General features: G+C 64.2%; 103 protein-coding genes and 1 pseudogene (2 of these 104 only partly in view). 49 read left to right on the top strand and 55 right to left on the bottom strand.

The window, feature by feature from the left end:
* The 3 genes from ACNS84_RS04000 to ACNS84_RS04010 all read right to left on the bottom strand — a co-directional run.
* A protein-coding gene (locus ACNS84_RS04000) for an ornithine cyclodeaminase family protein (RefSeq protein ID WP_435073542.1) crosses the window boundary here: on the bottom strand, positions 1-707 show its 5' portion. Its footprint begins 298 nt before the window's first position; only the first 707 of its 1,005 coding nucleotides appear in the window; its start codon is at positions 705-707; the stop codon falls past the left edge of the window.
* A gap of 107 nt (positions 708-814) precedes the next feature.
* Positions 815-1,330, bottom strand: coding sequence for an Lrp/AsnC family transcriptional regulator (locus tag ACNS84_RS04005; protein WP_435073543.1), 516 nt, complete (start codon positions 1,328-1,330; stop codon positions 815-817).
* Between the two features lie 143 nt (positions 1,331-1,473).
* Positions 1,474-2,811, bottom strand: a complete 1,338-nt coding sequence (locus ACNS84_RS04010) for an aminotransferase family protein (RefSeq protein WP_435073544.1) — start codon at positions 2,809-2,811, stop codon at positions 1,474-1,476.
* 177 nt (positions 2,812-2,988) lie between these two features.
* On the opposite strand from ACNS84_RS04010, the gene ACNS84_RS04015 reads away from it, so the two are divergent.
* The gene (locus tag ACNS84_RS04015) at positions 2,989-4,470 is read left to right on the top strand and encodes a CoA-acylating methylmalonate-semialdehyde dehydrogenase (protein ID WP_435073545.1); all 1,482 of its coding nucleotides are present in this window, start codon (positions 2,989-2,991) and stop codon (positions 4,468-4,470) included.
* A gap of 110 nt (positions 4,471-4,580) precedes the next feature.
* On the opposite strand, the gene ACNS84_RS04020 is transcribed toward ACNS84_RS04015, so the two are convergent.
* A complete protein-coding gene (locus ACNS84_RS04020) occupies positions 4,581-5,813 on the bottom strand; it encodes a mandelate racemase/muconate lactonizing enzyme family protein (protein ID WP_435073546.1) in 1,233 nt (410 codons plus the stop codon).
* A 94-nt stretch (positions 5,814-5,907) separates the two neighbouring features.
* Positions 5,908-7,302, bottom strand: a complete 1,395-nt coding sequence (locus ACNS84_RS04025) for an FAD-binding oxidoreductase (protein ID WP_435073547.1) — start codon at positions 7,300-7,302, stop codon at positions 5,908-5,910.
* 90 nt (positions 7,303-7,392) lie between these two features.
* On the opposite strand from ACNS84_RS04025, the gene ACNS84_RS04030 reads away from it, so the two are divergent.
* Complete coding sequence (locus ACNS84_RS04030; RefSeq protein ID WP_435073548.1) at positions 7,393-7,575, top strand: hypothetical protein; 183 nt, start codon at positions 7,393-7,395, stop codon at positions 7,573-7,575.
* 101 nt (positions 7,576-7,676) lie between these two features.
* Here the strand turns inward: ACNS84_RS04030 and ACNS84_RS04035 are convergent, their stop codons facing one another.
* Entirely contained in the window at positions 7,677-8,522 is an 846-nt protein-coding gene (locus ACNS84_RS04035; RefSeq protein ID WP_435073549.1) for a beta-keto acid cleavage family enzyme, read from the bottom strand.
* 61 nt (positions 8,523-8,583) lie between these two features.
* On the opposite strand from ACNS84_RS04035, the gene ACNS84_RS04040 reads away from it, so the two are divergent.
* Together ACNS84_RS04040 and ACNS84_RS04045 are read left to right on the top strand one after the other, a co-directional pair.
* On the top strand, positions 8,584-9,591 hold the full coding sequence (locus tag ACNS84_RS04040; protein ID WP_435073550.1) for a 3-hydroxyacyl-CoA dehydrogenase family protein: 1,008 nt from the start codon (positions 8,584-8,586) through the stop codon (positions 9,589-9,591).
* A gap of 75 nt (positions 9,592-9,666) precedes the next feature.
* Positions 9,667-10,104: a universal stress protein gene (locus ACNS84_RS04045; protein ID WP_435073551.1), complete on the top strand. Its 438-nt coding sequence runs from the start codon at positions 9,667-9,669 to the stop codon at positions 10,102-10,104.
* A 52-nt stretch (positions 10,105-10,156) separates the two neighbouring features.
* Here ACNS84_RS04045 and ACNS84_RS04050 read toward each other — a convergent pair whose 3' ends face one another.
* Positions 10,157-11,338 carry a CaiB/BaiF CoA transferase family protein gene (locus ACNS84_RS04050; RefSeq protein WP_435073552.1) on the bottom strand — a complete coding sequence of 394 codons (1,182 nt, stop codon included), beginning with the start codon at positions 11,336-11,338 and terminating at the stop codon, positions 10,157-10,159.
* A 78-nt stretch (positions 11,339-11,416) separates the two neighbouring features.
* A complete protein-coding gene (ggt, locus tag ACNS84_RS04055) occupies positions 11,417-13,042 on the bottom strand; it encodes a gamma-glutamyltransferase (protein WP_435073553.1) in 1,626 nt (541 codons plus the stop codon).
* 108 nt (positions 13,043-13,150) lie between these two features.
* On the opposite strand from ggt, the gene ACNS84_RS04060 reads away from it, so the two are divergent.
* Positions 13,151-13,942, top strand: coding sequence for an SDR family oxidoreductase (locus ACNS84_RS04060; protein ID WP_435073554.1), 792 nt, complete (start codon positions 13,151-13,153; stop codon positions 13,940-13,942).
* A gap of 15 nt (positions 13,943-13,957) precedes the next feature.
* Here the strand turns inward: ACNS84_RS04060 and ACNS84_RS04065 are convergent, their stop codons facing one another.
* Positions 13,958-15,346: a M20/M25/M40 family metallo-hydrolase gene (locus ACNS84_RS04065; RefSeq protein ID WP_435073555.1), complete on the bottom strand. Its 1,389-nt coding sequence runs from the start codon at positions 15,344-15,346 to the stop codon at positions 13,958-13,960.
* Positions 15,347-15,686: 340 nt separating this feature from the next.
* On the opposite strand from ACNS84_RS04065, the gene ACNS84_RS04070 reads away from it, so the two are divergent.
* Entirely contained in the window at positions 15,687-16,715 is a 1,029-nt protein-coding gene (locus ACNS84_RS04070) for a TAXI family TRAP transporter solute-binding subunit (RefSeq protein ID WP_435073556.1), read from the top strand.
* A gap of 32 nt (positions 16,716-16,747) precedes the next feature.
* On the top strand, positions 16,748-18,745 hold the full coding sequence (locus ACNS84_RS04075) for a TRAP transporter permease (RefSeq protein ID WP_435073557.1): 1,998 nt from the start codon (positions 16,748-16,750) through the stop codon (positions 18,743-18,745).
* Positions 18,746-18,808: 63 nt separating this feature from the next.
* Here the strand turns inward: ACNS84_RS04075 and ACNS84_RS04080 are convergent, their stop codons facing one another.
* Positions 18,809-19,204, bottom strand: a complete 396-nt coding sequence (locus tag ACNS84_RS04080) for a Zn-ribbon domain-containing OB-fold protein (RefSeq protein WP_435073558.1) — start codon at positions 19,202-19,204, stop codon at positions 18,809-18,811.
* A gap of 3 nt (positions 19,205-19,207) precedes the next feature.
* On the bottom strand, positions 19,208-20,374 hold the full coding sequence (locus tag ACNS84_RS04085) for a thiolase family protein (RefSeq protein WP_435073559.1): 1,167 nt from the start codon (positions 20,372-20,374) through the stop codon (positions 19,208-19,210).
* Positions 20,375-20,564: 190 nt separating this feature from the next.
* Here ACNS84_RS04085 and ACNS84_RS04090 point away from each other — a divergent pair, with 190 nt between their 5' ends.
* The 3 genes from ACNS84_RS04090 to ACNS84_RS04100 all read left to right on the top strand — a co-directional run bounded on the left by ACNS84_RS04090 (position 20,565) and on the right by ACNS84_RS04100 (position 24,288).
* The gene (locus ACNS84_RS04090) at positions 20,565-21,320 is read left to right on the top strand and encodes an SDR family oxidoreductase (protein ID WP_435073560.1); all 756 of its coding nucleotides are present in this window, start codon (positions 20,565-20,567) and stop codon (positions 21,318-21,320) included.
* A 134-nt stretch (positions 21,321-21,454) separates the two neighbouring features.
* The gene (gene rdfA, locus ACNS84_RS04095; protein WP_435073561.1) at positions 21,455-22,090 is read left to right on the top strand and encodes a rod-determining factor RdfA; all 636 of its coding nucleotides are present in this window, start codon (positions 21,455-21,457) and stop codon (positions 22,088-22,090) included.
* Between the two features lie 299 nt (positions 22,091-22,389).
* The gene (locus ACNS84_RS04100) at positions 22,390-24,288 is read left to right on the top strand and encodes an archaea-specific SMC-related protein (RefSeq protein ID WP_435073562.1); all 1,899 of its coding nucleotides are present in this window, start codon (positions 22,390-22,392) and stop codon (positions 24,286-24,288) included.
* Positions 24,289-24,347: 59 nt separating this feature from the next.
* Here ACNS84_RS04100 and ACNS84_RS04105 read toward each other — a convergent pair whose 3' ends face one another.
* The 7 genes from ACNS84_RS04105 to ACNS84_RS04135 all read right to left on the bottom strand — a co-directional run bounded on the left by ACNS84_RS04105 (position 24,348) and on the right by ACNS84_RS04135 (position 32,364).
* Complete coding sequence (locus tag ACNS84_RS04105; RefSeq protein ID WP_435073563.1) at positions 24,348-25,343, bottom strand: LLM class flavin-dependent oxidoreductase; 996 nt, start codon at positions 25,341-25,343, stop codon at positions 24,348-24,350.
* The gene (locus ACNS84_RS04110; protein ID WP_435073564.1) at positions 25,340-26,884 is read right to left on the bottom strand and encodes a class I adenylate-forming enzyme family protein; all 1,545 of its coding nucleotides are present in this window, start codon (positions 26,882-26,884) and stop codon (positions 25,340-25,342) included. Before ACNS84_RS04110 ends, ACNS84_RS04105 begins: the two co-directional genes overlap by 4 nt.
* Before the next feature lie 87 nt (positions 26,885-26,971).
* Complete coding sequence (locus tag ACNS84_RS04115) at positions 26,972-27,694, bottom strand: cyclase family protein (protein WP_435073565.1); 723 nt, start codon at positions 27,692-27,694, stop codon at positions 26,972-26,974.
* A 221-nt stretch (positions 27,695-27,915) separates the two neighbouring features.
* Entirely contained in the window at positions 27,916-28,647 is a 732-nt protein-coding gene (locus ACNS84_RS04120) for an SDR family NAD(P)-dependent oxidoreductase (protein WP_435073566.1), read from the bottom strand.
* 94 nt (positions 28,648-28,741) lie between these two features.
* Entirely contained in the window at positions 28,742-29,893 is a 1,152-nt protein-coding gene (locus ACNS84_RS04125; protein WP_435073567.1) for an acyl-CoA dehydrogenase family protein, read from the bottom strand.
* Between the two features lie 149 nt (positions 29,894-30,042).
* Positions 30,043-31,188: an acyl-CoA dehydrogenase family protein gene (locus ACNS84_RS04130; RefSeq protein ID WP_435073568.1), complete on the bottom strand. Its 1,146-nt coding sequence runs from the start codon at positions 31,186-31,188 to the stop codon at positions 30,043-30,045.
* A gap of 108 nt (positions 31,189-31,296) precedes the next feature.
* Complete coding sequence (locus ACNS84_RS04135; protein ID WP_435073569.1) at positions 31,297-32,364, bottom strand: phosphotransferase family protein; 1,068 nt, start codon at positions 32,362-32,364, stop codon at positions 31,297-31,299.
* 199 nt (positions 32,365-32,563) lie between these two features.
* Between ACNS84_RS04135 and ACNS84_RS04140 the strand changes: the two genes are divergently transcribed.
* A complete protein-coding gene (locus tag ACNS84_RS04140; RefSeq protein ID WP_435073570.1) occupies positions 32,564-33,784 on the top strand; it encodes an acyl-CoA dehydrogenase family protein in 1,221 nt (406 codons plus the stop codon).
* Positions 33,785-34,143: 359 nt separating this feature from the next.
* Here ACNS84_RS04140 and ACNS84_RS04145 read toward each other — a convergent pair whose 3' ends face one another.
* On the bottom strand, positions 34,144-35,820 hold the full coding sequence (locus ACNS84_RS04145; protein ID WP_435073571.1) for a sensor histidine kinase: 1,677 nt from the start codon (positions 35,818-35,820) through the stop codon (positions 34,144-34,146).
* A 444-nt stretch (positions 35,821-36,264) separates the two neighbouring features.
* Between ACNS84_RS04145 and ACNS84_RS04150 the strand changes: the two genes are divergently transcribed.
* Complete coding sequence (locus ACNS84_RS04150; RefSeq protein ID WP_435073572.1) at positions 36,265-36,705, top strand: GNAT family N-acetyltransferase; 441 nt, start codon at positions 36,265-36,267, stop codon at positions 36,703-36,705.
* A gap of 332 nt (positions 36,706-37,037) precedes the next feature.
* On the opposite strand, the gene ACNS84_RS04155 is transcribed toward ACNS84_RS04150, so the two are convergent.
* From ACNS84_RS04155 to ACNS84_RS04175, 5 genes are all read right to left on the bottom strand, one after another.
* Positions 37,038-38,072: a tyrosine-type recombinase/integrase gene (locus ACNS84_RS04155; RefSeq protein ID WP_435073573.1), complete on the bottom strand. Its 1,035-nt coding sequence runs from the start codon at positions 38,070-38,072 to the stop codon at positions 37,038-37,040.
* Complete coding sequence (locus ACNS84_RS04160; RefSeq protein ID WP_435073574.1) at positions 38,065-38,445, bottom strand: DUF5805 domain-containing protein; 381 nt, start codon at positions 38,443-38,445, stop codon at positions 38,065-38,067. Before ACNS84_RS04160 ends, ACNS84_RS04155 begins: the two co-directional genes overlap by 8 nt.
* A 606-nt stretch (positions 38,446-39,051) precedes the next feature.
* On the bottom strand, positions 39,052-39,957 hold the full coding sequence (locus ACNS84_RS04165; protein WP_435073575.1) for a phosphoribosyltransferase HisG-related protein: 906 nt from the start codon (positions 39,955-39,957) through the stop codon (positions 39,052-39,054).
* A 141-nt stretch (positions 39,958-40,098) separates the two neighbouring features.
* On the bottom strand, positions 40,099-41,640 hold the full coding sequence (locus tag ACNS84_RS04170; protein WP_435073576.1) for a hypothetical protein: 1,542 nt from the start codon (positions 41,638-41,640) through the stop codon (positions 40,099-40,101).
* 129 nt (positions 41,641-41,769) lie between these two features.
* Positions 41,770-42,603 (bottom strand): MBL fold metallo-hydrolase, encoded by an 834-nt coding sequence (locus ACNS84_RS04175; RefSeq protein WP_435073577.1) that lies wholly within the window; start codon positions 42,601-42,603, stop codon positions 41,770-41,772.
* A 351-nt stretch (positions 42,604-42,954) separates the two neighbouring features.
* Between ACNS84_RS04175 and ACNS84_RS04180 the strand changes: the two genes are divergently transcribed.
* From ACNS84_RS04180 to ACNS84_RS04190, 3 genes are all read left to right on the top strand, one after another.
* Entirely contained in the window at positions 42,955-44,214 is a 1,260-nt protein-coding gene (locus ACNS84_RS04180; protein ID WP_435073578.1) for a multicopper oxidase domain-containing protein, read from the top strand.
* Position 44,215: 1 nt separating this feature from the next.
* Positions 44,216-45,466, top strand: coding sequence for a ZIP family metal transporter (locus tag ACNS84_RS04185; protein ID WP_435073579.1), 1,251 nt, complete (start codon positions 44,216-44,218; stop codon positions 45,464-45,466).
* A gap of 144 nt (positions 45,467-45,610) precedes the next feature.
* Positions 45,611-45,916 carry a cupredoxin domain-containing protein gene (locus tag ACNS84_RS04190; protein WP_435073580.1) on the top strand — a complete coding sequence of 102 codons (306 nt, stop codon included), beginning with the start codon at positions 45,611-45,613 and terminating at the stop codon, positions 45,914-45,916.
* A 57-nt stretch (positions 45,917-45,973) separates the two neighbouring features.
* Here ACNS84_RS04190 and ACNS84_RS04195 read toward each other — a convergent pair whose 3' ends face one another.
* The 5 genes from ACNS84_RS04195 to ACNS84_RS04215 all read right to left on the bottom strand — a co-directional run bounded on the left by ACNS84_RS04195 (position 45,974) and on the right by ACNS84_RS04215 (position 50,955).
* Positions 45,974-47,311 (bottom strand): glutamate-5-semialdehyde dehydrogenase, encoded by a 1,338-nt coding sequence (locus tag ACNS84_RS04195; RefSeq protein ID WP_435073581.1) that lies wholly within the window; start codon positions 47,309-47,311, stop codon positions 45,974-45,976.
* Positions 47,304-48,188 (bottom strand): glutamate 5-kinase, encoded by an 885-nt coding sequence (proB, locus tag ACNS84_RS04200; RefSeq protein ID WP_435073582.1) that lies wholly within the window; start codon positions 48,186-48,188, stop codon positions 47,304-47,306. The genes ACNS84_RS04195 and proB overlap by 8 nt, the downstream gene beginning before the upstream one ends.
* Positions 48,178-48,954, bottom strand: a complete 777-nt coding sequence (proC, locus tag ACNS84_RS04205) for a pyrroline-5-carboxylate reductase (RefSeq protein ID WP_435073583.1) — start codon at positions 48,952-48,954, stop codon at positions 48,178-48,180. The genes proB and proC overlap by 11 nt, the downstream gene beginning before the upstream one ends.
* A 98-nt stretch (positions 48,955-49,052) precedes the next feature.
* Entirely contained in the window at positions 49,053-50,048 is a 996-nt protein-coding gene (locus ACNS84_RS04210) for a glycosyltransferase family 4 protein (RefSeq protein WP_435073584.1), read from the bottom strand.
* 40 nt (positions 50,049-50,088) lie between these two features.
* Positions 50,089-50,955 (bottom strand): hypothetical protein, encoded by an 867-nt coding sequence (locus ACNS84_RS04215; RefSeq protein ID WP_435073585.1) that lies wholly within the window; start codon positions 50,953-50,955, stop codon positions 50,089-50,091.
* A 109-nt stretch (positions 50,956-51,064) separates the two neighbouring features.
* On the opposite strand from ACNS84_RS04215, the gene ACNS84_RS04220 reads away from it, so the two are divergent.
* Entirely contained in the window at positions 51,065-52,081 is a 1,017-nt protein-coding gene (locus ACNS84_RS04220; protein ID WP_435073586.1) for a lysylphosphatidylglycerol synthase transmembrane domain-containing protein, read from the top strand.
* Positions 52,082-52,306: 225 nt separating this feature from the next.
* The gene (locus tag ACNS84_RS04225) at positions 52,307-53,077 is read left to right on the top strand and encodes an HU family DNA-binding protein (protein ID WP_435073587.1); all 771 of its coding nucleotides are present in this window, start codon (positions 52,307-52,309) and stop codon (positions 53,075-53,077) included.
* A 45-nt stretch (positions 53,078-53,122) separates the two neighbouring features.
* Here the strand turns inward: ACNS84_RS04225 and ACNS84_RS04230 are convergent, their stop codons facing one another.
* Both ACNS84_RS04230 and ACNS84_RS04235 read right to left on the bottom strand, forming a co-directional pair.
* Entirely contained in the window at positions 53,123-54,775 is a 1,653-nt protein-coding gene (locus ACNS84_RS04230) for a DUF2070 family protein (protein ID WP_435073588.1), read from the bottom strand.
* Positions 54,776-55,810 carry a glycosyltransferase gene (locus tag ACNS84_RS04235; RefSeq protein ID WP_435073589.1) on the bottom strand — a complete coding sequence of 345 codons (1,035 nt, stop codon included), beginning with the start codon at positions 55,808-55,810 and terminating at the stop codon, positions 54,776-54,778.
* Between the two features lie 312 nt (positions 55,811-56,122).
* Between ACNS84_RS04235 and ACNS84_RS04240 the strand changes: the two genes are divergently transcribed.
* Positions 56,123-57,589, top strand: coding sequence for an NAD(P)H-hydrate dehydratase (locus ACNS84_RS04240; protein WP_435073590.1), 1,467 nt, complete (start codon positions 56,123-56,125; stop codon positions 57,587-57,589).
* Positions 57,582-58,112: a cyclic pyranopterin monophosphate synthase MoaC gene (gene moaC, locus ACNS84_RS04245; RefSeq protein ID WP_435073591.1), complete on the top strand. Its 531-nt coding sequence runs from the start codon at positions 57,582-57,584 to the stop codon at positions 58,110-58,112. Before ACNS84_RS04240 ends, moaC begins: the two co-directional genes overlap by 8 nt.
* A 45-nt stretch (positions 58,113-58,157) precedes the next feature.
* On the opposite strand, the gene ACNS84_RS04250 is transcribed toward moaC, so the two are convergent.
* Both ACNS84_RS04250 and fdhF read right to left on the bottom strand, forming a co-directional pair.
* Positions 58,158-59,879, bottom strand: a complete 1,722-nt coding sequence (locus tag ACNS84_RS04250) for a formate--tetrahydrofolate ligase (RefSeq protein WP_435073592.1) — start codon at positions 59,877-59,879, stop codon at positions 58,158-58,160.
* Positions 59,880-59,979: 100 nt separating this feature from the next.
* Positions 59,980-62,127 carry a formate dehydrogenase subunit alpha gene (gene fdhF / locus ACNS84_RS04255; protein ID WP_435073593.1) on the bottom strand — a complete coding sequence of 716 codons (2,148 nt, stop codon included), beginning with the start codon at positions 62,125-62,127 and terminating at the stop codon, positions 59,980-59,982.
* A 155-nt stretch (positions 62,128-62,282) separates the two neighbouring features.
* On the opposite strand from fdhF, the gene ACNS84_RS04260 reads away from it, so the two are divergent.
* Positions 62,283-62,909: a hypothetical protein gene (locus ACNS84_RS04260; RefSeq protein ID WP_435073594.1), complete on the top strand. Its 627-nt coding sequence runs from the start codon at positions 62,283-62,285 to the stop codon at positions 62,907-62,909.
* A 29-nt stretch (positions 62,910-62,938) separates the two neighbouring features.
* On the opposite strand, the gene gcvT is transcribed toward ACNS84_RS04260, so the two are convergent.
* A complete protein-coding gene (gcvT, locus tag ACNS84_RS04265) occupies positions 62,939-64,120 on the bottom strand; it encodes a glycine cleavage system aminomethyltransferase GcvT (protein WP_435073595.1) in 1,182 nt (393 codons plus the stop codon).
* Positions 64,121-64,231: 111 nt separating this feature from the next.
* Between gcvT and ACNS84_RS04270 the strand changes: the two genes are divergently transcribed.
* Positions 64,232-64,894 (top strand): S26 family signal peptidase, encoded by a 663-nt coding sequence (locus ACNS84_RS04270; protein WP_435073596.1) that lies wholly within the window; start codon positions 64,232-64,234, stop codon positions 64,892-64,894.
* A gap of 4 nt (positions 64,895-64,898) precedes the next feature.
* Here the strand turns inward: ACNS84_RS04270 and ACNS84_RS04275 are convergent, their stop codons facing one another.
* Positions 64,899-65,441, bottom strand: coding sequence for an NYN domain-containing protein (locus ACNS84_RS04275; protein WP_435073597.1), 543 nt, complete (start codon positions 65,439-65,441; stop codon positions 64,899-64,901).
* 167 nt (positions 65,442-65,608) lie between these two features.
* On the opposite strand from ACNS84_RS04275, the gene ACNS84_RS04280 reads away from it, so the two are divergent.
* From ACNS84_RS04280 to arsM, 3 genes are all read left to right on the top strand, one after another.
* Positions 65,609-65,860, top strand: coding sequence for a DUF7999 family protein (locus tag ACNS84_RS04280; RefSeq protein WP_435073598.1), 252 nt, complete (start codon positions 65,609-65,611; stop codon positions 65,858-65,860).
* 294 nt (positions 65,861-66,154) lie between these two features.
* On the top strand, positions 66,155-66,550 hold the full coding sequence (locus ACNS84_RS04285) for an ArsR/SmtB family transcription factor (RefSeq protein ID WP_435073599.1): 396 nt from the start codon (positions 66,155-66,157) through the stop codon (positions 66,548-66,550).
* Entirely contained in the window at positions 66,547-67,374 is an 828-nt protein-coding gene (gene arsM, locus ACNS84_RS04290) for an arsenite methyltransferase (RefSeq protein WP_435073600.1), read from the top strand. The genes ACNS84_RS04285 and arsM overlap by 4 nt, the downstream gene beginning before the upstream one ends.
* A gap of 30 nt (positions 67,375-67,404) precedes the next feature.
* Here the strand turns inward: arsM and ilvD are convergent, their stop codons facing one another.
* The 4 genes from ilvD to purS all read right to left on the bottom strand — a co-directional run bounded on the left by ilvD (position 67,405) and on the right by purS (position 70,650).
* Complete coding sequence (ilvD, locus tag ACNS84_RS04295; RefSeq protein WP_435073601.1) at positions 67,405-69,195, bottom strand: dihydroxy-acid dehydratase; 1,791 nt, start codon at positions 69,193-69,195, stop codon at positions 67,405-67,407.
* A gap of 82 nt (positions 69,196-69,277) precedes the next feature.
* Positions 69,278-69,670 (bottom strand): VOC family protein, encoded by a 393-nt coding sequence (locus tag ACNS84_RS04300; RefSeq protein WP_435073602.1) that lies wholly within the window; start codon positions 69,668-69,670, stop codon positions 69,278-69,280.
* Positions 69,671-69,724: 54 nt separating this feature from the next.
* The gene (gene purQ, locus ACNS84_RS04305) at positions 69,725-70,402 is read right to left on the bottom strand and encodes a phosphoribosylformylglycinamidine synthase I (protein WP_435073603.1); all 678 of its coding nucleotides are present in this window, start codon (positions 70,400-70,402) and stop codon (positions 69,725-69,727) included.
* Complete coding sequence (gene purS, locus ACNS84_RS04310; protein ID WP_435073604.1) at positions 70,399-70,650, bottom strand: phosphoribosylformylglycinamidine synthase subunit PurS; 252 nt, start codon at positions 70,648-70,650, stop codon at positions 70,399-70,401. The genes purQ and purS overlap by 4 nt, the downstream gene beginning before the upstream one ends.
* Positions 70,651-70,829: 179 nt before the next feature.
* Between purS and ACNS84_RS04315 the strand changes: the two genes are divergently transcribed.
* The gene (locus ACNS84_RS04315) at positions 70,830-71,813 is read left to right on the top strand and encodes a formyltetrahydrofolate deformylase (protein WP_435073605.1); all 984 of its coding nucleotides are present in this window, start codon (positions 70,830-70,832) and stop codon (positions 71,811-71,813) included.
* 67 nt (positions 71,814-71,880) lie between these two features.
* Entirely contained in the window at positions 71,881-72,069 is a 189-nt protein-coding gene (locus ACNS84_RS04320) for a hypothetical protein (protein WP_435073606.1), read from the top strand.
* Positions 72,070-72,124: 55 nt separating this feature from the next.
* On the opposite strand, the gene ACNS84_RS04325 is transcribed toward ACNS84_RS04320, so the two are convergent.
* On the bottom strand, positions 72,125-74,965 hold the full coding sequence (locus ACNS84_RS04325) for an ATP-dependent helicase (protein ID WP_435073607.1): 2,841 nt from the start codon (positions 74,963-74,965) through the stop codon (positions 72,125-72,127).
* 173 nt (positions 74,966-75,138) lie between these two features.
* On the opposite strand from ACNS84_RS04325, the gene cmk reads away from it, so the two are divergent.
* Together cmk and ACNS84_RS04335 are read left to right on the top strand one after the other, a co-directional pair.
* The gene (cmk, locus tag ACNS84_RS04330; RefSeq protein ID WP_435073608.1) at positions 75,139-75,753 is read left to right on the top strand and encodes a (d)CMP kinase; all 615 of its coding nucleotides are present in this window, start codon (positions 75,139-75,141) and stop codon (positions 75,751-75,753) included.
* Between the two features lie 100 nt (positions 75,754-75,853).
* Positions 75,854-76,351 (top strand): Lrp/AsnC family transcriptional regulator, encoded by a 498-nt coding sequence (locus tag ACNS84_RS04335; protein WP_435073609.1) that lies wholly within the window; start codon positions 75,854-75,856, stop codon positions 76,349-76,351.
* Here the strand turns inward: ACNS84_RS04335 and ACNS84_RS04340 are convergent.
* Positions 76,348-77,364, bottom strand: a complete 1,017-nt coding sequence (locus ACNS84_RS04340; RefSeq protein ID WP_435073610.1) for an amidohydrolase family protein — start codon at positions 77,362-77,364, stop codon at positions 76,348-76,350. The genes ACNS84_RS04335 and ACNS84_RS04340 overlap by 4 nt on opposite strands.
* Positions 77,365-77,684: 320 nt before the next feature.
* Between ACNS84_RS04340 and ACNS84_RS04345 the strand changes: the two genes are divergently transcribed.
* The 3 genes from ACNS84_RS04345 (at position 77,685) to ACNS84_RS04355 (ending at position 81,970) form a co-directional block, all read left to right on the top strand.
* Positions 77,685-79,169, top strand: a complete 1,485-nt coding sequence (locus ACNS84_RS04345; RefSeq protein WP_435073611.1) for a proton-conducting transporter transmembrane domain-containing protein — start codon at positions 77,685-77,687, stop codon at positions 79,167-79,169.
* Positions 79,159-81,561, top strand: a complete 2,403-nt coding sequence (locus ACNS84_RS04350; RefSeq protein WP_435073612.1) for a DUF2309 domain-containing protein — start codon at positions 79,159-79,161, stop codon at positions 81,559-81,561. The genes ACNS84_RS04345 and ACNS84_RS04350 overlap by 11 nt, the downstream gene beginning before the upstream one ends.
* A 148-nt stretch (positions 81,562-81,709) precedes the next feature.
* On the top strand, positions 81,710-81,970 hold the full coding sequence (locus tag ACNS84_RS04355) for a hypothetical protein (RefSeq protein WP_435073613.1): 261 nt from the start codon (positions 81,710-81,712) through the stop codon (positions 81,968-81,970).
* A gap of 55 nt (positions 81,971-82,025) precedes the next feature.
* Here ACNS84_RS04355 and ACNS84_RS04360 read toward each other — a convergent pair whose 3' ends face one another.
* The 4 genes from ACNS84_RS04360 to ACNS84_RS04375 form a co-directional block, all read right to left on the bottom strand.
* The gene (locus ACNS84_RS04360; protein ID WP_435073614.1) at positions 82,026-82,409 is read right to left on the bottom strand and encodes a SaoD/DsrE family protein; all 384 of its coding nucleotides are present in this window, start codon (positions 82,407-82,409) and stop codon (positions 82,026-82,028) included.
* Positions 82,410-82,488: 79 nt separating this feature from the next.
* A complete protein-coding gene (locus ACNS84_RS04365) occupies positions 82,489-83,475 on the bottom strand; it encodes a YncE family protein (RefSeq protein WP_435073615.1) in 987 nt (328 codons plus the stop codon).
* Positions 83,472-84,569 (bottom strand): sulfurtransferase, encoded by a 1,098-nt coding sequence (locus tag ACNS84_RS04370; protein WP_435073616.1) that lies wholly within the window; start codon positions 84,567-84,569, stop codon positions 83,472-83,474. Before ACNS84_RS04370 ends, ACNS84_RS04365 begins: the two co-directional genes overlap by 4 nt.
* Entirely contained in the window at positions 84,570-85,943 is a 1,374-nt protein-coding gene (locus ACNS84_RS04375) for a beta-propeller fold lactonase family protein (RefSeq protein WP_435073617.1), read from the bottom strand.
* Between the two features lie 155 nt (positions 85,944-86,098).
* On the opposite strand from ACNS84_RS04375, the gene ACNS84_RS04380 reads away from it, so the two are divergent.
* Complete coding sequence (locus ACNS84_RS04380; protein ID WP_435073618.1) at positions 86,099-87,307, top strand: YeeE/YedE family protein; 1,209 nt, start codon at positions 86,099-86,101, stop codon at positions 87,305-87,307.
* 259 nt (positions 87,308-87,566) lie between these two features.
* Here ACNS84_RS04380 and ACNS84_RS04385 read toward each other — a convergent pair whose 3' ends face one another.
* Positions 87,567-87,902: a rhodanese-like domain-containing protein gene (locus ACNS84_RS04385; protein WP_435073619.1), complete on the bottom strand. Its 336-nt coding sequence runs from the start codon at positions 87,900-87,902 to the stop codon at positions 87,567-87,569.
* Between the two features lie 2 nt (positions 87,903-87,904).
* The gene (locus tag ACNS84_RS04390; protein WP_435073620.1) at positions 87,905-88,204 is read right to left on the bottom strand and encodes a sulfurtransferase TusA family protein; all 300 of its coding nucleotides are present in this window, start codon (positions 88,202-88,204) and stop codon (positions 87,905-87,907) included.
* Between the two features lie 150 nt (positions 88,205-88,354).
* On the opposite strand from ACNS84_RS04390, the gene ACNS84_RS04395 reads away from it, so the two are divergent.
* Positions 88,355-89,374 (top strand): PLP-dependent cysteine synthase family protein, encoded by a 1,020-nt coding sequence (locus tag ACNS84_RS04395; RefSeq protein ID WP_435073621.1) that lies wholly within the window; start codon positions 88,355-88,357, stop codon positions 89,372-89,374.
* A 34-nt stretch (positions 89,375-89,408) separates the two neighbouring features.
* On the opposite strand, the gene ACNS84_RS04400 is transcribed toward ACNS84_RS04395, so the two are convergent.
* Entirely contained in the window at positions 89,409-89,672 is a 264-nt protein-coding gene (locus ACNS84_RS04400; protein ID WP_435073622.1) for a MoaD/ThiS family protein, read from the bottom strand.
* A gap of 250 nt (positions 89,673-89,922) precedes the next feature.
* Here ACNS84_RS04400 and ubaA point away from each other — a divergent pair, with 250 nt between their 5' ends.
* Both ubaA and ACNS84_RS04410 read left to right on the top strand, forming a co-directional pair.
* Positions 89,923-90,795: an SAMP-activating enzyme E1 gene (gene ubaA / locus ACNS84_RS04405; RefSeq protein WP_435073623.1), complete on the top strand. Its 873-nt coding sequence runs from the start codon at positions 89,923-89,925 to the stop codon at positions 90,793-90,795.
* 79 nt (positions 90,796-90,874) lie between these two features.
* Entirely contained in the window at positions 90,875-91,549 is a 675-nt protein-coding gene (locus ACNS84_RS04410; protein WP_435073624.1) for a type 1 glutamine amidotransferase, read from the top strand.
* Between the two features lie 117 nt (positions 91,550-91,666).
* On the opposite strand, the gene ACNS84_RS04415 is transcribed toward ACNS84_RS04410, so the two are convergent.
* The 3 genes from ACNS84_RS04415 to ACNS84_RS04425 form a co-directional block, all read right to left on the bottom strand.
* On the bottom strand, positions 91,667-92,095 hold the full coding sequence (locus ACNS84_RS04415; protein ID WP_435073625.1) for a desampylase: 429 nt from the start codon (positions 92,093-92,095) through the stop codon (positions 91,667-91,669).
* A 113-nt stretch (positions 92,096-92,208) separates the two neighbouring features.
* Entirely contained in the window at positions 92,209-92,913 is a 705-nt protein-coding gene (locus ACNS84_RS04420) for a DUF2238 domain-containing protein (protein WP_435073626.1), read from the bottom strand.
* Between the two features lie 95 nt (positions 92,914-93,008).
* Complete coding sequence (locus ACNS84_RS04425; RefSeq protein ID WP_435073627.1) at positions 93,009-93,473, bottom strand: MGMT family protein; 465 nt, start codon at positions 93,471-93,473, stop codon at positions 93,009-93,011.
* A 131-nt stretch (positions 93,474-93,604) separates the two neighbouring features.
* Here ACNS84_RS04425 and trpC point away from each other — a divergent pair, with 131 nt between their 5' ends.
* From trpC to ACNS84_RS04445, 4 genes are all read left to right on the top strand, one after another.
* Positions 93,605-94,426, top strand: coding sequence for an indole-3-glycerol phosphate synthase (gene trpC, locus ACNS84_RS04430; RefSeq protein ID WP_435073628.1), 822 nt, complete (start codon positions 93,605-93,607; stop codon positions 94,424-94,426).
* Positions 94,423-95,754, top strand: a complete 1,332-nt coding sequence (trpB, locus tag ACNS84_RS04435) for a tryptophan synthase subunit beta (protein WP_435073629.1) — start codon at positions 94,423-94,425, stop codon at positions 95,752-95,754. Before trpC ends, trpB begins: the two co-directional genes overlap by 4 nt.
* Positions 95,755-96,609 carry a tryptophan synthase subunit alpha gene (trpA, locus tag ACNS84_RS04440; RefSeq protein WP_435073630.1) on the top strand — a complete coding sequence of 285 codons (855 nt, stop codon included), beginning with the start codon at positions 95,755-95,757 and terminating at the stop codon, positions 96,607-96,609.
* Between the two features lie 81 nt (positions 96,610-96,690).
* On the top strand, positions 96,691-97,482 hold the full coding sequence (locus tag ACNS84_RS04445) for a 2-amino-3,7-dideoxy-D-threo-hept-6-ulosonate synthase (RefSeq protein ID WP_435073631.1): 792 nt from the start codon (positions 96,691-96,693) through the stop codon (positions 97,480-97,482).
* A gap of 3 nt (positions 97,483-97,485) precedes the next feature.
* Here the strand turns inward: ACNS84_RS04445 and ACNS84_RS04450 are convergent, their stop codons facing one another.
* Together ACNS84_RS04450 and ACNS84_RS04455 are read right to left on the bottom strand one after the other, a co-directional pair.
* The gene (locus ACNS84_RS04450; RefSeq protein ID WP_435073632.1) at positions 97,486-98,064 is read right to left on the bottom strand and encodes an NADPH-dependent FMN reductase; all 579 of its coding nucleotides are present in this window, start codon (positions 98,062-98,064) and stop codon (positions 97,486-97,488) included.
* Between the two features lie 100 nt (positions 98,065-98,164).
* A pseudogene (locus tag ACNS84_RS04455) lies at positions 98,165-98,593 on the bottom strand (HTTM domain-containing protein); the annotation flags it as partial.
* Between the two features lie 268 nt (positions 98,594-98,861).
* Between ACNS84_RS04455 and ACNS84_RS04460 the strand changes: the two are divergent.
* Positions 98,862-100,034 carry a 3-dehydroquinate synthase II gene (locus ACNS84_RS04460; protein ID WP_435073633.1) on the top strand — a complete coding sequence of 391 codons (1,173 nt, stop codon included), beginning with the start codon at positions 98,862-98,864 and terminating at the stop codon, positions 100,032-100,034.
* 153 nt (positions 100,035-100,187) lie between these two features.
* On the opposite strand, the gene ACNS84_RS04465 is transcribed toward ACNS84_RS04460, so the two are convergent.
* Together ACNS84_RS04465 and ACNS84_RS04470 are read right to left on the bottom strand one after the other, a co-directional pair.
* Entirely contained in the window at positions 100,188-101,714 is a 1,527-nt protein-coding gene (locus tag ACNS84_RS04465) for a carboxypeptidase M32 (RefSeq protein WP_435073634.1), read from the bottom strand.
* Between the two features lie 211 nt (positions 101,715-101,925).
* Positions 101,926-103,011: a metallophosphoesterase family protein gene (locus ACNS84_RS04470; protein WP_435073635.1), complete on the bottom strand. Its 1,086-nt coding sequence runs from the start codon at positions 103,009-103,011 to the stop codon at positions 101,926-101,928.
* A gap of 306 nt (positions 103,012-103,317) precedes the next feature.
* On the opposite strand from ACNS84_RS04470, the gene ACNS84_RS04475 reads away from it, so the two are divergent.
* From ACNS84_RS04475 to ACNS84_RS04515, 9 genes are all read left to right on the top strand, one after another.
* Positions 103,318-104,367, top strand: a complete 1,050-nt coding sequence (locus ACNS84_RS04475; protein ID WP_435073636.1) for a threonine aldolase family protein — start codon at positions 103,318-103,320, stop codon at positions 104,365-104,367.
* Positions 104,368-104,522: 155 nt separating this feature from the next.
* Entirely contained in the window at positions 104,523-104,888 is a 366-nt protein-coding gene (locus tag ACNS84_RS04480) for a DUF2209 family protein (protein ID WP_435073637.1), read from the top strand.
* The gene (gene hflX, locus ACNS84_RS04485) at positions 104,885-106,240 is read left to right on the top strand and encodes a GTPase HflX (protein WP_435073638.1); all 1,356 of its coding nucleotides are present in this window, start codon (positions 104,885-104,887) and stop codon (positions 106,238-106,240) included. Before ACNS84_RS04480 ends, hflX begins: the two co-directional genes overlap by 4 nt.
* A 98-nt stretch (positions 106,241-106,338) precedes the next feature.
* Positions 106,339-108,297: an acetate--CoA ligase gene (acs, locus tag ACNS84_RS04490; protein ID WP_435073639.1), complete on the top strand. Its 1,959-nt coding sequence runs from the start codon at positions 106,339-106,341 to the stop codon at positions 108,295-108,297.
* A gap of 72 nt (positions 108,298-108,369) precedes the next feature.
* On the top strand, positions 108,370-108,606 hold the full coding sequence (locus tag ACNS84_RS04495; RefSeq protein WP_435073640.1) for a DUF2061 domain-containing protein: 237 nt from the start codon (positions 108,370-108,372) through the stop codon (positions 108,604-108,606).
* 208 nt (positions 108,607-108,814) lie between these two features.
* Positions 108,815-110,584 (top strand): bacterio-opsin activator domain-containing protein, encoded by a 1,770-nt coding sequence (locus ACNS84_RS04500; protein WP_435073641.1) that lies wholly within the window; start codon positions 108,815-108,817, stop codon positions 110,582-110,584.
* Between the two features lie 118 nt (positions 110,585-110,702).
* Positions 110,703-112,697, top strand: a complete 1,995-nt coding sequence (acs, locus tag ACNS84_RS04505) for an acetate--CoA ligase (protein ID WP_435073642.1) — start codon at positions 110,703-110,705, stop codon at positions 112,695-112,697.
* A gap of 124 nt (positions 112,698-112,821) precedes the next feature.
* On the top strand, positions 112,822-113,250 hold the full coding sequence (locus tag ACNS84_RS04510) for a DUF4212 domain-containing protein (RefSeq protein ID WP_435073643.1): 429 nt from the start codon (positions 112,822-112,824) through the stop codon (positions 113,248-113,250).
* On the top strand, positions 113,247-113,388 hold the 5' portion of the coding sequence (locus ACNS84_RS04515) for a sodium:solute symporter family transporter (RefSeq protein WP_435073644.1). It continues 1,613 nt past the right edge of the window; 142 of the gene's 1,755 nt are visible here — the first part of the coding sequence; it begins with the start codon at positions 113,247-113,249; its stop codon lies beyond the right edge, outside the window. The genes ACNS84_RS04510 and ACNS84_RS04515 overlap by 4 nt, the downstream gene beginning before the upstream one ends.

Below are 113,388 nucleotides of genomic sequence, written 5' to 3' on the forward strand. Positions count from 1 at the left end.
GCTCGCTCGATGGTCGCCGTATCGAGTTCGTGCCGGCCGGGGGTGTACTGACCCATCGCCGTGATGTGAGTACCGGGGTCAAGGTCTTCGCTGTCGAACACCGGGTCGGCAGCCTTCGTCGCCGTGATAACGATATCCGCACCGGAGACGGCAGCCCTACTCGAATCGACTGCCTCGACGGACGCCTCGAGATGCTCGTCGAACTCTGCAGCGAACGTCTCCCGATTTTCGGGCGTCGGCGAGAATACTCGAACCTCCTCCAGATCCCGGACTGTCGCCGTCGTGTGAAGTTGCCCGCGTGCCTGCGCGCCGCTGCCGATGACCGCGAGCGTGGTCGCGTCGTCTCGCGCCAACTCGTCGACCGCTACGGCACCGGTCGCCCCGGTCTTGAACGGGTTCATGCTTGCACCGTCGATAAGCGCGAGCGGTTCGCCGCTCTCTGTGTCGAACAGCGGTGTCATGAACCAGGCGTTCGGACCTGAAAAGCCAGAGGTGTACGCGTAGCCACCCATTGCACCCGTTTCGGGAAGAATTGCCGAGTAGTTGGTCAGTTTCCCGTCGGGGTTCTCGTGGCGGAACGTTTGTCGCGGCAGCGCCGGTGCGCCCTCACCGCGCTGCCGGTAGCCCTCGCGGACGGCAGTCACGTATTCGGCGGGCGTTGCGAGCCCTTCGACTTCGTCACTGGTTAGAAACAGTGTGTCAGTCATACGGATCGGCACTCACCGGATATAAAAAAAGACAACCGATCTGTCACGGTCGTCAATCGGGTCCGAAGCAGTTCGATAGCGCTCTGTCGGTGCGGCCCGACCGTGAGTCACTCGGCCTCGAGGACCTTGTCTATCATTTCGTCCGACATGGTTTCTAAGAGCCGGCTGTCGTTTTTGAGTTCGCGCATCACGAACCGAGACGACGTTTCGTTGACGCCGTCGAGGGCGACGATTTTGTCGATTAGCTCGTTCATCTGTTCGTGGTCCTGAACACGAGAAACGACGATGAAGTCGACATCGCCCATCGTATAGAACACCTGTTGAACACCGGGAAGAGCGGCCAGTTCATCGCCGATATCATCTGCGTATCCGCTCTCGTGGTAGACGTACACCTCGGTAATGGTGACCATCGACATGCCGAGCGCGTGAGGGTCGATATTCGCGGACGTGCTCGTTATCACACCGCTGTCTTTCAGTTGATTCAACCGATAGTGAATCGCCGACGTCGAGAGGTCGAGTTCGTCTGCCAGTTCCTCGAGGCTTTTTTCGTCGTTCTGCTCGAACTCGCGAATGATCTCGAGATCGATTTCGTCGAGGTCAGAGGTTGCGTCGGTATGGTTCATGCTTCCCTCTACTGACTTTGGGGTAATAAGTCGTCAACCATCGCATCAACAGTGACCCCCTCCTGCGCCTGGAGGCACGGGAATCACACCACCACGGGAGTTCAGGCCGAGGATTCGCACTCAGTGAGGCTCCGCGACCGTTTTTACCGGTCCATGGCCGCGTCGGAAACCTCTAGAGCCGAATCAAGTGCCGCGACGGCTTCGTCGATATCTGCTTCGGTGATCGGCAGCGGCGGTGCGATGATGAGCGTGTTGATCATATTCGCGACATAGACGCCTTCCTCGGAGGCGGCAGCGCCGACTTCGTCGACGACGGTCGACCCAGTCGAAATCTTGTCTTCGCGTTTCCCGAAGGGAACGCGTTTGTCCGGGTCCTTGGTCAGCTCTATCCCACGGAAGAGTCCGACGCCGCGCGTGTCGCCGACGCTCGGATGATCCTCGGAAAGCTCCTCGAGGCGGTCACCGAGATACTCGCCAACCTCGCTCGCATGTTCGATGAGGCCCTCTTCTTGGTACGTTTCGATAGCGGCGAGACCGGCCGCACAGGCGACGGGATGGCCCGAATACGTGTGACCATGGCAGAACATCTCGTCCTCGAAGTGATCCGCGATTTCCTCCGTGACGGTCGTGGCCCCAAGCGGCGCGTATGCACCGGTGAGCCCCTTCGCCATCGTCATGATGTCTGGTGTGACACCGAAGACATCACAGCCGAACCACTCACCGGTGCGGCCGAAGCCAGCCATCACCTCGTCACAGATCAGGAGCGCGCCGTGCGAGTGCGCGATCTCTTTTAAACGCGGGAGATACGCTTCGGGCGGGACCAAGATCCCGTTCGACCCGACGATCGGTTCGACGATGATCGCCGCGACCGTATCGCCCTCAAGCATCAACATCTCATCGATGTATTCCAGACTCTCCATGGGGTCGAGCGTCGACCCGTAGGCGTACGGATCGGGGGCTTTGATTGCGCCCGGCACACCGGGTTCGGACTTCAGTCTCCGGGGGTCTCCGGTGACGCTGATCGAACCGGCCGTCGCGCCGTGGTAGGACCGGTACCGCGAAATCACCTTCTGCTTTCCCGTGTACATCCGGGCGATCTTAATGGCCGCCTCCACGGCTTCAGTTCCGCTGGTCGAAAAGAACGTCTTGGACAGGTTCCCCGGTGTTACTTCGGCAATCTTCTCGCCCAATCGTGCACGCGCTTCCGTCGCAAACCCGGGAGCAAAGTATGCCCCTTCCTGCGCCTGCTCCGCAATCGCATCGGCGACCCTATCGGCCGAGTGCCCGAGATTCGAGCACATGAGTTGTCCCGAAAAGTCGAGATACTCCTTCCCCGATCCGTCGGTAAACCGAACACCCTCTCCGCCGACGATCTCAGTCGGATCGACTTCACTCTGGAACGACCACGTCCCGAACACGTACTGCTTGTCTAGCCGCTCTACTTCGGTGCGATCGTCGACTACGGATGGATTCTCTGTCATAGTTTATCAGAGGTGTGGCGTGCTAATTTATTAATCTTTGGTGAATGACGATGTTCTCAAGATTTCAGTCCAGAAATTATAGCCGACTGCTGGAAGTTCTCTACTGCTGCTCAGAAATCTTCGAATAATATTCAGAATAATCGAAGATTTTATTTCGCCTGTTACGGTAGCAGGTTCATGGTCGAATTAGAGTCGATTGGACAGCACAAGCGAGTACGGAACTATGTGGGTGGTGCCTGGCGGGATATCTCGGGCGACGAGGAACTCACCAGCGTCAATCCAGCGACGGGCGAGGAACTGGCGACGGTTCCCTTCAGCACGGCCGCAGACGTCGATGAGGTCGTCCAGACGGGGAACGAAGCCTTCGAATCCTGGTCGAAGCGCCCTGTCGAAGAGCGAATCCAGCCCCTGTTTCGGTTGAAAACACTTCTCGAAGAGCATCAAGAAGAGCTTGCAGAACTCCTCGTCGAGGATCACGGCAAGACAATTGCAGAGGCCCGCGGCGAACTGCGCCGCGGTATCGAGAACGTGGAGGTTGCCTGCGGTATCCCGTCGATGATGCAAAGCGGCTCACTCCTGAACGCCGCACCCAACATCGACGAGAGCGCTGTTCGAAAGCCCCTCGGCGTCTTTACCGCAATCACCCCGTTCAACTTCCCGGGGATGATCCCGCTGTGGTTCCTGCCCTACGCAGTCGCGACCGGGAACAGCTTCATTCTCAAACCGAGCGAGCAGAACCCGCTCGTCGCTCAGCGACTGTTCGAAATCATCAGCGAGGCGGGGTTCCCGGACGGCGTTCTCCAACTCGTCAACGGCGGGCCCGACACCGTCAACGCCTTGATCGACCACGATGGCGTCGAAGGCGTGTCGTTCGTCGGTAGCACGCCCATCGCGAAACTGGTCTACGAACGGGCAGCCAAAAACGGCAAGCGCGCACAGGCACAGGGCGGGGCGAAGAACCACATCATCGTCACGGAGACGGCCGATCTCGAGTTCGCCGCTGAAAAAACAGTTTCGTCAGCAACCGCCTGCGGCGGTGAGCGATGTCTCGCAAACGACATCGTCCTCGTCGAGGAGTCGGTCTATGACGAGTTCAGCGACCTCGTCGTCGAGGAAGCCGCCAACCAAGTCGTCGGCTACGGCCTCGACGAACAGACAGACATCGGGGCGCTGATCAGTCCCGAACACGAGCAGACCGTTCGTAATTACATCCAGACTGGCATCGAAGAAGGCGCAGAACTCCTGCTCGACGGCAGGGACGTCACCGTCGACGGCTACGAGGACGGCAATTTCCTTGGACCGACCGTCTTCGGCAACGTCACTGCAGACATGGTGATCTCTCAAGAGGAGATTTTCGGGCCGGTGTTCGGTCTCGCGTCAGTCGCAGATATCGACGCGGCAATCTCTCGAATGAACGAGAGCCAGTTCGGCAACGCCGCGAGCCTGTTCACCGGTAGTGGGGCGGATGCGCGGAAGTTCCGACACGAGGGAGAGATCGGAAATCTCGGCGTCAATGTTGGTACCTCCGCGCCGATGGCGTTCTTCCACTTCGGCGGCTGGAAAGACTCGTTCTTCGGCGACCTCCACGCACAGGGAGAGGATATGATCCACTTCTACACGGACAAGGCCATCTACATCGAGCGATGGCCTGACGCCTGAACGACCCGCGCTTCACGCCTTCACTAGAAGCTGGGCTCCGCGACATTCGGCCGATTTTCTCATTTAACCCACCCAAGCGAGGTAGTGGTCGGGGGTTGAGGGTCCGACGACTACGCTTTTTTATGTTCCTCAACGACGTCCCAGTCGAGCTCGATGCCGAGTCCCGGCTCGTCGGGGACCGCAATATACCCGTCTTGGATGAGCGGTTCGTCGCTGGCAACCAAGTCGTCCCACCACGGCACGTCGCGAGCGTGGAACTCGAGCGCGAGGAAATTCGGGACTGTTGCACCGATGTGGACCCCGGCCATGGTTGCGACGGGGCTCCCGATGTTGTGCGGAATCATCGTCAAGTAGTAGGTGTCGGCGAGTTCGGCAATTTTCTTCGTTTCCGCGATACCGCCGGTCTTGGGAATGTCGGGTGCGACGAACGAGACGGCCTCCTTCTCGACCAGATCACGGAAGCCGTGACGGCCGTAGCGGTTTTCACCGGTGAGTAGCGGTTGCTCGATGCTTCGATTAAGCGTTGCCAGCGCATCCACGTTCTCCGGCGGAAGCGGATCCTCGATCCACGCGAGGTCATACGGCTCAAGCGCCTTGCACAGTTTTTCGGTCGCTTCGACGCTGAAATTCCAGTGGAGATCGACCGCCACCTCCGCCTCGTCACCCACCTCCTCGGTCACCGCCTCGACCAGACCCCGCTTGTGTTCGATCTCTGGGGGGTCGAAGTGGCGCGAGAGCGTGTCGATGTCCCGGCCCGACGGCACGTCGAGGTCAAACTTGATCATCTCGTAGCCGTCGTCGACCGCCGCCCGAGCCGCCCGGGCGTACGCATTGGCCTTGTAGGTCTCGTCGGGTTGATCGTTGAGCGCTGCTTCGACCATTCCCTCACCGGCGTGGCAGTCCGCGTACATTCGGACCTTTTCGCGGGTCTTTCCGCCAAGGAGTTGGTAGACTGGCTGTTCGAGGATCTTTCCGGCGGCATCCCAAAGTGCGAGTTCGATCCCGCTGATCGCGATGGTCCCGATACCCTGTTGGGACCCTCGTCCCGAGAGGCTCTCTCGCATGAGGTGGTACAGTCGCTCGACGTCGAGCGGATTCTCACCGAGAAGGACCGGTTTGAAGTAATCCGTGATCACTTCGTGAACGCCCGGAGACGGGTACGCTTCGCCGATCCCCACCACACCCGCGTCCGTTTCGAGGCGGACGATAGTCCAAGGAAAGTTGCCGTCGATGACGATCGTCGATAGATCAGTAATTTCGGGCGTTTCCGTCGAGCGGGCCGGTTGTTTCCCGAAGTCAGGCCAAATGCTCGATGCGAGGCGCGCCGCAAAGTCTGAATACATGTTATCATGCCTCACTTTCCAGAGTGGTCATATCAATTTATGCTTCGGCTTCGCACGGTGAGAAAGAAGCGTGGGAGCGAAATGATCGCGGAGATTAGGCGTCGGGTAGCACCTTTCCGGGGTTCATGATACCGTTCGGATCGAACGTCTCCTTTATCGAGCGCATGAGATCGATCGCTTGCCCGTGCTCTTCGTTCATGAACTGGCGCTTTCCGATTCCGATGCCGTGTTCGCCGGTCGAGGTACCCCCGAGCGCGATCGCCTTCCGAACGACGCGTTCGTTTAACTCGTGTGCCCGCCCGACCATCTCCTCGTCGTCGGGGTCAACGAGCGATGTGAAATGGAGGTTTCCGTCTCCGGCGTGACCGACACAGGAGGTCATCAAATTGAGTTCCTCGCTGGCTTGAGAGACCTCTTCGACGATGTCGGGATAGCGCGAAATCGGCACCACAACGTCACCGACCAGTGCGACTTCCCAATCGTCTCGATAGCTTTGCGTTGCCGGGTATTTGTCACGCCGAGCCTGCCAAATGTCCTCCAAGTTCGCCTTCCCCGCTGCCTTCCACGAGAGCATCCCGTGATCTTCGCAGATCGCCTTCGCGAACGCGAGGTCTTCCTCGATTCCGCTGTTATTCGCGTGCAACTCGATGATTAGCGTCGGGTGTTCTTCGAACGAAACCTCGTCGTGGTAGGCGTTCAGCATCTTGATCGCCGTGGTGTCGATGAACTCGATTGCACCGGGGACGAGTGCCGATCCGATCGCGTCTGCGACGGCCCCGGACGCGGCGACACGCGAGGGAAACGTCACAAGCGCTGCCTTCCGGTATTCCGGAATTCCCACGAGGCCGAGCGTTACCTCGGTTACGACACCGAGCGTCCCTTCGCTCCCGACAAACAGGTCTTTCAGACTGTACCCTGCGGACGTCTTCACAACGCCCTTCCCGCATTCGACGATACGTCCATCGGCGGTGACCACTTTGAGGCGACGAACGTGGTCGCGCGTCTCACCGTAGCGGACCGCGTTGAATCCGCTCGCGTTCGTCGCGACCATTCCGCCTATCGTCGCCACGTTACCGCTTGAGATGCCAGGGGCGAACCGTAGTCCATGGGACGCCAGCCTCTCGTTGAGATCGTCGTAGACCACGCCCGCACCGACAGTCACCTGCATGTCTTCTGGGGAGATTTCGACGTGGTCTATCTCGGCCGTACTCAAGACGATGCCGCCGGCTGAAGGGATCGCGTTCCCTTCGAGTCCAGATCCGCCTGATCGGGGCGTAACCGGCACTCCGCGGTCATTTGCTGCTGAGAGGACGGCGCAGACCTCGTCGGCCGACGCCGGCCAAACGACTGCGTCGGGAACGTGCCCGGAGTGCGGACTTTCGTCAGTGGCGTACTGCTCCCGAATGCTCTCTTTGTGCGTAACGCGGCCGTCAGTGACGGCATCGTCGAGGAAGGTGCAGTCGTAGTCAGCGTCTGCCTTTCGATCCATGAGGCCCCATGGGAGGCGTCTTGGATAAGTTCTCTCTCTGCTTGCACCCTCACCACTAGTTATTCGTAGGTCGGGCGTGTGTGGGGTACTATGACTTGTCCCAAACTGTCGTACCGCCAATCCGCCGGCGACCAGGAGTTCGACACCGAGCGCGCCTACTGTACCGTCGTCGAGGAGTTCGTCTCTCCGATGCGTGCAGACGTCTGTAACGATCGCCACGAGTTGAATCACGAGCGCGACTGCGAGTTCTTCCGAAACGCCGACTCGGAGTGAGCAGCGGTCGACGTCGGCGGAATTGGGTTGTAGGGAACGTTGTAGAGAATGGTGGCAATCGCGAGTCGGAACTATTCCCACCGGCTCGGTTCGCTATACCGTCACCGTCCCGGAATTTCGAGTAGCTCGCGCGCTTCTGCGGGCGTTGCGAGCTCCCGGTCAAGTTCGTCGGCGATGCGAACCGTTCGCCCGACCAGTTGAGCGTTGCTCTCGGCAGGTTCGCCACGACGGTAGTAGAGGTTGTCTTCCATGCCGACGCGCACGTGGCCGCCCATCACGATCCCCATCGTCGTCAGTGGGAGTTGGTGGCGGCCGATCGCAAGCACGTTGAATATCGAGTTGTCTGGGAGATTGTTCACCATGTTGACCATGTTCTCCGGTGTCGGCGGAGTCAACGTTCCCGGCCCGAAGATGATGTTGATGTAGTACGGCTCATCGAGCAGCCCCTTGTCGATGAGGCGGTACACCTCGTTCATGTGGCCATTGTTAAACACCTCCATCTCCGGTTTAATCCCCTTCTCCTGCATCTCCGCAGCCAGCGTGTCTATCATGTGGCGCGTGTTCTCAGAGGTGATGTGCTGGTACCGGTTCATCGGCCCCATATCGAGTGATGCCATCTCTGGGAGCGGATCCGTCCGAATGCCCCTCACTCGTTGCTCGAGCGGGATCCCCGTGCCACCAGTCGTGTTCTGGATGATGATATCGTCACAGCGTTCGCGAACGGCTTCGTTGATCTCTTGGAGCCGACCCGCGTCGCGCTCACCGCGTTCGTCACGCCCGTGAAGATGAACGATCGCTGCACCAAGTTTCTCACACTCTCGGGCGGCTTCGGCGATCTCTTCGGGCTGTTCCGGCAGGTTCTGGTTCACTTCTTTTCCTTGCACGCCGCCCGTGGTCGGGACAGTCAAGATCAATTTTCCGCCCTCGAGGTAATTCTGGTAGCTCATCTATGGGCACCCAGACAGCCCACCACGAAAGCGTTAATGGACGTCCCTGAGAGAATTACTCATGGACGAAGTGCCGTCAGACGACGATGAAACGCCGCCTCGACCCGCTATTATCGGTGCCGGAACGATGGGGCGGAATATCGCCGTCGCCAGCGCGGCCGGAAACCGCCCAGTCACTCTGTTTGATGTCGATGAGGACGCTCTCGAGGAGGCAGAAGCCGAGATCCGATCGACCCTCGAAACGCTCGTCGATCGCGGTGTCGCGGACACGAGTGACATCTCGACCGTCCGGGAGCGCGTTTCGTACGAGACCGAACTGTCGGCGGCGGTCGGAGACGCGCCCCTGATCGTCGAGGCAGTGACCGAGGACCGCGACGTGAAAGCCTCCGTCTACGATGATATCGAACGCGCGGCACCGACCACCGCCACTATCGCGTCGAACACGTCGTCGCTGTCTATTTCCGAACTCGCCTCGTCTCTCGCTCACCCAGAACGGTTTTGCGGAATGCACTGGTTCCACCCTGCCCACATCGTTCCCACCGTTGAGGTCGTCTACGGCGAGCAAACAACTGATAAAACGGTGGATACAGCCACTGATTTTCTCGACTCCATCGGCAAAGATCCGGTCGTCGTCGAACGGGACATCCCCGGATTCATCGCCAATCGAATCCAGTCGGCGATGGCTCGCGAGGCGTGGGCACTACTGGAGTCCGGCGTTGCCAGCGCCGAGGACATCGACCGCGCGGTGAAGGGGACGTTCGGGTTTCGGCTGCCGACGCTGGGCGTATTCGAGAAGGGTGACCACTCCGGGCTCGACATCCACCACAAGGTGCTCACGGAGTTGCTCCAAGATATCGATCGCGAACAGGAACCTGCAGCGATCCTCTCTGATCTCGTCGAGGAGGGGCGACACGGCGTGAAGACCGGACGAGGCGTCTATGACTGGTCGAAGGTCGATCTCGAACAGGTGATGGCCGAACGAGACCAGCGGTTACTCGATCAACTCGAGGTGTACCACGCCGCACGCGGGCCACCCGACGCCACCGGAGAGCCGGAATCGAACTCGTGAAATCGTCACCCGTCAGTACTCGTTGCACTTGTACGTACGACTATATGCTTGGAAAAACAATCGTCATCGTAGTTCATGTATAAGATCGTCATTCCAATCGACAAGGACGAGAAACGGGCGATGACTGCAGTGGAGTTTGTGACTGAACTGGGCGCCGAATCCGGGCTTAACGCCGATCCAGATAACATCTCCGTGTCGATCATAAACGTCTTTGAGAAGTTCAAGGCCATCGACGACGGCGGCAACGTTCAGTCGAAAGACCTGTACGACGAGGACAGCTTCCCGGACTCTGTGACGGCAGCTCGTGACTATCTCGCCGAGGCCGGTGTGGCTGTCGACGTCGAGCGACGACATGGCGATGCTGAGGAGGAAATCATCGATTTCGCCGAGTCGATCGACACCGATACGATCATCATCCCCGGTCGAAAGCGGTCCCCCGTTGGCAAAGCCCTGTTCGGAAGTGTCACCCAACACACCATTCTCAACACCGATATTCCGGTCACAATCGTCTAGTCGCTGTTCGTTCGCTCTCGTCCGGCAGTTCCAAGACAGACGGCCCTCGTCGTTAGATGACGTCGTTCTCCCGTAGCCGCTCGAGTTCCACCTCATCGTACCCAAGCTCCGCGAGAACTTCGGCGGTGTGTTCACCGAGACGGGGAGGCGGGCTCTCCGAATCTGTTTCGAGCGAGCCGAAATTGACCGGATTGGCCGGCGATTTGAGCGTCCCAAGATCGGGGTGTTCCATTTCGGCAATCATCCCTCGAGTCTCAATATGCGGATCGTCGACCAACGTTTCGACGTCCTGAACGGGCGTGCAGGGTACCTCCTCCGCCTGCAGGATGGACATCCACTCATCGGTCGTCCGCTCCGCGAACATGTCGTCGAGGACCGGGTCGAGTTCGTCCCTGTTTTCGACTCGGTCGGAAAACGTCGCGTAGCGCTCGTCGTCGATCCACTCCTCACGGTCGATCGCTCGGCAGAACTTCGGCCAGATGTGTTCGCTCACGACACCAACGACGATATGCGAGTCGACCGTCTCGAACGCCTGATAGGGCATGAGGCTCGGATGTCGGGTCCCCATGCGTTTCGGGTTCTCACCAGTCGCGAAGTAGTTCGAGACGTGGTAGCCGAGGAACTGAAAACTCGCATCCAACAGCGAGATGTCGATATACTCACCGTCTCCGGTTCGCTCGCGGTGGTACAGCGCAGTGAGAATGGAGTATATCGACGTCATCGCACCAGCGAGGTCACAGATCGAGACGCCGATTCGGGCGGGTTGATCTTCGGTTCCGGTGACGCTCATCATTCCCGATTCACCCTGGAGAATTATGTCGAAGGATTTCCGGTCGGCGTAGGGACTGTCGGGTCCGTACCCGGAGATGTCACAATAGATCAGGTCCTCGTTGATACCTGAGAGTCTCTCGTACTCCGCTCCGAATGCCTCCTCATTCCCAGGCGAAAAGTTTTGAATAAAGATGTCCGCGTCCTCGACCAAATCGTGGAGGATGGCCTGTCCCTCGGCAGTCGTGAGGTCCAGACAGACACTGCGCTTGTTTCGGTTTGTGCTGACGAAGTACGCAGAAAGCTCGTCGCCGTACTGCGGCGAGTACGTGCGGGTGAGGTCGCCGTGACCCGGCCGTTCGATCTTGATCACGTTCGCGCCAAGGTCGCCGAGGGTCTGAGCCGCAAACGGACCGACTAGCGCTTGCGTCGCGTCGATAACTGTAATGTGCTCTAACGGCTGCATGTTGACCGAAGGTGGCTCGGCGAGTCGCATATAGCTTCCGCCGTACCGCGGTTCACTTCGTCAATGGCCGACTGCCGATTAGAAGCCGATAGCGGCGCCGTCCTTCCGTGGGTCGGTCCCACCTGAAAGAGTCCCCGACTCGTTGCGGGCGATCTGGCCGCCGCCGAAGTGGAGCGGCTTCATCACGCGGACTTCGTGGCCACGGCGAGCGAGCTTCGTAAGGACGTTCCCGTCGAACCGGCCTTCGACGGCCAATTGACCGTCGACCTGATACCGCCACCGTGGCTCGTCGAGCGCTTCTTGAATCGACATTCCATCGTCAAGGAGGTTCATGAGCACTTGGAGATGCCCCTGCGGTTGCATGTACCCACCCATAACCCCGAAGGCGGCCCAGTCGTTCTCGCCGAAGCGTGCTATTCCAGGTATCAGGGTGTGGAACGGACGCTTTCCGGGTTCGAAGCGGTTTGGATGATCTGGATCGAGCGAGAACGAACTACCTCGGTTCTGGAGCGCGATGCCCGTGTCGCCAGCAACGACCCCGCTGCCGAAGTCCTTGAACCGTGAGTTGATGTACGAGACGACGTTCCCCTCGTCGTCGGCGACCGACAACAGTACGGTGTCGGCCCCTTCCGCGCGGTCGTTCGGGAAGCCGACATCGACGTCAACCGCCGCGTTCGAGCCGATTGCAGCGGCGCGATCAGCCGCATACGATTTCGAGGCGAGATCTGGGACGTCCGCAAACTCGGGGTCGGTGACGTGATAGAGCCCGTCCGTCAGCGCTTGCTTCGCCGCTTCGACCGAGCGGTGAATCCGTTCCGGCGAGCCGGCGGGGTAGTCACCCGCACCCAAGGCTTCGGCGATGTTCAGCGCTTCAAGCGCGACGGGGCCTTGATTGTTCGGCGGGAGCTCGAATATCTCCGCGCCGTTGTAGGTTGTGCTGACGGGGTCGACGAATTCGGGTTCGAACGACGCGAGGTCATCGTGAGAGAGGAACCCGCCTCGCGATCTGACCTCCTCCACAATTTTGTCGGCGATGTCGCCTTCGTAGACGACGTCGGCACCTTCGTCGGCGATGCGTTGCATGGTCTCTCCCAGCGAGGTGAGGCGAACACGCTCGCCGACCTCCGGGGCCCTGCCGTTCGGAAGATACGCCGACCGGGCGTTCTCTCCGCGGAGGACATCGGCGGCTTCGTTCCATTGTTGGGCGATGATTTCCGACACGGGGTATCCGTCGGTCGCATATCCGATAGCCGGCTCGAGCACGCTCGCGAGACTCAACTCGCCCAGCTCCTCGACGGTTCGTTCCCAGCCACGAGCCGTACCAGGGACAGTAACGGTGAGTGGCCCATACTCCGGCATTTGAGCGTTTTTCGCGTCGACATCTTCTTCATCGGCGACCCGTTCACGGATCGCTTCGATGGACGCCTCCATCGGTGCAGCACCGCAGCTTCGAAGCGCCCCGACCTCTCCATCGGCGGTTTTGTAAAGCGCGAACACGTCGCCACCCAGTCCGGTTGACGTGGGCTCGACGACGTTCAACGCTGCGGCGGTGGCGACTGCCGCGTCGAACGCGTTTCCGCCGTTGCGGAGCGTCGAAACGCCTGCCTCCGCGGCAAGGGGTTGGCTCGTCGCAACCAGGCCGCCGTTAGCGTACACTGTTGATCGCCGGGAGGTGAACTGATCTAGGTCCGGTACGGTGTCCATACGGGCGAGTCAGTGGGTTTTGACTAAAGTATTGGTATCTGATCACACGGTCTCGCGTAGAAACACCGACCACAGCAGATATCCGCGTGTGGATCGCTACCACATTGTATGGACCTGCAACTAGAGGGCGATGCGGCACTGGTCACAGCCTCCAGCAGCGGACTCGGAAAAGCCGCCGCGAAGGCGCTCGTCCGTGAGGGAGCGAACGTCGTGATCAACGGCCGCGACGAGGGCCGCCTTGAGAGAGCTCGAGAAGAGGTCGCAGCCGCCGGCGATGGCCGTGTCGTCGCGAAAACGGGCGATCTAACGGACTCCGACGATATCTCGGACCTCGTTTCAGCTACGATCGAGGCGTTCGGCGGTATCGACCACCTCGTGACGTCGGCCGGTGGACCGCCGAGTGGCCCGTTCATTGAGACGACAGACCGCGATTGGTACGAAGCGTACGACCTGCTCGTCATGAGCGTCGTCCGATTGGTCAGAGAGGCCGCTGACGAACTCCGCGCTGGTGACGGAGGAAACGTCGTGCACATCACGTCGATAAGCGTGAAGGAAGCCATCGACTCGCTCGTGCTCTCGAACTCGGTTCGAATGGGAGTTATCGGTCTCGCAAAGACGCTCTCTCGAGAACTCGCCCCGGAAGTACGCTTCAATAGCGTCCTACCCGGTCCTATCGAAACCGAGCGCACTGCCGACCTAATCGAACAGGCGATAGCTCGGGGTGAGGTTGAGTCCTACCAGGAGGGACTGGCGGCGAAGGGGAGTTCTACTCCACTCGGCCGGATCGGGCGGCCGATGGAACTCGGCAACACGGTCGCGTTCCTCTGTTCACCCACGGCGGCGTTTATCAATGGTGTTACCGTCCCAATCGACGGTGGTCTCAGCCGGTCCAACCTCTGAGTTCGGCGATCGAATTCACTTCCGAAATGTGTCGGAGAACTCTGTGAGTAGTTCGGCAGTGGTCCGGGCGCCGGCACGGAAACAGGAGAGTGCAATGTTCTCGTCCGGTGCATGGTTGTTCTCGTCGGCATTCGCATAGGGTACTACCAGACACGGAGCGTCGAGTACATCGGCGAAAACGTACGTCGGAACAGAGCCTCCCAGCGATGGTTTGAGTATCGGTTCCATATCCCACGCTCTGCTGACGGCACGCATCATCGGTTCGATTACCGGACTTTCCGCAGGCGTCCGCTGAGGAGCCATTGCGGCCACACGTGTGAGCGTAACGTCGATCCCTGGCGGTACGTGATCCTCTGCGTGGCGCGAAAGCGATTGGAAGATTCGCTCCGGATCTTGGTCGGCGACTAATCGAAAGTCGATCTTCGCGCGAGCCGCTGACGGTAACACCGTCATCATTCCCTCTCCGTGAACGCCGGCGTCAAGCCCGGCGACATTCAAATTCGGTTGACATAGCAAGCGTTCGGCGTAGTTTTCTCCGTCGTCTATCGTGAGCGCCGAGAGTCCGAGCTCAGATTTCACCGCCTCCTCATCGATTGGAATCGCCTCGAGTATCTCACGGTCACGCTCCGTGAGCGGGCGCACGTCGTCGTAAAAATCTTCGACTGCAATCCGACCATCGTCGGTCCAGAGCGAGGAAAGGAGGTCGGCTAGCGCCGTGGCTGGATTGGGGATCGGTCCCCCGAAGTTTCCTGAGTGGAGATCTCGGTTTGCTCCCGTCGTCTTGATATCGATGTACAACAACCCCCGAGCCCCGAGTAACACCTGTGGTCGCCCCGATTCGTCGATAGGGCCGTCAGCCACGATTGCGACGTCTGCATCGAGTTCGTCGCGGTACTCCGTAACGAGCCACTCGAGGTTTTCGCTGCCGCTCTCCTCTTCGCCCTCGATCACGAGTGTCACGTCAGTTGGAAGTCCCGTCGTCTCACGAAGCGCACGAACACCACACAGATGCGCAAACCACTGTCCTTTGTTGTCGCCGGCGCCGCGGCCGTAGAGGCGTTCCGAACCGTCCGGTCCTTCACGGATAGTCGGTTCGAACGGAGGCGATTGCCACTCCGAGGCGTTCGCGGGTTGGACGTCGTAATGACCGTAGAGCAGCACCTTCTGTTCGGCCTGCCCGGTGTCTGCAGACGCGTGAGCGATGACGGCCGGTTGGCCTGGCGTTTCGACGATTTCAGCGCTGTCAAATCCGTAGTCGAGGCAGGATTGCCGGACCATCGCTGCACACTCCTCGATTCCTTCTCCGGTTGCACTGATCGACGGCTGAGAGATTAACGCTCGGAGGTCATCGAGGATCACCCCTTCGTGACGCTCGAGGAATTCGTGTGGTCCTTCCGTTGTCATCGTCGCTACACACCTCTCAGATATTCTGTTCGCGGACTCCAGTTCATGATACTACTCCTCTGTTCCGCTCGGAGTACAAATAGTCCGGGTGGAACTATCACCCATGTGCTACTATGTCGTGCTTTCGAATGCAGACGGGCCGCAGTGAGGTGAACATACGTAACATTGGCAGCGAACATACAGTATATTGTTTGAAATCAGCCGGGATATGTCGACTTTTATTCAGTCTAAGCACACCACACTCGTATATGGGCACGCCATTCTGGGGAACGTTTAAATAAGGCTGGCTATATCATGTAAAACGATGTTCGATAACGACGGCCCATCACGGAGAAACGTATTGAAAGGAACCGCTGGACTCGGAGCACTTTCGCTTGCTGGTTGTCTGGGTGGCGGTGACGGTGGCGACGGCGGAAATGAACCGATCGACCTTACTGTCGGCTCGTCATCTTCTGGATCATCGACGTACGGTAATTCACAGGCGATTCAGCGTGTTGTAAGCGAAAACTCCGACTACCTCAACTTCATCACCCAAGACGCAGGGGGGGACCCGCAGTCTATTCGGCTGTACGCCGACGGAGAGATCAATTCCTACTCGGCAGGGAACTACATTATGAACCAGGCCCTCAACGAGACGGGCCCGTTCGCGGAGGACCCGGTCTCTGAGTTCCCGCAGCTTGGATTCGGTCACCTCTCGCTCAATCTCTACTGGATGGCGCTGGAAGACAGCGACATTGAGACGACCGACGACCTTCCCGGGAGAGACGTCTACTGTCTTCCTGCCGGATGGGGCCTCCGCGCGATGACCGAGGAGATGTACGGCGCTGCCGGTCTCTGGGAAGGTCTTGAAGAGAACGTCGTCAACGTCGAAACCGGCCAGGCAGCGAGTGCGCTCGCTGAAGGTCGCGCAGAGGCGTTCATTGTGTACACGTCGAACTACACGCAGCTCCCGTCGTGGGCGGCCGAAATCGACTCTCGTGTTGACGTCCGAGCAATCGAGATGACGGAAGACTACGTCAAAGCAGCGCAGGACTTCGGAGGCGCGGGCTACGAAGAAGTCGACGAGATTGGCGGCTGGGAACAGGATGTTCAGGGCGGTGACTTCCCGAAGCACACGTGGACCGAAACCTACCCGTACTACTTCAGCCCGGAGATCCCCGCACAAGCGGTCTACGACCTGATGGAGATCTGCCACAACAACTACGAGTCGATGCAGGAGGCCAACCCGACGATTCTCGACTGGTCCGACCCGTCGAACTTCACCTTTGCGCTGGCTCACACGGACGATATTCCGATTCACCCCGGCGCGGCTGACTGGTACGAAGAGAACGACGCCTGGGACGACAGCTGGACCCGTGGCGACGAATAGCTAACCAGTCACCCGCTATCGCCTACAGACAAATGGTTTATACCACATCAGGGAAGAGCCGACTAGAGCTTGCTAACGACTTAGTTACGGGACTATCGGTAATCGTCTGGCTCGGCGTTCTGTATTACGCGTTCACGCAAGGGATAGATCGAATCTTGTTTACTGTGATATTTTTGGGGTCGATCATCCTCGTATACCTGGGGAACGAGGCGATCGAAGCGTATGAGGAACAAAACAAACTCGAGTTAGTCGGCCTCACACTTTCAGCGATAATTACCCTGGGGACGACGATCTACATGATCGCGTTCTACGACATATTGCTGCGAGTACGTGTGGGTACGGCATTGCCTCGCGAGTACGTAATCGCCGCCGCGTTCTTTCTGGTAATTCTCTACCTGTCGTACCGAGCGTACGGATTGACGTTCTTAGCCGTGATCCTCGGGGTGATACTCTACGGACTGTACGGAAACTACGCTCCCGGTATCCTTCGTCACGGCGGGTTCAGCGTGAACCGGATGATGAGCATCATGGTCCTCGACTTCCAGGGGGTGTACGGGTCTATCTCCAGGATTATCGCCACATGGGTGGCCCTGTTCCTGCTGTACGCAGGATTGATGCGCGGGTTCGGGGCGTTCGATCTCATCATGCGAATTGGACTTCGGTCGGCGAACTACGTCCGCTCTGGCGTCGCGCTCTCTGCCGTGACCTCGAGCATCATCATCGGCTCGATCACGGGTAGTCAAGCTGCGAATACGGCGATCACCGGATCGTTTACCATCCCACTGATGAAGAAAACCGGGATGAAAGGGGAGACGGCGGGAGCGATCGAATCCGTCGCCTCGACCGGCGGACAGATCATGCCGCCGATTATGGGTGCAGCGGCGTTCGTGATGGCCTCGTTGCTCGGGATTACGTACGTCCAGGTTCTCGTCGCAGGCATCGTTCCGGCGATTATCTTCTACGGCTCCGTCACGATTGCTGTCCACTACAAGGGCATCGGCCAACTTCGTGGGAAGAACACAAAGATCAACGTCGAAAGCCAGTTCGACGAGCGGATGAGCCAGAGGGAGTTCATCATCCAATGTCTTCGGTTCGGGATTCCGTTCCTCCTCTTGATCTACATCCTCGGTGTCCTCCAGTACACCGTCCTCACGGCGGCGTTGTACACCATCATCGCGATGTTCGCCACTGGGTTCTCGTTCCCGCTGATTCGGGCCGCAGTGGACGGCGAGAGCCTTTTCGATGAATTCGTCAGCCTCCTCGGTGATGCGGGAGACGGCTTCAGAGAAGGGGTGATCATACTTGCACCGATCGCGATCATTATCGCGGCAATCAACGGCGTCGTCGACGTCTTCACCGCCTCGGGTATCCCGGGTATCCTCTCACTGGCACTGCTCGACCTCTCAGGCGGGGTCATGTTCACCGCGGTCGTTCTGGCGATGCTCATCTCGATCATTCTCGGAATGGGCATGCCGACCGTCGCCGCGTACGTCATCGTGGCCGCGCTGATCGCACCGGCGTTGGTCCAGCAGTTCTTCGTTCCGGATCTCGCGGCACACTTCTTCGTTCTGTATGCGGCGATCCTGTCGGGTCTGACGCCCCCAATCGCGATCGCAGTCGTCGTCGCGACGGGGATTGCAGAGAGCAACTTCTGGCGAACGGCACACGAAGCCCTGAAGATCTCTGCACCGATCTACGTCCTGCCATTCTCGTTCATCTACAACCCCGAACTCGTCGTCGGTGGCTTCGGGTTGGCAACCCTGGGCTCGGGAGCACTCGCTCTGCTCGGGGCGTTGGGAATCTCTCACGGGCTCAACTACTATGGAAAATTCTTCCACGAGAGCCCCTTCATCAAATTCCCTGTCAAAGGGATCTACTTCGGGCTCGGACTAATCGCAATGGTCTATCCGGACACGATGATCCGCACGGTTAGCGTGGTCGTTATTCTCGTGATGATCGGAATCCAGCTGCAGAAGCCGATCCGCGAACGAGTCTCTGCTCGAAGTTCAAGCCTGGTACCAGGTCGCTGAGAGCGGGTTCCCTCCTTCACTTTCCTCACGGTGTGGTTGCCTGAAATCGACCGCTCTCACCAGCTAGCCTGAGAACGTGTGTGCCACAAAGAACGGATACATCTCGAGCCAGCCCCGATCGTAGTCGACGTCGTACTCAGTCGCCTCAATACAGGCATCGTCGCCAATCTGAAGTGAGTCATACGACTCGTCGATCGGTGCGAGTAGTTGTGGCCCATCCTCGAGTGCGACGACACCGATCACGAGTTCATCTGGGAAGGGTTCCGCCGTCGCGTGAGTTCTCGTAAACGAGTAAAGCGTCCCCAGCCCTTCTGTTTCCGACCACGCAACGTCGGTCGAATGACAGTGGGGACAGATTGGACTTGGGGGGAAGAACGTCTCACCACAGCTCTCACAGGCGTGAATCAAGAACGTACCGTCCCGAAGACTCTCCCAGAACGGTAGCGTGTACGGTTCCATTGATCACACCCCCGTCCCGAACACTGTCGCGGTTACGCCGTTCAGGTGGCCGTGTTCCGCCGTTGTGAGGGCGGATTTCGCGTCTCGAACCTGCGTCGACGCTGTCCCCCGAAGCTGTTTCACGACCTCGACGTAATTGAGCAACGGCGTCACCATCGGCGGATGCCCTCTTCCGAGACAGCCACCTGACGGGCTAATCGAAAACGGTCCCTCCGATGGTGTCCGGGCATCTAAGCACGCTGCGACACCGTCGCCCCGCTTCGCGACTCCCAACTCCTCCAGTACGATCGCTTCGATGTGCGGAAACGGCGCGTACGGTTCGAAGACGTCTATGTCAGGAAGTACAAGTCCGGCACGTTCGGTCGCTGTGTTCACCGCATGCCTCACGGCCGGTAATTCCGTGATCGATGAATCTCGGCTCATCAGAAAATGACTCGCCGTATGGTAGTACCCGGTTCCCTGGACGGCTATCGGCGGAGAATCCGAGTTGGTGACTGCATCTGCAGTGAGCAGTATCGCTGCTGCACCGTCGCAGGGGGCCGGGCAGTCAAACAGCCGGATAGGATCCGCAATCAACCGGGCGTCGAGGACGTCATCCCGTGATAGCCCTTCGTCGAAGAGACCATCCGGATTTGCCACGCCGTTCTTACGGTTCTTGACTACGATATCAGCGAGATCGGCCCTCTCGATGTCGTACTCGTACATATACCGTTGCATGCTTTGTGCGTACGCCGCCGGGACGGTCATCCCGATAGGCGATTCGAACTCCGAGTCGAACGACTTCAAGATATAATCGAAGTATGGGCCCGTCGTATCCACGATAGAGTTACGTTCAACCGCGAGAACCAACGCTGCCTCCACAGTCCCGTTTCGAATATCGGACACCGCCGAGTGAAACGCGTTCGCCCCGCTTGATCCCCCGGTTGAAATCTCTAGTGCGCGGTCGACGTTGAGGCCGAGTAGGCGGAGGAGATACGTCGAAAAAAATCCCTGCGGCGTCCACGGCCGGGGGGAGGGCATGTATACCCCGTCGATAGCTGAGAGGTCGAGCGACGCATCCTCGAGGGCTTCTCGAACGACTCGCAGTGCGAGGTCGCGCTCCGGAACTGAGTGCGTTCCGTTCGGAACGCTTCCGATACCGGCAACGGTTGGAACTGCAGTCTCCGTCATGCTACAACATAGCAGACAATAACGGAGTATATACATTTGCATTGCGCCGTTCATCCGTGCGGGGCTTCCGAAGATCGCTCTGCAGTGCTCAGATCACCCGACACCGGCCGATTCGCGATCCGTATTTCCACGTGCACTCACCGGCCCACGCGGCGGTAATACTTATACCAACATCTGTACATCACCATTTATGGGGACGAACCTACCGTTAGCCGGGAAGTCAGCGTTTATCACCGGTGCGAGCTCGGGTATCGGGGAGGCCGCGGCGGAGGCACTTGCGGCGCAAGGCGCGGACGTCGCATTGGTCGCTCGGCGGAAAGAGAAACTCGAATCGATCGCAGAACGGATCGAGTCAGTGACCGGACAAACGGCGTTTGTACTTCCGACCGACGTCACTGACAATAGTGCAGTCAACGAAGCCGTGGCACAAACCGTCGACACCTTCGGTCAATTGGACGTCCTCGTCAATAACGCAGGCATCGCAACCGGAAGCGACGTGACGGTCGAAACGATTCCTGCCGAACAGTATCGGGATGTGATGGCGGTAAACGTGGACGGCGTGTTCTTCGTCACGCAAGCAGCGATCCCACATCTCCGCGAAACGAGTGGCATCGCGGTGTTTGTGGGGAGTTTCGCCGGCCAATTTCCCCGACCGGGAGCCCCTCTTTATGCAGCCACGAAATGGTGGACGCGAGGCTTTGCACACAGTCTCGCAGGATGGCTCGGAGAGGATGAGGTCGGCGTAACTGTGATCAACCCGACCGAGGTTCGTACAGAGTTCGGGAGGGGGTACCGAGATCAGACTTCGAAAGACCGGTTCGAGCCGAACGAAGTGACTGAGCCGGAAGTGATCGGTGACGCCATCGCGTTTGCGGCTCAGCAAGAACCGCCTAACGTCGTGTCCGAACTCGACCTGTATCGACGCGGTAAATTCTCGCACTTCTAACGTGAGGGACGCCAACAGCAGTCGCGCACTGCTTTCCAACAGTACGCTTGGAAAGTACTATATCTCTCCCGCGACCAAGACGGCCATAGTCATGGAGGAACCGGTTCGCAGACACAGCAGCGGGGCATTTTGATATGACCCACTCGGCGGATCGCTGCTCGTGTAAAGTAGGGCGAATGAGTAGCAAGTACGATTTCGACGGAATGAACGAGGAGCTCCGTGATAGACGATTGAATCGGGAGAGGAGCCTCCGAGATCTCGCCGATTATTTTAACCAGCGAGTCCTCAGGGGAGTGATATCGGGGGCCGGATTCGATCTCGAGGACGTCGCGTACGGTTCCGTTAGCCCTGAGGATGCAGTAGCGAGCGTATACGAGTCTCTCACGAGCGAAACGATCTCTGCTGATCGCGAGGTGCGTGTCCGTACTCGTCTTGAACAACGCGGGATCGACATTGATGCCGTTGAATCGGACTGGGTTACTCACCCGACAATGCAGTCTCACCTCAACGACTGTCTTGGGATCGACACGAGTCGATCGAGTCGAATCGGACGAGAGGTATCTAGGGACACCATCGAATGGGCAAGGACCCGATGTACTAAAATTGTGGACCAAACCGTGTCACGACTCGTCAGTTCCGGCGTGGTGAGCGTGTCAGACCACACCGTGTCCGTATCCATAACTATCAGTTGTTCCGATTGTGATCAATCATACCGACTATCCGAATTACTGAACGAACGGTCATGTGCTTGTTACAATAACGACGAATAGGACTGCTAGCAGCACGGAGACTACGAGAATTTCGCGGCCTGAAGACGTTTATGCAGGTAATCATCCCTACCTATAAAAGATCTCTGCCAATCGACAAAACCCCAGATAATTTGGGATTAATTGGCGGGTGATCTGTGGACGAGTGTCAAAAGAGTGTCTACTCTCAATGAAGACGTAGTATTTCCTTACGATCTACAAAACGGGCACGTTAGGCATAGAATATAAGTATGACAATCGCTTAACTAGGGAAAATCCCGATGATCAACTCCAATACAAATAAGACACCAATAGCAGATTCCATGGAGATAAACGTAATAAACATTGGGGGAATTGACGGCTGTTCACTCACTATTCAAAAAGGGGTAACGGTCCTCACAGGACGAAACGCAACCAACCGGACCAGCCTCTTGCAAGCCATCAATGGTGTCCTCGGCGGCAGCGCGTCGACATTGAAAAGTGACGCAACTGATGGTGAGGTCGCCTTGGAAGTAGGCAGTAGCACACACACCCGACGATTCGAGCGAACGGACGGTGGAATCAAGACGGGGGGTACTCCGTACGAGGCGAACACCGATCTAGTCGATCCATTTGTCTCTCTCCTTGAGAATAACCCCGCTCGACAGGCAGTCAAGCGCGGGGACGACCTTCGTGACATCATCATGCGCCCAGTCGATACGAGGGCCATCGAAGATCGGATCCGAACGCTCCAATCCGAGCGCGATGAGATCTCTGAGGAACTCGAAGCGGTCAGAGAGCAGTCGAGTCGCCTGCCGGCCCTGGAGGAAGAACGGCAAGTCCTTGAGTCAGACCTCGAGTCAATCGACGAACGAATTGAATCCGCACGTAACGACGCGACCAAATTCGAGGCGAACGCGGAAATGGCTGAAGAAGCCGAAGAACTCGTCGACAGACTCGACGAACGTCGCAAAGAAGCAAGTAAGGCGGAAGATGACCTCGAACTGGTAAACGCAGAACTCGATTCGCTCCGCGATCAACCGAGCGAACTCCGAGCGAAGAAAGAGGACCTACCGGAGGCTACAGAGGACGATCTGGACCGACTGGAAGATCAGCTACGCTCGTTGCGGGGTCAAAAACGCACTCTCGAAAACACGATCGCGAACCTCCGTTCGATCGTGGAGTTCAACGGATCAATTCTTGAGGATAGCGACTCAGACCATTCTGTTCCAGCAGAGGCCATGGCGGATCCGGTCGCAGATCTCGCACCGTCGAGCGAACAGGAGATCACCTGCTGGACCTGTGGAAATCGCGCCAAACGTGGGGAAATCGCCGATCAATTAGACAGCCTCCGCGGAGTCATTTCCGAAAAACAGGACGAACTCGATGATCTGACGGAGCAAATCGACGACGTGACCGACAACAAAGAATCTATTCGCGAGGTCATCAACACGAGAGAGCGCCTCTCACACGAGATCGAAAACGCAGCGGAGAAACTGGAGGCCAGGCAAACAAGGCGAGACACACTCGAGGATCAGATTGCCGAACTGCGTGAGGCGATCAGTGAGCTCGAACAAGAGGTCGCGCTGACGGAAGACCTCCGAGACAATAACCTGCTTGAAACGTACGAGAAAATAAGTGACCTGCAGTACGAACGAGGTCAAAAACAGGAGCAACTAGAGTCCGTCACCACCGAAATCGAGGATATCGAGTCGCTCTCGGACAAATCGCGTCTACGAGACCAACTGGACGAGATACGCACCGAATTACGACGTGAACGAAACCGAGTAACTGAACTCGAATCAGAATCGGTGTCCCAATTCAACGACCACATGGAAGATGTGTTGGCCCTCCTCGATTATCGGAACATCTCGCGGGTTTGGATCGAGCGGAAAGAAGCGTCTCAGGACGGACACGGTGGAAATTCCACGTTCGATTTACACGTCATCAGGGAGTCAGAGAGCGGTGCGGTGTACGAGGATTCCGTGGACAACCTGAGTGAGAGTGAGCGTGAAGTTATCGGCTTGGTCGTCGGACTTGCTGGCTATCTGGTCCACGATGTACATACCACGGTCCCATTTATGCTCCTTGATTCCCTGGAAGCCGTCGATTCCGATCGTATCGCCGACCTCATCGAGTACTTTTCGGAGTATGTCCCGTACCTCGTCGTCGCATTGCTTCCCGAAGACGCAGCCGCCGTTACCGCCGACTACCACGAGATCCCGGCAACTGCGCTGAATTGAGGCCGAAAACATTCAGTCGCGGAGGGAGTATCGGTCGTGTCGTGCTCGTGAGCACTCGATCAGCGTTCCGACTCCGGCAGCGCCTCTAATGCCAAGGTAAACATCTCTTCGGTCGCTCCTTTGGGGAATGATAGCAGGGCAGTGTCGACAGTGTCTTCAAGCAGTTCGGATACCCGTCTGCGAGCCTCCTCTGGCGTTCCTGCAATACCGATGGCATCCATGAGCTCTCGAGAAACAGCCTGTGAGGCGCGTTCCCTGTCACCTCCCCGCCAGGCATCCGATATCTTTGCAGCCTCGTCAGCAAACCCGTTCGCCGCGATGACGTCATTGTAGTAGTCGGTCGAACCGGCGTAGTAGGCGATGTGTTTTGCGAGCACACGCTCCGCCTCCTCGGGATCCCTACTGACACTCGTCGGTATCGACGCTGCGACGTGAGGATGGGCCGTTGAATGTGCCCGGCGTTCACCTTCGGCGATAACGTCGTCAAGTGCCGACAAGGGAATTAGATGAGGAAGCAGGCCATCTGCGAAGTCGATAGTCAGCGCGATATTCGTGCGGCCGAGCGCAGCGTTGAACACCGGTATCTCGACGCCGTCAGCATGATTGAGGCGGAAGCCACCGATAGAAAATATCTCTCCGTCGTAGTTGAGGCGGTCACCTGAGAGCGCGAGGTTCACGATTTCGATGGTCTCTCGAACGCGGCGCAGCGGTCGCTCGAACTGCTGACCATGAAATTTCTCGACAATCTGTGGAGTGCTACTCCCGACCCCAAGCACGAACTTCCCGTCAGTAAGGTCATGCAGCGTTAAGGCGTTCGCAGCCAGCGCTGCCGGGCTTCGTGCGTACACGTTGGCGATGCACGTGCCGAGCCACGTCTCACGCCGCTGGCCGACGCGAGCGAGTAATTGGAAGACGTTGTATCCCCACCCCTCACCACACCACACAGAGTCGAATCCGACGTCGGTGGCTCGGACGCCGAAATCGACGAGCCAGTCGTCCGTGACATCGGCGTACTCCGGCAGAACAAGACCCGTTCGCGGGTAGGTGACGTTCATTGAGACGCCGCCTTATCGTTGAGGGCCTGTCTGGAGATCTTTCCGCTCTCTGTCTTCGGGAGCTCGTCGACGAAAAAATACGATTTGGGCCGTTTGAAATCCTCAATCTCGGTCGAGTCCCTGAGGTACTGATCGAGTTCGTCCGAGGTGACACTGTCATCGGTCGGGACGACGAATGCGGTCACTAGCTGACCCCAGTCATCGTCTGGCGTCCCGATAACGGCGGCAGACTCGACCCCGTCGTGTTCGTGAAGGACGTTCTCAACCTCCGCTGGATAGATATTCTCGCCGCCGCTTACGATCATGCTATCTTTTCGATCGACGAAGTAGATGAAGCCCTCCTCGTCGCGACGTGCCAGGTCGCCGGTGCGATACCAGTCGTCGATAATCGCTTGCTTGGTCTTCTCGGGGGCTTGCCAGTAGCCCTTCATCGTCGTTGGCGTTTTGACCAGCATTTCGCCGGTCTCTCCCTTCGAGACCACGTTCTGAGGCATCGGGTCGTCGGGGTCGACAAGACGAACCTCCGCATTCGGAACCGCCCGACCGATGCTGCCGAGGTGATCGTCGTGATCTTCTGGATACAGCACGGTCCCGAACACGATCTCTGTCGTGCCGTATGCGTTGACGAAATCGACGTCCGGGAAGTTCGTGCGGCACTGACGGAAGACGTCCGGCGGCATGGCAGACCCGGAGTACTGGATCATTCGGACCCTCGCTGTGTCACGGTCTTCGATGGAGCCCTCGGTGAGTATCGCGTTGAAGTGGGTCGGGACACCCCATATCGTCGTAATATCCTCCTGTTCGATGTATTCGAGAGTCTGTCCGGGATCGAAATCCCGTTGAATGACGTTCGTGGCGCCGACGTGCAGGGCAGGCATGAAATTTGCCAGTAGTGGCCCGACGTGGTACAGCGGTCCGAGGGCGATGTTCACATCGCTCGGCCGAAGGCGATTGTAGGGGATACACATCAAGTCGGCGTCGACGACATTGCGATGGGTGTGCTCGACACCCTTCGGCTTCCCCGTCGTCCCCGACGTGTACAACAGGAACGCGGTGTCGGTTTCGCTCACGTCGATCTGCGGAGCGTTTTCGTCGCCCTCGGTGAGATCCTCGAACGTCCGTTCGGTGTCAGCGACTCCTTCCTCGGTTGCGATAGTGAGCGAGGGTAGCGTCGCGTCGTCGACGGCGGTGACCGTTTCGGCACTGGCAGCGTCGTACGCCAACGCGTCGGATTTGGCGTGCTCGAGAATGTAGGAGAGTCTTCCTGCAGGCGCACGAAAGCTGATTGGGTTGACAGTGACGCCGATATCGTGCGCCGCGAAAAAGAGCGTTAGCTGCTCGACAGAGTCTTTCGTCATCACCGAGAGGTGGTCATCGGGAGTGAGTCCGGCGTCGAGAAGATCGTTGGCGACGCGGGTGGCGAGGGCGTCCCACTCGGAGTACGTCAATGACTTGTCTGCTGCCGGGTCGCGGAGCGCCGTCCCACTCGGATGGCGCGCCGCGCACTGAGACAGCAGATCTCGAATCGTCGGATAGACCATACCCCTCATGACTGAAGCCAGCTATAATAGTTGTTAGGTACCAAGACACACGCACTGCAGCGCGATGGTACTGTTCAGACGAGCCGATTACTCGACTACGGCAAACGCTCGAACCGGGCTTGCTGTCGCCCCGGACAGCGGAAGGGGGACGGCACTAAACGTAAATCGGTGGTTCGGGATTGCGTCGATGTTACGGAGGTTTTCCACGACGAGCGTATATTTCTCGGGAATATCCTGACGGAGAAACACGCGGTGAGCAGGCATTCCCGCGTCTCCAGCCACGTCGACGTTCCCGCAATCGATACCGACGAGATTGACGTCTCGCTCGTGGAGCCAAACGGCACCGGCCTCTGAGAGGCCAGGATGTTCTGAGAGATACGTCTCCTGGTCATCGGGAACGTACTGGTCCCATCCCGTGTGTAAGAGCACGATATCGCCCGCTTCGACGGTAACGCCAGCCTCGTCTGCTGCTGCCTCGAGCGCGTCCGGACCGATGAGCCCTTTCGGGCCAGCATCGGACACGTCGAGCCAGACGGCAGGCCCGTGACACTCTTCGAGGGGGACCTCGTCGATGGCCTTCCCCTCTGGATGGACGTGAACCGGTGCGTCAAGGTGGGTTCCGTTGTGCTCTGCGAGAAACACGAACCCGTTCATGAGCGACATATCCTCGATGCCTTTGCCGCGCCAGGTGTCTTCTGCCTCGTCGTGATTCATCCGGGTCCCAGTCAGGAACACCGGACTTCGACCGTGATTCGGGTGGTTTGCCATCCCTTCGACGATATTCGCAGTCAGATCTATCAGCTCCGTCATAACTGGCACTCTGAGCAGACGGATATAAAGGTGTGCCAGCGAGCGATCAACGAGTCGACACCGAGTTTGGTCTCCTGTAGACCTCGATTTTCGCGCATCGTCTTTTTTAGGTGATCTACCGACTCCCGTCACCCTCGTACGAACCTGTTCGACGCGGCACCGACGTATGGCCCGAGTTTGTTGCTAGCTACTCCAGGCGACTCCATGACCTCAGAAAACAGTCACCGCATGAGTTGCCCGCCGTTCACGTGCATCGTCTCCCCGGTGACAAACTCGGCGTCCCGGAGATACGCTGCTGCGTCCGCCACGTCAGACGGTTGGCCGAGTCGCTCGACCGGAATCGTGTCTCGGCGGGCTGCCTTCTCCTCTGCTGTGCTATTTGCGTCGGTCATGTCCGTCTCAATGTATCCCGGTGCGATAGCGTTCACACGAATGTCAGGAGCGAACGCCAGAGCAAGACTCTTCGTCAGCCCGATTATTCCGGCCTTCGACGCCGCGTAGTGACACTCATAGTCAGCACCAGCGAAAGCGAGCCGCGAAGAGAGGTTCACTATCGAAGCGTCGTCAGCGGCGTCGAGGTGAGGTCGCGCAGCCTTGCTGACGGCGAACATGCTGTTGACGTTCGTGTCCATCACCGCATCGAAGGCTTCCGTAGAGAGGTTCTCAGGGTAGCAGTGCTCATTGACGCCGGCGTTGTTCACGACGTGTGAGAGGCCGCCAAACCGTTCGGCGGCCGCTTCGACGAGTGCTGCTGCAGCGTCTGGGTCCCCCACGTCCGCCTGGACTGCGACAGCATCGGCGTCGGTCTGTGACCGGATATCGTCCACGGTCGCCTCTGCAGCGGCAGCGTTGCTGTGATAGTTGACGGCAACGTCAAATCCGTCCTCTGCGTACCGAATTGCGATACCGCGGCCGATACCCCGACCTGACCCCGTGATAAGCGTTCCTGGCATCTCGGCGTACCAACGATGGAGCGGTTACTAATTGTTTGGGAGCGTGCTACTGGCCGAGCAGTGGACTCCGATTTCGTTCGAAACGTCGACGTCGTTACTCGTACAGCTGATTGCTGATTACGATACGATTGACCTCGTTCGTTCCCTCGTAGATCTGCATCCCCTTTGCGACGCGCATGTGGCGCTCTACAGGGTAGTCCTCCGAGTACCCTCGTGACCCGTGGATCTGAACGGCTTCCGTTGCGACGTCCATCGCAACGTCCGTCGCTTTGGTCTTCGCCATTGCGGCTTCTTTGGTCACACGGTTTCCGCGATCACGTTCTGCGGCGGCGTGGAGTGTCAACAGGCGGGCCGATTCGACTTCCATCGCCATATCCGAGAGTTTGAACGAGATTCCCTGGAACTCGCGGATAGGCTGATCGAACTGTTCGCGGGTATCGGCGAATTCTCGGCTCGCATCGAAAGCGGCCTGCGCCACCCCGACGCCTTGTGCGCCGGTTCCGATCCGACCGATGTCGAGTCCCTCCATGATGTATCGAAATCCACGCCCCTCCTCGCCTATCAGATTCTCCTCCGGGACGCGAACGTCCTCATAGCGGATCTCGCTTTCGACGGCAGCATCTCCTTCCATGCAAGGAATGTCGCGGACGATCTCCAGTCCGTCCTGCTCCACTGGATTCGGGATACCGATGAGGCTCAACCCGCGGTAATCATCGTGCTCGTTCGTCCGAGCCACGACCACGATCAAGTCTGCAACCGCACCGTTCGTCGTCCAAACCTTGTGGCCGTTGATGACCCATTCGTCACCGTCCTTCTCGGCCGTCGTCCGCATGTCGCCGGCGTCACTGCCCGCCTCGGGTTCAGTCATCGAGAGGGCGGCGACGGTCTGACCCGTTGCCACACCACGAAGCCACTCGTCTTTCTGCCATTCGCTACCGAATTGAGCGAGCGGATACCCGACCAAACAACTGGCACCGGACACGGTCCCCGCGATCAACTTCCACGAGCGAGCCAACTCCTCGATAGTGATTGCGAAGGACCGATAGTCATCGCCAGCACCACCGTACTCGGTCGGGAACGGGACGCCGTGAAATCCGGACTCGCCGATACGTTCCACTATCTCTCGAGGGAACGTTCCGTTCTGTTCGTGTGTCTCTACATGTGGCTCGACGTGTTCTTCACAGAACTCTCGGACAGCCGCCCGTTGTTCTCGGTGCCGATCTTCAAGATTGAAATGTGTTATCACGGTGTCAGAGCCTCTCAATCACCTCTCGATGGCGAGTGTCATAATACTCACGCTGCCTCCGATAAGCAGGGTTCAGCGGTTGATCTATCGCGGTCGGTCCTGCTGAGAAACGGATCTGCAGCCTCACTACTGGTCCGCAAATCGACAGCTCAGAGGACTTGGTCGGCGATAATGTTCCGCTGGATCTCGCTCGTCCCCTCGTAGATCTTCGTGATACGTGCGTCGCGGTAATACCGTTCGACCGGGTGATCGGAGACGTACCCCGCTCCGCCAAAGACCTGAATCGCGTCGTCGGCGACGTCGACGGCGTTCTCGGAGGCGACGAGCTTAGCCATCGACGCGAACTTTGTCGCAAGCTGGTCGTTTTCTTCTTCGGTCTGACTCGCGGCGCGATAGGTGAGCGAGCGTGCTGCCTCCGTGTTCGCCGCCATATCTGCAATCTTGTGTGAGACCGCTTGGTACTCCTTGATCACCTTTCCTCCCTGTTCACGCTCATTCGCGTAGTCGGCGGCAGCATCAATTGCTGCTTGTGCAACACCGACAGCTTGAGCGGCGACGTTTGACCGACCGGAGGCGAAGAAATCCATGAGCTGATAAAATCCCTTGTTAAGCTCTCCAATTACGTTCTCCGCAGGTACCCGAACGTCGTTCAGCTTGATCTCAGCGAGGTCAGACGCCTTGATGCCGAGCTTGTTCGTGATCTTCGTCGGCTCGAAACCGTCGAGCTCAGTCGGGACGAGAAATGCCGTGATTCCGCGGTGAGGGTTGTCGGGATCCAAACGAGTCTTCGCCATGACGACGGCAACATCTGCAACTGAGCCGTTCGTGATCCACATCTTGTTCCCGTTGAGAACGTACCCGTCGCCGTCCTCTTCGGCGCGCGTTTCAATGCCAGCGACATTCGAACCGTGAGCGGGTTCCGAGATACAACTACAGCACGCGGATTCACCGTTCGCAATGCGGGGCAGCCATTCTTCTTTCATCCATTCGTCGCCGTACTTGGCGATCATCTTCGATCCGAAGCCGCGAGAGCCGACGGCCGAACCAATGCCTGGATCGGCACGCCACAGTTCCTCGGTGACGATAACTGAAGAGAGCGAATCCATGCCGGGCCCGCCGTATTCGAAGGGGATACTCGGCGCGAGTAAATCGAGCTTCCCCGCTTTTTCGATTATCTCTATCGGATACCTCCCCTCCTCATCGTGTTCTCGTGCGACGGGTTCGATCTCGTTCTCGCCGAACTCACGAACCGCCTGTCGGATTGCGTTATGCTCCTCTGAAAGGCCGAATTCCATATAAAATCATTTCATTATCGGAGCTTAGTAGTTTCGGCATGTGGTGTGACAAGCACAGCCGTCAAACGTTTAGACAGTCGGGAGATGCGCCTCCTCGACGCACGCGTGTCAGAGGCGTTCGGTATCTCCCTCAACGTATGCGAGAGTTCGCTCGGCGAGCGTTGGAACATGCGTCCGCATCGTGGGATACAGTGGGTCGTCGCTATCGCCGTTCAGATGCCGCGCGAGGAACATCTCGCCCAGGGCCGCCATCTTGTACGCCGCAAGTGCTCGGTAGAACCGCTCGTGGGCGAACTCGCGTCCCGTCGTCGCCTCGTAACGCTCGATAAGCTCCGCGCGAGTCGGATACCCCTCTCGTGCGGTGAACGTCGACATCAGTTCGGGCATCGCCGGGTCCGGATCGCCGTCCTCGTACCAGAACAAGAGCAGCCATCCGAGGTCGGCAAGCGGATCCCCCAGCGTCGACAGCTCCCAGTCGAAGACAGCGACGACTCTCGGTGGGAGACTGGAGCCATACATGACGTTGTCGAGCTTAAAATCGCCGTGGACGAGCGTATTGGAACGCTGCTCGGGGACGTTCTCGGCGAGCCACTCACCGACGGCGACGAGTTCGGGAACCGCTCTGATCGCCTCCGTTGTCTCCAAGGCCCACTCGATCTGAGCCGTCCACCGCTCGACCTGCCTGGCCGTGTATCCCTCTGGGCGGCCGAACTCACCGAGGCCGACCGATTCGTAGTCGACCGCGTGGATCGCCGCCAGCGTGTCGATCAACTCGGTTCCGATCCGCTTGCGGGCGCTCGGCGTCGTGAAGCGCTCTGGCTCGGCGTCTCTGAGTACGTCCCCGTCTGCACGCTCCATGATATAAAAGTCGCTCCCGAGGACTGCGTGGTCGTCACAGGCGCGGAGGGGCTTCGGAACTGGAACGGCCGTGTCGTCGAGTGCGTCGACGACACGATGCTCTCGCAGCACATCGTGGGCCGTGTCTGCCGTCTCACCGGGCGGCGGCCGTCTCACTACCAGTTCGCGGTCGCCCCACGTGACGAACAGCGTCTCGTTGGAGTGTCCTTGGGCGTGACGCTCGACGGAGAATTCTGACGCTGGCCCGAACTCAGCAGTCAAGTACGCCTCGAACGAGTCGTCGTCGATCAGCCGAGCGAGGTAGTCGGGATTGCTCACACTCGGCCCGTTCCCGGCCGACCCGTTCCAGATCGCACCACCACTGCTCGTCCTCGTTCCGAACGCCATTCAATTGATCTGGTGAAGTCGACAAACATTGTGAACCCTCAGTAATAGTTATGGATAAAATCCTGGGCGTTATAGCTTTTTGCTAGCAGATGGCCGGTACTACTATCTGCGGTGCTAAGCAGATGATGGTATGAAATACGACGACATCGGACGCGGACCGGCGATCGCCGAGACCGTTCGAGAGTTCATCGACGGGACGGTGCTTCCCGTTGAACGTGAGTGGCTCGGTCACGGACCGATCCCCGCGGCAGAGATCGAGGCGTTGCGTGACATCGCGCGTGAAAAGGAGATATACGCCCCGCAGGTCGACGAAGCGTACGGGGGGCTCGGACTGGGATTTCGGGAGATGCTACCCGTGTTTGAGGAAGCAGGCCGCAGTTTGCTCGGGCCGACCGCGCTCCGCTGTGCAGCACCGGACGAGGGGAACATGCACACGCTCGAGATTGCGGCGACCGACGATCAAAAGGAGCGCTGGCTTCGTCCTCTCGCATCGGGAGAGATCGAGTCGGCCTTCGCGATGACCGAGCCCTTGCAAGGCGGCGGCTCGGACCCCAAGATGCTGGCCACGACGGCGGAGAAAGACGGTGACGAATGGGTCATCAACGGCCACAAGTGGTGGACGACCGGCGGGGTCGACGCAGACGTGCTGTTAACGTTCGCTCGGACGGATCAAGAGGCGCATCCGTACGCCGGCTGTTCGGTTATTTTGGTTCCCACCGACACCGAGGGTGTCGACATCGTCCGAAACATTCCCCACCTCGGCGAGGGGCTCGTCGGGACGACCCACGCCGAGATCCGATTCGACGACGTCCGCGTACCGGTCGAAAACACGCTCGGCGAGGAGGACGAAGGGTTCACGCTCGTTCAACAGCGACTCGGTCCCGCCCGTCTCACGCACTGCATGCGATATGCCGGTATGGCCGACCGAGCGCTCGACATCGCGACCGCCTACCTCTCCGAACGGAAGGGGTTCGGCGAGCGACTCTCGGAAAAGCAGGGGCCGCGATTCCGTATCGCCGACCGGCGTACCGAACTTCACGCTGCTCGAACGATGGTCCGGCACGCAGCCGGGCAGATTGCCGACGGGAACGAGGCACGGATCGAAGTGGCGATGACAAAGACGTTCGCCGCGAACGCAGTCCAAGAGGCTATCGACGATGCACTCCAGTTCTGCGGTGGTAACGGCATTGCATACGATCTCCCGATCGCGCGCTTCCACGAGAATGTCCGCCAGTTCCGGCTCATCGACGGTGCCGATGAGGTCCACCGCCGGTCGATCGCCCGAGATGCCTTTGCGGACCCACCCACTGAGGAGTTAGCGCCGATAACGCGATTTGGCGATTTCGACTGATCCGAACGGCTCTGTGGAAACCCGCCGTTCCAGATCCCAGTCGCGTGCTGCATCTCGAGGGTGAGTTCAGCACAACGATTCGATTAGTTCGGACACTCTTCATCGATCTGCAGGGATCAAATACCGTGGTTCATCGAGTAGAAGATTGAGTGCCCAGCTGATCCGCATCAATCTCTTCTCAGTGGCGTTTGAGCGAGCTACCGACGCAGTATCAACAGTTCTGTGTTCAGTATAGCGGATTTACGTACCGATCATCTCACTGAATCATTAGCCTTCAGTCGCGAGAGTTGTGTGAGACAGTGATTGCGCTCGAGTGACTCACTCGTCGTACCACAATTGTTCGGCAACTTCACCGGATCTCACGAAGATACCTTGGTCGATGGTGTATGAATGGGTAGTTCAACGACGAAGACAGAACCAGTAGGGTCGTTGTCTTCAACCCACACATCGCCACCGAATTGTTTGGTAAAGAGATGGACAAGATACAGACCGATCCCTGATCCTAGACTGTCCGGTCCTTTTTCTCCCTTCCCGAGGATCTGTTCTTTCTGGTCGTCAGGGATACCAGGCCCATTATCTGCTATGCGGTACCGAACAGTCTCTGGATTTACTTCACAGGTAACGGTGATTTCAGGGATTTTTTTGTCGTTGTGTCGGACCGCATTTTCGAGGATATTTCGGAAGACCGATGAGAGCATTTCGTTTGCCTGTACCGATACGTCGGGGAGTTCACCTGCTACCTGAAACTGAGCGTTCGGGAACGAATCACGTACTGCAGCGAGCTCAGTATCAAGCAGCGGCTGTAGCTCGATTGTAGTCAATTCAGGAGTACCGTCCATTGAGATCGATTCAACGAAGTCACGTGCGACCTCCGTAAACTGAATCACGTGACGGGACTTCTGTAGCACTCGGTTCAGCGCATCTTTCCCCTCGTGATCGGTATGATCTTCAAGCACCTCGGCCCAGCCGAGAATCACAGCCATATCGTTCCGGATATCATGTCGAACCACACGATTCAGGGCTTCAAGCTGTTTCGTCTTCTCTTCGAGCCGCTGTCGGTATTGCTCACGTTCAGTGACGTCGGAAATCGTTACTAACTGGCCGGTCATCACCTCTCCAGCTAAGAATGGTGTGCTTGAGACGTCATAGTACCGTGTCTCGTCATCCCGCGTGACTGTCAACACGTCTTGTGTTGTGAGATGATTCTCAAGTGCTGTATTCACAGTATCGAGCGGTTTGCCAAACGATTCTTCCAGGGCTGGGAAGAGTCTGCGAGCTGCTTGATTAAAATCCCGAATACAGCCGTCCTGATCGAGGTAAATCGCCGGTTTGTCTGACTCGCCTGTGAGTCGGATCGCCTCAAACTGCTGCCTGTAGAAAAACAGCGTGCCAACGGCGAAAAGCGCGACGCCGGGCGGTTCGTACATTAACGGGAGCAGCCAGTCAACTTGCCCACCAATGATCGTTGCAATCGCAGGCAGTCCTGAGAGTCCGACGAGAACGACGAGCGGACGACTGTCACTGCCAGTATGATAGAACCGCTCCATGAGGATGAAGAACCCGACAGCGATGACGACATAGGAGAATCCCAAGACGACCCAGTAGAGCAGTTGGTGGTGGATAACGAGGTGCGGAAACGGTTCAGTGACCCATTCGGTCGTGAAATAGAGATTGTGGAGTGGGTTCGTGACTTTGAGTGCGGTGAAGAAGAGAAACAGTCCGAGGATGAGCTTTCGGTACGGGGCGTGTCGTGACGGACGGCCAGTATAGGCAGCACAAAAGTAGAGCCACGACCCAACGGCAACGAATGCGAAGACAAATCCGAGTATATAACATGCGACTTTCACCGGGCGTGTCGGTGCGATAATGTAGCCGAGATACCCCCCTGACCACAGCGCGACGGAACCGAGGAAGACGACGAGCCCTTCTCGCGTCTCCCTATGCTGGACTTTTCGTGCTTGGGGAATCGTCACCACACAGGCAATTGCAGAGAGGGCAAAAAGGAGAATGTGACCGATAAGAAGGGGCTCAAGCATTCGGATACACGAGAATCATTAAGCAGACAATATAGTTGTTTGGAAGAATGTGTGATAGAGGTGAATTTCATCTGTTCATGGTAAACACGCACCTTTCAGCGGGCACTGTTTCAGACAAGAAAGTATCTGAAAATAGGATATCGACAGTGCCCATCGTAACCGATCTACCCTCCGTTCTCTCGTATCCGACTACCGGAGTGCCGTTTCCGTGATCTTGGTGCCCCTACACTGGACAACTCAATTCGAGGGTGTCAAACGTGAAACTGCTAACCGACTTTCGCCCGCTGTACAGCACCGTCTTCGATAAACCATTAGCAACTACATGTGTCAATTGCGTTGGTCACACGATTCTGGCGTCTCTGATCCCTCTCGGTTGGCATGAGTGGCGTGTTGAGCGCCGTACACTGCCGAAATGATTTTGCTTCACGATTCGGAGGCAGTGGTATGAGTCGTGACGAGATCAGGGAGTTGACGAAGAGCAACGAGTTTCGAGCGGCGTTTCCGGTCTTGCGCCAGCTCCGCGATCATCTGACGGAAGCCCAGTATGAGGAGTATTTAGACGAGATGCGGAACGAAGGGTATCGTCTGTTCGCCGTCTTTGAACAAGGCGATATCGTCGCGGTCGCAGGCGTGGTCATACAGACGAACTTCTACAACGGGCGCCATTTGTTCGTGGCCGATTTGGTCACGGACAAAGATCACCGCTCGGAGGGGTATGGGGAACGCCTGATGCAGTTCCTCACCCAATGGGCCCGGAACAACGACTGTGACTGTGTCACCTTGGAATCGGGGCTTTGGCGCGACGATGCCCATCGATTTTACGAGAATCGACTCGGGATGGATCGATACTGCTACACGTTCAAAAAAGAAATCCGCACTGTTTGACGCTTTTGGGAGGCCAAACTGTACTGCGCAGATACTGGTGACGTGGAGAACACTGCGGCACTTCGTTGGTGGCCCCTGACGAGCGCTACCCGGTCTCGCTTCTAGCCGATATCTCCTGTAGGAGCCGAAGTTCGCATCGTCGACGTCGTTCCTGTCCGCGGTGACTGTGACCACCGGTTTCAGTATTCTGGTGGTTTGTCGGTGTTCATCTGCGTAGAATCTGAGGCAGTCAACTCCTCCATATTTTGTATAGCGACATGAAGTTTATTCGGTCGTAATGCGACACAGATTACGTCGCATAAAAAACGACAAAATTTAGATGAGGCTCAGTATTACTCCAACAGCCGGTACACGTTCGCCTCGTACGTCTCCCTGACCTGGTCGCCCCAGTTGTGGGTGTAGGTGTCGATTACGTCGTCGGCGACGTCGCCGCGTAGGTATTTGACCACGCCGCGGTCCCCCGTTCGGTCGCGGAGGTGCGTCGTGAAGAAGTGCCGAAAGTAATGCGGTGTAACGTTCTCCGCGGCGCCACCGCCCGTTCGATACCACCCGGCGTCGCGGGCGTACCGCTCCACGACGTGCCGGACGGCCTGCGGGTCAAGGCGCTCTCCCCACCCTTCCGCCGTGCCGACGAACAGCGGATCGGCCGGAGAGGGGCTGTCCGGGCGGATCGCCAACCATTCCTTCAGGGTCCGGGCCAACTCGTCGTCGATGGGGATCACCGTCCCGCGCTTCCGCTTGTTCGACGCAGTTCTGACTTCGCCGTTCATCGACTCTCCCACGGTCGCATCCGGGGTCACGAACAGTGAATTCGGCCGATCAGCGAGAGCCGGTCGAGTTCCGACCGCATACGCCTCACGGACCTCTGCGTCGTCGACTGCGACGTCCCGGAGATCCAAGTTGCAACACTCTCCGACTCGCATGCCGGTCTTGAGCAGGGTCACGATGAGCGCCCGATGAAGCGGGTGACGGATTCCGGCGACGAACTCGCGCATCGCGGGGATCGAGATGTCTCGTCGAGCCGGGTCCTTGTCGACGGTCTCGTCCATCTCTTCCATCACGAGCGTCATGGGATTTCCCTCGAACGCGCCGAGCTCGGTCATGTACCCGTAAAACCGGTGGAGGTAGGCTGCGTACGTTGCCACCGTGCTGTCGGCGACGTCTCCGCGCAGCGAGTGAACGAACGACATGCAGTCGCGATGTGACGCCGACGCTGGGGTCGTGTCCGCGTCGAGAAACGCCTCAAATCGCCTGAGAACGCGCTCATAGGACTCTCGGGTGCGCTCCGTCTTCCCGTGATAGGTGAGGTCCTCGATGAAGTACCCCACCGAGTCCTCTATTTCATCGGGCGCGCGGGCGCTACTCATCGGTGAGCGTGTAACCTCCTTTCCGTCCGTTGTACCGGACGCGGTTTCGATCCTGTAATTCGTCGAGCGCGGTTTCGAGTCGATCCTCGAAATCGCCGACCACGGCTTCGACGAGTTCTTCCCACGAAAGCGGCCCCTCGGAGAGCGCCGATTCGACCTGTGTTTCGAGCGCGTCACCCCTGGGGTCAGACCCCGAAGGATCGGTGTCGACGGGGTTCCCGGAATCGGCCGTCGAAAAGCCACGACGGCCGGCCTGTACCATCGTTCTGACGAACTCGCTCTGTGACATCCCGAGTTCGTCCGCGTGATCCTGCCACCGATCCTTTTGGTCGACGGGCACGTACGTCTTCACCGAGCGGCGGTCCTCGCTCATCGTTCGAGTCGGAGTACTCCTGCCCCCATCTTCAAACTATCCCACAATTCCGGATAAAGTCACTTATCCAGTGTTGTGGGCATCTCATTTTGCCGTTGACTGTGGCATATACTCAATTGTGGGATTATAAATTCTCAGTTTGGCCCTACAATACGGGATATTAATTTCCAGTCTCAACATATTCAGTCGTTCAGCATCGGTCAGATTTTTGCTCGACTGCGCCGTTCTTTCGCTGGCAGTCCTCGCCGACGGTGAGTCAGCTCCTGGCCGTTCCGCGAGTGATGTCAGTTCGGAGCGACGTCTCGACTCGGTCCATCCGCGGACGACACCCCACACGTCGTCGGTCGCGATAGGAATACTCCGCGACCGAATCCCGCGTTCGTGACTGCCTTCCGTTCAGCGTGGACGATGAGCCTGTTTCAGTGCGTATCGTCCGCGACATGTATATTCTATTTCGCTATAACGAGTGACGTGATATAACGACTGAGACCGCAACTCACTGTGAAGGGCCAAGGCGTCCGTTCTCGGTCGATTCGACAGGAAGCACATCGCAAGCGCTGTGTCGTGTAGCTCCGCGCAGTGAGGGCCGTGTTCCGCCGTCCGATGTCAGACGCGGATCTCGGAGGTTGCGTCCTCGGCGTCGAGGACGGCTATCGCCCGCTCGACCGCTGGGTCGAGTTCCGCCGAGTTTCGCATCAACACGGTCTCGCTCGGGAAGAGATGCTCGCCGACGACGAGACCGTGATCGCGTGCGGTCGACCCGGTGACGGTGAGGTAGACGCCGAGGCCCGCCCGCGCGATGCCTGCCTCTTCTTCCTCGTCCGGATCCGGATAGACGAACTCGACGCCGTCGAGCGCTTCTGTCCCCAACACCGCGGTGACCAAACGCTCGTACCGCGGCGAGATGCACAGCGGCCCCTCGTAGCCGGCAAGATACGCGCGATTGAGGTCCGTCCCCGGTTCGAGTCCCTCCGGACGCCCCATGAGCGTGTGATGGACCGTGTCTCCGAGCCCGTTAACGACCCGAACGTCGGTGTCGACCGGGTCGATCCGCTCGTTGATGTCGGCGATTTCGCCGAGTCCCTCCGGTCGAATCCCAACGACCTCTTCTAAGACCAGGTCAGCCGAGTCGAATCCGAGCGCAAACTCGTGGGTCCTGAGGGCCCGAAACGGCTCCTCTCGGCCGACGAGTTTCAGTCTCACGTCGCCGAGGTCGACGGTAGCGGCGTCGAAGACGATCCGGCGCGGCTTTCCGTCGCGGTCGTCGCGCAGCAGCGTAAACTCCGGCTCGGCCGAGACGTGGGGGTCGGAGTACTCGGCCAACCGTTGGTACGGCCCCTCGTCGGCGTCGACGCCGCCCTTCGTGACCGCCTTCTCGTAGCGAAGCGTGTTGCTCACGCTGTCCGCGAGCCGCTCCAGCCGGTCGTCGTCGCCGACGATTGCGATCCGTTCGAGGACGGCCTCCAGGGGACGGCCCTTCCGCGGGACGGCGACCGGTACCGGTTCGCTCATTACCCGCAGTGGGGTGCCGCGGCTAAAACGGGTTGCGCTTTCCGTCGGTGTCGCGTCTCGACGACGACCGAGTCAACGCTCGTCACCGACCGACTGCCACAGAAAAGAGGGAATTCGACGGTACAATCGAGCCGACTGTCGTTACGGGCCGAACGCTTCGTTGAGCCGTTTCCGGAACGCCTCGAGCTCCTCCAGGTGGTCGTTGATCGCGCTGATCTCCGCTTCGACGTCTTGGAGGTCGTCGCCGAGCCGGTCTTCGATCCCTGTGAGTCGAGTGTCGACCTCCGCGAGGTCGTCCCAGAGGTCGTCGAACTCCTCGTCGAAGCGCCCCAGCCGAGACTCGACGTCGACGACGCGCTCCGTGGTCGCTTCGGCCGCTGCGGCGGCGTCGTCGACCTCTTCGTACAGCGTCTCGACGTCGTCGCCCACGTCGTCGAGCGCGTCGCTGAGCGCGTCCGTATTCTCGTCGATGCGCGAGACGTCGCCCGCGACGTCCCCGACGGTCGACTCTACGTCGGCGAGCGTCTCCTCGACGGCGGCAACCGTCGTCTCGACGCCGTCCACGCGCTCGCTCACGCCGTCGACGTCCGCCGAGACCGCGTCGACGGAGTCGTCCACTCGGGAGACGGTTTCGCGGAGGTCGTCTCGGTCCGCGTCTGCGGCGTCGACCCTGTCGTCGAGCGCGTCCATTTCGGATTCGAGGGTCTCGACCTGTTGATCGATGTCCTCGAGCAGCTCTCGACCTCGTCCCTCGCCGTCGATGAACTCCGCGAGCGCGTCGGCGTACGCCTCGATATCGGCCACGCTGGACTGGAGACGGGATATACGGACGTCGACGCTGCGCGGAACGCCGATATCGAGTTCCTCCCGGAGAACCTCCAGATCGTCCGCCGCGACCTCGTCGGCACGGATCTCGGCCGCCAGTGCGGCCGCGAGACCTCCCTCGGCCGCCGCGTCGGGGGTTGGAACGGGTTCGTCGGGCGCTGCGGGCTCCTCATCGGCGTCCGGAGCGTCGTCGACGGTCGGGTTCGGTTCGTCCACCGTCTCATCTGCTACGTCCGTCTCGTCTGCCTCGCTTTCCTCGTCGAGATCGTCCCCGTCCGCGGCCTCGATCGGCTCCTCAGGCTCGTCGGGGTGAGCCGTGACCGCGGCTGTGCCGTCCGCGGAGACGGTCCGCGGCTCCGGGGTAGTCGGTCGATCGGACGATTCGGCTTCGTCGACGGCCGGGCCCTCCATGCCGGGGAGCGTGGCGCGATCGCCCGAGAGAACCTCTCTGACAGCGTCTGTGTCTCCGGTTCCCAGCACGTCCTCGATCTCCTCACCGACCGGGACGTGTTCGATCACCGGCGTTTCGAGGAAGCCGTCGAGGTCGGGGTCGTCGTCGCGGATGCCGAACACCGTCTCGATGGTGTCTCCAGGGTCGAGCACGCGCTCGAACTCGACGCGGTGGTCCTTGTATGCGGTCCAGTTCTCGCTCTCGTACTCCGGGTGGAACCCGATGCGGTCCATCGGGAACGACTCCGGGATTCGGTCCACGATGCGCACGCGCACGGGGTCCTCGCGGTCCGAGGAGAGTTCGTAGGTCACCGCGGGTACTGGGAACGCGTCGTCAGTGAAGGATTTCTCGACGCGAATACCGTCCTCATCGACGGTCGTCGCCGCTTCTGCCGTCCGTTCGCTCATACCGGTCCCTCCCGGAGCAGGGGCTTAAATTCCACGGGCCGGGTTTCGGCATTGATAACCACTGGGGCGTTGAAACGCGCGGTTTCGCTCAATTCGCGCGGCGGGGTCGACGACGGACCAACTCGTCCCCTACAGCTCAATCCGGTCGCCTATCTCGACGATCTCCAGTTGCTTCGGGTGTTCGAAGCTCCGCGTGTGCTCGTGGAGCGCCGTCGGATCTGCGGTCAGCCCCTTCCACATGTCCCAGTGTGTCGGGACGAGCCGGTCGAGGTCGAGGTCGTTCGCCGCCTTGGCGATCTCGTTCTCGTCGCTGTACCACTTCGTCCTGACCGGTTCGCCCGTCTCCTTGTCGGGGACCGTTCCCACAGAGCCGAACGCGAGAATCCCGAGGTCGATGTCGAACTCGTCGGCGAGCGACGAGAACGAGTCGGACGGTTTGCTGTCGCCGGCGTGGAACACGGTCCCGGCGTCGTGTTCGATCACGTAGCCGACGGGGTGAGTGGCGTCCGAGTCGTGCGTTTCGACGACGTGGACGGTGAACTCTCCGATCTTCAACTCGTCGCCCTCGGTCACTTCGAGGAACGCCTCGCTCTCGACGTCCCACTCTTCGGTCCAGCGCTCCGTCTCGCGTGCGACCGCAAGGGAGTCGTCGGGCGCGATGAAGTCGGCGGCGGTGTTCGCGAGGATCGGCGCCTGCGAGGGCCCGTGGACGTGGTCGGTGTGCTCGTGAGTCGCGAGCACCGCGTCCGCGACCTCGACATCTTCGGGATCGAAGGGGATCGGGATCATCCGGACCGTGCGAGGCGGGTCTCCGGTCCCGACGTACGGGTCGATCCAGAGAACGGTCCCCTCGCTGCCCTTGATCGCGAAGCCGTTACAACCCAGATACCACAGCGCTACCGTGTCGGGGTCGGCGTCCGCGACCGCGCGCGGCAGCCAGTCGCCCCAGTCGGAGTCGGCCATGTCGGAGGCTGCGTGAGCACGCGGGGTAATAATTCCGGAGTGGCACTAAATTATGACCTTCTGAATAGGTCGGGATTGTGTCTGTCACCCACCGCGTATAGTATATGATGCTATACGAAATGAGTTGGCCGTCGGTCAGTCATCTCGGACAGTTTGAATCGCAGTCTGCGGTTCGTTACTCCGTGTTAGCTCCCGGAACGCCCTCCTCGACGGGTACCACAGCACCAGCAAGCCGAAATACCGCCCTCACTTAGACAAGACACATTCAAAATTTAGAGGCGTCTAATTTATATATTTGCGTCATTGACTATCAGATATGCGTATCCGAAAATACGACAAGTGGAAGCGATCATGACATCGATAGATTACGAGAGTGCAGCCGAAGTCACGGAACGACTCGAACAGCGATTGGTCGACTCACTCACCGGTGACACAGCAGTCAGTCGACGATCAGTGCTCGGTAGTCTCGGTGTCGCCGGCAGTGCAGCGGTCGGACTCGGGAGTAGCGGGGCGCGTGCCTCGGCCGGCCACGAGGACGAACGCGAGCACGGGAACTTCGGTACGGTGGGCGAATACCAAGATTTGGATTTCGATCCGCACGAGTTCCTCACCGCGTTCAATACCGGAGACAGCGGTCAGGATAACGTCCCTCAGCAGACCTATGAGGAAGACGGCCGAACCGTACGGGAGTTCGAGCTCACTGCCGTCGACACGACGATCACTATCGCACCGGGCATCGAGTTCCAGGCGTGGGCGTACAACGGCCAGGTGCCGGGTCCCACGCTCCGTGCCGTTGAGGGCGACTTGATACGCGTCAAGTTCACGAACCTCGGGCGACACGCCCACACGATCCATCCGCACTTGAAGAACCTCAACCCGCGGATGGATGGAATTCCACAGAACGGGCCGGGAGTGCTCGATACGGGCGAGTCCTTCACGTACGAGTGGATCGCTCAGCCCGCCGGCACACACTTCTATCACTGCCATTCGCTTCCGCTGAAAGAGCACATCCACCGCGGACTGTACGGCACGATCATCGTCGATCCGGACCCCGAACGCGTCAGGGAAAACCCGCGCGACTACGTCAATTACCCCGGGCCGATTACCGACGACCTGCGGACGCGGCTCTTCGAAGAGGCGAAAAGCCGGAACCACGAGTACGCCGAAAACGACGCCGTCAACGAGATGGTGATGGTGATGAACTCGTTCGACACCAATTTCGACGGTGGCAACGAGGTGTACGCGGTGAACACGCGAGCGTTCGGATACGGAGTCGGAGGCACGGACGGCAAAGGCAACTGGGCGGCGGGGGAGACGAAACGGCCCATCCAGATCGATAAGAACGAACGCCAGCGCGTGTATCTCGCGAATGCGACCGAGTTCGACCTCATCAACTCGTTCCACACGCACTCGCAGTTCTTCGACTATTACGACCACGGCACGACGCTGACGCCGACGAACAAGACCGTGGACACGATCGTGCAGACGCAGGCACAGCGCGGAATCATCGAGATCGACTACTCGGATCACGACCCCGGGTTGTACATGTTCCACGCACACCAGTCCGAGTTCGCCGAACTTGGCTGGATGAGCTTCTTCGAGGTGGTCTAACATGACGGACAACAGAGAGCGTTCGGTGACGGACGATGGTGTACCAGTTGAGAAGGAAGACACACGGCCGCTCGGACTACCGCGGTGGGTCAGCGCGTTACTGCCGATCGTGTTGCTCCTCCTCGTCTTGGGCGTCTTCGCGTTCACGTCGCCGCTCGCCGGCGTTCAAGGCGGCGAACCGCTTCCCGACCTGACGGTCACGCACACGACGCTTCCGAGCGACGAAACGGTCGTACTACACGTGACGAACAACGGCCCCGACTCCGTGACGGTGTCGCAGGTGCTCGTCGATGAAGCCTACTGGAATTTCCGGGTCGACGGGGCCGGCGGTGACCAAACGCTCGCTCCGATGGAAAGCGCACAGGTCGTGATCCCGTATCACTGGAATCCGGGATGGGATCTCAACGTCGCTCTCGTGCTCTCTGACGGGGCGACGTTCGATACGACAATCGTCGCTCCGAGCCAGTCACCCGGGTTTAGCCTCGGTCTGCTCGGGACGCTCGCAGTCATCGGAGTGTTCGTCGGTGTCATCCCGGTCGCACTCGGGATGCTGTGGTTCCCGTACATCAAGACGATGAGCGATCGGTGGCTACACGCCGTTCTCGTGTTCGCGACCGGCGTACTGGGATTCCTGGCGTTCGATGCCGGGTTCGAGGCGTTCGAACTCGCCGAACGGATTCCGGGCGCGTACGAAGGTAGCCTCTTGGTCGTCTTCGGAATCGCCGGCGCATTCCTCTTGGTACAGTCGATCAGTGCGTGGCGTGAGGGCCGAGTCGCCGCCGGAGACGGTCGGGCGGGTAGCGGTCTCTGGATCGCCTATCTGGTCGCGGTAGGGATCGGCCTGCACAACCTCGCTGAGGGGTTGGCAATCGGGAGTTCGTTCGCACTCGGGCGTGTGTCTCTCGGCGTGTTCCTCGTGATTGGGTTCATGCTTCACAACGTGACGGAAGGTCCGGCGCTCGTTGCACCGGTCGCCCGCGGAAAACGCCCAGCGTTCAAACACTTCGCGGCGCTCGGTGCCATCGCCGGCGCACCCGTCATCCTCGGTGGGTGGATCGGTAGTCTCGCGTACTCGCCGACGATCGGGGCCTTCTTCCTCGCGATCGGAGTCGGTGCAATCCTCCAGGTCAACTGGGAAATCGCCCGAATGGTTCAGGATGCGGGCGGTCGCGTGGCCAGCGCCACGAACCTGCTTGCGTTCCTACTCGGTCTCGGCGTGATGTACGTGACCGACCTCTTTGTGGCGGTCTAATACGCACCGGTCCCTCACTCTGTTACAATGTCTCTCACGATGTACGACCGGCGGACGGTTTTGCGACTCGGCAGTGCTGCCCTGGCGACTCTCAGCACCGCCGGCTGTTTGAACGGACAGTCATCGTCTCTCCAGACCGTTGCGATGCCGGACAGCCACACGTTTGCGCCGAAGACGGTGACAATCGAGTCCGGCGAGACGGTAATCTGGACAAACGAGAGCGATATTCAGCACACTGTCACGGCGTACGGAGACGAGGTACCGAATGACGCCGCGTACTTCGCAAGCGGTGGCTTCGGATCGGAGCGTGCTGCGCGGAACCGCATCAGCGAGGGGCTCATCGCTCCGGGCGAAGCGTACGAGCACCAGTTCGACCGTCCCGGAACGTACGGCTACTACTGTATCCCACACGAGAGCTCCGGGATGGTTGGGACAGTTCGGGTAGAGTGACACGGCTATTGCGGGCGACGAGCCGAATCAATACCGACGCCGTGAAAACGAGGTCGCCTACCGATCGTCGAACGTCCACTCGGCGTCGAGTTCGCGGTGCGTGTACGGAAGCGCGTCCTCTCCGCTGTAGCTCGCAACGAGGTGGCCGTCACCCTCCAAGTAGTACTTGTAGGTGGTGAGGCCCTCCAGCCCGACCGGGCCGCGTGCGTGGATTTTCCCGGTCGAGATACCGACCTCGGCGCCGAGGCCGTAGCGGTAGCCGTCGGCAAAGCGCGTCGAGGCGTTGTGGAAGACGCTCGCGGCGTCGATGCCGGTGATGAACGCTCGGGCGGCCGCCCGGTCCTCCGTGACGACGGACTCGGTGTGTTTCGAGCCGTGCGCGTTGACGTGCTCGACCGCCTCGTACACGTCGTCGACGAGTTTGATCGACAGTTCGAGGTCGCCGTACTCCGTGTCCCAGTCGTCGTCTGTCGCGGCGCCGACGTCGACAAACTCTCGCGTGGCCTCGTCTCCTCGGAGTTCGACGCCAGCCGCTTCGTAGCGGTCGACGAGGTCGGGGAGCAGGTCGGCGGCGACGGACTCGTTCACGAGCAGCGTCTCGACCGCGTTACAGACGGCGGGGTACTGGACCTTCGCGTCGAAGGCGATGTCGGCCGCCATCTCCAGGTCGGCGTCGTCGTCGACGTAGACGTGACAGATACCCTCCGTGTGCCCGAGCACCGGGATCTGCGTGTTGTTCTGGATGTGCGAGACGAACTCCGAGGAGCCTCGCGGCATGACGAGGTCGACCGCGTCGTCGCGTTCGAGGAGGCGGTCGACCTCCTCGTGGGCCTCGACGAGGCCCGCCCAGCCCTCGGGGAGGTCTGCGGTCGCCTCGCGGATCACTCGATGGAGGACGCGGTTCGATTCGCTGGCCTCGCTGCCGCCCTTGAGGATGACCGCGTTTCCGGACTTCAGCGCGAGCGCCGCTATTTGGACCAGCGCGTCCGGTCGCGACTCGAAGACCGTCGCGACCACGCCGATGGGGACAGACACGCGGTACAGCTCCAAGCCCTCGTCGAGTTCGCGGGCGGCGAGCGTCCGGCCGAGCGGGTCCTCCTGCTCGGCGACCGACTCGACCATCCCGGCGATGTCGTCGAGCTTCGCGGCGTCGAGCTTTAGGCGGTCGACGAGCGCCTGCGCGTACTCGCCTCGCGACAGCATCTCCTCGGCCGCCTCGACATCCCGTGCGTTCGCCTCAAGAATCTCGGTCTCGTTCTCTCGGAGCGCGTCGGCGATGGACCGGAGTGCGTCGTCCCGAGTCGCCTCGTCGGCGTTGGCGAGCCGCAGGGCGGCTCGCTGTGACTCCTCGACCAGTTCGTCCGTGTCGCGCTCGATGTCTGCGATCTCACTCATTCGTCTCACCCGTCGTCGGAACGAATAGCGTCCCGGTCGGTTTACCGGCGGCGATCCGCGCTAACACGTCCCGAGTGGCGGAGCCGGCGATCACCGCGGGTGCACCGCTCTCGGCCACGTCGCGGGCACCCTCGACCTTCGTCTCGATTCCGCCGAAGTCGGTGGTGGTGCTGTCGCCAGTGATCTCGCGGACCGCGCCGTAGTTCGTCCCGACCGCCTCGATGACGGTCGCGTCCGGGTCGCGCTCCGGATTGCCGGTGTACACCCCGTCGACGTCGGTGAGCGTGACGAGGAGATCCACGCCGAGCGCGATAGCGACCGACGCCGACAGCATGTCGTTGTCGCCGATTCGAAGCTCCTCGGTCGCGACAGCGTCGTTCTCGTTGATGATCGGGACGACGCCCCAGTCGAGCAGAGTCTCGACGGTGTTCGTGAAGTTCTCGAACCGCTCGGGTGCGTCGAGGTCGGCGCCGGTCACCAGGATCTGCGCGACCGGCTGCTCGTACCGATCGAAGCTCTGCGTGTAGTGGCGCATCAGGAGGCTCTGCCCCACCGTCGACAGCGCTTGGCTCTCCTCGATGAGGTCGCTACCGCGATCGATCTCGGCGTCGACGGTCGCGTCGCCGTTACCGAGCCGACCGATACCGGCGCCGACGGCGCCCGACGAGACGAGGACGACCTCCTTGTCGCGGCGGCGGAGGTCCATCACGTCGGCCACGAGCTTGTCGAGTTTCACTCGGTCGAGCCGCGACTCGTCGTCCGTCAGCGAGTTGGTCCCGGCTTTCACCACCACGCGGTCGGCTTCCGCGGCCGCGGTCCGCGCGTCGTCGACAACACCCGCGTCCACCGTGCCGAGCGAGACCCCGTCAGTCGTCATCGAATGCCTCGGACAACTCCCGCGAGCGATCCGCAGCCGCCGTGACGGCGTCGACCACCGCCTGATCGGCGTCGCTATCCCAGAGGACTTCCATCCCCTCGATAGTCGTCCCGTTCGGGGAGCAGACCGCGTCGATGAGCTCGTCCACGCTGCGGTCGTCTCGGAGGACGGTCTCGGCCGCGCCCTTGAACGTCTGTGCGGCGAGCGTCTCGGCCTGTTCGGGGTCGAGCCCGCCGTCGACGCCGGCCTGCTTCACCGCGTCGATGAGGTAGAAGGCGAAGGCGGGGCCGCTGCCGTTGACCGCGGTCGAGATGTCCATCAGCGACTCGTCGACCTCGACAAACTCGCCGGCGTCGTCGAGCATGGCGCGGACCTCGTCGGTAACGCCCTCGTTCGTCACCGCCGCGGCCATGTCGCCCGTCTCGGCCGCGAGGTTGGGCATGATCCGAACGACCGTCGCCGGGGTCCGCTCGGCGACGAACTCGCGAGGCAGTCCCGCGGCCAGCGTCACGAGCTGCTGGTCGGCGCTCAAATCGAGGTCCGCGAGCACGTGCTCGGCCACGTCCGGTTTGACGGCGAGCACGACGATGTCAGCTTCTCTCGCGGCGGCGACGTTGTCCGTCGTCTCGTCGGCCGCGTCCTCGACGGCGGCGAGCACGTCCGGATCGATGTCTATCGCCGTCAGGTGATACGAGTCGGTCCTCGCGAGGCCGCGCAACAGGGCACCCCCCATGTTTCCGCAGCCGATGACGCTCACGCGTGTCATGTTACGTGGACGAAGTACGCTCACGGACATACCAACTGTGGTTTAGACAAGATTTCCCACTGCTGTTCAAAACCCGCCGCCCCCGAGAGAAGACGAGATCAGATCAGCTGATCGTACAGCGAGCGGTACCGCTCCGCGATGGCATCGAGCGAGTACGCCTCGCTTCGGGCCGCCGCGTTCGACCCGAGTCGCTCGCGGAGGTCGGGGTCGGACAGTCGCCGTATCGCGTCGGCGAACGCGGCGGTCTCCCCTTCGGCGTCGTCTGGGTCGATCTTGAGGCAGTCCTCGCCGTCATCGAGCCACGAGAACGTCTCGATGTCCCGGACGACGACGGCCTTTCCGGCCGTCATCGCCTCCAGCAGCGCGATCCCTTCGTTCTCCTCGTGGGTCGGGAACAGGAACACGTCGCCAGCGGCGAACGCCCCACGGATGTCGTCGACGAACCCGGTGAACGTGCAGTTGTCGGGCGACTCTTCGATGAGGCGGGTCGTCTCGCGGCCCTTCAACGACAGGTCGAGCGGGCCGAACCACGCGAAGTCGACCTCGGGGAGTTCGCGAGCGAGGGCGACGAACGTCTCCAACCCCTTCCGCTTGATCACGTGGCCGACGAGGAACACCGTCGGCGGGTCGAGATCGTATCGTTCGCGGTACTCGGATTCGAGCGACTCGAAGCCCGCCAGCTTCTCGCGGTCGACGCCGTTCGATATCACGGTCGTCGGCGCGTCGACGTACTCCTCTATCACGCCGCGGTTGTACTCGGAGGGGCAGACGAGCGCGTCGGCGAGCCCGTACGCCCGGCGCAGGTAGGGTCTGAGGGGCTTCGCGAGCGCATTCGTGAACCGGAAGCTGTCGCCGAAGTCCTCGGCGGTGACGTGGGTGTGCGCGACCACCGGCACGCCGCGGTCGCGGGCGCGCTTCGCATACCACACCGAACGCGGCCCCATCAGATTGCAGTGGAGCACGTCGGCGTCGAGGGTCGGCTCGGTGGTGTACTCGATCCCCTCGCGGTCGAGCATCTTCCGCTGGTGGACGACGGACTCGCGGATCCCGCCGGTGACGTGGTCTTCGAACTCGAAGTAGTGGCTGACCTTCATCGCTGTGTTGCGGCGGCGCGGGTGACCCTCGGGGCGTCGCTCACTCGACTTCCAGCCACGGGACCTCCATCAGCGGCGGGATGTGGGTCTCGATGTGGTGTTCCCACACGCCCTCCTCGCCGAACGCCTCGCCGTGGTCGGCGGTCACGACGACCGTCCCGTCGAGTTCGTCGACGAGTTCCGCGACCGATTCGAGGGCGATCCGCAGGTTCTCCTCGTAGAGGCGGAGCGCGGTGACGCGGGTACCGTCTTTTACGAGATCGGCCGGATCGAGCTCCAGCCACAGCCCTGCTTTCTGCGCGAACTCGCTGTCGTCGAGCCGGCTCTCTATCTTTGGTCGGACCGTGTCGCTGAGCGACGAGAGAAGCCCGCCGTCGTCCTCGTCGCCGCCGTCCTCGCTCTCCTCGTCCTGCCGCTTGATCCCCTTCTGGATCTGTTTGAGCTTCTGGCCCTTCCCGCGCGAGAGGTACGGCGCGTGCGGCTGCATGTAGTGGAGCACCGTGCGGTCGGCGCGCTCGACGGCCTCGGGGTTGTTCCGGAACGCCTCCGCGAGCCCCTCCGGCGGGACGGTGCCGAGGTCGTCATCCCAGCCGGTCTTCCAGACGTCGTGGATGTCACTGATGTGATCGGAGGCGGTCCACTCGTAGTCGCAGCTCGCACCCCACTTCAGCTCGTTCAGCGGAATGCCGAGGTCGTTGATGAAGGGGTTTCCGGAGAAGTAGGCGATGTCGTGGTCGCCGGTGAACGTTCGGTAGGCCCACTCCGGCGTCGACGAGCCGACGCTCCAACGCTTCTCGAGGTTGCCGTCGAGGTACTCGTCGTACACGTCCTCGAACACGTCGTAGCGACACGCATCGAGGACCAGACAGTAGTCCCACTCAGACTCTAGGAACCGCTGGTCTTCCATAGATTACCCGGAAATTTCCCACCGACGGTTGTATTCTTATTGGTGTTCGGTCGACTCACGCCGTCGTGACGATCAGACGTTTCAAGTTCGGCACCGACGCAGGCACGGTATGGACGGACGCCGTCGCCGCGGCCTGTTGGTAGGAGGGGTCGCGGCGATCGGCATCCTCGCGGTGCTGTTCGTGGTCGTCGGGGCGGACCGAGTGATCGATACGGTGCTCGGGGCCGACCTCGCGCTCGTCGCGGCAACGGGGGCGCTTGCGATCTGCTGGCTGATCGCGTGGAGCCTCATGCTCCGGACGGTCCTCGGCTCGCTCAACGTCGACCTCCCGGTCGCGACGTCGTTCCTCGTGTACGCGGGCGCAGTCTTCGCGAACAACGTTACTCCCTTCGGGCAGGCCGGGGGAGAGCCGGTCGCCGCGGCGCTCATCTCGAAGGCCTCGGGGGCGCGGTACGAGACGGGGCTGGTCGGGATCGCCTCCGTCGACGTGCTCAACGTCGTCCCCTCTATCTCGCTGGTGTTCCTCGGCGTCGGCGCGTACGCCGCGAATGCGGCCGTCGGCGATCGATTGGAGGTCGCCGTCGGCGTCGCCGTCGCGCTGATCGCGACGATCACGACGGCTATCGCGCTCGGCTGGCGGTACCGGCGGACGCTCGTCGATCGGCTCCCGGCCGCCGTCGGGGGGCTTCTCGGGCGGCTGCAGCGGTTCGACTCCGGCCGCGTCGAGGAAGCGCTCTCGGCGCGCCTGCAGAACTTCTTTGCGGACATCGAGCGCGTCGGCACTCGGCCCCGCCGCCTCGCGGCCGCGGTCGGACTGTCGCTCGCGGGCTGGACGCTGCAGGCGGCCGCGCTCACGGTCGCGTTCGCCGCCGTCGGGGCGCCGATCTCCCCGGAGATAGCGCTGTTTGCCGTGCCGCTGGCATACGTCGCGGGCGCCACGCCGCTTCCGGGGGGGCTCGGGGGGATCGAGGCGGCGTTCGTCGCGCTGCTCGTCCCGACCACGGGCGTCGCCGCACCGACCGTCACCGCCGCCGTGCTCGTGTTCCGCGGCGCCGTCTACTGGCTCCCGATGCTGATCGGCGGCCTCTCCGTCTCGGTGCTCGGGATCGATGCGGTGCGGGAGTGATACGCGGGCAGAGGCTGGTTCAACTATCATTTAAATAGCGTGTCGACCACCCCCCTCCGCCCAGCGAGTGTGACCGTCAGGCAAAGGCGCCAAAAACCGCTCCCGAGCCGAACGGCCGGCGAGGTTTACCAGGGCGGCGACACCGCCGACATATAGATTTAAAAGACTGTCACAGTACAATTAAGCTCTCATAGAACGTAATAGTCCTCGGAGATTACAGAATAAATGCCTCAACAGACTCTCTCGCGGCGTACCGTACTACGGCGGGGCGCGCTCGTCTCGACCGCCCTCGGACTCGGCCTCGCGACGACGACGGGTGGGGCCGCTGCGACGAAGAAAGCGGAACTCATCGAGGCGATGGCGAGCAAGTCCGGCCTCTCGACCGCCGACGTGGAGCGGGCGCTCGACGCGTTCACCGACGCGACGACGGCGGCGCTGTCGGTCGGCGACAGCGCCGTCCTGGTCGGCTTCGGCTCGTTTAGCATCTCGAAGCGCAGCGCGCGGACGGGACGGAACCCCCAGTCCGAGCGCCGTCCGAAAGACGAGTCGCCGGTGACGTTCGACGCGTGCCCCGAGTTTGCGGCCGCTCTCGATTTAAATCCCGGAAGGGGTGACGAGGCGAGTGCCAAGTGCCGGGACGCCGACGTGGTGATCGACGCGGCGTACATCGCGAGGGCGACGGGGGACGAGTCGCACGCTGGCCTCTCGAAGGCGGATTCGAAGCGTGCGATCGAGGGGTTCCTCAGCGTGGCTGTCGACGCGCTGAAGAAAGGCGATCGACTGTCGGTCGCCGCCTCGGACGACTCGGGCGGCTCGGACGACTCGGGCGGCTCGGACGACTCGGACGCCTCGGATGACTCGTTCGGGTCGTTCAGCATCTCGAAACGCAGTGCTCGAACGGGACGGAACCCCCAGACCGGCAAGGAGATCCAGATCGCGGCGAAGAACGTGGTGAAGTTCAAGGCGGGCGCCGAACTCTCCAAGGCCGTTAACTGATCGCGCGCGGCGCGCCGGTCGGGGAGCGAGCCCGCGGTGATTCCGTCAGAAGAACAGCCACAACACGAGCAGTACGTACAGTCCCAGCAGCGCGATCACCGTCAGTCGGATGAGGATGTTGACGCTGAACACGAGCCCGTTGTAGTCGTTTTTCAACAGCTTGAGCGGTGCCGTCCGCCGGCTGTCGAGTCCGATCGTCGCCGGCGCCACGTGGTCGACGGCGCGTTCGATCGCCGCTTCGAGTGCCTCGACGTTCGACTGGCTCATATTCGCCAGTTCGTGGACGGACGCGTGCGTGTCGGTCGAAAAGACGAGCACCTCGTCGAACTCGTCGCGGTGGCTCGCCGCCAGCCGCCGGATGTCCGGGGTGACGCCGTTGGTGTCGATCCCCACCGTAAGCACGTCCTGGCCGTCGACGGACTCGACGATCGCGATCATGTCCTGCTCGTCGTGCAGCGTCTCGAACCCGGCCGCGTACTCGCCGAGCGGCGCCTCGGCGAGTCCCTCGCGGAAGTCGTCGAAGTGACGCTTCAGGCGGTCAGCCTCGCTCGACCCGTACTGGACTTCTTTCGTCGGACCGTCCTGAATGTCGTGTTTGTGGAGATCGACGAGGAGCAGTTCGGACTCGTCGACATCCCGCATGAACACCCCCGTGTCGTAGTCGTCGATCCCCTCGCTGTGGAGGTAGACGACCTGCTTGTCCCCGAATCGACGACCGTAGAACTCGATCTCGCCGTAATCCTCGTGCACGAGTTGCGAGGCGCGCCCGATCCCCTGGGGGTCGGTAACCGCGTCGAGAATCTTCTCCGCGTCGGTCGGGTTCGAGAGGTCCTCCTTGTGCGTGCAGGGGACGTGAAGGAAGAAGCCGTGTTCGTCGTGCCCGTCGTTCAGGGCGTCGATGACGTTGCCGCTGAGCTGTCCGCCGCCAAACCCGCCCAGCGGGCCGGGGTGGACCCACGGGGCGGCGAGCGTCAGCCGGTCCCCGTTGTCGATCGCGAGGGTCTCGACGGCGGGCTCCGCCTCGACGCCGAGGTCGAGCGACTCGCGGTCGTTCCGGAGGATTCCGGAGGTGAGCGCGAACGCGGAGACGTCTGTGTTCGTGCGGATCAGGTAGTCGACGATGGCCAGGACCAACACGAGGAACGCGGCCGCGATGAGCAGCGACGCGAACGCGAACACGTGCCGGTACGTCGAGAACCCGAGATTCCCGCCCGCGAACGCGTAAAACGCTGTTATCAGCGCCGCCGGCTCCGCGAGCGCGACGAGGAGGATCCGCTTGTAGCGGTCGATCCCCGCCGACACGACGAGCGCGAAGATGTTGATCAGGTAGATGGTGATGAAGAGGAGCCAGACGATGCTCCACGCGTTCCCCACGTCGTTCGCGCCGGAGAGCACGAGCGCGTAGACGAACAGGACGAACTGGTTGATCAAGGCGAGGAAGAAGCTCCACGAGCGCGGGTACGCCGGCAACACGCGGTGGAACAACTCGCCACCGAAGAGGAAGGGGAACAGAAAGATGAGGACCGCCACGGGCAGGACGCTGGAGGGCTCGGGCGCGAGCGGCGTGAACATCGAAAAGGCGACGAACGTGACGAGGCTGTACACGACGCTGAGACCGACGAGCGCCGGGATCTGTGCCTTCAGCGGTGGGGCACCGAACACCAGTCGCTGGAAGACGTCGACGTTGTCCGCTCCCATTTAGGATGACACCCCGTAAATGGACTCCAACTCATCTATCGTGCGCGTCATGGAGAAGCCCTCGACCGCCTCGCGGGTCCGTCGGTCGCCGGTGAGGCAGTCCTTGACCGCGCGCACCATGTCGTCGAGGTCACCGCGGAGAAACCGCGCGCCGTTGGCCTCGCCGATTGTCTCGTCGAACGGCGAGACATCGGCCGCGGCGACCGGCGTCCCGCAAGCGTTGGCCTCCAGCGTCGAGAGCCCGAGAGTGTCACAGGTGGAGGCGGTGACAAACACGTCCAGCGCGGAGTAGAACGCCGGCAGCTCCTCGCGCGGGAGGAAGTCGCGGAACGTCGCGTTGGCCGGCGCGTCGCGTTCGAGGGCGTCTCGAACGGGCCCCTCGCCGACGAGTTCGAAACGCACGTCTGGCATGCGCTCGGCCAGTCGCAGTATCTCGTCGACGTTCTTGTTGCGGGTCATCCGCCCGCTATACCCGATGGTTGGCTCGTCCGTCTCGAACCGGGAGCCGTCGACGGGGCGGAACGTGTCCATCTCGATGCCGACCGGGAGCTTCCGGGGTGCCACGTCGCGGCGGATGCGCGAGGTCGACGCGGTGACGCAGTCGAACGAGCGGAGGAATCGGTTCTCGTAGCCGACGTACAAGCGGCCGGCGATGTTCGAGAGCGACTTCAGCTTGAGCCCCTGAACGAAGTAGTCCTCGATCGGCGTGTGGTGTGTGTACACGGATTTTACGTCTCGTTTCTTCGCGTACCGACGCCCCATCAGTCCGGTCGCCGCCGGACCGTGACAGTGGACGACGTCGAGGTCGGGCAGCGTGGAGAGCCGCCGGTAGAGGGGAACGCGATACTGGCGGTAGAGAGGATTCGGCAGCGACCGAACGGGGAGCTCTCGGGCGTCCGGCTCGTGGTTGCTCGCCGGGTAAACGACGTACACGTTGTGTCCCCGGTTCTCCAAGCGGTCGCGCCACGCGCGTATCGTGTAGGTGACGCCGTCGATACCGGGAAAGTAGCTGTCCGTGAAGAATCCGATATTCATGCGAGGTCTCGTCGTCTACGCGTCGTCGGCCGGAGATCGATCTGAGAGGGCGCACGCACCGTGTTTCGACCGGTCGGATAGTCAGGTGTCGCGTCCGCAGCGGACGGGAGCCGGACGAATTCCACCGGCGCGTCTGGGAATGAAGCGGGTCGCACGAGTTCTACCTCGCTGATTTTCGAGCAAAAAGCTTCAACATTTTCATTCCGGGCGCAGGCGGGGAGACTCTCCGCCCTGCCGTGGTGGGTCGCCGTTGGCGGAGCAGGTCGCTCGCTCGACCCCACACTTAATCTCACGGAGCGCGAATTCCGAGCCATGATTTCTGCCGAACGAATGGCCGCCGTCGACGCCAACGCCGCGGCCCTCGGCGTCCCGCGCAAGCAGTTGATGGAGTCGTCAGGCAACGCGGTCGCTCGTGAGGTACGGGCCGCCGCCGACGCGGGCGCCGACGTCGCCCTGCTGTGCGGTCGCGGGAACAACGGCGGCGACGCGTTCGTCGCCGCGCGGTTCCTCTCGGAGTACGAGACGACGGTCCACCTGCTCGGTCGACAGGAGTCGCTCCGCACCGACATCGCACGAGAAAACTGGGAGGCCCTCGACGCGGCCGAAATCCCGACCGAAATCGTCGCGGATTCCGCCGACCTCTCGCTCGGCGACCCCGACGTCATCGTCGACGCGATGCTCGGCACGGGCGCGTCGGGCGCACTGCGCGAGCCCGAGCGGACGGCAGCAGAACTGGTGAACGAGAGCGACGCCGTCGTCGTCAGCGTCGACGTCCCCTCGGGCATCGACGCGAACACCGGCGATCCGACGGGGGCCGAGGCCGACTCGACGGGCCGGTCGGACGCGAGCACACACGTCGAGGCCGACCGGGTCGTCACGTTCCACGACGAGAAGCCGGGGCTCGGTGCACTCGACGCCGCGGTGACGGTCGCGGACATCGGGATTCCGTCGGCCGCGGAGCGGTTCGCCGGCCCGGGCGACCTGCTCTCGCTCGGTCGGGACCCGACGTCGCACAAGGGCGAGAACGGCGAGGTGCTCGTCGTGGGCGGCGGCCCGTACACAGGCGCACCAGCGCTATCAGCGCGCGCGGCGCTCCGGGCCGGCGCCGACCTCGTTCGCGTCGCCTGCCCGGAGACTGTCGCGCGCGAGGTTCAGGGGTACTCCGCGGACCTCATCGTACGCTCTCTCCCCGGCGCTCGGATCGGGCCGGCCCACGTCGACCGGGTGACTGAGCTCGCCGCCGGCAGCGACGTCGTCGTGCTGGGTCCCGGACTCGGCGAGGGCGAGGAGGTCCGGGAGTTCGTTCGCCGGTTCCTGTCGGGGTACGACGGCCGGGCCGTGGTCGATGCCGACGCGCTCCGCGTCGTCCCCGACGTCGACACGGACGCGACGCTGATCTGCACGCCGCACCAGGGCGAGCTCGTGGAGATGGGCGGCGAGACCGCGGCCGACCCGAACGAGCGGGCGGCGCTGGTCCGGTCGTTCGCCGCGGACCTCGACCACACGCTGCTCGTCAAGGGCGCGGTGGACGTGGTCAGCGACGGCGACGCGGTCCGGCTGAACCGTACGGGGAACCCGGGGATGACGGTCGGGGGAACCGGCGACGTGCTGGCGGGGGCGGTCAGCGCGCTGGCGGCCGTCATCGACCCGTTTCAGGCGGCCGTGATCGGCGTGTACGCGAACGGCCGAGCCGGCGACGCCGCGGCCGAGGCGTACGGGAACGGGCTCGTGGCGACGGACTTACCCGACTTGCTTCCCGAGGCGATGCGTAATGAGTGACGAACAGACCGCGGGGCGAGCGACGGCGGGAGACCCCACCGAGGAGCTGACTCACACCGACGCGTCCGGCGAGGTTCGGATGGTCGACGTCGGCGCGAAGCCCGACACGAGCCGGCGCGCGGTCGCGCGCGGCGAGATCCGGCTGACGCCGTCGACGATCGCGGCGGTCGAGGCCGACGAGGTCGGGAAGGGAGACGTGCTCGCGACCGCGCGGATCGGCGCGGTGCAAGCCGTCAAGCACACGTGGGAGACGATCCCGATGTGCCACCAGATACCGATCACGAACGTCGACACCGAGTTCGCGGTCGGCGGCGATCGGATCGAACTGACCGTCGCGGTCGAGACGACCGGCAAGACCGGCTGCGAGATGGAGGCGTTAGAGGGCGTCACCACCGGGCTCAACGTCGTCTGGGACATGGTGAAGGCCGCCGAGAAGGACGCGGACGGCGGCTATCCGGACACCAGAATATCGGACGTCGAGGTCGTCGCGAAGGAGAAGCGGGCGCTCGACGGCGGCGACTGAGGCCGCAGTGGTCGGGTGGCCGGGAGAGAACGGCAGTCGTCGACCTCAGAACAGCCCGGTCACGTTCCCGTCGTCATTGACGTCGATTCTCTCGGCGGCCGGCTTGGCCGGGAGTCCCGGCATCGTCATCACGTCCGCCGTCTTGACGACGACGAAGCCGGCGCCCGCCGACGGCGACACCTCGCGAACGGTGAGCGTCCACCCCTCCGGGACGCCCGTCAGCGAGGCGTCGTCGGAGAAGGAGTACGGCGTCTTCGAGACGCAGACCGGGAGGTCACCGTACCCCCACTCCTCCACGCGTTCGAGATCCGACTCGGCACCGTCGACGTACGCCACGCCATCGGCCCCGTACACCTCGCGGGCGACCGTTTCAATCTTCTCGCGAATCGACGCGTCGAGGTCGTACAGGGGCGCGAACGAGCCGGTTCCGGCGCGCTCGCTGACCAGTTCCGCGAGGCCGGTCGCCCCCTCGCCGCCGTCGCGGTAGGCCGTCGAGCGCGCGACGGAAATATTGATCTCCCGCAGCGCCGATTCCAGCGCGTTGAGGTCGGCCTCCGAGTCGTCAGGGAAGACGTTGATCCCGACGACCGCGGGGATACCGAACGACTGCACTACCTCGACGTGACGGGCGACGTTCTTGGCTCCCGCCCGAACCGCTTCGGGGTCGGTCGCGTCCAACGCGTCGAAGTCCGTCGGCCACATCTCCAGTCCGTGGCGCTTGGCGCCGCGGACCGTCGCGACGACGACCGCGATGTCCGGTACGATTCCCTCACGGGCGACGATGTGCGCGAACTTCTCCGCGCCGAGATCCGCGCCGAAGCCGGCCTCGGTGACGAGATAATCGGCGAGCGAGGCACCGACCCGGTCGGCGACGAGCGTGTTGGTCCCGTGAGCGATGTTCGCGAAGGGGCCGCCGTGGACCAGCGCGGGGACGCCCTCGACGGTCTGCACGAGGTTCGGCCGAAACGCGTCGCGAAGGAGCGCCGCGGCGGCGCCCGCGACGCCGAGGTCGGCGGGCGTGATCGGATCGCCGTCCGCGTCCTCCGCGAGGACTATCCGTCCGATCCGCGCCTTCAGGTCGGCGATGTCGGCCGCGAGCCCCAGGACGGCCATCAGCTCCGAGGCGGCGGTGATGACGAACTCGTTCTCTCGCGGCACGCCGCGCGCGGGACCGCCGAGTCCGACCACCGTCTCGCGGAGCGCGCGGTCGTTGACGTCGAGCGCGCGGGGCCAGGCGACACGCCGCACGTCTATCTCCGCGTCGTTCCCCTGGTGCAGGTGGTTGTCGAGCGCCGCGGCGATCAGGTTGTGCGCGGCCGTGAGTGCGTGGATGTCGCCGGTGAAGTGGAGGTTGATCGCCTCCATCGGAAGGACCTGCGAGTACCCGCCGCCCGCGGCGCCGCCTTTGATACCGAAGACGGGGCCGAGCGATGGCTCTCTGACCGCGACCGCCGTGGACTCGCCCAGCCGTGCGAGCGCCTGTCCGAGTCCGACCGTCGTCACGGTCTTGCCCTCGCCCTTCGGGGTCGGGGTCATCCCGGTCACGAGGACGGTCGTCCCGTCGGCAGCGTCGGCGCTCCCGGTCGCCGACCGCACCGCGTCGAGGGTGAGCTTTGCGACCCCGTCGCCGCGCGGCTCGACGTCTGCGGGGCGAAGGCCGAGGTCAGCCGCGACCGACTCGATCGGCCGCGGGTCGACGGCACGCGCGACCGCGAGGTCGGACGCCGGTTCGTCGACTGCGTCGTCCTCCGGGGGCTGGGGGGCCATACCGGCTCTTCTCAGGGGTGGCGTATGATAATTGTCTGTGAATCACTGTCACACAGTGGATCGGCTATTTATAAAGAGAAGACCGCCGTGGCCGCCCGGATCAGTCGTCTGCCGGTTCGGCGCCGTCGTCGGCTTCGCCGCCGTCGGCGACGGTCACCGCGATGTCTGCGGCCGCGGCCTTGTACTCGGGAATCTTCGCGCGGTCGTCCAGCACGTCGTTCGTGAGGCGATTCGCCGAGGCGGCCGCGAAATGCGGCGTCGTCCAGACGACGCCCTCCTTGATATCCTCGGTCACCTGCGCTTTCACCTCAATCTCGCCGCGACGGGAGCGGAGCTGTACCATGTCGCCGTCTTCGATGCCGTACTCCGCGGCGTCGTTCGGATGGACGTCGACGAAGTTCTCGGGGTGCTGTCGCAAGAGCGTCGGCGAGCGCCGGCTCATCGTCCCGGTGTTGTAGTGCTCTTCGAGCCGCGCCGTGGTGAGGATCAGCGGGTACTCCTCGTCGGGTACCTCGGCCGGCGGCTGGTGGCGAACACCCTCGATCTGTCCGAGACCGTTCTCCGTGTCGAAGGAGTCCTCGTAGAGGAACTGATCGCCCTCGTCGCCCTCCTCATAGCAAGGCCACTGAAGCCCCCTCTCGCCGAGGCCCTCGTAAGTCATCCCGTGGTAGATCGGACACACCTCCCGGAGCTCCTCGAAGACGGCTTCCACGTCCTCGAATCGGAACTCGTCTTCGCTGAAGAGGCGGCTCCCGACCTCCATCAGGATGTCGAGGTCGTGCTTGGTGTTCTCGTGGACCTTCTCGACTCCGCGCATCCGCTGGACGCGGCGGTCGGTGTTGGTGACGGTCCCGCCGCGCTCCGCCCACGTCGTCGCCGGGAGGACGACGTCCGCGAACTCGGCGGTCTCCGTCATGAAAATGTCCTGCGCGACCATGAAGTCCAGCGCCTTCAGGCGCTCCTCGACCACGTTCCCGTCCGGCTCGCTCATCACGGGGTTCTCTCCCATCACGTACAGCCCCTTCACCGAGCGGCCCGCCTCGTGGGAGATTTCGACGTTGGTGAGGCCGGGTTCGGCAGGCACGTCGAAGCCCCAGACCTCCTCCACGGACTCCCGGACCTCGTCGTCGTCGACCAGCTGGTAGCCGGGGAGCACGTTCGGCATGGCGCCCACGTCGCTGGTCCCCTGGACGTTGTTCTGCCCGCGGAGGGGGTTGACGCCGGTGCCGGGTCGGCCGAGGTTCCCCGTGATCAGCGCGAGGTTGATCTCGTTCTGGACGTTGTCGACGCCGCAGGTGTGCTGACTCATCCCCATCCCGGTGAAGATGGCGGCGTTGTTCGCCATCGCGTACTTCTCGGCGGCGAGTTCGATGTCTTCGAGCGGGACGCCTGCCTCCTCGGCGGCCGCCTCCTTGTCGAAGTCCGCGAGAGTCTCTTTCAGGTGCTCGAACCCCTCGGTTCGCTCCTCGATGAACGTCTCGTCGATCCAGCCCGCGTCTGGCTCCGCCTCGTGGCGCTCGAGGATGGTCTTCAGGACGACGTTGAGGAGCGGGATGTCGGTGCCGGGGTTGAGTTGGAGATGCATGTGCCGGTCGGTCTCGGCGATGTCGAACGACCGGGTGGTCTTGTTGGCGTGCGGGTCGACCTGGATGACGGTCGCGCCCTCCAGGACGGCCTGTCGGAAGTACTGGCTGTTGGCGATGGGGTGTTGCTCGCCCGGGTTCGCGCCCTCGATCCAGAACACGTCGGCCGCCTCCTCTAAGTCCTCCATGCTGTTCGTCATCGCGCCCGCGCCGAGGCTGGTCCGGAGCGCCCACACCGTCGAGGCGTGGCACATCCGCGTGCAGTTGTCGATGTTGTTGGTGCCGTAGCGGCGCGCAAGCTTCTGGAGGAGGTAGTTCTCCTCGTTCATCGTCTTCGAAGAACCGAAGAATCCCATCGCGTCGGGACCGTGTTCCTCTCGAATGTGCTCCATCTCCGAGACGATCCGGTCGTACGCCTCCTCCCACGTCGCCTCGCGGAACTCGCCGTCCTCCTTGATGAGCGGCTCCGTGAGTCGGTCCTCGTGGTCGACGACCTGCGTCGCCGCGCCGCCTTTGATGCAGACACGCCCCTCGTTGACCGGGGCCTCACCCCACGGCCTGAAGTTCACGTCGCCGGGGTCGTCTCCCTGTTGGACTTTTATACCGCAGCCGACCCCGCAGTAGGGGCAGATTGTTTTCGTGGCGTCGTCCTCATCAGCGGACATGAGTCTCACCCTGACGTGTGGTCATACGTCACGAATTGTCATGCCACTGCAATTAGTGTATCGGTCGTTACGACCGCTGAGAACGGCGTCCACCCGCGTCGGCCGGACTGTCCGAGCCGCCGAACCGTTTTGTCGACGGCCGACGTTCGGCCGGTATGGACGCGACACTCGCCGACGTCGAGGCGCGCGTGGACGAGCACGTCGAGACGTACCGCGAGACGGCCCCGTTCTATCCGGTCGAGGCCGAGGCGATCGAGTCGCTCGGGGACGCGTTTCGCGCCGGCGACTACGGACGCCGCGACGTCGAGTGGGTGATCCGGTGGTACTTCCGGCGGCGCGTGGAGGCGATCGACCACGACGAGCGCCGCGCGGTCGAGGAGGCGGTCGAAGGGGTGGAGCCGCGCGAACTCCGCGGTGCGCTGTGGGACGCGATCGACGCACTCGACGAGGCGGGAGCCGCGAGTGACACCGATGTGGCCGAGCCGTCGCACCACCGTGCGATCGACGCGCTCACGCGACTTCCGGGCGTCGACGTCGCGGTCGCGACCGCGCTGTTGTGGTTCCTCGACCCGGACCGCTTCCTCGTCGTCGGTGACCGCGAGTGGCGGGTGGTCGCCGCGCTGACCGATCTCAAGGACGGGTACCCCGACCCGATGACGCCGGACGCGTATGACCGCTACCTCGCCGCGGCCCGGACGCTCGGCGAGCGACTCGACGTCGATGGCTGGCGGCTGTACATGGTGATTCAGCGGGTGTACGCGGAGTCGGTCACAGAGACATAATCCCCCGGCGCGGGCGGCCCCTTCGCCGCTTACCGATCGAGGAACGGCGGGATCACGACCTCGGCGCGCTTCTCGTCGCCGCGGACGACGACGCTCACCTTTGTGCCGGAGTCGGTGTACTGCTCGTGGAGGTAACCGAGGCCGATGGGCTCGTTGAGCGTGGGGCTCATCGTACCCGATGTGAGGTGACCGACTCGGGTGAGGTCGCCGTCGGTCACGGCGTACCCGCCGCGGGGGACGCCCCGGTCGAGCAGGCGGACGCCGACGAACCGCTCGTCGACGCCCTCCTCTCGCTGCCGCTCCAGCGCGTCGCGGCCGACGAACTCGGTGTCCAGCTTCACGACGAAGCCGATCCGCGCCTCGTACGGGGTTCGCGGCTCGTCGTCGGGGTCGAAGTCCTGTCCCGAGAGGAGGTACCCCATCTCGGTCCGGAGGGTGTCACGCGCGCCGAGTCCGCACGGCTGGGCGGCGGGCCCAGCGCTCTCGTCGCCGACGAACGCCGACCAGACCTCTTCGGCCGCGTCCGTCGGGCACATGATCTCGAAGCCGTCCTCACCGGTGTACCCGGTGCGCGCGACCCAGCTATCGACGCCGGCGACCGAGGCCGCCGCCGCCTCGAACTTCGAGAGGCCGACGACCCGGCCCGACGGAGTGGCCTCGTCGACGGCGTCGGCCGAATCCGGTCCCTGCACCGCGAGCATACCCCAGTCGGTGGTCGCGTTCTCGACGGTCGCGTCGAGGCCGGCCTCGTCGCGGTAGTCGGTCCAGCGGTCGGTCATCTGCCCGTCGTGACCCGCGTTCGGCACGAAGAGGTACGCGGGATCGCCCGAACCGGCGTCGAGGTCGCGGTCAAGGTCGGCGAGCGTCTCGGCGCCCGACCCGGCCACGACCCCGTCGGGGAGCCGGTAGACGACGGTGTCGTCGAGCATGACGCCCTCGTCGTTCGTGATCGCTGCGTACTGCGAGTCGCCGGGGTCGAGCGCGGTCACGTCGTTGGTCGTCAGACGGTTCATCAGGGTCGTCGCGTCCGGTCCCGAGACTTCGACTTCGCCCATGTGCGAGACGTCGAAGACGCCGACTGCCTCCCGGACCGCGGTGTGTTCCTCGCGAATCGAGTCGAACTCGACTGGCATCTGCCAGCCGCCGAAATCGGTGAACTTCGCGCCGCGCGCCTCGTGGGTCTCGTGGAGGGGTGGAAGCCGATCGGTCATGCCCCAATCCTCACCGGGACGCGTCTAAGGTCTTGCCATCGACCCAGTCTCGACGGCAGTGTGGGGGCGACCCCCGACAGGCTCAAGCCGCTTCCACCCACTTTCAGCCACGTGAGACGGAACGCCGCCGAACTGCTCGCGCCCGCCGCGGCGGTCCTGCTCGTCGCGCTCGTCGTCGCGGTGGCTGTGGGCGCGTGGCCCCCGTTCGTCGCCGTCGAGAGCGGGAGCATGGAGCCGGCCGTCGAGCGGGGAGACCTCGTGGTCGTCACCTCGACGGAGCGGTTCCCCTGGGGTGGCCTGACGGCCCACGAGGAGCCCGATGCCCCGATGCGGCTCGGCGGCACGGGCGACGTAGTGGTGTTCGACCCGCCCGACGGGGAGCGACGGCCGATCCTTCATCGACTCGCGTTCCGCGTCAGCGCGGGCGAAGACTGGACGGACCGCGCTGACCCGGCACTCATCGACGGCGACTGCGATGCGATCGACGCCTGTCCCGCGACGTACGACGGCTACGTGACCTACGGCGACGCAAACGGCGAGTACGACCAGAGCGCGGGGATCGCCCCGGTCGTCCGCGAGGAGTGGATATCTGCCAAGGCGCTGATGTCCGTCCCGAATCTCGGCTGGTTCCGAGTGGGCATCGACGTCGCGATTGCCCGGCTCGGCCTCCTTCCGACCGTCGCGGGACTCATCGGTATCGCGGCGACGGCGGGCGGCGTCGGCGCAGTCCTGATCGGTCGACTCGGTCGACGACGCGACGAATCGCGACCCTAACGCCTCACTCCGAGGATGCGTCGGCGGTCGCGCTCGAGTCGGCGCCGGCGTCGCTCAGTTCGGTCTCGTCGTCACCGGCCTCGGCATCGTCTTCGTCGCTCTCGCTGACCTCATCGAGCGTCACCGACCCGTTCGCGGCGTTTCGGAGGGCGTCGGACCGCCCGAACTCGCCGGGCGCGATCGCGAGAGTCCGGATACCGTAGCCGTTCGCGGTCTCGACGACGGGCTTGAAATCGGTGTCGCGAGAGGCGATAGCCAGGACCGACATCCGGTTCTCGGCCGCGAACCGGGCGGCGTCGACCGCGAGCTTCACGTCGACGTCGCCGCTCGTGATCACCACTTCGAACCCGCGCGCCTCCGCGGCTTGGATCAGTCCCGGCGTCGCGTGCTCGTCGAGGTAGAGCCGCGTGGCGACCAGCGGCCCCTCGGCCTCCGCCGCGCGGCGCACGTCGTCGAGATCCACGTCGAACTCCTCGCGCAACACGTTCGGCCCGTCGACGAACAGCGCCACGCCGACCGGCTCCTCGTCCTCCCGACTGGATTGCATGCGTCGTGGTCCGCGGCGGGCGGAAATATGCGTGCTGGTACGCAGCGACCCAGCGTGACCGCGTCGTGACTGGCGTTATACACCTTATATGCGTTTTATGACCTGATCGACGGTTGTAGTGAATATACAGAGTATTCAAGTAGTATGTCCAAGAATAGCGAGATAAGATGTCGAACTACGACACCTACACCGTAATTTCCGAGCAGAACGATCATCAATGCACGACGCTCCGTGCACACCCACGCAACGAGACATTCCACGTCGTCGACTACGCCGACGACGACGCTCGCAAGGAGGTTGCGGAGCTGCCGGTCGGCTCGGTGGTGAAAATGGAGCTGTCGCGCGCCGGCCGCCGGAGCAACGTCTGGCGCGCCGAGTCCGTCCGGACCGCACACACGGACGGGGGGACCGCGGAGTAAGCGGCTCCCGTCTTCCCGTCGATCTCGCGGCGGCCGTCTCGGACCGGCCGGCTCGACCCACCTCGAACCGCCCCTGCGGCGGTCTCTCGTTCTCGCGTCGTTCGTCTGTTTTCGTGTTCGTCTTCCGTTCTCAACTCCATCGTTCGCTCGTTTTCGACTCCGTCGCTCGGTCTCACCGGCGAACTCCGATCTCCCGTTCGCCTTCAAGCCCGAACCCCCGTTCGTGTCTCGGATCGGTCGCGTGACCCGGCGAAACGAATATATTAGCAGCCACTCATATTAGTAGATACAGATATGACCCGACAACACCCACCGGCGGTCGAAGCTGGCGGGAACGCCGCCGCGGATGACGGGTGCCGTGCGGGTGTCGAACACCCGCTCACGGGCCGTGAGATCGAACTCGACGTCGACGCCCTCGGGGCGCTCGGTAACGAGACGCGGTACGAGGCACTCCGGCTCGTCGCAGCGACCGAGGGCGGCACCTGCGGCTGTGAGATAGAGCCCGCACTCGGCGTGAGCCAAGGCGCGGTCAGTCAGGCCCTCTCTCGGCTCCACGACGCCGGGCTCGTGACGCGACGAACGGAGGGTCGCTGGCGGTACTACGACGCGACGGAACGTGCCGCCCGACTGCTCGACGTGATCGACGAGACGCGTCCGAGCGACCGAGGAGAAGGGGGTCGGCGGCCATGAGCGACCAAATCGATTCGGCGGTTGACGGAGCGACCGCCGACGCAGACGCAATCGAAGTCGACGCGGCCGAGCAACGCAGCGTCGTCCGGGAGCGCTACGCCGACATCGCGACGCGGGGATCGGACTGCTGTGCGGACGACGACGCCACCGACGGCGACTCCGGCCGAGTCGGGTACGCAGCGGACCAGATCGATGCCGTCGAAGACGGGGCCGACCTCGGACTCGGCTGCGGGAACCCGACCGCCATCGCGGCCCTCGAACCGGGAGAGACCGTCCTCGACCTCGGCTCTGGCGGCGGGTTCGACTGCTTCCTCGCGGCCCGGGAAGTCGGGCCGGATGGACGCGTCATCGGCGTCGACATGACGCCGGAGATGGTCGAGCGCGCACGCGAGAACGTCCAGCGGAACGACGCCGACGCGGTCGAGTTCCGACTGGGAGAGATCGAACACCTGCCGGTCGCGGACGGGTCCGTCGACGTGATCCTCTCCAACTGCGTGATCAACCTCTCGCCGGAGAAGCCGCAGGTGTTCCGCGAGGCGTTCCGCGTCCTCCGGCCGGGCGGCCGGCTCGCGGTCTCCGACGTGGTTCGCACCGCGCCGTTCCCGGACGACGTGCGACTCGACCCGGACTCCGTGAGCGGGTGCGTCGCCGGGGCGTCGTCGATCGAGGAGCTCGAATCGATCCTTGACGACGCGGGGTTCGTCGACGTCGCGATCGAGCCGAAGGCAGAGAGCGAGGCGTTCATCCGCGACTGGGACGACGACCGTGATCCGAGCGAATACATCGTCGCCGCGACGATCGAGGGCCGGAAGCCGCGATCCTGAGCGGTGGCGCCGCGGTCGCGACGTCTCCGATTATTCTCGCGTCAGCCGCGGATTCGTCACGGCGCCGTCGGCGGCGGACGCGAAGTCGCGGGCGTACTTCGCGAGGACGCCGCCCTCGTACTGCGGCGCGGGCGCCTCCCACGCGTCGCGACGCTCCGCGAGCTCCTCCTCGGACAGGTCGACCGTGAGGTCGCGTTCGGGGATGTCGACGGTGACGTGGTCTCCATCCTCGATGAGCCCGATCGGGCCGCCGTCGGCCGCTTCCGGAGCGACGTGGCCGATCATTGGCCCGCGCGTGCCGCCAGAGAAGCGCCCGTCGGTGAGCAGGGCGACGTCCTCCTCGTGTCCCGCGCCGACGACGGCGGCGGTGACGCCGAGCATCTCGCGCATCCCCGGACCGCCGGTCGGCCCCTCGTTGCGGATCACGATCACGTCGCCGGAGTCGATCGCGCCCGACTGGACGTACTCCATCGCGTCCTCCTCGTTCTCGAAGACTCGGGCGGGCCCTTCGTGGTAAAAGGCGTCGTCGCCGGTCACCTTCAGGACCGCGCCGTCGGGCGCGAGGTTCCCTTTCAGGATCTTGATCGCGCCCTCCTCCTCCTTCGGGTCGTCGACGGTGTAGAGGAAGTCGGCCTCGATTTCGTCGTCGTCCGGGAGCGCGCCGTTCGCCTCCAGTTCGTCGAGTTCCTCGGCGAGCGTGCGACCGGTGACCGTCATCGCGTCGCCGTGGAGCAGGTCGGCCTCCAAGAGACGACGAAGCACGACCGGGACACCGCCGACTTCGTGGAGGTCGTTCATCACGCGTGTCCCGCCGGGCTGGAGGTCGGCGATCTTCGGCGTGCGGCGGGAGATCTCGTCGAAGTCCTCGATCGAGAGGTCGACGTCGGCCTCGGCCGCCAGCGCGAGGAGGTGGAGGACGCCGTTCGTCGAGCCGCCGATGGCGGTCTGGAGAGCGATCGCGTTCTCGAAGGACTTCCGAGAAAGGATGTCCGAGGGGCGGCGGTCGTTCTCGATGCAGTCCAGAACGAGTTCGCCCGCCCGCTCCGCGACCTCGTAGCGCTCCGCGTCCTCGGCCGGGGCGGAGGCCGAGCCGAGCGGCGCCATCCCGAGCGCCTCGGAGATGGACGCCATGGTATTGGCAGTAAACATCCCGCCGCACGAGCCCGCCCCGGGGCAGGCGTGCCGCTCCAACTCGTCGAGTTCCTCGCCGCTCATGTCGCCCTCGGCGTAGGCGCCCACGCCTTCGAACACCTGGACGATGGTGACGTCGCGCCCGTCGTGCTGACCGGGCATGATCGAGCCGCCGTAGAGGAAGACGCTCGGCAGGTCGGTGCGGATCGAGGCCATCAGCATGCCGGGGAGGTTCTTGTCGCAGCCCGCGACCGTCACCAGCGCGTCCATTCGCTCGCCGAACGAGACGAGTTCGACCGAGTCGGCGATGACTTCTCGGGAGATGAGGCTCGCTTTCATCCCCTCGGTCCCCATCGAGATGGCGTCGGAGATGGTGATCGTTCCGAACTCGATCGGCATCCCGCCGGCGGCGTCGATACCCTCTATCGCCGCGTCGGCGACGTCGTCGAGGTGAACGTTACACGGCGTGATGTCGGCGGCGGGGTTCGGCACGCCGACGATCGGCGAGGAGAGGTCATCGTCGTCGAAGCCCATCGCGCGGAACATCGACCGGTGCGGGGCGCGCGCCGCGCCCTCGGTCACGTCTCTGCTCGGTAGGCTTTCGTCCTTCTCGCCCGCGAACCGGTCGGCGTCGCCTCCGCGTCGGCGAGGGGACTCTCCCTCGTCGGGTCGTGGCTGCTGTTCGCTCATACCTCACCCTGTCGCTCGGGGGTCTTAAACGGCCGCAACTGGGCGAGGGTTGCTCGTGGGCGGCGGAGGCGCGCACCCCTCCTCACGCCTGCGCTGTTATCTCCACTCGGTACCCGAACGGGTCCCTGACGTACACCGCGGGCGACTCCCCGGTCGCACCGAGCGGCGAATCCATCGACTTCTCGATGTCGACGCCGGCCGCGTCAAGTTCGGCCTCAATTTCGTCGATCGACTCCTCAACGGCGACGGCGACGTGGTCGTAGTTCGTCGCCGTCGGCGGTTCAAACTCGTCGGTGGGCCAGAGATGGACGACTGCCGTCGCTGACAGTCGCACGTCGAAGAAGGGCTTCTCGCCGGCCGCGTACGGGTCGTCCTCGATGCCGAATCCGAGCCGCTCGCCGTAGAACTCTCTGGCGTCGTCGACGCCGTCCTCGGGGACCCGGAGGTTGACGTGGTCGATGTGGCGTGCCTGCATACCCGGAAATTGGGCGGTGCGGCGCAAAAAGGTGCGGCGGTGGCGACGGGGTCGTCAGGCGAACGCCTTCAGGATCCCCGCGCCGTCCGTACTCCGACCGAGGTCCGGCAGCGTGGCGCGCTCTGGATGGGGCATGAGGACGGCGACCGTCTCGCGCTCGCCGAGGACGCCGGCGACGTTGTCGGTGGAGCCGTTCGGGTTAGCCGCGTCGGTGACGTTCCCGTCGGCGTCGCAGTAGCGGAAGAGCACGCGGCCGTCGTCGACGAGGTCTGCGTGTGCCTCCTCGTCGATCTCGAAGCGACCCTCGCCGTGTGCGATGGGGACCTCGATCACGTCGCCCGCGTCGTACGCGGCGGTCCAGGGCGTGTCGTCGCGCTCGACCCGGAGGTGGACCGGCTCGCACTGGAACCGCGCCGAGGCGTTGGTGGTGAACGCGCCGGCGGTGAGGCCGGACTCCGCGCCGATCTGCGCGCCGTTGCAGACGCCGATGACGGGGACGCCGTCGGCGGCGGCCTCGCGGACATCGGCCATGATCGGGGCGCGTGCGGCCATCGCGCCGGCGCGGAGGTAGTCGCCGTACGAGAAGCCACCGGGGAGGACGATCCCCTCGGTGTCGGCCGGAAGGCCGTCCTCGTGCCAGACGCGCTCGGCGTCGATCCCGAGGTGCGCCAGCGCGCGGACCGCGTCGCGGTCGCAGTTCGAGCCGCCGAACTGGACGACGGCGACCGTCATCGTTCGGCGACCGCGACGTCGTAGTCGTGGATGGTCGGGTTCGCGAGGAGCCGCTCGGCCATCTCTTCGGCGCGGTCGGCGGCCTCGTCGGCGTCGGCCGCCTCGAGGTCCACCTCGAAGCGGTCGGCCGACCGGAGGTCCGACAGCTCGAACCCGAGGCGTTCGAGCGCCTGCTGGGTGGTCTCGGCTTCGGGATCGAGGACGCCCCGCTTCAGCCGGACCGTCACCGTCGCGGTGTAGGCAGTCATGAGCGATACTGCGAAGTCGTGTGTAAAAACCGTTTTGGAACGCCTTTAATATCCATGTTCGTGGATCTATATCGGTCGTTCAGCGGGAATCGAGACGAGAGAAGAACGAAAGGGGCAAACCCCTCCGCGTTCTGTGCCGAATGTATGCAGCCGCTCGAACCCCCGGAGGTGATCGTCGCATGACCCGCGAACTGACCGAAATCACGGTTGTCGGAGGAGACAAGACCGGCCTCATCGCGCGAGTCACCTCCCTGCTGTTCGAGCGGGGAATCAACATCGAGGACCTCGACCAGGCGGTCCGCGAGGGCGTCTTCCGGATGACGACCCGCGTGGACGCCTCCGAACTGGAGACCTCGCGGGGCGAGCTCCGCCGCGCACTCGCCGAGCTCGGCCGCGAACTCGACGTCGACATCCAGGTACGGTTCCCGAGCGACCGCGACGCGCGCCGGATCGCGCTGCTCGTCACGAAGGAGACGCACGCCCCCGAGGCGCTGCTCGAGGCCGAGGCCAACGAGGACCTCGCCGACGACGGCGAAGAGGCGGAGATTCCCGTCGTCATCGGCAACCGCGGTGACCTCCGATCGCTCGCGGAGCGCTACGACAAGCCCTTCTACGACGTGGGCGACGGCAACGGGAACACCGACGAGGGCCGGCTCCTCGACCTCCTCGCGGAGTACGACGTGGACCTCATCGCGCTGGCGCGCTACATGCGCATCCTCTCGCCCGAGGTGGTCTTCCGGTACGAGGGGCGCATCATCAACGTCCATCCCTCCCTGTTGCCGGCGTTCCCCGGTGCGGAGGCGTATCGGCAGGCGAAGGATGCCGGCGTTCGCATCGCGGGCGTCACCGCCCACTACGTGACGACCGACCTCGACCAGGGCCCGGTCATCGCTCAGCGCGCCTTCGACGTGCCGGCCGGTGCCGAGGTCGACGAGATCAAACGCCGCGGCCAGCCCCTCGAAGCCGACGTGCTCCTCTCGGCCGTCCGACTCCACCTGGCCGACGCCATCGCGATCCACCGCGGGACGGTCCACGTGCGCGAAGACGCCGAATTGGACGCCCAGCTCGGGCTGAGCGAGGCCGCGATCGATGCCAACCCCAATGAGCCGGTCGACGGGGAGCCGCTGTCTCGCTCCGGGGCGCCGACTGTCGAGAGCGACTGACCGGGCGGCGGAACGCGGTCCGTCCGCTGGTCACATTTTTAAGCCGTTTCCCGCGTAGGTAGTTACCATGTCACCGGCTCGGTCGGTCGCGCGGCTCCCCGCCGACTCCCGGGCCGCCGTTCGGAGTGGCGACCGCCTGATCCTGTTTCTCCTCCTGATCCTCTCGGTCGCGGCGCTCGCGGTGTTCCTCTACTACACTGCTCTGATACTCGGCGAGCTCCCGGACGTGCTCCCGGCGGCGGCGCAGTCCCTCTAATCGCATCGGCGCCGAGGGGGTGAGATCACCGAGCGGACGCGCGACTGGTCCGTCCCTATTCGGTTTCGTCCCCCTTGATGGACTCCATGACACGGGCGTGAAACTCCTGGAGGACCGCCGACTCGTCGTCGGCGAGCACCGTGTCGGAGTCGACCAGCGTCGCGAGCCCGAACGAGAGCGGGGTCGGCGACTCCACGGTGTGGTGGACGACGTCGACGTCGCCGTCGGCAATTTCGCCGAGCACCTCGCGGATGCCAGCGAGGTCGAGCCGGTCCTCCAGCAGTTCGCGGTACGTCTCCTCGATGACGGCGAACTCGTCGAGCCCGTCCGCGAAGGAGAGCAGCATCTCGGCCGAGACCTGCTGTTCGGCCGCCGTCTTCTCGTACCCCTTGTACCGCTTCAGAATGAGGAGCGATCGCGCCGCGTCGATCCGGAAGTAGCGCTGGAGGAGGTCAGTCCCCTGAACCGCCTCTCTGAGGTCTGCTCGGACCGTCTCGGGGTCCAGTTCGCGGATGATCCGTGTGACGTCGACCTTGCGGTTCAACGGGAGCGCGAGCGAGAAGCCGCGGTCGGCGACCGCGACCGCGACGTTCGCGTCCGTGCGGTTCGCGACCGCGGCGCCGACGAGCCGCGAGAGGCCGTCGTTGAAGCGTCGGCCGTAGTTGGCGTGGACGTAGAACCGGCGCTTGTACTGGGCGCGGTCGAGTTCTTCTTCCACGACGAGCCGGGAGGGTGTGGGGACGCTCTCGGCGCCGGCGTACGCCACCTGCTCGTCGTACATCCGCGTTATCGCCCTGACCGCGTTGCCGTCGAGGGGGAACTCTCGGAGCCACGCGCGGACAGCCGGCGGACCGCCCTCGGACAGGCGGTCGAGTAACTCCCCTTGAAACGCCAGCACCTCGCGCGCGAGGTCGTACGAGAGCGGCAGCCGCTCGGAGTACCACGAGGGGACGGTGGGGCGCTCGCTCGTCCGGTCGACGTACACCTTCGAGCCGCGGCGGTACCGGAAGGCGAATCGCTCGCCGCCCAGCGTGAACACGTCGCCGGACTCCAGCGTGTCGAGGTAGCTCTCGTCGAGCGTGCCGACCCGCTCGTCGTCGCGGGTGTAGATCTGACAGCTGAACGAGTCCGGAATCGTCCCGACGTTCGTCATGTAGATGACCCGCGCGAGGCGCCCGCGCTTCCCGACGAGCAGTTCGCCGACCGGGTGCTCCTCGTGGTGGTGTTGGCCCTCCGGCGGGTCGTTCTCGTCGCGCCACACCTTCGGGTAGACGTGCCGGTCTTCGAGCCCCTCGTAGTCGGCCGTGAGGTAGCGCATGAGCCGTTCGTACTCCGTCTCGCCGAAGTCGCGGTACGGATGCGCGCGCCGGAGGGTCTCCCGGACCTCGCGGTCGGGGCGGATCCGGTTTATCGCCATTCCGTAAACGTGCTGGGCGGCCACGTCGTAGGCCCCCTTCGGGAGGAAGACGCGGTCGACGAACCCGTCCTCGGCGCAGGCGAGCATCGCGGCGCACTCCACCAGCTCGTCGCGGTCGAGCGCGAACACCCGCCCCTCGACCGTCTCGCCGGGGCTGTGTCCCGCGCGGCCGACGCGCTGGAGAAGCGCCGCGACCGACTTCGGCGAGCCGACCTGCACCACCAGGTCGAGGTGGGGCATGTCGATGCCGAGTTCGAGGCTCGTCGAGGTGGTCACCACGTCGAGGTCGCCGCTTTTCAGACCCTCCTCGATCCGCGTTCGCTGTCCCTCGCCGAGGCTCCCGTGGTGACATCCTGAGTCCGACTCGTCATAGCCGAACCGCTCGCGGAGCTCCTGGAGGGTACGCTCGGCGCCCGACCGGGAGTTCGTGAACACAAGCGTGTTCTCGTGGTCGTCGATCAGCTCGTGCAGCGCGTCGTAGAACCGGTCGGTGACGACGGACCGGGGCGTGTGGACCAGATCGGCCGCCGGCGTCCGGAGTTCGAGGTCGAACTCCCGGACGAACCGCGCGTCCACCAGTTCGTACGGCCGCGGTTCGAGCCCCGCGGGATCGCCGACCTCACCGGAGACGCGCTCGCGACCCACGAGGAACTCCGCGACCTCGTCGAGCGGCTCCACCGTCGCCGAGCAGCCGATCCGTGTCGGCGAACCGTCCGCCATATCGGTGAGCCGCTCCAGCGAGACGGCGAGGTGCGTGCCGCGCTTGTTGGCCGCCAGCGAGTGGATCTCGTCGACGATGACGTACTCGACGGTCCGGAGCTTCTCCTTGAACTTCGGGGAGTTGAGCAGGATAGCCAGCGTCTCCGGCGTGGTGTTGAGCACGTGGGGCGTCTCCTCCAGCATCGCCTGTCGATCCGCCTTGCTCGTGTCGCCGTGGCGGATCGCCTGTCGGACGCCGGGGTCGGGAGCGTCTCCGTTCGCGTCCCCCTCTCCGTTCGCGTCTCCGACCCCGGTCCCGCGAGTCATCTCCGCTGCGATCCCGTCGATCGGGACTTCGAGGTTCCGCTTGATGTCGTTCGCGAGCGACTTCAGCGGCGAGACGTAGAGGCAGTAGACGGAGTTCTCCAGCGTTCCGGCCCGCTCGCGGGAGAAGAGGTCGTCGAGCACGGCGGTGAAGGAGGCGAGCGTCTTCCCGCTCCCGGTCGGCGCGGCGACGAGGCAGTTCCGACCCTCGTCGACGTGGGGGATCGCCTCGCGCTGCGGCGGGGTGAAGAAGCCGCCGTTCTCGCCGACGTACGCGCCGAACTCGGAGACCCACCACCGGCGGACTGCCGGGGTGAGCCGGTTTAGCACGTCGGCGTCGGGGAGCGGCACCGTCCCGGGGTCGAACTCGACGTCCGGGGCGTCCGTACCGAGCGCCTCTCGGAGGAGCGCTCGCGCAGAGGGGCACTCTTCCCCGCGGTCCGTCAGTTCGCTCACTACGTCGTTCGTGGGCGCGCGAAGGGATATTGGTTGTGTCGACGACGGTGATCGACCGTAGCGACGCGGGAGACGCGACTGGTAAGTGGCTGGATGCATGCCCGCCGGCGACGCCTGCGTTCGAGCGTGCGAACCGGCCCGTTTATCCGCGATCCGTCCGTGGCGGCGCACGTATGAGTGGAACCTCGCCGGCACCGGAGCAGGAGATCGACCGTAACCTGTTCATCACCGTCTCCGGACCGCCGGGCTGCGGGGCGACGACGCTGGTAGAGGCGCTCGCGGAGGCGCTCGACTGCGGCTACGTCTCCGGGGGCGAACTGTTCCGAGAGATCGCCGCCGAGCGCGACATGAGTCTCTCGCAGCTGATCGCGAAGACTGGGGAGTCGGAGGAGATCGACCGCGCGCTCGACCGACGGCTGCGTCGGATCGCGGAGAAGTGGGGCGCCGCGAACAAGGCGTTCATCTTGGAGTCGCGCCTCGCCGGCTGGATCGCCGGGAACCGCGCCGACGTCCGGATCTGGCTCGACGCACCAGACGAGGTGCGCGCCGATCGGACGCTCGACCGCGAGGAGATGACCTCGGAGATGCAGGTCCGCGAGGTCATCGAGGAGCAGCGCTACCAGTCGTACTACGGGATCGACCTCTCGGACCGGTCCATCTACGACCTCGCGATCAACACGGGGCGGTGGGACTCGGAGACTACGCTCGACATCGCGCTCACCGCGATCGAGGGGTACGACGTCGAGGCCGACGAGGGAGCCTTCGACACGCCCGACTTCGAGATCTGAGCCGTCGCCGCTCGCACGTTCAGGATGCCTCTGGCGGTCGGAGGTGCCGCCAAGCGCGCGACGTACAACAGTAAAGTAGCCATATCACGGAGTCTCGACCATGGCCGACAGAGAGATCGACGACGTCGACAAAGCGATCCTGTACGCGTTACAGGAGGACGCTCGGAACATGTCCTCGGGGGATATCGCGGAGCGAACCGGCACCTCGGACAGCACCGTCCGAAAGCGCATCCAGCGGCTCGAGGACGACGGCGTCGTCAAGGGGTACAGCGCGGACGTCGACTACCAGAAGTCCGGCTATCCGCTCCGGATGCTGCTCTACTGCACAGCGTCGATCGCAGAACGAGGCACGCTCATCGATGAGATTCTCTCCATCGAGGGCGTCGTCTCGGTCCAGGAGCTAGTCACCGGCGAGCAGAATCTCCTCGTGACCGCCGTCGGCGAGTCTGACAACGACATCACGCCCGTCGCACAGGAACTGCTCGACATGGGACTCGGCGTCACCGACGAGGTCCTCGTCCGGAGCCACGAGACGACGCCGTTCGGCGGATTTGACGGTGAGGGCGGCGACGGAAAGGGCGGCGGAGACGACGCTTAAACGACGACCCGCTCGACGTCGAGCGCGGACGCGCGTCGAACGACCGATTCGACCGGATCGGCGGAGTCGGCCAGGTTATCGGAGTCGCCGTCGAGGACGACGAGCGCCGCCCGACGGCCGGGTTCGATGACGCCGCAGTTGAGCCCGGCGATGTCGGCGCCTGCGGTCGTCGCCATCCGGAGCACCTCGCGGGCGGTCACGTCGAACCGCGTCGCCGTATAGGCCATCTCCCGGAACATCGACGGCCCGTTCAGCATCACGTTGTCCGTTCCGAGCGCGACCGTCGTGTGGTCGAGCAGGTCGGCTATCGGTGCATCCCCGACGCCGAGGGTGGTGTTGGCACGCGGGCAGACGGCGATGGGTATCGACCGCTCCGCGACGCGGTCGAGGTGCTCCTGCTCGGCGTGGACCATATGTACGAGGAGATCAGGGTCGAGGTCGATCGCAGGGTGGATGTCGGTCGCGTCAGGTTCGCCGGCGTGGATGGCGAACGGGACGCCGCGCCGCTCGCACGCGGCGCGCTCCGCGGCGAATTCGTCGTCGTTCGCGCCGGACGCTCCGTACCCGTCCGCGACGTCGAGGACAGACTCGTCGTCGCTCCCGAAGATGAACGGGTCGAACTCCAGCGGCTCCGCCGCCTCGCGGAGTGCGGTCGCCCCGAAGGTCCCGTTCTCCCGGAAGTCCAGACAGGTGATCGTCCCGGTACGCCGCATGAGTCGGAGCGTCCGTCGTATCGCCGCAACCAGGTCGGCGCGGTCGGCGGCGGCCAACCGTCGGTGTTTCACGCTCTCCGGCGGCGCCACCGCCTCGTCGAGCGACAGTCCGACGGCGGCCTCCTTCGCGACGGAGTCGCCCACGTGCGTGTGCGCATTGACGAACGCGGGCAGGATGATGTCGCTCGACGCCGCGGCCGTCTCCTCGACGGCTTCGATCCGACCGTCGTCGACGACGAGACGACCCTGAACCGGCTCGAAGGACTCTCCGGTGAGGATGGTCCCCGTGAGTTCTTCCATGGGGGCGTTCCGAACGGGAGAACGATATGGTTTTCTGCGCGCTTCTGTCGAACGACTCGGTAACGCTCGCGCGGTCGGATGACGAACCCGTCGCGACGTCATCCGCCCGTGACGCCGGCGTCGTGACCTGAGGACGATCGATACGGAATCGTCGCTATGGCGTGCGAATAACTATAATGTTCTTTAATAACAGTCTAACGAACGGATTGGGAATATAGATAAGCTTATTACCCAATCTGTTCTTGGAAGCGAGCGAGGACGACCAGGATCCGGTTTCCGGGATCGTACCGACCGCCGGGATCGGTCGTCCGCACCGAACGATGACAGGAGGAACCACCAGACCGACGATCGGAGCACTCCCGGACACGACGGCGGACTCACCGCTCGTGTCCGTCGCACTCACGTGGCTCGTGTGGACGCTGTTCGCCGCGAGCGTCGCGGCGCTCGCCGTCCGAACGCAGATCGGCGGCCCGTGGCAGGTTCCGGGAGTTGTCGCCGTCGACGGACTGACCGTCCTGATGTGGGTCGTCGTCACCTTCTTCGGCGGTATCGTCCTCAGCTACTCGCGGCGCTACATGGCGGGGAGCAGTCACGAGCGGCGGTTCTTCGTCGCCGCGTTCGGGTTCACGACGCTCGTCATGGCGCTCGTGGCGGCCGACCACGTCCTCCTGTTCGGGCTGCTGTGGGTCGCCATGGGGCTTGCGATGGCGGAGTTGATCGGGACGGTCAGCGGCTGGGAACAGGCGCGGGCGGCCGCGTCGGTCGCCCGGCGGTACTTCCTCGCGAGCAGCGCGCTGCTCGGCGTCGCGCTGACGGCGCTCTGGTGGACCACCGGGGCGACGACGATCAGCGGTGTCGCGGCGGCCGCCGACACGCTCGGCGGCGCCGCATGGGTCATCGCGGCCGGCGCGCTGGTCCTCGCGGCGATGATTCAGTCCGCGCTCGTCCCGTTCCACGGCTGGCTGCTCTCGTCGATGACTGCCCCCACGCCGGCGTCGGCGCTGATGCACGCCGGGTTCGTCAACGCGGGCGGTATCCTGCTCGTCCGGTTCGCGCCGGTCGTCACCGTCGACGCGACGCTCATGCTCGCGATAGTCGCGGTCGGCGCGGCGAGCGCGCTCCTCGGGAAGCTGTTTAAATCCGTCCAGTCGAACGTCAAAGGCGAATTGGGCTGCTCGACTGTCGGGCAGATGGGGTTCATGATCATGCAGGCCGGACTGGGCTTCTTCGGCGCGGCGATCACCCATCTCATCCTGCACGGCTTTTATAAGGCGTACCAGTTCCTCTCCGCGGGTAGCCGGGTCGCACGCGAGAGTCCGGAACGGAAATCGTCGCCCGCGTTGGGCGCCGGCGACGCGGCCGTGACGCTCGCGACCGGGTTGGCCGGGGGAGCACTGTTCGCGGTGCTGACGGGGAAGGGGACCGCCGCCGACAGCGGCCTCCTGCTCGCCCTGTTCGTGGTGATCACCACGCTTCACGCGTCGCGCAACGCCGTACAGCAGGCGTCGCTCCCGACGGCGGTCCGCTACGGGGCGGTCCCGCTGGTATTCCTTCCGGCCATCGCCGTCTACGCGCTCGTCTACCGCGCCGTCTCGGGGGTCCTATCGGATCTTCCCGTGGTCGCGGCGCCCACCGAACTGACCGCGCTTCACGGGCTCGTCGCCGCCGTGTTCCTGGCCGTCTACGTCGTCACGGAGGCCGGGGTCCACAAGCGGAGCGGGCGGCTCTACGTGCTACTGCTGAACGCCGGCCAGCCGGCGTCGCGGACCGTTCTGACCGACACGGAGGATTACAGTGAGTACTAACACCACCATCGAAGACGACATCGACGACGCGGCCGCGACCGTTGGCTCGGTCTGGCCCGTCCACTCGTTCGTGACGGCGAACCCCCTCTCGGGGTTCGAGAACCTCCCGTTCGGGGAGGCAGTGACACAGGCCACCTCCTTGTTGGGCGGTCGCGGGTACCCGAGCCCCGAGACGTTCCGCGCAGCGCTCGACGGCGACCGGATCGATCGGGAGCGCCTCGACGCGGAACTCGCGGCACGGGGGTTCGACGACGACCCGGACGCGCTGCTCGACCGCATGGACGTCGACGTCGAGTCGGACGCCACGGACCCGGTCGTGGAGCGCGCCGAGCGCGTCCTGACGAAGTGGCTGTCAGCCTTCCTCGACGAGGGACGCGCCAAGTGGTCGATGCCAGATCGGGAGGACGGGTTCTACGAGGCGTTCCGCACGGTGGCCGCGTTCGACGGCGACGTGCCGGACGACGGCGTCGTCGCGTCGCTTCCCGAGACGCCGGTCGCGGCCATCGAGGCCGCTTTAGAGCCGTACCCGGAGAGCCAGTACGTCCCCATCTTCGAGGAGCAGTTGGCGGCGCTCCCGGGCTGGACCGGCCTGATCAAGCAGCGCGCCGCGGACGGCGGCGCGTGGCAGTCGGCCCACCCGATCACGCTCGCGGAGTATGTCGCGGTCCGCCTGTCGCTGCTCGACGGGTTCGGCGTCGACATCGAACCCTCCACCGGCCCCGACAGCACCGGTGCGGACCCGGGCGACGAGCTCGCGGAGGCGTTTCTGAGCGCGTGGGAGGCGAGCTATCGCGCCGAGCTCGTCGAGGGAGTCGCGGCCGAGAGCCGCTCGCTGTCCGACGGAGAGCCGGGTGACCGTCCCGACGCGCAGTTGGTCTTCTGTATCGACACCCGCTCGGAGCCGATCCGCCGCCACGTCGAGCGCGCGGGCGACTACGAGACCCACGGGTACGCCGGCTTCTTCGGCGTCCCCATGGAGTACCGCGAGTACGACGCCGAGGTATCGGTCGACGCCTGTCCACCCATTCTCGACGCGCAGCACCGTGTCAGCGAGGTCCCCGCTGACCGTGACGGCCAGGCGAGTCACGACCGGTGGACGGGCCTCCAGACGGCCGCAGAGACGGTCGTCGACGCGCTACGGTCGAACCCCGCCGGCGCCTTCGGGTTCGTCGAGAGCGCGGGCGGCGGGTACGGGGCGGCGCTCGCGGCCCGGACACTCCTTCCCGGCCGCGTGCGCGACCTGCTGCGGAGCGCCGACGACGCGGTGCCCGCCGACCACGAGTTCTGCGAGCAGGTCGTCGATCACCAGCACACCTACGCCGGCGATCTCCCGGTGGGCCTGACGCGCGAGGAGCGCGTCGAGTACGCCGCGACCGCCTTCGACCTGATGGGCTGGGAGTCGTTCGGTCGGCTCGTCGCCTTCGTCGGTCACGCGAGCGAGACGGCCAACAACCCGTACGACTCGAGCCTGGACTGCGGCGCGTGCGCCGGCAACCCCGGCGGGCCGAACGCCCGCGTCCTCGCGGCGATCTGCAACGACGCCGAGGTGAGGGCCGCGCTGCGCGACCGGGGCCTTGCGCTCCCGGTCGACACCGTCTTCGTCGCCGGGGAGCACAACACGACGACCGACGAAATCGAGCTGTACGGCGACGTGCCCGAGAGCCACGCGGCGGACCTCGAACGCCTGCGCGCGGACCTGGCCGAGGCCCGCGAGAGCGCGGCCGCCGAGCGCGTCGCGTCGACGGACGCCGACGCCGCCGCGAGCGTCAGGGAAACAGAAAAGCGCGCGGCCGACTGGGCCGAGACGCGTCCCGAGTGGGGGCTCGCGGGCAACGCCGGCTTCGTCGTCGGCCCCCGCGGCCTGACGAGCGACCTCGACCTCGACGGCCGCGTGTTCCTCCACTCGTACGACTGGTCGACCGACGCCGACGGCGACGCGCTCGAAGCGATCCTCACGGGGCCGATGGTGGTTACTCAGTGGATCAACGCCCAGTACTACTTCTCGACCGTCGACAACGCGGTCTACGGGAGCGGGTCGAAGGTGACCCAGAACCCGGTCGGCAACGTCGGCGTGTATCAGGGCAACGGCGGCGACCTGATGACCGGCCTGCCACACCAGTCGGTGATGGCCGACGGCGACGACCCCTACCACCAGCCGCTTCGGCTCTCGACGGTGGTCCACGCGCCGGTCGAGCGCGTGACGGAGGTCGTGACATCACACGAGGGCGTGACAGAGCTGCTGGACAACGACTGGCTCTCGCTCACCGTCGTCGACCCGACGCAGGACCACCGCGCGTTCCAGTACGAGCGCGGTGCAAACTGGCAGCCGATGTCCGAGTCGGCCCCTGCCGAGCAGGCAGAGCCGGTCGCCCCGATGGTCGCCGACGACTGAACGGTCGCCCGGCCGGCCGCGGACGACTGAACGGCCGCCGATCGGTCGCGGACGACTGCGGACCCCGTCACCACGTGACCAAGTCCGACTCTCGGGCTCGACTCCGGTCGCTGGATGGTTTATACGACCGTCTCCCGATACTACGCTCATGTCGTTACCGCCGTTCATCGACCCGGAATCGGGAGAGTTGGACCTCGATCAGATCTGGACCGAAGTGTTTCCGATCGCCGGGCTCGTCCTCTTGTTCGGAGGGATCGCGCTCCTCCTGTTTCTGCTCACACTGCTGGTCGGCCCCGGGCGGTTGCTCGCGGGCTTCCTGACCGTCGTGTCGCAGTTCGTGCTGGTCGTTGGGACGGGCATCGTGCTGATGTACGTTATCGCCCGCGGGATCCAGCTCGCCGACGAGTGACCGGCGCTCGCGAGCGCTCCGTCGCAGAGGATCGAAATCCGTCCGTCGCGACCGGCTACAGCGTGATCACGTGGTCGACGCCGACCTCGCCGAGCGCGGCGTAGAGGTCGGGGAAGCAGCCGACCGTCACGCCCTCGACCGTGTTCGTCGGCTCGTAGTGGTCGCGGCCGTGCTCGTCGGTGTGGTCGAACTCGGCGAGTCCGCGACGGGTCGCGCACTGGTCACACAGCATGAGGAGCATCTCCCGGTCGGCCGCGACGTCGGCGAGTCGCTGCCCGAGCGGGTCCTCCTCGCGGAGCGCGTAGGTGTTGTCGTGGAAGAAGAACATCCCGACGACGTCGACGCCGTGGGCATCGGCCTCCAGCTGCGGGAGGATCATGTCCCCGAGCACGTAGTCGATGGTCTGTCCGGCCGTCGCGAAGACGTAGGCGACCTTCATACCGCGGGGACGACGGACCGGGACATGGCTTCGCGGACACCGGCAGATTCTCCCGTCATCTACGACGGCGACCGATGGGTCAGACCACCACGGAGCCGAACGGGTACGCCGGGGTTTCGGCGGTCCAAACCGGGCCATCCGCGAGGTCCACCAGCGAGATCAGGTCGTCGTCGTAGTGGGAGACGACCAGTCGGTCGTCGACGCGAGTCGCGGCGAGGGCCGGTGCCGGGGTCTCGACGACCGAACCCGCGAGCGACCGGAGGTGGTCGGCGGCCGCGTCGAGCACCCACCACTCGCCGTCGATTCGGAACAGGTCGACGGGACGGGCGAAGCCCTCGTGGATCTCCACGAGACCGAGGTCGCGGTCGAACTCGTGGACGACGCCGTCGCCGCGACCGGGGACGAACACCCGGTCGTCGGTGACGACGAGATCGTACGGGTCCGTGCCGACCGCCGCCTCACAGAGAACTGGATCGGTGTCGGGGGAGTCTGTGTCGGCGGCTCGCTCGGGATCGAAGGCGACGACGCGTGCCCCCGTCTGATCGACGGCGTAGCCGCGGGCCCCGTCGGGTCCGACCGCGACACCCTGCACGCGGGCAGTGACTCCGACGTCGACGGCACCGAGTCGTTCGTGAGCCACCGGATCGACAACGTCGACGACGCCCTCGCGGCGGCTTCCGGCGTAGAGCCGTCGACCGTCAGGAGAGACGGCGACCTCGTGGGGCTCGGCGCCGACTGCGATCCGATCGACGAGCGTCAGCGACTCGGGGTCGACGACGGCGAGCGCGTCGCCGGCGGTACAGGAGACGAACAGTTCCTCGTTCGCGGTCGCGAAGTGGGAGGGGCCGAGCACGCCCGTCTCGATCCGCGTGACCGCTCCGTCCGGGCCGACCGCGGTGACCGCCCGCTCTCCCATGGTCGCGACGAACGTCCGGCCGCGGTGGGTCGTCGCGTGGACCGGGTGGCTCCCGACCGGGACTTCGCCGAGCGGGTCGCCCGCGGCGAGCGAAAACAGCGCGAGGACGTCGTCGCCCTCGCAGGGGACGGCGACGATGCGATCGGTCATCCGGTACAGGAGAAGTCGCCGCCGTCGTCGTCGCCGCCGACGCTCCCCTCCGTCTCGATCACGACGCTCGTGGCGGTCTCGACGGGGTACCGACCCCGGTCGCCCTCGACGTTCGCCCACTCGCCGAACCCGCCGTCGTACACGCGCACGTCCTCGAACCTGACCGCCCGCAGCGACAGCCACGTCGACGTGGGATCGACGTTTTCGTCGCCGTAGACGACGACGGTGCCCGTACGGTCCAACTCCGCCTCGCCCTCGTACAGCTGTATGAGGCGGCCCGGCTCCGTCATTCGCCGGCCGGAGACGTTCCCCACCCAGTGGATACCCACCGCGCCGGGGAGATGTCCGTGGCGGTCGTGGTCGGAATCGAGCGCATCGGAGCCGGGCGCGCCGAGGTACGCCTCCGGGACGCGGACGTCGACGAGGCCGGGATTCTCACCCTCGACCGCCCCGACTCGGTCGGCTAGCCACTCGCGAGTGACCCACACCGACTCCGCGGGGTCGGGATCGTACTCGGTCGGCGCGATCCGGTTTCGATCGCCCGTCCCGATCCGGCCGTTCCACCCGTAAAGGCCGCCGTTGAGGGCGTGTATATCCCCATCGTGGCCCAACACCGCGAGCGCGAAGGCGGTCCGAGTGACCCGCGACCCGACGCTCGCGCCGTAGACGAGGACGTCATCCTCGGGCGAGACGCCGATATCACCGAACGCGTCGGCGATTGTCTCGGTGTCAGGGACTACGCCGGCGTCCGTCGACTCCTGGGCCGTGATCGCGTCGAACGGGACGCGTCTGGCCCCGTAGATCCGCTCGGTTCGGAAGTTCGCCTGATCGCGGGCGTCGAGGACGACGACGTCCTCGCGGTTGTCGGCGAGCCAGCTCGGCCCGACGAAGTGGGCGACGTTCCCGGTGACCTCGTTCTGCGCGGCGACATCGGCAGGGGTGGTGACGCCGAGGCAGCCGGCGGTGCTCGCCGCACCGACGACTGTCGCACCTGCCGCGGCCCGGAGGAGCCCGCGACGGCTCGTTGCCGAGTCGTTCCCGTCACCCTCCATGTGATCCTCTCGTTCGTCGCCCGGGGTGGTGTCGCGAGCCATCTACCCGCAGTAGCAGTGATCGTCCATGCACCAAGACGCCTCCATATCGCCGAACGTGATGCCAAGCGAGGCGAGCGACGCCTGGATACTCGACACCGCGTCGCCCTCCGGGCGGACCGTCCCACCGACCGCACCGGTGGGAGCCTCGCCGACGCCGACCGTCGCGACGACCTCGCGGCTCGCGTGGTCGATAACGGCGACGTGGTTCGCGTCCTGCACCGGGACGTACAGCTTCTCACGATTCGGTCCCCACGCCCCGGCGATGCTACTGCCGCCGACGTCGAGGGTCGTCTCGTACTCGTTCGCCTCCAGATCGATCACCCCGACGCCCTCACCCGGAATGAAGAGGTACGCCGCGGTGTTGTCCGGGGCGACCTCACTCGTGATCGGGGCGCCCGGAAGCCCGTCGTCACGGGTGATCTTCGCGATTTCCTCGGGATTTTCCGGATCGGAGATGTCCCAGACGCTCTCGGAGCCCTGGCGGGGGACCTCGGGGTCGCCGCCGAGGGTTCCCTCGCCGTTCTCGACGAGGAGGAGCTCACCGTCGAACGAGGCGGTACACATGAACGGGAGAACGTTCCCCTCGGTGACCGGCTCGCCGGCGTCAACCCGCGACACCGTCTCGAACGGATCGACGCTCAGCACGCGGATCGCCTCGTCTGCCACGTCCACGGCGAAGGCGTAGTCGCCGTTCGGGCCGAGCGTCATGTCACAGGGACCGACGTAGTCGGTGTCTATCCGGGCGGTCACCTCGCCGAAGGTGTCGCTGTCGCGGTCCGCGTCGACGCGGAATATCGCGTGGGACTGGTCGCCCTCGGGCTCCATGCCGGTCGTCCCGCCGGAGGCGATCAAGAGGTGGTCGCCCGCGGGAGTTACGTTCGGATAGTTCGGCCCGTATCCCGTCTCGACGTAGGCGAGTTCTTCGAGCGTGCGCTGGTCGAAGGCCCGGACGCCGCCGGAGACGTTCAGCCAGAGCACGTCGTGCTCGTCGTCGATGCCGGTCGAGTACTGGTTGGCCGGAAAGGAAGCGGTCGTTCCGAGGAAGGTGCTGGTGAGCAGTTCGTCGCTTTCCGTATCGATGACGCTCAGAGTCCGGTCGCCGTTGTTGAACACGAACATCGTCGGCGCAGGCTCATCGCCGCCACCGCCGTCGCCCGAACACCCGGCCAGCGCCGTCGTCGCGCCGACGGTGCCGGAGGCCTGCAGCAATCGCCGTCGGTCGATCCCGTCGGCGAAGGGGTTGCGGCGATCGGCGTTCGCCAACTCGCTTCCCTTCGCGGGGCGAGCCGCCGAGCCGTCCGCGGCGCGCGTCGACTCGTCGGTGGAGGCATGGCGCGCCGATTCGGTTGTCCCGCAATCGCAGTGGTCGCTCATAGGTCTGCCACGCGTTTCCCGAGTAAAACGCTCCCGAAGGCGCGGTTCGTTGCCCCCTGTGCCGCATAGGGGCAAATGTTATCGCTTTCTCTGATTGGCACGCACCGTTACCGTGTTCAGCGACGTTTTAGGTGAGAGCGTATTCCGCTCGGGTAATGCTACTCTCGCCCGTCGCCTATATCGGCGTCTCCATCGCGGTCGGGCTGTCGTTCGGGGTGTTGTTACAGAAGGCGAGATTCTGCTTCGTTAGCGCCTTCCGGGACTTCGTGGCGTTCAAAGACACCCGCGTCCTGAAGGGACTGCTCGCGGGGCTCGCGGTGATGACCGTATTCTGGAGCGTGCAGGCGACGTTCGGCTACTTCCGCGGCTTCTGGACGCCCGCATGGGGACTCGGCTCGCTGTTCGGCGGCTTCGTCTTCGGGCTCGGGATGACGCTCGCCGGCGGGTGCGCCTCCGGGACGCTCTACCGCGCCGGGCAGGGGTACCTCCAGTTCTGGCTCGTCCTCCTGTTCATGTTCGTCGGTTACGTCCTGTTCGCGTTCGCGTTCCCCGTCGCGGAGACGTACTACTTCGCGACGCTGAACCCGTTCGAGGGGCAGACGTTGTATCTCTCCCTGCCGTTCTCGCCGGCCGTGACGGGGGCACTGGCGGTCGGTCTGGGCACACTCGCGTACGCGTTCGTGAACGGACGGAGTCGGCTCCCCGACGACCCCTCCGGCGGGGCCGGCGTCGGATCCGACACCCGCGCGCAGGCCGCGCTCGGCGCGTCCCGGGCGCTCACGGCCGTCTCGGTCGGACTGCGCGGCATCGCCGACGGCACCGTCGCGTACGTCCGCGCACTCGCCGCTGACGACCGACCGCTGACCGTCCGGCTCCGCGACTCGTGGGACGCGCGGACCGCGGGGGTCGCGATGGCGCTCGTCGCGAGCCTCTGGTTCTGGGTGTACGGACACTGGGCGATCACGGGCAGCGAGGCGCGCTGGGCCGGCTACCTCCTCGCACAGACGGGATACGACGTCGCCAGCGTCGAGTACTGGGGCTCGATCCTGTTCCGCGACGGCGACATCTCGATGACCATCGACATGGTGATGATCGCGTCGCTCATCGTCGGGTCGTTCATCGCGGCGTACGCCTCCGGCGACTTCCGGGTCCGGAAGCCGAAGCTGAAACGGGTCCCGAACTACGCGATAGGCGGCCTCCTGATGGGCGTCGGCTCGCGGCTCGCGGCCGGCTGTAACATCGCGAACCTCTTTTCAGGCGTCGCGCTGCTCTCGGTCCATTCCTTCCTCGCGGGCGCGGGGATCATCGTCGGCGTCTACGTGATGACCCACTACATGTACCGCGAGGTCGGCTGCGCTATTTAAGCCGACGCGTAAGTCGGAGACGGGTGGTGTCGAAATCCAAGAGTTCGCTACGGTCCTCGTTGTTCGTTCCTGCGGTGCGGACGTCGAGCGACTTCGCCCAGAATCGGCGGGGACGCTGCTCGGCCATTTATACGGGGCATATATACGGATTTATATAGATATTTAAAACTCAGTAAAAAATACGGCTCGTGCGGGATCACAGCATCCGGCCACGAAGTCACTGCAGAAATCAGTCGGGTATCCGAACGCTGCGCGCCGCTCAGGCGTCCGCGGCTGCGCCGGTCTCCAGTTCGAAGTCCCACTCTTCGTAGCCGCCGGCCATGCTGGCGACGAGCACGTCCTCGTCGACGCCCTCGTAGCTGCTGATCAGCATGGCGGCCTGTTTCGACGACTGACCGACCGGGCACGCGCAGACGACGTCGGTGTCGTCCCAGTCGATTTCGGGGACCTGAGACGGGAGGTTCCCCAGCGGTACGTTGATGGCGCCCGGGATGTGGCCCTGTTCGTACTGCTCGGGCGGTCGCGTGTCGATGACGCGGACGTCGCCCGCCTGAACGCGCTCGTTGACTTCCTCGGGGGTGAGTTCTTCGACCATGATTACTCCTTCCGCATGAAGATGCGGTAGCGGCCGTCGCCGGACTTCCAGACCTTCGCGGTCGCGTCGTCGCCGACCGCTTTCGGGACGTTCTCCGTGCTCGGAACGTGATCGGTCTCCTGAACGAGTACGTCGCCGGTAGAGAGTCCCGCGACGGCCTTCTTCGCCTCAACCTGCGGGTACGGACAGACCTCGCCGGTCATGTCCTGTACCTCGGTCGCGTCCTCGAAGAGCGCCTGTGCGGTCTCGTCGTCGAGCTCGTCGGGCATCTCGACGACGTCGTCCCACGTTGGTTGACTCATACCTCTGGGTACGCTTCCAGCGCCGTAACCCCTTTCGTGACCGGCAGGCTTCTCCCGTATCTCGGACGGGAGAAGACGACGCACAACCGTGATAGGCGTCGAGATACCCGTTTTCGTCGGACTCTTATCCGGGAGCGATCTACGGGATCCATGAGCGAGTACGTCGTCGACGAATCGACGATCTTCGAGACCCCTCTCGTGGAAGTCGATCTCGACCTCACGGCTGACGCGAACGTGTACGCGAAGGTGGAGTGGTTCAACCTCTACGACGCTCCCCACGGCGGCGGGTCGATCAAGTCCCGGATCGCCAAGGGGATGCTCGACGGTGCCGAGGAGCGCGACGAACTGGAACCCGGCGTCACCGTGATCGAGCCGACCTCCGGAAACACGGGCAGCGAGGTGGCGCGGCTCGCCACCGAACGCGGCTACGACGTCGAGATAGTCATGCCAGACAACGCCGCCGGCGGGAAGGTGGAGGCGGTTCGAGACGCGGGCGCGGAGATCCACTTCGTCGACGCCAATCTCGGCTACGACGCCGTCATCGGGCGCTGCGAGGAGATCATCGCCGCGGACCCCGAGGCGTACTTTCGTCCGAACCAGTACGAGAACCCGGACAATCCGGGCACCCACGAGCGGACGACAGCCCGAGAGATATACGAGGCGACGGACGGCGAGGTGACCCACTTCGTCGCTGGCGTCGGTACGGGCGGGACCATCACAGGGACCGGACGCGGGCTGACAGACCTGAGCGACGGTGCGACCGAGATAGTCGCCTTCGAACCCGACGAGCCGCTCCACGCCATCGACGGCCTGAAATTCCTCAAAACGGGCGACCACTACCACCCCGAGACGTACGACGAGTCCGTGCTCGACCGGACGGAGTACGTCACCACGTCGGAGGCCTACGACCACGCGCGGGCGCTCCGCGAGCGCTACCTGACCGATGCGGTGCCGATCGCCGACCCCGGTCAGCACGACGAGGCGACGATCCGCGAGCATCTCCGCGTCGACGACCAGTTTGTCGTGGGAACGTCCGCCGGCGGAGGTGCGGCCGTGGTGACGAACCTCGACGCGGCGGGCGAACTCGCGGACGACGACGTCGTCGTGTTCATGCTGTGCGACCGCGGCGACAAGTACGCGGACATCCCGCTCTGGGAAGACTACTTATAAACGGAGTGTGCGAAATCGACCGAAAAATGACGGATTACCGGCCGCCGCTCGCTGCCGGGATAACGCGGATCTGCGCGTCTGCCGGGACCGCGGCGTCGACGCTGTCGATGGGAGTTCCCTCTACGTAGACGTTGATGAACTCCTTGAGTTCGCCGTCTTCGAGCACGCTGTCCCGCAGTTCCGGGCCGTGCTCGTCGGCGTGATTGTCGAACAGTTCGCGGACGGTGTCGCCATCGACCTCGACCTCCGAGGTCGCGGATCCACCGACGAGTACGGCTGGCAGTTTGATCGTGGCCATGAGATGAATTCGCTGTCCAGTCCAAAAAGGCGCCCGCCGACGGCAACGACGGCCACGGTCTATCACGACCGGTGGTCCGGATCGGCTCTCCCTTGACTTCCCCGTCGGTCGGGTCCGCGTTCAGGGCGGGTCGTACGTCCTTCTCGCCGGGCGCGTCGTCGGTCGTGCGACCGGTACGCATCTCCGAGATGACGGCAGTACGCGCCGGTGGGCGGCCGTCTTATTTGCTCGCAGCCGCTACAACCAGCGAATGAGTGATCTCGATCTCGATCCGACACAGCTCGACCGCTACTCAAGACACATCATCATGGACGATGTCGGCCCCGAGGGACAGAAGGCCCTGCTCGACGCCGAGGTGCTCGTTCTGGGCGCGGGCGGGCTCGGCGCGCCGATCATCCAGTATCTCGCCGCCGCCGGCGTGGGCACGCTTGGTATCGCCGACGACGACGAGGTGGAGCTGTCGAACCTCCAGCGACAGGTGATCCACGGCGACGACGACGTCGGCCGCAAGAAGGTCGACTCCGCCGCCGACTTCGTCGCACAGCTGAATCCCGACATCGACGTTCGGAAACACGAACTGCGCGTGACTGCCGACAACATCGAGGCCCTGATCGACGGGTACGACTTCGTCGTCGACGGGACGGACAACTTCGCGACGCGCTACCTCGTCAACGACGCCTGCACGCTCGCCGGGATCCCCTTCTCGCACGGCTCCATCTTCAAGTTCGAGGGCCAGGTGACGACGTTCGCGGGCGACGACGACTCGCCGTGTTACCGCTGTTTATTCCCCGAGGCGCCGCCGGCCGGGATGGTTCCGAACTGCGCGACCGCCGGCGTTCTCGGCGTCCTGCCGGGCACCATCGGCTGCCTGCAGGCGACCGAGACGGTCAAACACATCATCGGCGAAGGCACGTCGCTCGACGGCTCGATGCTGTTCTTCGACGCCCTCGAGATGGAGTTCGACAAGGTCGAGATCCCCAAGCAGGACGACTGCCCGGTGTGCGGCGACGACCCCGCCATCGAGTCGGTCCACGACGTGGAGTACTCCGCGTCCTGCGCCATCGACATCGGCGGTGACGATGATACAGAGGAGACGGGCCCCGAAATCGAAGCCAGCGACTGAGGTGTGACACAGGCGGTGCGAACCGCGACCGTGCGGCGGGCCGAAACGCTGAGGGCCCTCCGACGATAACCAAGGGCGTATGGCTGCCACCGACGCGGATTCGCCCGCCCTGTACGTGGTCCGCAGCGAGGTGAACCCCGACTGCGAGTACCACTGCGACGCGCTCGCGTCGTGGTTCCCGTCCGCCACCGAAATCGATTTTGTCGCCGGCGAACGGGTCCCGCTCGACGAGGCCGACGGCGTCGTGTTGACCGGAAGCACAGCGGGCGTGTACGAGACCGAGAGCCACCCGTGGATAGCCGAACAGGAGGCCCTCGTGCGCGACCTCGTCGACCGAGAGATCCCGACGCTCGGCGTCTGTTTCGGGCACCAAGTGGCGAACAGCGCGCTCGGTGGAACCGTCGAGGAGGTCGGGACGACCGCGACGCTCGTGGAGGCGACTCTCGACGACGATTCGCTGTTCGACGGCGTCTCTCCGATCGTCGTCTCGTTACATGGCGACGCAGTGACCGAGGTGGGAGCGGAGATGGAGGTGATCGCCTCGGCTGACCACGCCCGAGTCTTCGGTACCCGTCACCGGACGGCGCCGCTGTGGACCGTCCAGTTTCACCCGGAGATCGCTGCCGAACACGGTGACACCCTACTCGAACACTTCGATTGGGGCCCCGAACAGTTCTCCTTCGAGGACGTCACCCCCGGACGGGTCTTCGAGAACTTTGAGACACTCGTCGCCGAGACGGCGCAGCGAACGTAGAGAGAAATCGGCCGCGGACGTCCCAGTCGGGGAGCCAGTACCGGCCTTCCTGACCGAATCAGTCGTACCACAGTCGACGATGGATCGTCTGTGCGCTCGACGATGTCAGGGAGCCGATTACCGCTCGCTGCGCACCGAGACCGTCTCTTGTTCGAACCCGTCGTCGTCTCCGTGCCAGCGCCACGAGCCGACGAACGGGTAGCCGTCGAGCGCGCAGATCACGTACGAGTGGCCCGGCCACGTCGCTCGTGCAGCATCAGTCTCGCTCGGGTGAGTCGGTCCGGTCGGGTGCGAGTGGTAGAACCCGACCACGTCGAGCCCGTCGTCCTCAATCGCCTCGATGAGCTCGAACTGCTCTTCGGGATCGATGAGGTATCGGATCTGGGGCGTCTCAGCGACGTTCTCGGCCTGATACGCCTCGGTGACGACGCTCGGTTCGCCGTCGGTGCCGTGCGTGCCGGCGAGGACGCCGCAGATCTCTGCCTCGCCGCCGCCGTACGCGTGATACACGATGTCGTCGTAAACCGCACGCGAGAGTTCGATCATGAGCGCAAAAACGGACCTTCCATTCATAAATCCGTCCCAGACGGCGAGGAGCACCGTCACCACGGAGAGCGGTCGTCGCGAGGAAACGACCCGACCGACCGCAAGTCCCGCTCTCAGGCGGTCGTCGAATCACTGAGGACGAGCCACGACGCCATCGCGACCGATCCGGCGAACACGACCAACCCGGCGCCGACCAACACCGCTCTCGACGCCTCCGGGAACCGTTCCACGAGCGGGACGAACAGCCGCAGGTCCGCGACGACGACGAGGGCCGCCCCCACCACGTCGAACCCGAGGTCGGCCGCGGTGTCACGCCAGCCGTAGTGGATCAAGACCGGTTCGACCTCGAACCGCTCGCCGACGTCGCGCGCGACAAGTTCGATCAGCTCCCAGAAGACGCCGCCGGCGAAGGTGAACGCCACGGTCACGAGAGCGGCCGCTTCGAAGACCCCGCCGACTCCGGCCGCCTCCGGGAGGGCGACAATGACGACGCCGTAGCAGAGCGCCGCGAAGAGCGCGGCGGACACGGTGTGCGTGAGGTGATCCCACCACCGTATCGAGTCGTACAGTCCTAGCATGCCGAGTGAGTGAAGGAAGCCGGCGCCGGACAGCCACAGGGGGAGCGCCGGACCGACCCACACGCCGCTGGAGACAGTCTCCTGAAAGACGAGTTCGACGAAAAACGGGAGGAGTGCGAGGACCAGCGCGGCGGAGGCGTTGACTGCCGCGGCGACGTCGCCACGTCGAACTGCGACCAGGAACAGGGCGAAGATGCCTCCCTGAAGCGAGAGGACAGCAACTGTGGCGAGATTGCTCATCGGACACTCACGTCTGTCCTTCGCTCGGCGTGTTCATCGTTCTTTGCCCGTCCAGCGCCGAGCAAACGGGCGTTCGTCGGTCGGCCGAACTCGCGTTACAGCCCCTCGATCCGGCGCAGCGCCTCTCGCACCTCGCCGGGCGTGGCGTAGGGACCGCCCTGGACCCGGTGGTCGGGCAGAAAGACCGGAATGGGATTCTCGTTGAGCGCGCCCGTCACCAGTTCGAGGTCGTCCGGATCGTCGGGGTCGAGCGCGGCCAGCCGCGTGAGCCGACTCACGGACACCTCCTCGCCGTAGGGGACCGTCCGGAGCGCCTCCAGGACGTCGCGGCGGTCCGTCGGCACCGTGAGTCCGACCGCAACCTCCGCGAACTCGTCGCGCTCGCCGCGGAGATACTCCCCCAACCGGTCGAGCAGGTCGTGGTCCGTCTCCGCGTCCGCCGGCGTCTCCGGCGGGAACGACACTGAGATGACCCGGCCGCCGGCGAAGCCGACCTCTACCGCGCGGCCGAGGGCGTCGAACTCTCGGGCGAAGACGCCGGACGCTCCCGTGGTATTCATATCCGTCGTAGGGAGGTCTGACGGTTAAAACGATGGGACCCACCGTCGCTCGGGCTTCCAGTGACTCCGAACCGTACCCGTCGGATACGCCCGCAAGTCTTATGAACAGATACGTGCATTAGTGCACACTAATGGAGGATGCAACCGAGCTGGCCCCCGCGGTCAGGTCGATACTGTCGGCCGCGCGCGACCGAGCAGCCGAGGGGCGAACCGACCGCGTCGACGTCGACCCCCGTGACCTGCGGGCCGCGTTCGACCGGGCCGAGGCCGACGGACGCGTACCGGTGGTCGCCGAGATAAAGCCGACGAGCCCGACCACGGACGGAACCCGCGACGACGACCCCGTCGCGCTCGCCGAGGGGATGGTCGCCGGCGGCGCGGCGGCGCTCTCGGTGCTCACCGAACCGGCGCACTTCGGCGGGAGCGTCGACGTGCTGGAGCGCGTTCGCGAGGCGGTCGACGTGCCGGTCCTCCGCAAGGACTTCGTCGTCGACGAGTCGCAGCTCGACGCCGTCGAGAGCGACGTCGTGCTGCTGATCGCACGGTTCGTCGGTGACGACCTCCCCGATCTGCTGGCGGCCGCCCGCGAACGCGGCTTTCAGGTGCTCGTCGAGGTCCACGACCGCGAGGAGCTGGCGGCCGCGCTCGACGCGGGCGCGACGACGGTCGGCGTGAACAACCGCGACCTCGCGGAGTTGGTCGTCGACCTCGGAACCTTCGAGTCCGTGGCGCCCCACGTTCCGGACGACGTGACGCTGCTGGCCGAGAGCGGGATTGGCTCGCCGGCGGACGCCCGACGGATGCGGGCGGCCGGCGCCGACGCGCTGCTCGTCGGGAGCGCGATCATGGACGGCGACGTCGAGGCGAACACGCGTGCGCTGACACGGGCGGAGGCGGACGGGACCGACGCGAACGGAGACGAGACGACCGACACCACGGAGACACCAACATGAGCGAAACCGGATCCACCACGGGCGAGACGACCGACGCCGGAGCAACGACGGACGGGGCGGAGCCTTCGCGGCGCCCGGGTCGCGAGCGCGGCCGCGACGACGGGAAGTTCGGCCGCTACGGTGGCCAGTACGTCCCGGAGGCGTTGATGCCGGCGATAGAGGAACTGACCGACGCCTACCAGCGGTACGTTCTCGGGAACGAAGACGGCTTCATGGACGAGTTCCGCGAGCGCCTCGCCGACTTCGGCGGCCGCCCCATCCCGCTTCAGCGGGCCGACCGGCTCTCCGAGCGCTACGACCGCGAGGTGTTCCTCAAGCGCGAGGACCTGCTTCACGGCGGCGCACATAAGCTGAACAACGCCCTCGGACAGGTCCTGCTGGCGAAGTACATGGGCAAAGAGCGGATCATCGCGGAGACTGGCGCCGGACAGCACGGCACCGCGACCGCGATGGCGGCCGCCCACCTCGACATGCCCTGCGAGATATACATGGGCGAGCGCGACATCAACCGCCAGCGCCCGAACGTCTTCCGCATGAAGCTCAACGGCGCCGAGGTGAACCCGGTCACCGCCGGGCGAGGCACCCTCAAAGAGGCTATCTCGGAGACGATGCGCGACTGGGCGACCACCGTCGAAAACACCCACTACGTCATCGGGTCGGTCGTCGGCCCGCACCCGTTCCCGGTGATGGTCCGCGACTTCCAGGCGGTCATCTCCGAGGAGGCGCGCGCGCAGTCGATCGAGAAGACGGGCGAGCTTCCGACAGACGTGATCGCCTGCGCAGGCGGCGGCTCGAACACGATGGGGGCGTTCGCTGAGTTCGTCGACGACGAAGCCGTTGCGCTCCACGCGGTCGAGGCCGGCGGCTCGACGCTCGAAGTCGACGAAGAAGCGGGCGTCGCGCCCAACTCCGCGTCGCTGTACACCGGTCAGGAGGGCGTGCTCCACGGCGCGCGCACCAAGCTCCTGCAGGACTCCGACGGTCAGATCATGGAGAGCCACTCCATCTCGTCCGGGCTCGACTATGCCGGCGTCGGCCCGGAGCTCGCGTACCTCGTCGACGAAGGACGCGTCGCGCCTGTCGCCGTCGACGACGACGCGGCGCTCGAAGGGTTCCATCGGCTCTCCTCAACGGAGGGGATCATCCCCGCGCTGGAGACGGCGCACGCGTTCGGCTTCCTCGAGGAACACCACGAGGACCTCGGCGAGCGCGTCGTGGTGAACGTCTCCGGACGCGGCGACAAGGACCTCGACGCCGCAATAGAGGAGACGGACAAGCGCGACATCGCCGAGGCGCCGGACATGTCGATGTTCACGGGGGGGATCTGAATGGCTGAGACGGGCAACTCGGCGGCGATAGCCGAGGCGTTCGCCGACGGCCCGGCGTACGTCCCGTACCTCGCCGTCGGCGACCCCTCCTACGAGGCGTCGCTGGAGTACGTCCGTGCGCTCGACCGCGGCGGCGCCGACGTGATCGAACTCGGCCTTCCCTTCTCGGAGCCCATCGCCGAGGGACCGACGATCCAGGGGGCCTTGGTGCGCGCGCTCGACGGCGGCATGACGCCGGACCGGTTCTTCGCGTTCGCGGAGGAGCTCGACGTCGAGGCGCCGCTCGTCTGCATGACGTACTACAATCTCATCTATCAGTACGGTCAGGACGACGGCCCCCGTCCCTTCGTCGAGCGCGCCGCCGCGGCGGGCATCGAGGGGCTCGTCGTCCCCGACCTGCCGGCCGAGGAGGCCGACCCGCTGCGGGAGGCGTGCGACGAGTTCGGGCTCGACCTCGTCTTCATCGTCGCGCCGACCACGGTCGGCGACCGGCTCGACCGGATCATGAGTCGCGTGTCGGGGTACGTCTACGTGCAGGCGCGGCTCGGGACGACCGGTGCACGAGACGACGTCTCTGACCAAACCACGGAGAGCCTCGACCGGCTCGCGGCGTACGACGTGCCGAAGGCCGTCGGGTTCGGCATCTCGACGGGCGAGCACGCCGAGCGCATCGTCGCCGGCGGCGCCGACGGGATCATCGTCGGCTCGGCGCTCGTCGACATCGTCGCCGAGGGCGTCGAGAGCGATCGCTCGACCGAGGCGGTCGCCGACCGGCTGGAGGCGCTCTCGCGCGAGCTGAAGTCGGGCGCCGAACGGGGCTATGCCGCCCGCATCGGCGCGGCGGAGTCGCGGTGACTGCGAGTTCGAGCCAATACGACCCCGAACGAAACCCACTTACCTTCGATTGCCACACACTCACACAACACCGAACCCATCATGACAGCAGGACTCTCGGCACGACTCGACCGCATCTCCACAGACGACCGATACCTCATCGTCCCCATGGACCACGGGCTCACGATGGGCGCCGTCGACGGCCTCGTCGACATCGAATCGACCATCGACGGCGTCACGCGGGGCGGCGCGGACGCGGTCCTCACCCAGCGAGGCATCGCGCCGCGCGTCCACCCGAACAAGAACGACGCGGGCTACATCGTCCACGTCAACGGGTCGACGACGATCGGCCCCGACGAGAGCGACAAGCGCGTCACCGCCACCGCCGAGGACGCGGTACGCGCGGGCGCCGACGCGGTCTCCTTCCACATCAACGTCGGCTCGGAGCACGAGCCGGATCAGATCGAGGAGCTCGCGGAGCTGACGGCCGACGCCGATCGCCTCGGGCTCCCGGTGCTCGCGATGGCGTATGCGCGCGGTGAGGGCGTCGACGAGACGGACCCCGAATCGCTCGGACACGCCGTCAGACTCGCTGAGGAGGTTGGCGCCGACGTGGTGAAAACGGGGTACTCCGGCGACGGAGACTCGTTCGCGCGCGTCACGGAGTCAACCCGACTGCCGGTGGTCATCGCCGGCGGGTCGAGGGGAACCGACCGCGACACGATCGAGATGGTCCGCGGTGCGATGGACGGCGAGGCGGCCGGCGTCTCGATGGGGCGGTCGATCTTCCAGCACGAGGACCCAGAGGGGATCGCCCGTGCCGTTTCGGCCGTCGTCCACGACGACGCCGACGTCGACGAGGCGCTCCGCGCGGGCGGGTTTATCGAGGCCTGACGGTCACCGCGCCCCGACGTTCTGCTCGCCCTCGAACGAGTCCGGGTCGGGTTCGATGTCGGCGTACTGTACCGCGCGACGCCCGAGCGTGAGCGCTCGTTCGTCGAGGGCCTCGTCGACGAGGTCGCCGTCCTCGAACTGTGCGTGGGCGCGCGGGACGGCCACCTGATGCGGAATCGTCCACGCGTTGAGCGCCCGGCAGACGGAGCGGAGGTGCTCCAACGCGGTCACCGGGAAGCCGCCGCCGGCGACTGCGAGCAGGCCGACGGTCTTGTCCTCGAACTCCTCGAAGCCGCAGTAGTCGAGCGCCGTCTTCAGCGTGGACGAGTACGAGCCGTGGTACATCGGCGTCCCGAAGAGGACGGCGTCGGCCTCACGGACTCGCGCGGTGAACGCGTCGGCGTCTCCCGCCTCGCCGTGATCGGCGTTGTACGTTGGCAGGTCGTACTCGCGGAGGTCGATCAGGTCGGCGCTCCCGCCGGCCTTCCGCGCGCCGTCCAGCGCCCGTTCCGTTGCCATTCGCGTGTAGCTCTGGTCCCGCAGGCTCCCGGCGATACCGACGACGTGTGGTGGGTCGGACATGGTCTACACGACGCGCTATCGGCATTAATACGATTGGGCCGACGCGACCCGATACGAGGCCTGTGCGATACGTTCGGCCTCCGCGCGGAGTCTCCCGCGATCAGCAGGCGGCGCTGATCCGCTCTTGCGGCTCCGGCTCCCCCACCGGACCGTTCGGACCGACTGATTGCACGACGTGGAAGACGGTCACGGACTCTACGTTGCTGTCGATCCGCGCACAGGCGTACGCCGCGATCGGTCGGTACTGCGTCTCCCCGGCGTATCTCACTCTGTGTCCGAACTGATGCCAGAGCGTCGTCGGATACGTCGCCGCCGCGTCCGGCGGCCGGTCGTACCCGGCGACCCCGGGTCCGAACACATCCATCGATTCACCCGAGTCGAGCGTCGCGCGGACGGCGTACCAACTGGACGTGTCCGGTGGGTTGGGCGCGAAGAACGACCAACTCACCTCCGACAGTTCACCGGTGGCCGCGGACTCGGGTGGATCGATGAGGCCAACCCCCATTGCCTGCCAACAGACGAGCGCGATGGGAGGAGCGCCAGCGCGATGCGGAGGCACCGAACGCTCGCGGATCGATCCCGAAAAACGGTACGGCGCGCTCGCGAAGTGCCTCACTGACCGCGGCGTATCGGGATCGCACCGTCGAGATTCGGTGGTGTGGTGTCATTAGAGCGATACTACATATTGGTCAATCTCTCTCTCGTAAGTGCTTTGTCGTCTTCGCACCGCGCCGCCGACGGCACAAGGGGCTGTTCCTTTCGCAGTTTTCAAGCCGACTCGCCGTGAGGACACGATAATGACACGCACGGTCTGGGTGAAAGCCGACGGGAGCGTCGGCGACTGGGAGGCGCGCAAGCGACGAATCACGGCCGCCATCGAGGCGGGCGCAGACTGGGTCCTCGTCGACGAGTCCGACGTGGGGCGCGTCCGCGAACTGGGCGACGTCTCGGTCGCTGCGTTCCGCTCGGAGGCGGACGTCATCGACGATGTCGAAAACGACGCCGAGGCCGACGCCTACTTCGTCGGCAAGGGCGGCGAGGGTGACGGGACAATCGACCTCCCCGAGGACTTCTCCGGCTCGGCGGACCTTACGACGGTGCGCCGTCGCGACGACCGCGCGCAGGGCGTGTACGTCCGCGTCCTCGGCACCGAGTACGAGCGCTTCGCCGAGGAGGCCGCCGCCGATGCCGAGTACACCATCGTCGTCGGCGAGGACTGGTCTATCATCCCGTTAGAGAACCTGATCGCGCGGGTCGGCGAGGAGACGCACCTCGTCGCCGGCGCGACGACCGCCGCCGAGGCGCGGACCGCGTTCGAGACGCTGGAAATCGGCGCGGACGGCGTCCTTCTCGACAGTGACTCCCCCGACGAGATCCGCGGAGCGGTCGACGCGCGCGACGCCGCCGATCGCGAAACGTTGGACCTCCGACACGCGGAAATCACCGCCGTCGAGCGGACGGGGATGGCCGACCGGGTGTGCATCGACACCGGCTCGCTGATGGACGACGACGAGGGGATGCTCGTGGGGTCGATGTCGCGCGGCCTCTTCTTCGTCCACGCCGAGACCGCGGAGTCGCCGTACGTCGAGTCGCGGCCCTTCCGAGTGAACGCCGGGGCCGTCCACGCGTACGTCCGCAACTCCGACGGCGGGACGAACTACCTCGCCGAACTCTCCAGCGGCGACGAGGTGCAGATCGTCGACACCGCGGGGCACACCCGAGAGGCGATTGTCGGGCGCGTGAAGATCGAGAAACGTCCGATGTTCCGTATCCAGGCCGAGTTGGAGACGGAGGAGGGCATCGACCGCATCGAGACGCTCATTCAGAACGCCGAGACGGTGAAGGTCGCGACCGCCGACGGCAAGAAGGCCGTCACCGACCTCAAGGAAGGCGACGAGGCGCTCGTCTACTACGAGGACGTGGCGCGCCACTTCGGCGAGGCAGTCGAAGAGAGCATCATCGAGAAGTAGCGAGACCAAGCGAATCGGGGTCTCAGCAGTGTTTTTTTGGCGTCGGATCCTTGAAGCGGCGATGACCGCGCACGTCGCCTTCCACGTGCCGTTGGTGGCGCTCTCGCTCGCGCAGGTCGCGCTGGCGTAAACGAGCAGACGGAACCTCCGCGCTCAGATCCCGTACAGCTCGCCGTACTTCGACTCGACGTAGTCGGTGAAGGCGTCGGCCGAGAACTCCTCACCGGTTGCGCGCTCCACCAGCTCGTTCGTCTCGTAGCGGGAGCCGTGTCGGTGGACGTTCTCGCCGAGCCACGACTGTAGCTCGTCGAAGTCGCCGTCGGCGATTTTCGCGTCGAGGTCGTCGATTTCGCTCTCCGCGGTCTCGAACAGCTGAGCGGCCATGACGGAGCCGAGCGAGTAGGTGGGGAAGTAGCCGAAGTTGCCGTGGCTCCAGTGGATGTCCTGGAGACAGCCTTCGCTATCGGTCTCGGGGCGGATGCCGAGGTACTCCTCGTACTTGTCGTTCCAGACCTCCGGCACGTCCTCGACCGCGAGGTCGCCGCGGACCAGATCGCGCTCGATCTCGAACCGGACGATGATGTGAAGGTGGTAGGTAAGCTCGTCCGCCTCGACGCGGATGAAGTTGTCCTCGTGGACCTGGTTGAACGCCTCGTAGGCGTCCTCGACGGTCGCCGCTTCAGTCTGGGGGAACTGTTCTTTAAACGATGGCAGGAACAGCTCCCAGAACGCCCGACTGCGCCCGACGTGGTTCTCCCAGAGCCGCGACTGCGACTCGTGGACGGAGAGGTCGCGCGACTCGCCGAGCGGGGTCGCCCACTCCTCCTGCGGGAGCCCGAGGTTGTACTGCGCGTGGCCGTACTCGTGGATCGTCGAGCCGATCGCGCCCAGCGGGTCGGACTCGTCGAACCGGGTCGTCACGCGGCAGTCGAACTGGTTCCCCGAGGTGAACGGGTGCGAAGAGACGTCGAGTCGCCCGCGGTCGAAGTCGTAGCCGACGAGTTCGAGCGCCTCGCGGGCGAGTTCCTCCTGATCCGCCTCGGGGAAGGCCCCCTCGAAGGTGTCGACGGCCAGGTCGGCGTCGGAGTCGCGTATCGCGTCGATCATGGGGACGAGCGTCTCGCGGAGTTCCTCCAGAATCGACTCGGCGCGGTCGATCGAGAGGCACGGCTCGTAATCCTCGAAGAGGACCTCGTAGGGGTCGCGGTCGGGGTCGATGTGCTCGGCGTACTCCCGCTTCAACTCGACGTGTTTCTCCAGGTACGGGGCGAACGCCTCGAAGTCGTCCTCTGCTTTCGCCTGCTCCCACGCCTGCAGCGCCTCGGAGCCGGTCTCAGATATCTCCTCGACGAGTTCGACGGGCACGGCGTCGGCGCGCTCGTAGTCACGTCGCACCTCGCGGACGACCGCCAGCTGCTCGTCGGTGAGGTCCGTGTCGTCGAGTTCCGCGAGCAGGTCGCCGGTCTCGTCATCCGTGATCATGTCGTGGCGGATCGACGAGAGCGTCGAGAGCTGCTTCGACCGGGCGGGAGTGCCGCCTTCGGGCATCATCACCTGTTGGTCCCAGCCGAGGACGCCGGCGGCGCTCCCGACCGTGTTCCAGCGTCGAACGCGGTCCAAGAGGGCCTCGTACGCCTCGGGCGCGTCGGTCGCGTCGTCGGCCGCGGCTTCCGTTGCCATACCTCTCAGATCGGCCGCATCGTTTAAGAAGGGAGCGAACGCGGAATCCACGGGCCGGTCGCTCGAGAGGCGGACGAACTAATCGGGGTTGGGGAGGAGAACACGCCGGCGAGGGTACGACCACGATTCGGCCGAACTTGCCGGCCTCAAGGCTGGAACGGGGGCGAGTGAGGGTTCCGACTCCATTTTTCGCGGCAGTCACGTAGACGAATCAGTCGATGATGTCGACCACGCGAAAACCTCTAGGAACCCGCACATGGCTGTTGCCAATAATCTCGCAATTGAACACTGGCACTCCCTCTCTCGTGACGAACATGTCATTCCTCTCATGTCCGTGACCGACGAACACGCCGCCGACGATGTCACGGGCGTACTGTTCCCTCACTTCAGGCATGTCATTTCCGGCTGGGAGGTGGGGGCTCGGCGGAATATGCTGGAAACAAAACACTCCTTCGACATCGTTCTCGAACTGATCCAACTCTCGTGCGATGAATTCGGCGTCTGCAGTAGCCTTTTCCCCGTCATGATTGTCCCGGGGTAGACCAGTTCCGGCGATGACAAATCCGTAGTCTCCTTTCGTGAACGAATGGTTCTTCGGGTGGCCATAATCCGATTCCCACTCGTCGGCATAACTCCAATCATAGTTCCCGAAGGCTCCGAAAAACGTATCTCCCCCCTCGTTCACCCCGGTGAAGTCCAACGATCCGACGAAGTTTGCAATCAGTTCTTCATGCAGACGTTCGTTGCCGTGAACGTTATCGCCTAGCAGCATGATAAAATCTATTTCTCGTTGTTCGTCGATTTGATTCAGAACTGAAGCGGCTTTCGCGTGAGTTTCCTCGAAAGTCAATCCAGTCGGATCCGATTCGGGGTACCGATCATGGTCCTCTACCGAATTATCGCTCCCCCAATGACCATCCGAAACAACCGCAAAACGAAGTGAAATATCGTCTGAGGATATCGCCTCTGGAGGGTGGTTAAAATCTGCGTTAGAATTCAGCCCTATAGTCTGATAGGTTGAGGTCTGGTCGGTAATGATGGTCGTATTCGTATCAATCCAAGGACGTTCGAGATCGTACTCCGGTCTATCTTCTTCGGGAGACCCTTGTAATGATTCAGAAATCTGTCCGATATCGGGAAACGCATCCTGTCCAAGGATATACGAGCGATAGAAAGAGACTCCCGAAACGCCGCCAACGACGCCTCCTCCCACAACCCCACCTGAAGCTAGGAGGAACTCCCGTCGGTTGAGATATGAACTCGGACGCTGGTTTTCGTCAGGGTCTGGCTCCGGCATTAGCAGAGAGTATTATTATGTCGTGTTAGTAATAACTATGCGATTCACTCATTGCGGGGCAAAGTGATTGTATATTTGATTGGGAGTCCGTCAGTTCGCAAGACGCAACCGGAATTGTACGTCCGTGAGATAGGCACCGTCGAGTTAGATGATCGGATGGGCGACCGAGTGGCGTAGACCGTTGAGAGTGACGTCGTCGGGTTCGCCGCCACTGCCGTCGGTGGCCCGGGGATGGACGTCGACCGGCGAGCGGACCGGCCCCGAGCGCGACCTATTTCCGGCCGGCCGTCGAACCGGCGCCAACGAATGGATATCGACGAGAACACCATCGACCTGCGATCCGACACCGTCACGACGCCCTCGGACGAGATGCGCGAGGCCGCCCGCGACGCCGAGGTCGGCGACGACGTGTACCGCGACGACCCGACGGTCAACGAACTGGAGCGTCGCGCCGCGGACGCCGTCGGCACCGAGGCCGCGCTGTACGTCCCCTCCGGGACGATGGCCAACCAGATCGCGGTCCACGTCCACACCGAGCCCGGACAAGAGCTGCTCTTGGAGCGCGAATCGCACATCTACCGGTGGGAACTGGCGGGCGCGTCGAAGCTCTCAGGCGTCCAGACCCGAACTATCGACGCCGGCGAGCGCTGCGTGCCGAGCCCCGACGAGGTCGCCGAAGGACTCGTGGGCGAGGACCTCCACCGCCCCGGGACCGGGCTGCTGTCGCTGGAGAACACGCACAACTACCGCGGCGGGGTCGCGGTCCCGGTCGCGGATATCGAGGCGGCCGCCGCGGTCGCTCGCGACGCGGACGTGCCCGTCCACCTCGACGGCGCCCGCGTGTTCAACGCCGCGGTCGCGCTCGGCGTCGACGCGAGCGATATCGTCGCCCCCGTCGACAGCGTCATCTTCTGCCTCTCGAAGGGGCTCGGCGCCCCCGTCGGCTCTATCCTTGCCGGCGATCAGGCGTTCGTCGAGGCGGCCCGGCGGGTTCGGAAGCTGTTCGGCGGCGGGATGCGACAGGCCGGGATAATCGCCGCGCCCGGCCTGCGCGCCCTCGACAACGTCGACCGACTCGCCGACGACCACGCCAACGCGAAGCGCCTCGCCGCGGGTCTCGACGCGCTGGAGGGCGTCGACGCGCCCGCGCCCGACACGAACATCGTCGTCGCGCACACCGAGGCGATCGACGTCCCCGCCGCGGACCTCGTGGAGGCCTGCAAGGCGGCCGGCGTCGGCTGCGTCGAGTTCGACGAGTACACGACGCGGTTCACGACGCACCTCGACGTCGACGCCGACGACATGGAGACGGCGATCGATCGGATCGGCGACGCGGTCGCGACGCTGTCGGACTGAGGAGATTCGCCCGCTCAGGAAGCCTCGGATCTCGCCTCCTCCGCCCACGGAAACGTTCAATTCGGCGGGCGACCAAGAACACGGCATGAGCAACGCAGCCATCGGCGGGGTGGGGCGACGGGACCAAAGTGAGGTGAGCGATCCCCGTCCCTGAGGTGGTCGGAGTCGACATCAGCGGCCGCCACGAGGAGGGCGGGGAGTACCTGATGGTCGCGGCCGCGGTTCACGCCCGGATCGACTCAACCCGGATCCGGTCGGTCGAGGGGATCGGATTCGCGTCGGTGCGCGAGGGGCCGACGCTCGACGCGACGCTCGAACTCGTGTCGACCGCTGTCGGGAATCTCCCGGCGCCGCCGGACGGACCGATCGTCGCGGAACGCGGCGAGTTTTACGAGGTGCCCGCGGAGCGGGTCGGACTGAGCTTCCGACCCGAGTTTAAATACGTCGAGAGCGTAGGTGAACGCGTAACAGTGCAGGCAGCACACCACGCCGCGTACGCCGCCCGAGAACTCCTCCTATGACCGGGAGCGTCGAGGGAGCGAACGCCGACAGCAGCGCCGAATCGGTCCCCCGAGAGCGACGAGCAGTCGTCGCCAAGCGCGTCGACTCCGGCGACGCCGACCTCACCGAGATCAGCCAGCTCGCCGCGGCCGCGGGCTACGAGGTGGTCGGCGAACTCTCGCAGACTCGCACGGAGGACGCCGCGTTCATGTTCGGCGAGGGGAAAGTCGCGGAGCTCCGCGACCTGGTTCGCCGGACCGACGCCGGCGCCGTCATCATCGACAACGACGTCGGCCCGTACCAGACGTTCAACATCGGCGGAGAGCTTCCCGAGGGTGTCGAGGTGATCGACCGGTTCACGCTCATCCTCGAGATATTCGGCCAGCGCGCGAACACGCGGAAGGCCCAGCTACAGGTCGAACTCGCCGAGCTCCGGTATGAACTCCCGCGCGCCGAGGCGAAGGCGAGCCTCGCGAAGCGCGACGAGCGCCCCGGATTCATGGGACTCGGGGAGTACGACGAGAGCGTCGAGCGCGACATCAAGCGCCAGATATCCGAGATCCGCGACGAGTTGGAGTCGATCGCGGAGAAGGAGGAGGCGCGCCGCGAGCAGCGTCGCGACTCCGGCTTCGACCTCGTCGCGCTCGCGGGGTACACCAACGCCGGGAAGTCGACGCTAATGCGGCGGCTCGCGGCCGAGATAGACGTGGACGAGAACGCCGACCGCCACCCCGACCTCGACACCACGGCGGAGTCGCAGGACATGCTGTTCACCACGCTCGGGACGACGACCCGGCGGGCCGAGATGAAAAAGCGCGACGTCCTCCTCACGGACACGGTCGGGTTCATCGCGGACCTTCCCCACTGGCTCGTGGAGTCGTTCGAGTCGACGCTCGACTCTGTCTATCGGGCCGACCTCGTGCTGCTCGTCGTCGACGCGAGCGAGCCCGTCGAGTCGATGCGCGAGAAACTCGTGACGAGCCACGACACCCTCTACGAACGCAACGAGGCCCCCGTAGTCACCGTGTTCAACAAGGTAGACCGGCTCGCTCCCGGCGAGTTGGCAGACAAGCGCGGCGCGCTCTCCGGCGTCGCCCCCGACCCCGTCGCCGTCTCGGCGAAGACCGGCGCGGGCGTCGCCGAACTCAGGGATCGCGTCGAGGCCGAACTCCCCGACTGGGAGCGCGAGCGACTCGTCCTGCCGGTCTCCGACGAGGCGATGAGCCTCGTTTCGTGGATCCACGACCACGGCCACGTCGACGAGGAGTCGTACGCGAGCGATCAGGTTACCGTCGACTTCGAGGCCAAACCCTCCATCGTCGCCCGCGCACGGTCCAAAGCGGCCGCATTGGCGCCCGCCGAGTCGACGTAAGCGGCGCGCGCTCGATCCGTGGAGCCGACACCGGAGACCGTCCCAACCGAGCGGGCCCGCGGACAAAGTATACAGTCCTCCACTTGTGAATACGCACCATGGACGACGCCGGAGTCGACGGTCGACCGCGGGACCCGTCCCTCGCCGCCGCCGACGCCACTGATCCGCCGAGCGGATTCCGCGAGCAAGCGGCGGCGAGTGACGCGGACGTGTACGAGGCGTTCGCGGCGGAGGGGCCCGAGGCTTGGCGGCGGGCGGCCGACCTCCTCGACTGGGAGACCGAGTACGAAACGGTACTCGACGACAGCGATCCGCCCTTTTATAAGTGGTTTCCGGGCGGTCGCCTCAACGCGTCCGTCAACTGTGTCGATCGACACCTGGACGAGCGGCGGAATCAGCTCGCGATCAGGTGGTTCGGCAAGCGCGGCGAGCGGCGGTCGTACACGTACCTCGACCTCCACCGCGAGGTGAACGCGCTCGCGGCCGGCCTCCGAGACCTCGGCGTGGAGGAGGACGACGTTGTGACGCTGTACCTCCCGATGGTCCCGGAGTTACCGATCTCGATGCTGGCGTGCGCGCGTATCGGCGCGCCGCACAACGTCGTCTTCGCGGGGCTCTCGGCAGAGGCGCTCGCGACGCGCCTCGACGCGGCCGACTCCTCGTACCTCGTCACCTGCGATGGCTACTACCGGCGAGAGGACGCGTTCAACCAGAAGTCGAAGGCCGACAACGCCAGGCTCCGGGCCGACGTCGACCTCGCGGCGACGGTCGTCGTCGACCGACTCGGCGACGCACTCGACGTGTCGCTCGGCGCCGACGAGCACGGGTACGAGTCGCTCGTCGACGCGCACGACGGCGAGATGGTCGAACCGGTGGCGCGCGACGCCACGGATCTGCTCTTCGTCATGTACACCTCGGGGACGACCGGTCGGCCGAAGGGCGTCGAGCACGCGACCGGCGGTTACCTCTCGCACGTCGCCTGGACTACCCAAAACGTGCTGGACGTCCGGCCCGACGACACCTACTGGTGCGCGGCCGACATCGGCTGGATCACCGGCCACTCCTACGGCGTGTACGGCCCCCTCTCGGTCGGGACCACGACCATCCTCTACGAGGGGTCGCCAGACTACCCGGACCGTGACCGCGTCTGGGACCTCATCGAGCGCAACGCGGTCAGCGTCTTCTACACCTCGCCCACCGCGATCCGGTCGTTCATGAAATGGGGTGCGGAGTACCCCGACCGCCACGACCTTTCGTCGATCCGCCTCCTCGGTACCGTCGGCGAGTCGATCACGCCGAAGGTGTGGCACTGGTACCGCGAACACGTCGGCGGCGGCGAGGCGCCGGTCGTCGACACGTGGTGGCAGACGGAGACGGGGGCCATCGCGCTCGCAACGCTGCCAGGGATCGCGCCGATGAAACCAGGGAAGGCCGGCCCACCGCTCCCCGGTATCGACGCGACCGTCGTCGACGAGGACGGCGAGCCGGTCGAGCCCGGCGAGCCGGGGTACCTCACGATCGGCGCACCGTGGCCGGGGATGCTGCGCGGGCTCCGCGAGGGCGACGAGCGCTACCGCCGCGAGTACTGGGTCGAGGCCGAGGACGGCTGGCGGTACCGCACTGGCGACGGCGCGACAGTCGACGACGACGGCTACATCACCATCCTCGGCCGCGTCGACGACGTGATCAACGTGCGGGCGCACCGGTTCACGACCGGAGAGTTGGAGTCGGCAATCGTCGGCGTCGAGGGGGTCACTGAGGCTGCGGTCGTCGGCACTGAGGACGGCGACATCGTCGCCTACGTGACCACCCGGAGCGACGTCGAACCCGACGAGTCGGTCAGGGCGGCGATCTGCGAGGAGCTGGCGACCGCAGTCGGAGAGATGGCTCGCGCGGACCGGATCGTGTTTACGCCGGATCTGCCGAAGACCCGGTCGGGGAAGATCATGCGCCGCCTGCTAGAGGACATCACGCGCGGAGAGGAGTTCGGCGACGTCAGTTCGCTTCGAAATCCGGAGGTAGTCGGCGAGATCGAATCGTCCGTCCGCGATGTGTAATTGGTAATAGTTTCTCAACGCTGTTTCGGAAACGACAACCGGTTTCTTACTGCCGGGGGGCCAAGCATCGTTATGGGATCGCTCATCTCTCAGTCGGCGCTTCACGCCCGGAAGCGCGCACTCGTCAAGACGCTCTGCTACCGCGCGTTGATGGTCGCCATCACCGTCCTCGTGGCGTGGGCCGTCGTCGGCGACGTCGGCGACGCCGTGAACATCGGGCTGATCACGAACGTCGTCAAAACCGCGACGTACTACGGCTACGAGCGACTGTGGGACCACATCGCGTGGGGCGTCGCCGGTGTCAACTGAATCGGTGATCGTTCGGCCACAACGTCGGGACGGGTGCAGCGAGTCGGTCTGTTTTTCGGGTATCAACTGAATCCCGAAACAACTCGGCCACCTAAATCGGCTTCAGAACATCGCTCTTGCCGGTACACCCGAGACACGATCAGAGAGACGCGATCGTCGAGCGTGTGGGGAACACTTTTCATTCGGCTTTCCGTCGAATTACGAAACGATGGTCGACGGCCTCAGCGCCGACGCGTACGACGCGCTCGTGACCGCCGCCGAGACGTATCGCGCCGCGCTCGTGGTCCGTCTCGCGGGCGAGGCCGGGCTCCGGACGGGAGAGATAACCCGCGTCGCGCCCCGCCATCTCCGAGACGCGGGTGTCGCCTCGGACGTGTGCCTCCTCGCAATCCCGGAGGCCGACACAACCGGTCCCGACGAGAACAGCGGCGGACCGGCGGACGGCGAAGCCCCGACCGACGGTTTCGACCGCGAGACGGTCGTGCCGGCCTCCTTGGCGGCCGAACTTCGTCGGTACGCGGAGAGCGAATGCATCGACGACGAGGAGCCGTTCGTCGGCGTCTCGCCGCGCCGCGTCCAGATGATCGTGAGCGACACCGCCGAGCGAGCGGCGGCGCGCACCGACGGCGCGGCGCCGAGCGACGTCACGCCCCGCGACCTCCGGTACACCTTCGCGCGCCGGCTTCTCGTCGACCGCGGCGTCGACCCTCACGCGGTCCGCGAGGCCGGCGGATGGGAGACGCTGGGGCCGCTCGACGGGTTCCTCGGTCCCCTCGACGGGCGGGCGGTCGCCGAGGCGTTCGCGGACCCATCGGCTTCCGACCCGGACGCGACCGCGGGCGGTGGCGAGTCGACCGCGCTCGGTGGGTTCGAGGCCCTCGCCGACGGCGAGGACCGGAGCTCCCCGCTCGCGACCGTCCCGGAGCGACTGGTCGACTCCGACCGGTGGGCGGAGGCGTGGGTCGTCCGCGGTTCGGTCGACGGCGGCCGGCCGGAGGTGACGGGGGCGGCCGGCGTCGATCGAGAGGTCCTCGTCGACCGCGGCGTCACCCGGGACGACCAGTGGCTCGACGCGGTGGCCGGCGGCGACGCCGTCGCGACGACCGCGGAGACGACCACCGGCAGTCGCCCCGGCCTCGCCGTCCCCGTCAGCTACCGGGATATAACGCACGGCGCGCTCTGTGTCGTCGCCCGGAACGACGCCCCCGTTACGTCTGTCGAGCGCCGCGAACTCGTCGCGCTCGGCCGCTGTCTTGGCTGGGCGGTGACGGCCGGCCGCTGGCGGGACCTCCTCCACTCCGACGCCGTCACCGAGGTGGAGTTCCACACCGCCGACGAGAGGGCGTTCCTGGCCCGTGCGAGCGCAGCGCTCGGCTGTCAGATAGACCTCAGGTCCACGGTCGGCATCACCGACGACGCCTCTCGACTGTACCTGTCAGTGTCGAGTGCGCGACCGCAGGGGCTCGCCGCCGTCGTCGACGAGGTCAGCGGCGTCTCCGACCTCCGGGTGGTCGAGACACGTGCGGACGGCTGCTCCGTGTCGGTTCGGGTTGAGTCTGGGTCGGCGGTGCGGACGCTCACGAAACACGGCGCGACGGTCCGTGATGCGACCGCGGCGGACGGCAGCGTCAGCGTCGTCGCCCATCTCCCCGAAGGCGCCGACGTTAGACCGGTCGCGAACGGGCTCCGCGCCGCTTTCGACGACGCGCGGCTCGCGAGCAAGGAGTCCGTCGCCCGCTCGTCGCGGTCCGAGTCGTCGTTCCGAGAGGGCGTCGCGGACCGGTTCACCGATCGCCAGTGGGCCGCCCTGTCGGCCGCGTACCACGGCGGCTACTTCGACTGGCCTCGAGGAAGCACCGCCGAGGAGGTTGCCGACGCGATGGACGTCTCCTCGCCGACGTTCCACAACCACCTCCGAAAGGCCCAGCGCGCGCTTCTCGACGGGCTGTTCGAGGATCAACACCGCGACCGCACCTGATTGAGACGACAGGCGCGGCGAGCGGACCGAGCGGTCTCGTGACGCCGCACAATCATCACGATTTTTCGTATTTAGCGCCAGCGTTTATATGCTGAGATCGGATGAGTAGGATCGTACCATGACAGACGGTGACGGTCAACTGGAAGCGAGACTCGAGGAGCAGGAGGTGTTCGAGCCGCCAGAGTCGTTCGTATCGGGGGCGAACGTCTCCGATCCCGGGATCTATGAGGAGTTCGACGAGAACTGGCCGGGGTGCTGGGAGACCGCGGCCGACCTCCTCGACTGGGAGTCCGACTACGACCAAGTGCTGGACGACAGCAACCCGCCGTTTTACGAGTGGTTCACCGGCGGCGAACTAAACGCGTCGGCGAACTGTCTCGACCGACATCTGGACGAGCGCGGCGACGAGGCCGCGATCGAGTGGGTCGGCGAGCCGGTCGACGAGGACGATCGCACGTACACCTATCGAGAGCTCCACCGGGAGGTAAACGAGTTCGCGGCCGCACTCCGCGAGCAGGGCGTCGAGGAGGACGACGTGGTGACGCTGTACATGCCGATGATCCCGGAGCTTCCGGTCGCGATGCTGGCGTGTGCGCGCATCGGTGCGCCCCACAGCGTCGTCTTCGCCGGCTTCTCCGCGGACGCGCTCGCGACGCGGATGAACGCCGCAGACTCGGAGTACCTCGTCACCTGCGACGGCTACTACCGGCGCGGCGACCCCCTCGACCACCTCGACAAGGCGAATCAGGGGCTCGCGGGCGTCGACCACGACACCACGACCGTCGTGGTCGACCGACTCGGCCCGAACGGCGACGGCTTCGGGCACGACCTCGGCGACGACCAGCACGACTACGGCGACCTCATCGCGGACCACGAGGGCGCCGAGGTCGAGCCGGTCACCCGCGACGCCGAGGACATGCTGTTCCTGATGTACACCTCGGGGACGACGGGGAAGCCGAAGGGCGTGAAACATACGACCGGCGGCTACCTCTCGTGGGTATCGTGGACGTCGCAGTCCGTCCTCGACATCAAGCCGGATGACACGTACTTCTGCTCGGCGGACATCGGCTGGATCACGGGTCACTCGTACATCGTTTACGGGCCGCTCGCGCTCGGAACGACGACGATGATGTACGAGGGGACGCCCGACCACCCCGAGCGCGACCGTCTCTGGGAGATCGTCGAGGATTACGGGGCGACTCAGTTGTACACGGCGCCCACGGCGATCCGCGCGTTCATGAAGTGGGGGTCGAAGTTCCCGGACCGCCACGACCTCTCCTCGCTGCGGCTGCTCGGAACGGTCGGGGAGCCGATCAACCCGCGCGCGTGGAAGTGGTACTACCAGCACATCGGCGACGAGGACTGCCCGATCGTCGACACCTGGTGGCAGACCGAAACGGGCGGAATGATGATCACCACACTTCCGGGGATCAAGGACATGAAGCCGGGGGCCGCGGGGCCGCCGCTCCCGGGGCTCGACGTCCAGATCCTCGACACGCTCGGCGACGAGGTCGAGCCGGGCAAGGCCGGCTACCTGACGGTTCAGAAGCCGTGGCCCGGCATGCTCCGGACGCTGTACAACAACGACGAGCGCTACATCGAGGAGTACTGGGCCGAGTACTCCGACACCGACAGCGACGACCCAGACGACTGGGTGTACTTCCCGGAGGACGGGGCGAAGATCGACGACGACGGCTACATCACCGTCCTCGGTCGCGTCGACGACGTGCTCAACGTCTCCGGTCATCGGCTGGGGACGATGGAGATCGAGTCCGCGATCGTCGGCGTCGAGGGCGTCGCGGAGGCCGCCGTCGTCGGCGGCGACCACGAGATCAAAGGCGAGGCCGTCTACGCGTACGTGACCACCGAAGACGGCTACGAGGGCAACGACGAACTCCGCGACGCCATCATCGCCGGCGTCGAGGACGCGATCGGTCCGATCGCTCGGCCGGAGCAGGTCGTGTTCACGCCCGACCTGCCGAAGACCCGGTCGGGGAAGATCATGCGCCGCCTGCTTGAGAACATCGCCGACGGCAAAGAGCTCGGGAACACGAGCACACTCCGGAACCCGGAGATCGTCGAGGAGATCCAGCAGAAGGCGAACGAAGAGTAGCCGCCTACCGGCTCCGTTTTTACCCGATACAGCGAGCCGGGGCCTCGACGCGCGAACGAGTATCACGATCGAACCGGACACACGACCGACGACAAAACCACAACGACACAGCGGAACACAACACATGACAGATAATAGCTCACACGACTCTGATGACGTGGCGACCGACGGTGGCCACGCATCCGACGATGTAGCCACCGACGGTGGCGTCGCCACGGGCGCGGCACAGCAGCATAGAGAGACAAACTATCTCGATTCGGAGGTGAACCTCCTGAACCCGAGCACGCCGTACATGCGCGAACACCTCCAGATCGTCTGGACAGGATTCGCCATCTGGGCGGTCATCGTCTTCGGCCCGGTAACGGCGACCTACCTGGCGCCCGGCGCGATGACGACGCAGATGCCGATCATCAGCTTCCCGCTGCACTACTTCCTCATCGCCATCGGCGCGCCGGGCGGCGCGCTGACCCTGTCCGCCTGGTACGCGAAGCGGCGCGACGAACTCGACACCAAGTACGGGATCGAACACGACGACGCGGGGGGTAGCGCATGAGTTCGCTCGCCGCGGCGCTGCTGCAGAGCGAACTGCTCCCCGAAGGGCTCGACATCTCGTTCAAGGCGCTCCCGTCGGTGTTGGTGGTCGGGATGCTGCTCATCTTCCTCGCCATCGGCTTCGTCTTCCGCGTGGCCG

This window comes from Halorubrum wangae (assembly GCF_051194135.1).
In the GTDB taxonomy this organism is placed as follows: domain Archaea; phylum Halobacteriota; class Halobacteria; order Halobacteriales; family Haloferacaceae; genus Halorubrum.

Excerpts from the sequence above, each read along its gene's own strand:
- ACNS84_RS04005 (WP_435073543.1), bottom strand. The coding sequence starts at position 1,330 with ATGAACCATACCGACGCAACCTCTGACCTCGACGAAATCGATCTCGAG.
- ACNS84_RS04010 (WP_435073544.1), bottom strand. The coding sequence starts at position 2,811 with ATGACAGAGAATCCATCCGTAGTCGACGATCGCACCGAAGTAGAGCGG.
- ACNS84_RS04015 (WP_435073545.1), top strand. The coding sequence starts at position 2,989 with ATGGTCGAATTAGAGTCGATTGGACAGCACAAGCGAGTACGGAACTAT.
- ACNS84_RS04020 (WP_435073546.1), bottom strand. The coding sequence starts at position 5,813 with ATGTATTCAGACTTTGCGGCGCGCCTCGCATCGAGCATTTGGCCTGAC.
- ACNS84_RS04025 (WP_435073547.1), bottom strand. The coding sequence starts at position 7,302 with ATGGATCGAAAGGCAGACGCTGACTACGACTGCACCTTCCTCGACGAT.
- ACNS84_RS04030 (WP_435073548.1), top strand. The coding sequence starts at position 7,393 with ATGACTTGTCCCAAACTGTCGTACCGCCAATCCGCCGGCGACCAGGAG.
- ACNS84_RS04035 (WP_435073549.1), bottom strand. The coding sequence starts at position 8,522 with ATGAGCTACCAGAATTACCTCGAGGGCGGAAAATTGATCTTGACTGTC.
- ACNS84_RS04040 (WP_435073550.1), top strand. The coding sequence starts at position 8,584 with ATGGACGAAGTGCCGTCAGACGACGATGAAACGCCGCCTCGACCCGCT.
- ACNS84_RS04045 (WP_435073551.1), top strand. The coding sequence starts at position 9,667 with ATGTATAAGATCGTCATTCCAATCGACAAGGACGAGAAACGGGCGATG.
- ACNS84_RS04050 (WP_435073552.1), bottom strand. The coding sequence starts at position 11,338 with ATGCAGCCGTTAGAGCACATTACAGTTATCGACGCGACGCAAGCGCTA.
- ggt (WP_435073553.1), bottom strand. The coding sequence starts at position 13,042 with ATGGACACCGTACCGGACCTAGATCAGTTCACCTCCCGGCGATCAACA.
- ACNS84_RS04060 (WP_435073554.1), top strand. The coding sequence starts at position 13,151 with ATGGACCTGCAACTAGAGGGCGATGCGGCACTGGTCACAGCCTCCAGC.
- ACNS84_RS04065 (WP_435073555.1), bottom strand. The coding sequence starts at position 15,346 with ATGACAACGGAAGGACCACACGAATTCCTCGAGCGTCACGAAGGGGTG.
- ACNS84_RS04075 (WP_435073557.1), top strand. The coding sequence starts at position 16,748 with ATGGTTTATACCACATCAGGGAAGAGCCGACTAGAGCTTGCTAACGAC.
- ACNS84_RS04080 (WP_435073558.1), bottom strand. The coding sequence starts at position 19,204 with ATGGAACCGTACACGCTACCGTTCTGGGAGAGTCTTCGGGACGGTACG.
- ACNS84_RS04085 (WP_435073559.1), bottom strand. The coding sequence starts at position 20,374 with ATGACGGAGACTGCAGTTCCAACCGTTGCCGGTATCGGAAGCGTTCCG.
- ACNS84_RS04090 (WP_435073560.1), top strand. The coding sequence starts at position 20,565 with ATGGGGACGAACCTACCGTTAGCCGGGAAGTCAGCGTTTATCACCGGT.
- rdfA (WP_435073561.1), top strand. The coding sequence starts at position 21,455 with ATGACCCACTCGGCGGATCGCTGCTCGTGTAAAGTAGGGCGAATGAGT.
- ACNS84_RS04100 (WP_435073562.1), top strand. The coding sequence starts at position 22,390 with ATGGAGATAAACGTAATAAACATTGGGGGAATTGACGGCTGTTCACTC.
- ACNS84_RS04105 (WP_435073563.1), bottom strand. The coding sequence starts at position 25,343 with ATGAACGTCACCTACCCGCGAACGGGTCTTGTTCTGCCGGAGTACGCC.
- ACNS84_RS04110 (WP_435073564.1), bottom strand. The coding sequence starts at position 26,884 with ATGGTCTATCCGACGATTCGAGATCTGCTGTCTCAGTGCGCGGCGCGC.
- ACNS84_RS04115 (WP_435073565.1), bottom strand. The coding sequence starts at position 27,694 with ATGACGGAGCTGATAGATCTGACTGCGAATATCGTCGAAGGGATGGCA.
- ACNS84_RS04120 (WP_435073566.1), bottom strand. The coding sequence starts at position 28,647 with ATGCCAGGAACGCTTATCACGGGGTCAGGTCGGGGTATCGGCCGCGGT.
- ACNS84_RS04130 (WP_435073568.1), bottom strand. The coding sequence starts at position 31,188 with ATGGAATTCGGCCTTTCAGAGGAGCATAACGCAATCCGACAGGCGGTT.
- ACNS84_RS04140 (WP_435073570.1), top strand. The coding sequence starts at position 32,564 with ATGAAATACGACGACATCGGACGCGGACCGGCGATCGCCGAGACCGTT.
- ACNS84_RS04145 (WP_435073571.1), bottom strand. The coding sequence starts at position 35,820 with ATGCTTGAGCCCCTTCTTATCGGTCACATTCTCCTTTTTGCCCTCTCT.
- ACNS84_RS04150 (WP_435073572.1), top strand. The coding sequence starts at position 36,265 with ATGAGTCGTGACGAGATCAGGGAGTTGACGAAGAGCAACGAGTTTCGA.
- ACNS84_RS04155 (WP_435073573.1), bottom strand. The coding sequence starts at position 38,072 with ATGAGTAGCGCCCGCGCGCCCGATGAAATAGAGGACTCGGTGGGGTAC.
- ACNS84_RS04160 (WP_435073574.1), bottom strand. The coding sequence starts at position 38,445 with ATGAGCGAGGACCGCCGCTCGGTGAAGACGTACGTGCCCGTCGACCAA.
- ACNS84_RS04165 (WP_435073575.1), bottom strand. The coding sequence starts at position 39,957 with ATGAGCGAACCGGTACCGGTCGCCGTCCCGCGGAAGGGCCGTCCCCTG.
- ACNS84_RS04170 (WP_435073576.1), bottom strand. The coding sequence starts at position 41,640 with ATGAGCGAACGGACGGCAGAAGCGGCGACGACCGTCGATGAGGACGGT.
- ACNS84_RS04175 (WP_435073577.1), bottom strand. The coding sequence starts at position 42,603 with ATGGCCGACTCCGACTGGGGCGACTGGCTGCCGCGCGCGGTCGCGGAC.
- ACNS84_RS04180 (WP_435073578.1), top strand. The coding sequence starts at position 42,955 with ATGACATCGATAGATTACGAGAGTGCAGCCGAAGTCACGGAACGACTC.
- ACNS84_RS04185 (WP_435073579.1), top strand. The coding sequence starts at position 44,216 with ATGACGGACAACAGAGAGCGTTCGGTGACGGACGATGGTGTACCAGTT.
- ACNS84_RS04190 (WP_435073580.1), top strand. The coding sequence starts at position 45,611 with ATGCCGGACAGCCACACGTTTGCGCCGAAGACGGTGACAATCGAGTCC.
- ACNS84_RS04195 (WP_435073581.1), bottom strand. The coding sequence starts at position 47,311 with ATGAGTGAGATCGCAGACATCGAGCGCGACACGGACGAACTGGTCGAG.
- proB (WP_435073582.1), bottom strand. The coding sequence starts at position 48,188 with ATGACGACTGACGGGGTCTCGCTCGGCACGGTGGACGCGGGTGTTGTC.
- proC (WP_435073583.1), bottom strand. The coding sequence starts at position 48,954 with ATGACACGCGTGAGCGTCATCGGCTGCGGAAACATGGGGGGTGCCCTG.
- ACNS84_RS04210 (WP_435073584.1), bottom strand. The coding sequence starts at position 50,048 with ATGAAGGTCAGCCACTACTTCGAGTTCGAAGACCACGTCACCGGCGGG.
- ACNS84_RS04215 (WP_435073585.1), bottom strand. The coding sequence starts at position 50,955 with ATGGAAGACCAGCGGTTCCTAGAGTCTGAGTGGGACTACTGTCTGGTC.
- ACNS84_RS04220 (WP_435073586.1), top strand. The coding sequence starts at position 51,065 with ATGGACGGACGCCGTCGCCGCGGCCTGTTGGTAGGAGGGGTCGCGGCG.
- ACNS84_RS04225 (WP_435073587.1), top strand. The coding sequence starts at position 52,307 with ATGCCTCAACAGACTCTCTCGCGGCGTACCGTACTACGGCGGGGCGCG.
- ACNS84_RS04230 (WP_435073588.1), bottom strand. The coding sequence starts at position 54,775 with ATGGGAGCGGACAACGTCGACGTCTTCCAGCGACTGGTGTTCGGTGCC.
- ACNS84_RS04235 (WP_435073589.1), bottom strand. The coding sequence starts at position 55,810 with ATGAATATCGGATTCTTCACGGACAGCTACTTTCCCGGTATCGACGGC.
- ACNS84_RS04240 (WP_435073590.1), top strand. The coding sequence starts at position 56,123 with ATGATTTCTGCCGAACGAATGGCCGCCGTCGACGCCAACGCCGCGGCC.
- moaC (WP_435073591.1), top strand. The coding sequence starts at position 57,582 with ATGAGTGACGAACAGACCGCGGGGCGAGCGACGGCGGGAGACCCCACC.
- ACNS84_RS04250 (WP_435073592.1), bottom strand. The coding sequence starts at position 59,879 with ATGGCCCCCCAGCCCCCGGAGGACGACGCAGTCGACGAACCGGCGTCC.
- fdhF (WP_435073593.1), bottom strand. The coding sequence starts at position 62,127 with ATGTCCGCTGATGAGGACGACGCCACGAAAACAATCTGCCCCTACTGC.
- ACNS84_RS04260 (WP_435073594.1), top strand. The coding sequence starts at position 62,283 with ATGGACGCGACACTCGCCGACGTCGAGGCGCGCGTGGACGAGCACGTC.
- gcvT (WP_435073595.1), bottom strand. The coding sequence starts at position 64,120 with ATGACCGATCGGCTTCCACCCCTCCACGAGACCCACGAGGCGCGCGGC.
- ACNS84_RS04275 (WP_435073597.1), bottom strand. The coding sequence starts at position 65,441 with ATGCAATCCAGTCGGGAGGACGAGGAGCCGGTCGGCGTGGCGCTGTTC.
- ACNS84_RS04280 (WP_435073598.1), top strand. The coding sequence starts at position 65,609 with ATGTCGAACTACGACACCTACACCGTAATTTCCGAGCAGAACGATCAT.
- ACNS84_RS04285 (WP_435073599.1), top strand. The coding sequence starts at position 66,155 with ATGACCCGACAACACCCACCGGCGGTCGAAGCTGGCGGGAACGCCGCC.
- arsM (WP_435073600.1), top strand. The coding sequence starts at position 66,547 with ATGAGCGACCAAATCGATTCGGCGGTTGACGGAGCGACCGCCGACGCA.
- ilvD (WP_435073601.1), bottom strand. The coding sequence starts at position 69,195 with ATGAGCGAACAGCAGCCACGACCCGACGAGGGAGAGTCCCCTCGCCGA.
- ACNS84_RS04300 (WP_435073602.1), bottom strand. The coding sequence starts at position 69,670 with ATGCAGGCACGCCACATCGACCACGTCAACCTCCGGGTCCCCGAGGAC.
- purQ (WP_435073603.1), bottom strand. The coding sequence starts at position 70,402 with ATGACGGTCGCCGTCGTCCAGTTCGGCGGCTCGAACTGCGACCGCGAC.
- purS (WP_435073604.1), bottom strand. The coding sequence starts at position 70,650 with ATGACTGCCTACACCGCGACGGTGACGGTCCGGCTGAAGCGGGGCGTC.
- ACNS84_RS04315 (WP_435073605.1), top strand. The coding sequence starts at position 70,830 with ATGACCCGCGAACTGACCGAAATCACGGTTGTCGGAGGAGACAAGACC.
- ACNS84_RS04320 (WP_435073606.1), top strand. The coding sequence starts at position 71,881 with ATGTCACCGGCTCGGTCGGTCGCGCGGCTCCCCGCCGACTCCCGGGCC.
- cmk (WP_435073608.1), top strand. The coding sequence starts at position 75,139 with ATGAGTGGAACCTCGCCGGCACCGGAGCAGGAGATCGACCGTAACCTG.
- ACNS84_RS04335 (WP_435073609.1), top strand. The coding sequence starts at position 75,854 with ATGGCCGACAGAGAGATCGACGACGTCGACAAAGCGATCCTGTACGCG.
- ACNS84_RS04340 (WP_435073610.1), bottom strand. The coding sequence starts at position 77,364 with ATGGAAGAACTCACGGGGACCATCCTCACCGGAGAGTCCTTCGAGCCG.
- ACNS84_RS04345 (WP_435073611.1), top strand. The coding sequence starts at position 77,685 with ATGACAGGAGGAACCACCAGACCGACGATCGGAGCACTCCCGGACACG.
- ACNS84_RS04355 (WP_435073613.1), top strand. The coding sequence starts at position 81,710 with ATGTCGTTACCGCCGTTCATCGACCCGGAATCGGGAGAGTTGGACCTC.
- ACNS84_RS04360 (WP_435073614.1), bottom strand. The coding sequence starts at position 82,409 with ATGAAGGTCGCCTACGTCTTCGCGACGGCCGGACAGACCATCGACTAC.
- ACNS84_RS04365 (WP_435073615.1), bottom strand. The coding sequence starts at position 83,475 with ATGACCGATCGCATCGTCGCCGTCCCCTGCGAGGGCGACGACGTCCTC.
- ACNS84_RS04370 (WP_435073616.1), bottom strand. The coding sequence starts at position 84,569 with ATGGCTCGCGACACCACCCCGGGCGACGAACGAGAGGATCACATGGAG.
- ACNS84_RS04375 (WP_435073617.1), bottom strand. The coding sequence starts at position 85,943 with ATGAGCGACCACTGCGATTGCGGGACAACCGAATCGGCGCGCCATGCC.
- ACNS84_RS04380 (WP_435073618.1), top strand. The coding sequence starts at position 86,099 with ATGCTACTCTCGCCCGTCGCCTATATCGGCGTCTCCATCGCGGTCGGG.
- ACNS84_RS04385 (WP_435073619.1), bottom strand. The coding sequence starts at position 87,902 with ATGGTCGAAGAACTCACCCCCGAGGAAGTCAACGAGCGCGTTCAGGCG.
- ACNS84_RS04390 (WP_435073620.1), bottom strand. The coding sequence starts at position 88,204 with ATGAGTCAACCAACGTGGGACGACGTCGTCGAGATGCCCGACGAGCTC.
- ACNS84_RS04395 (WP_435073621.1), top strand. The coding sequence starts at position 88,355 with ATGAGCGAGTACGTCGTCGACGAATCGACGATCTTCGAGACCCCTCTC.
- ACNS84_RS04400 (WP_435073622.1), bottom strand. The coding sequence starts at position 89,672 with ATGGCCACGATCAAACTGCCAGCCGTACTCGTCGGTGGATCCGCGACC.
- ubaA (WP_435073623.1), top strand. The coding sequence starts at position 89,923 with ATGAGTGATCTCGATCTCGATCCGACACAGCTCGACCGCTACTCAAGA.
- ACNS84_RS04410 (WP_435073624.1), top strand. The coding sequence starts at position 90,875 with ATGGCTGCCACCGACGCGGATTCGCCCGCCCTGTACGTGGTCCGCAGC.
- ACNS84_RS04415 (WP_435073625.1), bottom strand. The coding sequence starts at position 92,095 with ATGATCGAACTCTCGCGTGCGGTTTACGACGACATCGTGTATCACGCG.
- ACNS84_RS04420 (WP_435073626.1), bottom strand. The coding sequence starts at position 92,913 with ATGAGCAATCTCGCCACAGTTGCTGTCCTCTCGCTTCAGGGAGGCATC.
- ACNS84_RS04425 (WP_435073627.1), bottom strand. The coding sequence starts at position 93,473 with ATGAATACCACGGGAGCGTCCGGCGTCTTCGCCCGAGAGTTCGACGCC.
- trpC (WP_435073628.1), top strand. The coding sequence starts at position 93,605 with ATGGAGGATGCAACCGAGCTGGCCCCCGCGGTCAGGTCGATACTGTCG.
- trpB (WP_435073629.1), top strand. The coding sequence starts at position 94,423 with ATGAGCGAAACCGGATCCACCACGGGCGAGACGACCGACGCCGGAGCA.
- trpA (WP_435073630.1), top strand. The coding sequence starts at position 95,755 with ATGGCTGAGACGGGCAACTCGGCGGCGATAGCCGAGGCGTTCGCCGAC.
- ACNS84_RS04445 (WP_435073631.1), top strand. The coding sequence starts at position 96,691 with ATGACAGCAGGACTCTCGGCACGACTCGACCGCATCTCCACAGACGAC.
- ACNS84_RS04450 (WP_435073632.1), bottom strand. The coding sequence starts at position 98,064 with ATGTCCGACCCACCACACGTCGTCGGTATCGCCGGGAGCCTGCGGGAC.
- ACNS84_RS04460 (WP_435073633.1), top strand. The coding sequence starts at position 98,862 with ATGACACGCACGGTCTGGGTGAAAGCCGACGGGAGCGTCGGCGACTGG.
- ACNS84_RS04465 (WP_435073634.1), bottom strand. The coding sequence starts at position 101,714 with ATGGCAACGGAAGCCGCGGCCGACGACGCGACCGACGCGCCCGAGGCG.
- ACNS84_RS04470 (WP_435073635.1), bottom strand. The coding sequence starts at position 103,011 with ATGCCGGAGCCAGACCCTGACGAAAACCAGCGTCCGAGTTCATATCTC.
- ACNS84_RS04475 (WP_435073636.1), top strand. The coding sequence starts at position 103,318 with ATGGATATCGACGAGAACACCATCGACCTGCGATCCGACACCGTCACG.
- hflX (WP_435073638.1), top strand. The coding sequence starts at position 104,885 with ATGACCGGGAGCGTCGAGGGAGCGAACGCCGACAGCAGCGCCGAATCG.
- acs (WP_435073639.1), top strand. The coding sequence starts at position 106,339 with ATGGACGACGCCGGAGTCGACGGTCGACCGCGGGACCCGTCCCTCGCC.
- ACNS84_RS04495 (WP_435073640.1), top strand. The coding sequence starts at position 108,370 with ATGGGATCGCTCATCTCTCAGTCGGCGCTTCACGCCCGGAAGCGCGCA.
- ACNS84_RS04500 (WP_435073641.1), top strand. The coding sequence starts at position 108,815 with ATGGTCGACGGCCTCAGCGCCGACGCGTACGACGCGCTCGTGACCGCC.
- acs (WP_435073642.1), top strand. The coding sequence starts at position 110,703 with ATGACAGACGGTGACGGTCAACTGGAAGCGAGACTCGAGGAGCAGGAG.
- ACNS84_RS04510 (WP_435073643.1), top strand. The coding sequence starts at position 112,822 with ATGACAGATAATAGCTCACACGACTCTGATGACGTGGCGACCGACGGT.